The organism is Holophaga foetida DSM 6591, from assembly GCF_000242615.2.
Classification (GTDB): domain Bacteria; phylum Acidobacteriota; class Holophagae; order Holophagales; family Holophagaceae; genus Holophaga; species Holophaga foetida.
This window is the reverse complement of the sequence record NZ_KI912268.1, coordinates 1,640,999-1,756,341: the sequence shown is the minus strand read 5'-3', so window position 1 is coordinate 1,756,341 and position 115,343 is coordinate 1,640,999. Positions and strand designations below refer to the sequence as shown.

The window sequence follows — 115,343 nt, the reverse complement described above, 5'->3', positions numbered from 1 at the left end:
TTCCAAGTGCTGGAGTTCTTCCTCAAGGGCCGAGAGGGCCTCCCGGTCCCGTTCCAGTCTCCGCTGGTGCATAGTCGTGTCGATCCCGAGATTCAACATCTTGAGATCGTGGGCCTCCTGCACCTTCCATACTTCTATCCTGTGTGCGCGACGACAATTACCCCTGTGCATCAGTCGGCTGAGTTCCTGGCTGTTGTCCTGAGGGTTGGTCGTGCTGCTGGAGGTATTCTCTCTGGTCAGGCCTTCCCGATACTCTGCTTCCTCCCGGCACATCTGAGCCTGCTTCATGGCCCTGTCGTACGGCTCCCCGGTTCCCTTCAGGCCCTCGGCCATCTTGAGGAACTGCGACTCCAAAGCCCTGTAGGAATGGGCTGCTCTGAGATTGGGGTCCTTTCGGTCCTGGGCTGGGTAACTCATGGTACCGAACCTCCTGTCCCAAGGATGCGTCGGAAGGATGGTCAGTGGTTGACCTAGGGGCGAAAGAGGCCGCTCTTGATCGCGACTGTTCCCCTTCATTCAGGGCAGCTTTTTCCTGCCATTTTCCCGTGGGACGGTTGGGTCAGGGGGTAATGCCGCTTAAATACAAAAAACCCCCTGATTTCTCAGGGGGTTCTGCTGGTAGGGCTAACGGGATTCGAACCCGTGTTGTCGCCGTGAAAGGGCGATGTCCTAACCCCTAGACGATAGCCCCATGGGGTGATGGGTGGTGGGCCCAGCAGGACTCGAACCTGCGACCAACGGCTTAAAAGGCCGCTGCTCTACCGACTGAGCTATAGGCCCGTGCCGTGGCCGGCAAGAAAACTAAGTGTGCCTGTGAATGGCGTGGAGGTCAAGGACTATTCCTGGGCGCGGAGCGGTGCTCTCGCTGTCCCAGGGCAGGAGGCTGGGATGGGTTGGGAATGCCATCAGCAGCTTGGTGATAGCGAAGACAACGCCAGGCTGTTGATGGGGCGCCCAATCCTGTTCCACCGGGCCCTGGCGCCTGGATGGACTGCATCCGGGGGAGCATGGCACAATGAGCTTTCCGGAGGGTTGGCCGAGTGGTTGATGGCGCCAGTCTTGAAAACTGGAGACGTGAAAGCGTTCGGGGGTTCGAATCCCTCACCCTCCGCCAGTTCAAGTTCCAGGCTTGTGGCCCCTTGGCCTGCGGGCTGGGGGCGGTAGGCATTTCGGGCACTCTAGCCCTTGCTCCTGCTGCTGTGACAGGATGGGAGCATGGCGCAGCCTTTCTCGATACTTCTTCTGCATGGCCTTCATGGTTCCGGTGAGGGCTCTGTCAGGCTTCTTGAGTCATCGCTTCGTAAACGGGGCTGGGAGCAGGGGACCTATCTTCGGCCAACCCTGTCGGCGGTGAACCAACCCGAACCCGGCAAGCCCATGGAGCGTGTCTTCGCCCAGGCCTGGGAGGAACTGAACACCCTTCTGGCCGGGAGGATTCCTCACCTCACCGTCGGCTTCAGCTTCGGCGGGGGGCTGGCGGCCCTGACGCCCTCGCCTCTCAGGCTTTCCATCTGTAGCCCTCTGGCCCGGATCCCGGCTGACATCATGGCCCGCAACGCGCTCCGTTCCGGGTGGCGGGTGCTCCAGGGCGGACGGGACGAGGTAGTTCCCGCCGAGGAAAACCTGGCGGCTCTCCCGGACCGCGTTCTCAGGACGCTGGATCCAGAGGGCACTCACCAGTTCGATGAGTGGATGGACCGTATCGCCGACTGGGTTGTGGGCTGCTGGCAGGAGCACCCCCTCGGGCCCCAGGACTGATTCCGGATGAAGCCCTGAAAAGCGAAGGCCCCCGTTTGGGGGCCTTCTTGTCTCTATACCGACCGCCCCGCCATGCGCTGCATGGTGTCATGCATGCGTCCCACCTGGAGGAAGAAGGTTTCCAGCCTGGCCTGGACGACCTGGGGGAAGACACCACCGTCGCTCTCAATGGCGAGGAAGGGCAGGGAGGCGTGCTGTTCCAGGATGGCCTTCACCAGCTCCATGTGGTCCGTCACGTTGGGCTTTTCGTCCCGCATGCTGTGGGTGAGGATGGCTTCGGCGATGCGGTTGGGGAGACACCCGAAGGGACCAATGATGATGAAGCCGTGAGCCTCGTCCACGATCTCGTTCATGGCCGCCGCCACGGTGAGCACAGCGTCCCCTGCGGTCATCTGGGCCGGGATGAGGTGCTTGACGCTCTTCATCATCTTGCCGACATTCACCAGCTTGAACTCGTAGAAGCCGCTCTTGGCGAGGATGCCCTTGATCTGGCGCTCGATGCGGTTCTTCACGAAGTCCCGGGCCAGGGAGCCCATGCGGTCCATGAAGCCGGGCTGTGACAGATAGATGGCGTTCCGGTAGATGTACTCGGTGTAGTACATCCACTCGTGGATCGGTGCCACCTTGCAGATGATGTCATGCTCCGCCATGCGTTCCGCCAGGTACTGGGTGGAGAGGGGGTCCCGGCGCACGAAGATCTCACCGGCAATGCCGACTTTCTTGGCGTGGTGGATGTCGCCCTTCCTTGGAATGCGGGCCAGGCGGGCACTGCCAGCCCTCAGCGTGTTCTTGATACCGTCCCAGGTTTCCTTCTCCAGGGCCCATTCGAAGAGGGCAGAGACGGCCTGGAACTCCTCCAAGGCCTCTTGGCGATCCTTGGGAAGCACCAGCACGGCGCTGTAGATGTCATCCATGACATCGGCCATGAGGATGGCCTGCCAGGCACGGAGCTGGAGGGACTGGCCGAAGCCGGCATAGCCGTTCTCGCAGGTCAGGGAGAGGATGGCGGCCTGCTCCACCTTCTTGTGGCGGAGGAGCTGATCCAGCTGGACCACATACTGTCCGAAGCGGCAGGGACCGGAGGACTCTGGGAGGAAGAAGACCGTGACCTCCTCGGGGTCCTGGCGCTCCTCCAGATAGTTCAGGCAGGCGCCCATCACCAGGGTAAAGGGCAGGCACTCCTTGCAGCTGGAGTTGGCGCGGCCCACTTTGAGCTCTGGCTCGCCAGGAACCGGGAGCGTGTGGGCCTTCATGCCGAAATGGCGGAAGACCGAGGCGATGAAGCGGGAGGCCCGTTCGCCCATGCTGGGGATCACCAACCTGACCCTCGGGTCGGTGAGGGCGTGACGCTGGCCGCGGGAGTCCACCACGGAGGAGCCGATGATCTCCGCCATGCGGAAGCCGTCGACCTCGATCTGGGCCTCCTCCTTGCGCCGCTCGATCTCCCGATGGGAGGCCACGATGTCCAGGAAGGCCTCCACGCGGGTGTCCACGCCCGCGTCCGCGGTGTGGCTGTCGAGTTCCAGGGTCAGGGAGGGCTTGCCCCCCATGATCTGGCGGAAGTAGCCCAGGAGGAAGCTGTCGGGGCCGCAGCTGAAGTTGGTGATATAGGCACCGAAGAGCTGGGGGTGGCGCTTCACGAACTTGGCGGCTTTGAGGATCATCTGACCAGTGGACCAGTACATGCTCTCGACGGGATCCTCATCGGCGAAGGCAAGCATGTCCAGGGAGAAGGTGATGTGCCCGCGGGAAGCGAACTTCCGGGGGATCCCCATGTTGGTGCCCTGAGTGTAGGCGTTGTAGGTGCGGCCGAAGACCACGACTCCCAGCTGCTCGGGATCGCGCTCCAGTTCCGCCAGGGCCGCCTGGCCCAGCTTGATGGTCTTCTTGGTGAAGGCCCGCTGGGCGGCTACGGCGCGGCGGAAGGCCCAGGACAGGGTGCCCCTGTCCACGCCCAGTCGCTCGCCCACTTCAATGAAGGCCGGGCGGGCTCCCTTGAATCCCTGGGAGAAGTCCAGGACGGGGGCGAGGAGCTTCTCATCCGTCAGTTCCTGGAAAGCGGCCTTGAGGTAGTAGGGCTCACCCTGGGCCAGGGGGCACACCACACTCTCGGGGGCACCGTTTTCAACGAACATGCCCTTGACCTGGGGCAGGAAGATGAAGTCAGGTTCCTTCTTCAGAAGGCTGGCCATGGCGCCGTGGGAAACCTCGGCGGGGTAGCAGAAGGGGGCGCCCTGGCGGCCCAGTCCTTCGGAGTCCACCTCGTCCGGCATCACCACCTCCATGCCCATGGAGGTGAAGAAGGCCGCATAGAAGGGGTAGAGGGAGTGAACCAGGAAGGAGCGGTTGATGCCGATCTTCAAGGGACGGTTGCCGGAAGCCACCACCTTGCGTTCGGTGAAGAGCAGGTGCTCCCGCTGGGTGATCAGGTCCAGAGCCTCGGCATCAATGACCTTGTTGCGCCGCAGGTTGACGTAGCGGTTGCAGGAGCCGCCGAAGAGGTGGTTCTCCCCGGAGACCTGCACCCGCTGGATCTTGCACTTGAGGTCGCAGCGTTCCTTGCCGCCCGCGCAGGTGAAAGGCTCCAGGTAGCTCACGGTGCGCTCGGCGAGCTCCGCCAAGTCGAAAGGGGTTTCCTCCATGAGTCCCAGGGAGAGCTTGCGCTTGACCTCCAGGGCTACGCCGTAGGCGCCCATGAGGCCGGGCTCCGGGGGGACGATGATCTTCTGGCCCGTGAGGGCGGCCATGGCGATGGGGACGGCGCGGTTGTAGCAGACTCCGCCCTGCATGAAGACCTTGCGGCCCACGACGCGGTTGCCCTTCACCCGGTTCATGTAGTTCAGGCAGATGGAGTAGACCAGACCCGCGGCGATGTCCTCTTTGGTGAGGCCCTCCTGGATGGCGGTCTTGATGTCGCTGGCGATGAAGGCCGCGCACTGGTCGTTGAAGTTGGGGGGCATGACCCCCTTCATGGCCAGATCCGCAATCTCCAGGGTCTCGACGCCCATGGACTCCTTGGCGGCCTCTTCCAGGAAGGAACCGGTGCCTGCGGAACAGGCTTCGTTCATGGCGTAGTCCGAGGCTACGCGATTGGCCAGGTGGGTGTACTTGGCGTCCTGGCCACCGATCTCGAAGATGGTCTCCACCTCGGGATCGAAGTGGGCGGCGGCGGCGGCGTGGGCGATGATCTCGTTGATGACGCCTTCGGTCTGGCCGTGAAGCCCGGCGATCTGGCGACCGGAACCCGTGACGCCCAGACCCACAATGTTCACGGAGGTCTTGATCTGATCCGCCAGGGAGCGGTAGCACTCCCGGGAGGCCCCCACGGGGTCGCCGCTGGTCCGCAGGTAGATCGACCCGAGGATGGCGTCATCCTCCAGGCGGTAGAGCACGGCCTTGGTGGTGGTGGAGCCCACGTCCAGGCCCACGATGCAGCGGTCGCCGGGGCGAGCCTCCCCGCGGTCGATGTGCTTCCACACCACCTGGTCCGCATGTTGGGAGAGGGGCGAAAGGAAGCCGAAGGGAGCCTTGCCCTCCACGAAGATCTGGTCGGTGGCGTGGTGCTCCGGGGCGTGGTCCAGGGCCCAGATGGCGGTGCCCAGGGCCTCGAACCAGGGGGCCTCCTCGGGTACCAGCACCTCCGCCAGTTCCTGGCGCAGGAAGTCCACCACCAGATTGTTCTGGGCCACGCCGCCCACGAAGAGGATGCGGGTGACCTTGGCCTTCTGGAGGAGGGCCAGGATCTTGGAGGCGATCATGTGGCAGAGGCCCGCAACCACCTTGCCCTTGGGTTCGCCCTTGTTGAGGGCGTGGGTGCAGTCACTCTTGGAGAAGACCGAGCAGCGGCTGGCAATGCGGTAGGGCTCCTGGTTGGCGCCCAGGGTCAGGGCCTCCTGGAGGCTCAGGCCCATGCGCTTGAGCTGCTGGAGGAAGAAATCCCCCGTGCCCGAGGCGCACTTGTTGCCCGTGTGGACGTTGGCGATGCGGCCCGAACGGTCCAGCTCATAAACCATGAAAGACTCGCCACCGGCAGTGACAATGGCCTGGATGTCTGGGTAGCGATCCTTCATGAAGCCGAAGGCCAGTTCCACGGCCTCGGGTTCGGAGATGGAGGGGAGCACCACCCGGTCCCGGAACTTCCGCCCGGTGGCACCTACACGGCAGCCAGCGACCCGGGCCAGCTCATCCCGGAAATGGCCCGGCAGGTCACCCTCATGGGAACGACTGCACCCTTCAACAATCCGAACACCCTGGGAATCGCGCTCCAGTTGAACCAAACCCACACTGGTGGCGCCTAAACAAAATCCTGCACTCTTCAAAATCAAAACAGCTCCTTGTACTCGGTTACCGTGTCTCCACTTTTCTGCAAATTTTTCGGGGGGCACGCTTTATTTTTACATCAGAACGGGTGAGATTGGCAGCATCTCCGTGGAGGGCTACATGGCAAAGTACCTGAGGTGCAGGGCCTGTGATTACATTGCGGAGGAAGGTCAGCTGGGGGATGTCTGCCCGGCCTGCGGGCTGCCGAGGACGGTATTCGAGGCCTATCCCAAGGACATCGCGGCGCGGCGCCGATTCCTGGTGGAGCAGCACCTCCATCCGATCGCGGTCCATCTTCCCCAGGTGCTGCTCTTCTGCTGCGTCCTGCTGCCCATCCTGGCCCATCTGCTACCCCAGCCATACCATGCGGAATTCATGCTCGTGGCCAAGTGGGCCGTGCTGGTGCTGCCCTTCGGGGCCATTGCGGCCTTCGTCTCTGGGCTCGTCGATGGGAAGCTCCGCTTCAAGAAGCTCCAGACCCCCCTCCTGAAGCGCAAGATCGTGGCTGGAGTCGCCTTCCTGGCGCTCTCTGTCTTGGTCTTCGTGCTCTATCTGCTCTTCGGGTTCCACGGGGCCAATACCTGGGCCATTGTCCTGTTGAGTGCCGTGGCGACGGGATTCGCGGTCTTCCTGGGGAAGACCGGCGCGACCCTGTTCAGCTGCATGCTTCCGGGGTAGCTGTTCGCGCCACGCCAAACAGGGGAGCCGACTGAAAAAGCATGTTGGCCGGGGATGGACAGGATTCCCGGGGATATACAGATTCCAGATTGGCGGCTCTGCTCAGCCAGGAAGTTCAAAAGAGTAAACACAGAGGGCACAGAGGTTCAAAAGAGAGGGCACAGAGAAAAACAAAGGCTGGCTGGGATGGAGGGGATACAGGGGATGAAAAGCCTCTGGTCTGAATGATCGGCGCTCCGGCCCTGGTTCCAGGAGGGTGAGCGGGCTGCAACACGCGCGCGTGCGAAGCCCGCTCACCCTCCTGGAACGCGCCCGGCAAAGCCGGACGCCCCCGCTTCGCGGGGCGGGCCGGAGCGCCTTGGTGGACCATTGTTGTACGCTGATTGCTTTATCCTGCTTCATCCTTTTTATCCCAGCTGATTCTGCTTTTCGGGGCCTTCCCTCACTCCGCTGGCGGGAGGTGTGAACAGTTGTCTTCCGGGTCGAGTTTCCGTGGCTTCCGGGGGCCTGGTGCCCAACCCTTGCCGGTCTCCGCATCCACCTCATCGATCCAGCCAGCCCGGGATTCCGGGAAGGCATCCGCATAGGGTACGTAGGGTTTGATATCCAGGATCGGGGTGCCGTCCAGGAGATCCATGCCCCGGACCCTCAGGGTCCTGCCTTCCACCGATACCAGTTCCAGGGCTGAGAGCCCGATGGGATTGGGCCGGTGGGGGCTGCGGGTGGCGAGCACCCCCTTGCGGCCCTGCCCCCGGGGCGGCTTGACCAGGGGCGCCCAGCCCTCGCTGCGGTGGAAGGCGAAGACCACCCAGATACGCTCGAAGCCCTCCAGGCCCTTCAGGGCCTTCTCGGGAAGCCAGTCCTCCAGCTCGATCAGCGCTTCCGCCGCCTGCCCGGACTCCGTGCCCTCCACCACCGTGGCCTGGTGGGGAGCGTCGATGCGGTTCCGGTAGGGGGAGCGGACGAAGGCGATGGGTCGGAGGGTGAGGGGTTCCATGGGTCCAGGGTAGCGGGAGACTGTGGCGGGGTTCTTGGGGTGTTTGGATTGTATAATAGGCCATTATTGCGTATCTTGCAGGTCCAGGTCCGTGTTGCAGACCAACTGAAGCTGCTTCAAGTGCGTTTCCAGGACGGTGCCCAGGCCATGAAGGCCAGCCTCTCTGGAATGCCGACACCGGACTTCACGGCCTGAGATCGCACCACCAATATCCATGGCTCCCTCCGAATGGAGGAGGGGGCTGAACGCTAATTTAATTGTCGCCTCAATTATGTGTGTGCAAAAAGTTGTTATGACAAATAGGTCGAAGGGCGGGGAGTGAACCCGTTTCGGCGGTTCGGGTGGGAAGGGGCCTCCCGCTGCGTCCCCATCGGACACCATTGGGCGAACTGGGAAATACCTTCGGCGTCCGGTGGGAATTTTCATGACCATTTAAGCCCGGGGCCCGGGATACTTCACTCACACGAACTGTCGCGACATGCAGGTGCGGAAAAGGTCTCCTGTCCCATCGGGTAGATTCCACACCAATGCTGTCAGGCAGTGTGTCAAGGCGGATTTGATCAAGGGCATTCGACAGGCGATAGGATGGATATAACTGTAATTTTTTATATAATTTTGCGTTTGTATATTTAGGTGCTATAAATTACGGTTTATGCATTCTGTTTGGTGTTGCTTTGGCTTTTTTTAACCCTGCTGGCAAATTTTCATGCCAGTCAAATTGCTTAAGGAGTTTTTTAATGCGCTACAACCAGTTTAAAGGTCTGGCGGGTCTTGGGGCTTCCCTGTCCCTGCTCTTCCTGCTGACCGCCTGCGGCGGGAGCTCCTCCTCCTCCTCTTCTGCTTCCAACGCGCTCACCATCACCTCCGACAACGCGACCATCAGTGCCACCACGAAGGTGTCCTCACTGACCATCGGCGATACCCTTCCCACCGCTGCTGATGGCTCCAGCCTGACTCTGACGGTGGATGGGGTCGAGACGCCGATCGCCGCCGGAAGCTATACCAGCTCTTCCAGCACCGGTGTGGTCCTGGAGCTCACGGACCAGATCGAGGTGGCCTACAGCGACACCTACGTCTACAACTGGCGCACGGCTGCCTACATCGCGGACGGGGTTCCGGTGCTCTCCAAGTCGGTCAGCTCCGCGGTCCAGGGGCTCACCCTCACCGAGTCCCTCACCTCCCTCGACGGGGCCACCATCACGTCCGTCGGCCCCGCCTTCAACGGCATTGTGGTCACGGCCACGAACGCCACCACGGCCGGTGACTTCAAGATCAACAACCTCACCATGAACCTCACGGGCAACGGTGGTGAGGACTTCTCTTCCACCGCCGACTACATTGAGTATGGCAATGACTTCTCAGGTGTGGGCTCCGGTGTGGTGACCCAGGGCTATGCCAATGTCACCCTTAACAGCCCCAGCATCATCACGGATGGCATCGTCCGCACGGCTATCCTGGTGAAGGATCACTCTACGCTGCAGTGCAACAGCGGCTACATCGAGACCAATGGCGGCACCCTGCCCAGCACATACTGGGATGCAGGCTTCCCCTACATCATCCAGGGCGGCTACATGGTCGCTCCCCCCTGGATGCTGGGCATCACCGGTGATTGCCGTGCCACCAACCTCCTCGATTACGGCACGGCGACGTACAACGACACCACCTTCAAGGTCAAGAATTGGGGCGCTCTCTCGGTGGATACCAATACCTCCGTCCGCCTCAACGCCAACAACTGCGATATCACTGTCGCGGACTCGGGCTACGCCAGCTACACCATCGGCGACGACTCCAAGGTCTATTACAACGACTGCACCGTCAATGTGCCTGACATGGTCCTCATCGCTGCCAACGGTGCCGCCTCAGGCTACTTCCGGAACGATACCGTCACCTCCGGCCGCTTCGGCATCATGGTCTGGGGCAACAGCGATGGCACCTTCGAGGTTGATGGCGGCACCTGGAGCACCGCCAAGGCCATGTTCATCCTCAAAACGGCTTGGTCCAATGTCAACATCAAGAACGGTGCCACCCTCACCACGGCCAATGGCCGCATCCTTGAGACGGTGGAGAACGATGACACCGGTGGCGGCACCACCACCGGCAGCGGCACCGCCACCTTGAGCATCGATGGCACCGCTGTGTCCGGCGACATCATCCACGGCAACACAAACGGGACCCTGGAAGTCGTCATCTCGGGGGGCGGCAGCGTTACCGGCGCCATCACCTCCGCCACCGCAACGGCCGAGGCTACGATGGATGGTGTGACCACGAGCGCCAGCACCTACCAGTACATGAGCGCCTTCGACTACACCTATGGCGTTACTAAGGGCCTGGTCAACGTCACCCTGTCCGATGCCAGCGTCTGGACCATCACGGCCCCCAAGGCCACCAACTCCTACACAGGTTCTGTGAGCAGCCTCGCTCCCACCAACACTACCTACGTGATCGGCAGCCTGACCCTCGACAGCACCTCCTACATTGCCGCGGGTTCGGGTGTCACCCTGACCATCCAGCAATATGCGAGCGACGGCACCACCACGGTGGGCAGCGCGATTACGGTGACGAGTGGTAGCACCTATGCGACAAGCCTGACCCCCACCACGACCGGCAACATCTTCAAGATTACGGTCAGCTAGTAGTTTCTCCGGAGCGAACACAGCCGACCGTCCTGCGCCTTGCAGGGCGGTCGGGCTGCACGTTTCCTGTCAGTCCACGACTTGGCTTTTTCTCTGAAGGTCCCGATTTCCATGCGTCTGCTCCGCGTCCTCTCGGTTTTGCTCGCCCTGGTGCCTCTTTTTGGGGTGGTTGGCTCCAGTTCCGCCTCCCTCCTCGCCCAGGGCCCACCGGTCGTTCTCAAGACTGCCAGGACCATTGAGACCGTCGTGCGCGGAGCTTTCATCGTGGCTGATGGCGGCTCCCTGACCCTGTCCGGCGTGGCCTTCGGGAACATCACGGTGGAGAAGGGCGGCAGTCTTGTCGTCCGGGGCTCGGTGCACGGCGATGTCATCAATCAGGGCGGGGAGGTGAAGATCCTGGGCCGTGTCACTGGCTCGGTGATCAAGAAAGGTGGCAATACGGTTGTCGACCCCCAGGCTTCCGTAGAAGGCGGCGCCCCACTCGAACGAGGGCTGCGGGAACGGGCCGACGGAACGCCAGCACGGACTCCGACTGGCAGACTGTGATCCCGCTCCCGTCCGTCCGAGCATGGCTTTCCCCCACATGGCACAACAGGTGGGGGAGAGCCATGCTCTGGAGGGTCACGCCTGACTCACCGCTGCGACGGGCGTGCGATGTGAGGGATTGCACCATAAGGATATTCGGCCCATATACTGTATGTGTGATTTGTTTGCATAGTGAAGTCATATAGTTATGTGTGGTGAAAATATTTTAATCATAATAATTGAGGCAAATAGGTGCGGATAGCAATTAGTTTTTTTGTGTGTAAATAATAATAATTTATCACTAAAGCCCTGCCCATCTCCTTCCGATTCTTGATGCCACCCTTTGAGCCTCCCTTTTCCCCTTGCAGGGGGGGATGCTGAGCATCGGGCCTTGGGTGTGCGCGGATCGCTTAGGGTGAATGGTGCACCGCTCAACCGTTTTGTGGGGCGGGTGAGCCGTCGGGTCATATGCGTGGCGCAGGATGCTTTTTTGCCTATAATTATTGTAATAATATGCTTTGTATTGCATGGGTTGGGCTGTGATACATGCCTTGGCACCCGGATAATGTGAGGAGGTTCCAGGCCTGGATTCTGACGACGCGGGGCTCCTGTTGATATGCGCCGTTTAGCTTGCCTTTTGGGGTGCTGAATGGGGAGTGCCATAAGAAAAATCGGCCCATATGGGCCGATTGGTGTTTGGGGATCCTTAATAAAATCAACCAAATGTGGTGCATGGTTATTTTCTGTTTATTAAATAGGGCGAGCTCATACAGCGGGTTCGATTAGATAAACGCATTGGACCCTAATGCGAAGTCTTCACATGCTGGTGTCACGTTCAACAATTTGGTTCCCTCCACTCTTAAACGCTCTTCCGTTTTTACAGCCGAGCTATGCGCTCGTTAAAGGAGAAAGACTCAATGGTTAATAAATACTTCAAGAGTGCCGCGACTCTGGGTGCCACTGCGCTGATGCTGGTCGCCCTCACTGCGTGCGGCGGCAGTTCTAGCAACTCTGCTGCGACCACGACGACTTCGCTCACCATCGACTCCGACAATGCGACCATCAGCGCCACTACGAAGGTGACCACGCTAACCATCGCGGATGTCCTTCCCGTGGCTGCCAGTGGTAGCCTGACCCTGACGGTGGATGGCGTCGAGACGCCGATCGCTGCTGGGACCTATACCAGCTCTTCGAGCACCGGTGTGGTCCTGGAACCCACGGAATTGATCGAGGTCACCAACGGCGGCTACACCTACGACTGGCGCACGGCTGCCTACATCGAGGACGGGGCCCCGGTGCTCTCCAAGTCGGTCACTTCTGCGGTCCAGGGGCTCACCCTCACCGAGTCCCTCACCTCCTTGGATGGGGCCACCATCACGTCCGTCGGTCCCGCCTTCAACGGCATTGTGGTCACGGCCACCGACTCCACCACGGCCGGCGACTTCAAGATCAACAACCTCACCATGAACCTCACGGGCAACGGCGGCACGGACTTTGACTCGACAACGTATGTTGAATACGGCAACGACTTCTCGGGCGTGGGCGCCGGGCTGGTGACCCAGGGCTATGCCAATGTCACCCTCAACAGCCCCAGCATCATCACGGATGGCGTCGTCCGCACGGCCATCCTGGTGAAGGAGCACTCCACGCTGCAGTGCAATGCTGGCTACATCCAGACTGGCGGTGGCCAGCTCTGCGACGATGAGGAGCTCTTCGCTGCCTATTGGACTCCCGCCATGCCGACCATCATCGCGCCGGGCTACATGGTGATGCCTCCCTTCATGCTGGGCATCAAGGGTGACTGCCGCGCCACCAACCTCCTGGATTACGCCACCGCCACCTACAACGACACGACCTTCAGCACCAAGAACTGGGGCGCCCTCTCGGTGGACACCAACACCTCCGTCCGCCTCAACGTCAACAACTGCAAGGTCACCGTCACGGACTCGGGTTACGCCAGCTACACCATCGGCGACGACTCCAAGGTCTACTACAACGACTGCACCGTCACTGTGCCCGACATGGTCCTCATCGCCGCCAACGGGGCGGCCTCGGGCTACTTCCGGAACGACACCGTCACCTCCGGCCGCTTCGGCATGGTGATCTGGGGCAACAGCGGTGGCACCTTCGAGGTGGACGGTGGGACCTGGAGCACCGTCAAGGGCCTGTTCGTCCTCAAGGGCTCCTATCCCAATGTCACTATCAAGAATGGCGCCTCTATCACCTCCGCCAATGGCCGCATCTTGGAGACGGCGACGAACGATGATTCCGGCGGTGGAAATGGGAGCGGCACCAGTGCCACCCTCACCATCGATAACTCTACCGTGACTGGCGATATCATCCACGGCTTCGAAGCAAAAGAACTGGATGTCGTGATCTCTGGTGGTGCCAGCGTGACCGGCGCCATCTCCATCGCCACGGCCACCGAGGAGAGCACTCTGGACGGCGTGCTCAAGACCGTCATGCCTACCCCCAATCCCGATTCCTGTTCTTACTTCGGCGCTTTTGACTACACCTACGGCTACACCACGGGCAGCACGCTGAATGTTACCCTGAGCGGCGCCAGCACCTGGACCATCACGGCTCCCAAGGCCAACAATACCTACACCGGCACAGAGAGCTCGATGGCTCCCACCAACCTGGTCTACGCGATCACCAGCCTGACCCAGAGCGGCACGTCCTCCATCGTGGTGGGCAGCGGCGTCTCCGTGAGCATCCAGGAGTGCAACGCCGATGGCAGCGCGGTGAGCGGTGTGAGTGCGATCAGCCTGGCGAGCGGTGCCACCTACACCAGCAGCCTGACGCTCACCACTGGCGCCTACTTCAAGATCACGGTCACCGAGAACTAGTTTCTCCGGTGTGAACCGCAGCCGACCGTCCTGCGCTCCTTGCAGGGCGGTCGGGCTGCTCGTTTCCTGTCAGTCCACGACTTTTCTTTTTCTCTGAAGGTCCCGATTTCCATGAGTCTGCTTCGCTCTCTCTCCATTTTGCCCGCCCTGGTGCTTCTTCTCGGGGTGGCTGGCACCCGCTCCGCTTCCCTCCTGGCCCAGGGCCCACCCGCCATTCTCAAGACAGCCAGGACCATCGAAAATGTCGTACGTCGCAGCTTCATCGTGGCTGATGGCGGCTCATTGACGCTGCCCGGTGTGATTTTCGGGAATATTACGGTAGAGAAGGGCGGCAAGCTCGTTGTTCGGGGATCTGTGCACGGCGACATCATCAATCAGGGCGGTGACGTAAAGATCTTCGGGCGTGTGACCGGTTCGGTGATCAAAAAGGGCGGCGACACGGTTGTGGATCCCCAGGCCTCCGTCGAGGGTGGTGTGCGTTGATAGGGTTCCCTGCCTGAATCATTGGGAACCAAGCCCCTACGCTCAGCACACATATCCTTGTTAGGAGTTCTATTCATGCGTCTTGCTTCATCTCTCGCCCTCATCCTGGTGTGCGGTACCGCCATCGTCCATGCTGCGCCCGCCAAGCCCCATTCCCAGGCCGCTTCCAATCCTGAGGCTCTGGCTGCCCGGCAAGCCTTCCAGCAGGTGCTGGACGCGGTGGACGGGGCCTGGTTCGGCAAGTCCTATCAGGATCGCAATGCCGTGGAGGTGAGCGGTCGCATGGACCTCACCCTTTCGGCTGCGGCCATCAACAACAAGGCCAGCCAGGTGTCCCAGGGGCAGCTCAAGGGGATTGCCTCCAAGGGCGGCAAGGCGGCCCTGCAGCTCAAGGGGACGTACTTCGCCAATGGGGATTTCCGCACGGAGACCGGCGGGGACTTCGGGCAGATGGTCTACACCCGGGTCGGCCAGCGCGGCTTCATCTACAGCAAGGACCAGAACGCCTACACCACGGCGGTGGACCTGCCCACCGGCGATGCGCCCCTCTCCTACATGGGATGGTTCCGCACCGTCATCCTGGACATCAAGGCCGCCTACATCGATGCTTCGACCTTCAAGCCTAGCCTGGGCCAGGAGGAAAACCTGAACGGGCGTATCCTTCAGACCGCCGTCTTCCATGCCCCCACGGGTGCCTACGACCCCGCCAAGCGGGAGCAGAGCCTCAAGGATACCCTCGGCTTCTGGAAGCGGGGGCGGATGGAGATCGCCTACGACAAGGCCACGCACCTGCCCTACCGGATCCGCTTCTCCAATGTGAGCCAGGGCGTGCAGACGACCATGACTTTCAACTACCAGGGGAACGGCAAGCTTCAGTCCGTGGCCATCGCCAACCAGAGCAAGGGGATGGAGGGGCCTGGATACCTTCAGGTGGCCTATGGCGGGGATGGGCTCATGAACCACATCTCCGGGGAGTTGACGGGCAAGAGCGTGAAGTGGGATTTCGATCTGGGGCTGAACTGGGTCAAGGGCATGAAGTCCTCGGCCATTCACAGCGCCCCCCCCGTGGGAGCCCAGAAGAAGGGCGGCGATGAGTTCCAGATCGCCCTTCTGGTGGGCACGGCCTCCCAGGTCTTCGATCTCCAGCGCAATGGCCTGAACCTCATGGCCCCCAAGATCACGAGCGGCAAGTAAGCTTGACGCCCCAGGCTGCCATGAACCCGATGTCCCCAGGGGCATCGGGTTCATGCGTTTTGCAGCGTCGACTGGATCGGCGGGGCATGACGGGAGTCGGCGAACGAAAGAAGAATCAGCCGCGGATGAATAAGATGAACGCGGATAGAAGATGCTGCAGTTCACCAGGACACTCAGGCCTGGTTCCGAGAGGGACAGGCGGCGGAGGCACGCAAGCGTGCCATAGCCACCTGTCCCTCTCGGAACGCGTGCGGCTTCGCCGCGCGCCCCCGCATAGCGGGGCGGCCAGAGTGTCCAGCCTTTGGTCCACTTTCTTTATCCGCGTGCATCCGATTTATCCGCGGCCAACATACTTTTTCCCCGGAGAAGGCTTGTTCCGTGGCTTGCTGGATCGCTCTCAGCTGTTCGCGCTCACCAGCTCCCGCTCCAGGGCCTGGCGGTAGACCACCAGATCCGCTACCGCCATCACGGGGTAGCCCTCGCGCTCACCGAAGGCAATGATTTCCGGAAGCCGGGCCATGCTGCCATCGGGATTGGTCACTTCGCAGAGGACACCGCAGGAGCCCAGGCCCGCCAGGCGCATGAGATCCACGGTGGCCTCGGTGTGGCCCATGCGCTCCAGGACGCCGCCGGGGCGGGCCCGGAGGGGGAAGACGTGGCCGGGGCGGCGAAGGTCTGAGGGCTTGGCGTCAGGGGCGCTGGCGGCCTGGATGGTGCGCACCCGATCCGCTGCGGAGACACCAGTGGTGACGCCCTCGGCGGCCTCGATGGTGACGGTGAAGGCTGTGGAGAAATGGCTGGAGTTGTGCTCCACCATCATGGGCAGTTCCAGGGCCTTGACCTTCTCGTCCGGCAGGCAGAGGCACACGATGCCGCTGCACTCACGGATGAGCTGGGCCATCTGGGGCACGGTCAGGTGCTGGGCCGAGAAGATGAGATCGCCCTCGTTCTCACGGTCCTCGTCATCCACCACCAGCACGCCCGAGCCCGCGCGCAGCGAAGCCAGACCGCGCTCCACCCGCTCCATCGCATCCCCGTAGGCTTCCAGTCCCTTTTCCTGCATGTCCGCTCCTCGAAAAGATACGCAGGGCGGCACGGTCCAGATTGGCTGGAGTGACCTCTTCTTTCCGGACTGTGACCGTCGGCTCCGGCATCTCACCGGATCTGCTGACCCTTCCGAGGAAGGCGCTCGCGGGCTCCCCGGTCGGACCGGGATACCGCCGGTGGGGAGTTACGCCCCGCCCTGAGGTTGTGGTCTGATCCTATCATTTTCCAAGGGGGTGCGTTTTCATTCGCTTGGCCCGCTCAACCATGAGGGCATGGAATTCCTGGTAGATCAAAGGATCCGCTGGCAAATGATCGATGCAGATTTTTTTCAGGGCCTCGTAGTTCGTGCCCTGCGGGACCAGCCCCTCGGTCTCCAGGACTCGCCGGGTGTAAGCGTCCACTACCAGCTCGGGCTGCTCGTAGGCATAGAGCCGGATGCTGTCGGCGGTCTCGGGGCCGATGCCCCAGACCTCCAGCAGGGCAGGGCGACTGGGGACGGCGCCGACGAGGCCCAGGTAGAAGCTGGCCCAGGCCTTGAGCTTGCGGGTCTTGGCATTGAAATACCCCGAGGGGCGGATCATGGCGCCCAGAGCCTCCGGGGCCAGGTCCAGGAGGCTCTGGGGATCCAGCGCCGAGGCTGCCTTCATGTTCACCAGGGCCTTTTCGACATTGGGCCAGGCGGTGTTCTGGGTGAGGATGGCCCCCACGCCGATCTCGAAGCGCTGGGCATCCGTTTTCGGGAAGGCATAATCCCCCGGATGGTAACCCGTGATGGAGCCGGTCTTGGTGGGGTTGGTGCCGGGGTGGTCCAGCAGGGGCCACCATCCCTGGGGGCCGTACTCCGCCAGGAGGCGACGGTAGAGCTGGAAGAGGGGCGACTCTCGCATGGGGTCATCATAGCGGAGGGGCAAGGGGGCAGCCGGTTTGAGCTTCTGCAGCCCTGAAACGCCCCAGGGCCCCTTGCGGGGCCCTGGGGCGAGGTTGGACCGTTTTCTAGAAGCGGCAGACGAAGGAGGCGTTGAGGCTGGGGGCATCGACGTCGTAGCCGTATTTGGAGAATGAGACGGTGTTGTACTTCACTTCGACTCCGATGTTGGAGTTGAATCGGTAGCCGCCGCCGATGCTGAAGCCCAGGGCCGTGTCGTTGTAAGAATAGTCGTAATAGGCGTCATAGTCGTCCCGGTACTCGATCTTTCCGCGGGTGATGGCGGCTCCGGCGGCCACGTAAAGGCCCCGGTTGGCCCGCCGCTCGAGGAAGTAGTTGTAGTCAACGCCGAAGCTGAGGGTCGAGGCCTTGGCTTCGCCGTCATAGTCATCGTTGCTATAGGCGATGTAATCGATGCGGGGCACCAAGGCGTGGCCTCCCTGCAGGTCGAAGAAGAGATGCCCGCCGATGCCGAAGCCGACCTGGTCGTCTACGAAGTCCGCCAGATCTCCCTGGGGGCTGGAGAGGGTGACCTGGAAACCTGCCTTGGGGGCTTGGGCGTAGCCCATGACGGTCGTGAGTGCGAGTGCGGTGATCATGAATGCGGACTTCATACTACCTCCGGTGTTTCGCAATGGGAGCCATTGCGTGTCGGTTGAAGTGTCATAATAGACTGCTTGGAATGGATTGTATAAATTGAAAATTTATACAATTTAGTGTAGGGTCTCGGTGGTATTTCACGATCCAACGATTCCTGGGAGCACTCCGCTAGATCCCCTCCAGCCTCTCCAGCTTCATGATGGGCCTGTTTCCGTCCCTCGAAGCCGTCAGGTCCACCTGGAATTCGGCCACCCAGTCGTTCAATTCCTCGCGGTCTACCAGCATCTGCTGGACGTGCATGCCTTCGCCATTGTCCTTGGTGTAGGTGTGGCGCAGATTGCGACCCTCGGGGTCCAGGCGGGGGCCCTGGTGCTCTGCGCGGTAGCTTTCCATGGCGGCCTTCAGGCGTTCTTGGGTCCAGTCCGAGGCGTCGCCCAGTTCCTGGAGCAGGCCCAGGGCCTCTTCGAAGTCGTTGGACACCAGGTGTCGCAGGAAGGTGAAGATGCGGTCGCGAATGGCGGCGGTGAAGCTCTTGCGGTCCTTGGTGACATCGCGCAGGGCCTCGGGGGGGCGCAGCTCCTGACTCTCTTCGGCTTTGTAATCGGCGTTCTGCATCTTCTCCCATTCGTCGAGCAGGCTCGAATCCACTTGGCGGATCATGGCGCCCAGATACAGTTCCATTTCCCGCACCTCGTCGGTCTTGGCGGCATCGGGCACGGTCTGGGCAAGGACCTTGTAGGTGCTGTTGAGGTGGCGCAGCAGGAGCCCTTCGGCCCGCTGCAGTTCGTAGTCCCGCACGTAGTCCGAGAAGGTCCGGTAGGTCTCGAACATCTCCCGGGCGATGGACTTGGGGCGGATGGCCTCCTGGCCCACCCAGGGGTGGGCGTCGGCGAAGGCGTTGAAGGTGGTGTATACAAAGTCCCGCAGGGGCTTGGGATACTCCAGTTTCTCCAGCTCCTCCATGCGCTTGTCGTACTCGATGCCCTCCATCTTCATCTCGGCCAGGCGCTTGGTCTTCACGCGATCCAGCTGCTTGCGGAGCACCACCTCGGGGTTCTCCAGGATGGATTCCACCAGGGTCAGGAGGTCCAGGGCGTAGGTGGGGGACTCCTTGTCCAGGAGCTGCAGGGTGTCCATGAGGTAGAGGGACAGGGCCTGGTTCATGGAGAAGTCTTCCTGGAGCTCCACGTTGACCCTCAGCTTGGCGCCCTCGGGGGTGGGGGGGATGAACTCCACGATGCGGCGGGCCAGGAGGCTGCGGAAGAGCTGCCAGCCACGGCGTCGGTGCCCCTCCTTGGCCCGGTCCGTCTCGTGGCTCTCCCGGATCAGGGTGCGCATGGCTTCACAGCCGTCCCCCTTGCGGGAAAGGACGTTCAGGAGCATGCCGTGGGTGACCTGGAAGCGGGACTGGAGCCGCTCGGGCTGGGCCTCGATGAGACGGTTGAAGGTCTTGTCATCCCACATGACGAAGTTGCGCTCCGGGGGCTTGCGGGGCACGAACTTGCGGCCGGGCTTGGCGATCAGCTTCTTGTTCTCGATGACGTGCTCCGGGGCCTGGGCCACCACGTAGCCCACGGTGTCGAAGCCCTTGCGCCCCGCCCGGCCCGAGATCTGGTGGAAGTCCCGGGCGCTGAGGATGGCCGTCTTGTCGCCGCTGTACTTGCAGAGCTTGGTGAAGAGCACCGTGCGGATGGGGACGTTGATGCCCACCCCCAGGGTGTCGGTGCCGCAGATGACCTTGAGCAGGCCCTTCTGGGCCAGCTGCTCCACCAGGACCCGGTACTTGGGCAGGAGCCCGGCATGGTGCAGGCCGATGCCGTGGCGCAGCCAGCGCTTGAGGTCAGGGCCATAGGGGCTGTTGAACTTGAAGGTATCGATGGCCGCGGCGATGGCCGTCTTCTCCTCCCGGGTGCTGACGTTGATGCTGGTGAAATCCTGGGCGCTGGTGGCGGCCTCCAGCTGGGTGAAGTGGACCACGTAGACCGGGGCCTTGCCCTCCTCCACCAGCTTCTCCAGGGTCAGGCTCAGGGGGGATTCGGCGTAGGAGAAGGCCAGGGGCACGGGGCGGTGGTTGTTCTTCACCGTTACGGTCTCCCGGCCGTTGAGGCGGGTCAGTTCCGTCTCGAAAAAGCCGGTATCTCCGAGGGTGGCGCTCATGAGCAGGAAGCTGGTCTGGGGCAGGGTGAGGAGGGGCACCTGCCAGGCCACCCCCCGCTCACGGTCGGCGTAGTAGTGGAACTCGTCCATGACCACGTCCCCTACGTTGGCCTCCCGGCCTTCATGCAGGGCGATGTTGGCCAGGATCTCGGCGGTGCAGCAGAGGATCGGCGCATCGTGGTTCACGGTGGCGTCCCCGGTGCTGAGCCCCACGTTCTGGGGTCCGAACTCCCGGCAGAGGGCCATCCACTTCTCATTCACCAGGGCCTTGATGGGGCAGGTGTAGAAGGAGCGCCGCCCCTGGGCCAGGGCACGGAAATGCATGGCCGAGGCCACCAGGGACTTGCCTGACCCTGTGGGGGTGTTGAGGATGACATTCTTGCCCTCGAAGATCTCCAGGATGGCCTGCTCCTGGGCCGGGTAGAGGCTCAGGCCCTGGGCTTCGGCGTATTCGAGGAAGCGCCCCAGGAGGTTCTCGGAACTGAAGTCGCCGTCCCGGGGGAGAAGATCGTAGAGCGTGGTCATGGCTCCATGGTAAGCGCAGTGGGCCTGGAGGAGGGTGTTTGTGAATTTCGAATAACTTCGAAATTTATCCTTGCGTTGTATTTCGAAAAAACTAGAATAATCCCAGGAGGCCTGGATGACCCCGATGGAGCAGAACGCCGAACGCTTCAAGGCCCTGGGGCACCCACTCCGGCTCTTCATCCTCCGCCTGGTGGTCCAGGGCCCCGAGGGCGGCACCCCCGCCGGGGAGATCCAGGAGCGGGTCGGCATTCCCGCCTCCACCCTCAGCCATCACCTGGCCTGCCTGGCCAGCACCCAACTGCTGCGCGTGGAGCGGGATGGCACCACCCTCCGCTATCGCGCTGATTTTCAGAGCCTCCACGCCCTTACCGACTACCTCTGGCAGGACTGCTGCTCGGGGGGGCAGGGCAGTGCGGAGGTCCCCACGCCCTGCTGCCCATCAGGGAACTGAAAGCCTTTCCAACCCCCTTTTTCAGGAGAAGCCATGCTCCTCAGGAAACGTGTACACGCCGATCTCACCCAGGTGACCAGACTGCTGGCATCCGAAGGTCTTCCCCCGGATGGCCTGGAGCCCTCCTCAAGGAGGACTATCTGGCCGCCATCCGGGAGGCCGGGTTCCAGGGGGTGGAGGTCGTGGGGGAATCCCCCTACGAATTGGGGGCTGAGGCCCAGGTGGCCAGTCTGAAGATCCGCGCCATTAAACCAGGGGGAGCTGCTTCGGGGGGGCAGTGAAGGAGAAGAGGGTGGCCTCGGCTTCCGTGAAGAAGAAGGTCGTGAAGGCCTCGTCGTCGGCGCCCTTGGGGTAGAGGCGGAGCAGGTTGGGGGCCTCCTCGAAGGCCTGGGCCTTGGCCTCGCGGCTGGCATCGAAGGCCACCTTGCCCCGGATGCGGATCCACTCTCCTCCCGGGTTCATGGCTGAGAGCTCCATCTCGCCGTTGTCCTGCAGCTGTTTGTAGACGTCCTTGGTGACGTTCGTGCAGAAATACATCGCCCCGTTGCGCTTCATGACGAAGCTGAAGGGGCGCACCCTCCCTCTATTTCCGTCCGCCGTCCCCACGAAGAATGCAGGAGTGGACTTCAGAAAAGCCAGTGCTGTGGACATAAAATCCTCCTGTCACGATTCTGGACTCGACCGGAATCGCAGTGGGAGGGAATTTCTGGTTTCAGCCCTTCATGTCCATGAACTGGCCCAGCATCTGGTCCTGGGTCTTCATGACCTGGAGATTGGCGGCATACGCGCCGGACTGGGTCATGAGGCTGGTCATCTCTGTGGCGTAGTCCACGTTGGAACTGCCGGGGCCGGTAGGCTCCTGGCTCTCGGTGAGCTTGGAGGCCTGGACGCCGCCCTCCTGCTGCTCCTCCAGGTCCAGGCGCTTGGCTCTGTACCCATCAGTGTTGGCGTTGGCCACATTGTTCGCAGTGACCGCCAGTCCCTGGGAGGCCGCATTCAAACCCGACAGACTGATTGCAGTGGTGGCCATGGCGGAAACCTCTCTGGGAAATATAGAAGGTTGTGGGGGTGGGCACAATGGGCAGGAATGACCACGGTGAGTCGGACGCCTACCTGATTGTCATGGGTTGCTTGGTGGATGGGCGCCTCGCTGATAAGCTCCCGTTCGACCTCCTCCAAGCTGCCTCGCCGATCTGGTTCGTGTGGGTGCGAAAGACCTTGGACGAGTATTAAAGTATTAAAGAGGGTTGTTTCCGCTCCACCGCCTGATTCTGCCGTTCGCCATTTCTTGCGCAGCATTCGGCGGCATATTTGCGCGGTTCGGTAAAACCTGTCAACTCCAGTTCCTGAGTGACCGACAAAAGTTCGGCGGAGTCGGCAGACGGCTTGCTCCGGGGCACAAGGGACTGTGTCTGGATACTTTCCCAGGAGGGTGACATGAGCGTTTCGTCCGTGAGTTCCTCGACTAGCCTGCAGCAGCTCATGGCCATACTTGCCTCCTCTGCCAGCAGTAGCTCGAGTAGCAGCAGTTCCAGCCTGTCAAGCGCCAGCTCCGACTCCGTGAGCTTTTCCATCACGGGCTTGACCTTGGCCTCGCAGGGAGTCAATCCCTTCAAGACCGACTTCGATGACCTGGGCGATCTGATCGAATCCGGGGATCTGGATGCCGCGAAGAAGGCCTATGCGGCGATGAAGGAGAGGATGCAGTCCCACGGCGGTGATGATCCGATGGCCAGCGACTTTGAGGCCATCGGGGATGCCCTGGAGTCCGGGGATCTGTCTGCGGCCAAGTCGGCATGGACGACCATGCAGTCGAATCTGGAGAGATTCAGCGCAGGCATGGGCCAAGCTGGGTCGAATCCGTTGAAGGAGGACATGGACCAGCTGGGCAAACTGCTTGATTCCGGTGATGTCGATGCTGCGGAGAGCCTGTTCGAAGCCATGCAGGAGCGGATGCAGAATCGTCAGAGCGGAGATGACTCCCTTCAGAGCGCTTTCGATGCCATCGAGACAGCCCTGGCAGCGGGAGATGCCACCGCCGCCAAGACGGCTTGGCAGACCTTGCAATCGTATTTCGAGAGCTTCAGCCAGGCATAGGTCCTGAGTCGTAAAGGATCGTCCCGCAGCCCCCTCTTGCTTAGGGGGCTTGGTTTTGCGGGGAGAGAGGTGCCTCCTGTATGCTGTCCAAATAGTCAGAAGGATCGTCGATGCCCTATGAATTCAGCCCTGGTGACCGTGTCTGTCTGACTCCGGCGGGCATTGCCATGTACGGTGGCGTGGCTCGTTGGATTCCCGAGGCGCAGGGCGGTGGGACCGTTGGTACGTTACTGGTCGCGGCGGACCGCCCCCACAAGCCCGGTGCCTCCCCGCGGCCCTATTACGTGCGCTGGGACAATGGCGCCGAGAACAGCTATCGGGAGGATGATCTGGAACGGGCCGAGGACGAGGCCACGGATCCAGTCCAGGAGCCTGAGGAAGCTTCCAATGTGATACAGGTCCGGTGGGGAAGTGGCTCACGGTGAATCGGGGCTCCTGATGGAGCCGTGAAAGATCGATCCTCGTCATTCCAAAGCAAAGGCCTCCACCAATTTTCAACGGGATCCCTAAATAAAAATTGATTGATTCGATTGAATGCCAACTCAATCTGATTGAAACGTGATTCAATCAATTCGATCAATCTAGGTGTCTCGCCATGGCCGCATCCCCCTCCACCTCCGAACAGAAGCAGCGCATCCTGGAAGCCCTTGCGGGCCGACAGGACGGTTTGAGCCGCGGCGAGATCCAGGAAAAGACTGGCCTCACGTCTCTGGATCCCCAGGTGGCCCGGCGCCTTCTCGCCGATATGGTCCAGAAGGGGATGATACGAGCCGAGGGCCTGACCAAGGCTCGCCGGTACTTCCTTGTTCAGGGCGAAGCCGTAACTACCCTGCCTATTCGTCGAGGCAAATTCATCCCTTCGCCTCGGGAGGGGCAGGTCCCTCTGAGCCCCGCAGGGGAAGCCTGTCGCGCTCTTCTGGCCCGGCCCCTCTCCCTGCGTGAACCCGTGAGCTACCGCCGAGAGTTGCTCGACGGCTATGTGCCAAACGAGACCTTCTACCTGCCTGTCGAGATCCGACAACGACTCGCCACGCTGGGTGCACCCAAGGAACCCGAGCATCCCGCAGGCACCTATGCCCGCCAGATCCTCCAGCGCCTACTGATCGACCTGTCCTGGAACTCTTCCCGCCTGGAGGGGAATACCTATTCCCTGTTGGACACCGAAAAGCTGATCGAGTTTGGGGAAACTGCGGAGGGCAAGGAGCTCCAGGAAACCCAGATGATCCTGAACCACAAGGCGGCCATCGAATACATGGTGGACTCGGCGGAGATGCTCTGCCCGAACCCCACTACGGTTCAGAATCTCCACGCCCTGCTGATGGAGAACCTGCTCGCCAATCCCATGGACGAAGGCAGCCTGCGTGTCGCCCCTGTCGGGATCCGTGGTACGTCATACATTCCAACGGCGGTCCCCCAGGTCATCGACGAATGCTGCCGACAGCTCCTGCGAACGGCCAGCGACATCGAGGACCCCTTCGAGCAGTCCTTCTTCCTGCTCGTTCACATCCCTTATCTCCAACCATTCCTCGACGGCAACAAGCGGACTGGCCGCCTTGCAGCCAACATCCCTTTCATCCGTAAGAACTGCATCCCTATTACCTTCATGGAAGTCCCACTGGAGGATTTCACCGAGGGCATGCTGGCCGTCTACGAGATGAACCGTATTGAACTCCTCCGGGATGTTTACGTTTTCGCCTACGAGCGTTCCTGTGCCCGCTATGGCGCGGTGAAGACATCCCTCGGCGAACCCGATCCCTTCCGTCTCCGCTACCGGACTGACATCAAGAGCATCGTCCGAGAGGTCGTCCTGGCTGGGCAGACGATCCAGGAGGCCGAAGCCCAAATCCGTGCCTATGCCGACGCCAAGCTCCCCAAGGAGGCCCGGACCCGTTTCCGTACTGTAGTCGAGACGGAACTCGCCTCTCTGCACGATGGGAACTTCGCCAGATACCAGCTCCGCCCCTCCGAGTTCGACGAATGGAAGTGCAGGATACGTGGTGGAGAGGGCGATCATGCCTGATGCCGATGGATACGGAAACTCATGATCTGATGCCTTCCTATGCTGCCCTGCTTGAGGAAATTCGGGTCAGAAGCCCGTGGTCCCCGCCTCGTGCAACAACCTTTCACGGGAGAGGTTCATCTCGCTTCCTCCCAGGTGCGACGCCAGAGTGGCTCCGGCACGATCAGGTTCCAGCGCTTGGCGAGCCGACCGCCTTCGGTGCGGCTCAGGTAGTGTCTGCCCTTGGGGCGCATGGGCTCCAGGCGGGCCAGTTCTGTCTCACCGAGGTGGAGGGCTTCCCGGTGCTGCTCCAGGAAGAAACCCACCAGGGCAGCTGTGGTGGCGTTGTTCAGACGTGTCAGATATTCCTGGACCTCCCCCAGGTCCACCAAGCGGAGTTCCTCCAGCGATCTCCAGACTTCCTCCCAGCCGCCGGACCATTCCGGGCGATCCAGGACATCCACCAGGGTGCGTGCCTGACTCGTCACCCGAACATCCATCCCCTGGCGGTCCACCAAATCCACACCGAGGGTCATGGCCGCGTCCCCCAGGGATTCGCGAACGCGGAGCGGGCGATAGCCCACGCCCCTGAAGGGCCAAGCCCGCTGTGAACGCGGGACGAGGACTGGACCTCCTCGAAGGAGGAGTAGGCCAACCCGTGCAACTCCAGCGCGGTGTGGTAGGCCAGCACGACTTCGGGACACCCCATGGCCGCCGCCAGGAAGGCGTCGATGGGGGCGGATTCGGGTGTGCTCCCTGGGGGGACGGTTGCGAACAGTCCCCGGCGAACCGCCAGTATCCGACCTGTGCGCTGGTGGTAGCGGAGCAGTTCGCGCACCGTGGCAGGATTGGGCTCCTTGCCCCCCGCTTCGGCGAGGTGGCGCACCAAGACCTCCCGGGTGAATACGGGATGCAGGGCAAAGAAGGTCGGGAGGCTCACGGTTGAGCAAATATATCAAAAATCCTAATTAAATTAGTCCCTTCGTTTTGAGATTTCAACCATATCCGAGGGGTGTCACCGCTGCAACGCGGAACCCCCGAGCCTTCCTGGTTCCATGGCGATGAACAGGATTTGCCCCACAGGGAGGGCTTGCGTGTCGGCTCCTCAGATACTGGCGGGCTGCCCGTTTCGAGATACAGGCGAGATACGTCCCCATTCATAATCCCCTCGGGGTTCGAATCCTCCCCAAAAACAAAACCCTGAAGCCGTTTGGCTTCAGGGTTTATCTGGCGGAGAGAATAGGATTCGAACCTACGGTGGGCTCACACCCACACCTGATTTCGAGTCAGTTTTTTTGAGTTGGGCCTTTTTGTGCCAATTTGTTCCAAATGTATTTAATGTTGAAGTTGTATTGTAAATCCATTGGATGTTCAGAGGCTAGAATGGACGAAGTTGGGCCTAGAATGTGGTAAGGATGTGGTAACTGGTTATAGGGGGGAGTCTGATGGGGCGAGCGTCGGGTGTGAATCTTACTAAATCGGTAATCGAGGGCCTTGGCCCGAGGGACACCCTCTTCCGAGTTTCAGATGCCCAAACCCGAGGATTGGAGCTCCAGGTCACCCCGGCCGGGGTGCGGTCATGGGTGCTTAGATACCGAGTGCATGGTCATCAGAAAACCTTTACTCTGGGCCGATGGCCTGAGTTGACGGTGGCCCTAGCTAGAAAATCCGCCCATGAGCTTCTAGCTGGAATCGCCAATGGTGAGGATCCAGGTGCCAAGCGCAAAGCCGAACGTGAGGCGGAAACGGTCAACGAACTCGTGACAAGATTCAAGAAGGAACACCTCCCTACCCTCAAACAGAGCACGCTTAAGGAATACGAACGCCTCTTGGACAAGGAAATTCTTCCGGGTCTCGGGGCCGTGCGAGTGAAGGACGTTCAACCCTCGGATGTGGCGTCGCTACTGTCCCGTGTCCGGGCTGGCACCGCAAAGGGGATCGTTGCTAATCGAACTCGGGCGGTGCTCTCCAAGATGTTCTCTCTGGCCTCACTATGGGGTCTTCGTCCGGGGCTGTCGAACCCTGCGCAAGGACAAGCCCGTTCGCCCGAGACCAAGAAGGATCGGCATCTTTCGGACAAGGAGTTGGTTGCTCTCGGTGCGGCGCTCCGGCACTTGGAACCCGCTGGTAATGGCGAGGAAAGGCCCCTAATGGTTATGCCCCCAGAGGATCAGTACGCCCTGGCAGCCATACGATTAGCCTTACTCACGGGCATGCGGAAGTCTGAACTCATCGGGCATGCTTCGCGAAAAATCCCTGCCCTTACCTGGGATAATGTGAACCTGGATGCTGGGGTAATTCGTTTGGAGCAGCACAAGACAAGCAAACGGACGGGTGCCCGAGTTGTGTCTCTTTGTGGTGCCGCGGTGGACCTTTTGGAACATCTTCCTAAGACCCGCGGGAATCCATTTGTCTTTCCTGGTCGGAAAGAAGGCAAAGCCTTATCTCATCTGCAAGGAGTTTGGGTGCGGGTTCGGGCCATAGTCCATGTAGTGCAGCGAAAAACCAAAGTTCCCAAGAATGATTGGGTGAGCTTAGAGGATGTGACCATTCACGATCTACGTCGATCCTTCGCCAGCGTAGCGGCTCGGATGGGTTACCCAGAATTGATCGTGGCTGCATTGTTGGGTCATGCCGCCGGAACGGTGACGGCAGGATATGCCCGCCTGGGAGCCGATCCTCTACGGGATGTCGTGGAGGCTATTGGTGCACGGATGGAAGCGTTGCTTGATGGGCACGTGGATGTGGTGGCAGAGGCAAAGGTCTCCAGGGCGGGAGTCAGGGCTCGAGGTAAATCAACTGGCATCTGATTCGTCAAATTTTTAAACTTAGCGCGTTGATGGGGAATGTGTGAAAGAAGCTGATTTGATTAATAAAATAGAAGAATGTTTTTTGAAACATTATGCAGAAGTTATGCATTATCGGCCCCATTGGGTTCTTGCATGGTATCAAGATTATCCGGATGATATGGTATCGTGTAGAAATATGCATGTTGAGATGCATTATAGCCGAGTTAATAATTTGAATAAAGAATATGTTAATAACCTGGCTGATTGGATTGATAAGAGCGGAATTTTGCGGGAAGCATCAGAAATACTTGCAGAGAATTTTGTGTGCGAATACGTTGAGGATATAGAACGATTTGAAAAGTCTCCTAGAAATTCTATCTATAAAAAAGAATTGGAGACGATACGAATTGCGGCGGAAGATTTTATAAATGCGTTGGAGGGTGTGTCTGGTTTTACTAGAGAAAAAGTACATCAGGTGTTACGTTATCCATGGGAAATGGTTGAAATTAGAAAGATGCTGGTTGGCTATTTGTTGCCAATTCCTAATTGTGATAAAGAAAAAGCTCTTTTGGATGTCGCAGACCTATTTTTTGGCCCATCTGACTCGGGTTCGAAACGTATGGTGGAACGTTGTATGGACTTGAAAATTATCAATTATATGAAAGAGCTAGTTGCTGCATCAAGAGGGCTAGAAATAGTGATTCCTGATGACCTTGGTGGCCCATTATCTGGTTTTCATGACTCGTCTGGAAGTATGCCAAGGTTATTCCTTGCTTCGAATGTGCGTCAGTTGCTCCGGGACCTCGGTTTGCCATTTGGAGCGCAAAAATATGGGCCGGTGTCAGAGTTCCTTTCTTTGGTCCATCAGGCTGCCACTGGCGAGGTCCCTTCATGGGCGGATCGTTATGCGGCTAAGACGCCGCGTATGGAGAAGGAGGCGTTGGCAAGGAGGCCTCAGGGTCAGTAGGGCATAAGGCTATGAAGGTGGGGCCTTAGGGACCTCCATCATTCCGTTAAGGTTGGTAGGGTTTTTTTAGCGACTGTTATCCATGAACCTGTCTCCAGCGCCCGCGTTGGGCCATTTGGAGACAGCAATGACCAAAACAATCACAACCAACCCGACTCCCTTGCGGAGTCCAAAAACCACAGCAGCTTTCCTGGAGTGTTCTACATGGACCCTCGCCGAATGGAGGTGCTCTGGAACTGGGCCCCGATTTATTAAGGTGGGTCGCCTTGTTCGCTACTCGCAGGAGGCTCTCGACGCATGGGTGGAGCAGAACACCTGTGCTTCGACATCCTCGGTTCTCGGGAAGGCGGTGTAGCTCATGACTCAGAAGTATGAAATTCCTGTTTGCAAACGCCCGACAGCTGCGGAGGAGATGGGTTTCACGATGGGAGATGCATTCTCCACTCGCATGCGGTGCCTGTTGCAGTCGGAAGAGCTAGTTCGCCATGAGCTCAAGCGGCACTACCCCTCTTGGAATCCCGATTCCCTTCGTTCTCTGATAGGGAAGTTAGCCAGGAGGGCCGTGAATGGGAAGGCAGGGGCCCGGGCCCAGATTCTGGTCAAAGAGGGGCTCCGGGGCCTCGCTGATCCATTTCTCATTACCGTAGATTTCGACGGTCAGTGCGGGATGCTGGTGCATCCAAGATTTGTGAGGAATGCCGCTGAGCAGGAACTCCGGAAAGCGCTTCGCTTTCTTTTGGGCCCAGACAAAGTCAGGGTCGGGCAATGGGGGATTGAATGAAGCATCTTCGGTGCTCTTTCTTTACCTGCGCCGAAGACAACACCCCCAAGCCCTGGGAAGGGGCTTGGGGGGCTCTTTTGGAGATCCTTGAGCGCACAAACCGCCCCCGCCCCAGGCCCAACGGCGTCGACCCCAAAAAGGGCCTTCCAGCCATTGCTCCCGCCACCTTTATGCCAATGCACCGTGGAAAGGATGAAGCACTATTCCTCGCCTTTTTGGGACTTGACTATGACAACGCTTGCGAGGAAGTGATACCCGGTGAGTTCCATAAAAGTGGAACAGCAAAGACCCGAAAGGTGCCCATTGAGAATCCAGTGTCGATGGGGGAAGTGGCCGAGGCCCTTTGGGAAGCCGGTGTCGCAGGATACCTCTGGACGACATGGAGCAATCAGGAAGAATGGCCCCGCCATCGGGCTCTGGTGCCTTTGTATTTGCCTGTTCCAGCTTCCCAGTGGGAGCAGGCGACTGAGTGGGCCCTGACCTCTCTCGGTTTGGCGGACACCCGCCGCGGTCTGGATGTCAGAGCCCTTCGGGATGTGGCTCGGATGTTTTTCCTGCCTGGCCATCCAGACGGGCATGAGGCAATCCGTCGCCAGGAAATCGTGGGTGAGCCACTGAAAGTGCCGCTAGGGCAATTGGATCGCCTGAAGGTACCTGTGGTGCCGAGACTGCCGCATATTGAGCGGGAAATCAATCGACGGAGGCATGACGGCTTTTCCTGGACAGCGAACCTGCCGGTGGAGCTGGGCACTCTCCGCCTTTCCGAATTGATTGCCTCCCTAGGAGTGAAGGTTGGCCAAGGGCAGCCATACAAGGGCGGGACAAAATGGAGGACCCATTGTCTTTGGCCCGGTGAGCACTCACATGGGCTAGATGATGATTCCGGGTTTGTGATTCACGAGCCTGGTCGGTGGCCCACCTGGACCTGTTCTCACGCCTGCCATGCCCATCTGGGACTAGTAGACGTTTTGCGAGCCGCAGGGGTGCTGCGATGACGAACATCTTGCAATTTGCCAATCCAAGGAGTGAACCCTCACTACCAGTGGCATTGGACGGCCAAGCAAGGCCGTCGCCTTATGAACATCCAACTCTCCCTCTATGCCAGGCATGGGTCGTGGGGGACATGGCCCACATGCTTGCGGATGATCCGCCTCCCGTACGGTGGCTCGTTGAAGGGCTGATACCTGCGGGTGTACCTGGGATCTTGGCGGCCAGAGCCGGTGCTGGGAAGTCCATGACGGCGCTTTCTGTTGGGATGGCTCTTGCCTCCGGTTTGGGTGTGTTGGGCCGATCCGTGAGTCCGGGAGAATCCCGTGGTGTCCTCTTCGTAGGTCTTGAAGATGATGAGGAAGAATTCCATCGGCGGGTACGCCGTGGGCTCCCTTTATTGGAAGAGGATCCTGAGTGGACACCCACCCATCGAGAGGCCTTGACTCGCGGCTTAGTGCCCCTTTTCCCAAACCGGACATCGGGTGCGGTATTCAGCCTGAAAGCTCAGTGGACATCCTTGGCGGAGAAAGCTGCTGCCATCCCTGGAGGGTGCGGAATGATCGTTTTGGACACCCTAAGCCGGATGGCAGACGGGGACGAAAACTCGGCGACCGATATGCGCCCTTTCAATGAGTCTGTATCGGCCTTGGCCCAAGCCACAGGGGCCTCGGTGCTGTCCATCCATCATGTGGGTAAAGGTAATGATGGCAACTCGGATAAGAAACTCTGGCAAAGGCTTCATCCCGAGGCTCTACGGGGTTCAAGTTCTGTTGAGGCCGCAGCTCGATTCATTCTCCAACTCGCCGCCTTATCTCCTTCCGAGGCTCAAACCGCTGGATTGGATGGCGAGGATGCTCTTCGAGGTGCATATGTCGCCATGAGCTTGTCCAAGATGAGCTCTGCCGAGAAGGGGGCGACGGTGTTGTTGGAACGCCGAAAGAGCAACGAACTCGGGGCGGGATTCCTGAGCCTGCACCCAGAATCTGAACGGCTCCTTGCACTGATCCAGGGCCAAGCTGCGGTGTTAAAACTCACCAAACGGGACTCTGTGCTGCTATCCATCGCGGGTGCTGGTGGGCTGGGGGGGCTGGACCAAAAGGCTGCTGCCGCATTGATTTGGCCTGAATCCGGTAACCCAAAGGGGCAATGGGACAAAATGCTATCGGCGCTCCGCAAGGAAGGTTGGTTGCAGGATCCCTCCCTCACGGCTGCCGGGTGGGCGAAGGCGGAAATTCTGGGCCATATCCCATCCGACCGGAAGTGTGGGCGAGGGCTAAACCTGAAAGGAAGCCCGAAAACAACGGGGCTTCCGCCCGGAAGTGGGGAGGCGGAAGAGATGGAAGAAAATCAGACCTTCCATTCTGGTTCCCTAGGCCAGTGGAATGGAAGGAAGGACGGCGATTTGGTGGAGCTGGCCCGACGACCAAGCATCTCTGCGGCAGTAGGTGATCGCTATGAGGTGGACCTGTGATGCCGCAGGAGCTGTTAGCGAAGATCGAGGGGTTGGGCTATTGCCTAACCCTCAGGTTTGGTGGCCTCCGGCGTACTGGCGAAGGTGAAGAACCCATGCCCGAAGTGCTTATTTTGATTGGTGAGCACCGGGAAGCCTTGAAATCCATTCTGGAAGCGGAGGCCAAGGCCTGGGCCGCATCTGAGGCCAGTGTTGCAGCAGGCCGGATGACTATCTTCCCCTGCAATTTGTTGCATTTTGTTCATCCAAGCATCCTCGAATCCATGACCGCTCGCTCCATTGTTGAGCCACCAGGTCATTTCATGAGAAGCATATAGATGCCCACCTACTCTATGCGGAAGTCAGGTGTTGGCCGCCCTTTGAAGCATCCATGGGAGGAGATCGAGGCCCTCTATGTTCATGGTGAGGATATTGAACAATCAGGTAAGGATGGCAAATCCGGGTCGTTACGCCGGTGGCCCTCCCAGGCGGACTTGGCAAAACGCTATGGTCTTCGACCTGAGCAGATCTACAAGCGGTTTGCCCTGATGGGCTTAGACCGAAAGACTGCCCACCAACGCAGGGAGGCCTTCAAGGTCGAGTATTTTAGACAGCTTGATGACAGGAAAATCAAGGATTTGGCGGGGCGAGAGATTGGTTTCCGAATGGCAGCATTGGCCCTGGCAGAGCTTGGTTTGCGCCAGGTTCTGAACCAACTTGTTCATCCACAGACGGGGGATAGCCTGCTGAAACTCCTCACGGCTGCCAAGAGGGCTCAGGAGATTGGCCTAGATGCCCTGGACTTGCCTATGGATAGAGCAAAACATGAGGATTGCGGGGACGACTGGACATTGATGAGAGACGTTCGGCGTGGTCTCTATCCTGTGCCGCTTGAGGCTGAGGGGGATCAATCACGGATTGGTGGCCTTAGGACTCGTGGAGGGCAAAACCAGTAGATTAGGCATCCTGCCGCCCCTGGCCGTGTTCCCCCGGTGGCATTACCGGAGGACGGTCCTGAGGGCCATCCGTGACCTGCTCCGGAAGGGGCCCTGGGTGATCGGCCCAACCTGGGACAATCAACGGCCCCGGTTGGAGAAGGCTTTCGGACGAGCACGGCCGGGGCTGGGCTGGTTCGAGGGGCCGGAGCTGATCAGCCAGTCGATTATCGAATGATAGGCCGTCGGCTCATTGAGGGTCTTGGCACCGCCCAGAATCCGTATGAGAATCAAGGCCCCCCGAACTGGAGCCATGAGGCCCAGAGCTGGCCTGGTGTCTGCTTCCCCGGTGTCGGGTGCATGCAGCCCAGCATTCCGAGTGGCGCCGGACGGGGGTCCTATCCATGGCGCGGATCGGCACGCTTGCCCTTCGTCTGACCTGCGACAGCCTCTGTCATATGGTCGAGGCTAGGATTGGTCCCATGGATACCGACATGACCACGAATGCCTCCAATTCCCTCTACTCGATGCCCTTCCAAGGGTGGGCCTGGCGTGGGGCCCATCTCCAGATGGCCGAGCTCGCCGCCTACTGTCCTGGAGAGGTGGTCAAGCACATGGGGCAGGCCACTGTGAGGATCGACGAGGAACAGGACTTTCCCTTCGTGTTCCGGGTGCTGGCTCACCAAGCCTGGCGCGTGTCCGGCGAGAGCGAGGTTCATTTTTCGCCAGAAACCCGATTCAAGGTCCTGGGCGTCCGGACGCTCTCCGAGAATCGCACCTGCCTGTGGCTGGAGCAGGTAACCGAGGGCAGGGAGCCTGATGGTGACCGGGAAGAGGAGCTTGCCGGGTGGCTGGCCCGGATGGCCGGGCCGCTCATGAGTCCCGATCCGGGCCTCGTGGCGGCTTGGTCGGCTCCCTTTGCCCGGTGGGCACCAGATGCCCGGGAGGGCGAGCAGCCCCTGCTGGGGGTCTTCTACGACTTCGAGGAGGCCGTCCGCTTCGCCGTTGACCAGACTTCCCAGGAGGAATCCGTGGTCAGGCAGGTGCTCGAGGCGGCCCAGCGCTATCTGGAGTTGGCGGGCACGGCTCAGGGGGAGGAGGACGAGGGGCTCATGCGCGAGCGCGTGGCCATGCGCCACTTCCTACCAGAGGATCCGACCTGTCTGGATCTGGACCAGGAGATGGCTTACCTGGTTCTCAGGACCGGCCTGGACAGGGAGCTGATCGCCCGGGTCATGGAAGCGGAGGACGCCTATCAGGAGGTCCTGGGGCTGATCCGTCGGGAGGATGAAGACCTTGAGGCGTCCGAGGAACTGGAGGACGATGGGCTCGCCCATTGGAGGGCCCTGTATCCCGACTTCCCGGTGGATTTCCGGTGTCACTTCCATGAAGTGTCGGACTCCTCGGATCTGCGCTTCGCTGCGCCTCCCCGGAGAGGCCGATGGTCCATGGTGAGCGCCACGGCCCTTCCTCAGGGGGGCGGACTAGAGACTTGGCGCGTGGAAGGCATAGTTGTCGGCGAAGGGCCGGAGCTTCTGGGCTTCTTCCCCGTGGCCCGGGATGGGGCAGAGTATTCCCTCCACATTCGGGATATCCAGCCATGGGGCGACAAGGATGCCACGGTGGAGGCCCAGGACGCCCAAGGGCACCTTCTGACCTTCTTCCATGTCGACCACCTGCACCCCAGGAATGAGCTCCAGGTCGATTGCACCCTGCCGGTCTACCTGGCTGGTTTCGCCATCGATCTGGGGTCGGCCACGGATCCAGACCGCGGCCTTCTTCTCGAGAATGACGAATACTGCGCGTTCCAGGGGCGTGTGGCATCCCTGGATGTCCTTTCGGCCTGGAGTGGTCTGGTCTATCGCATGGATGTGGAGGGCCCCGATGGGTCCCGCCTGCCAGTCTACGCGGCCCGGCATGTCCTGGAGGCGGGATACCGTCCCGCTGTCGGGGATGAAATCCATGGCACCCTCTGGCTCCAGGGCGCCACCGCCAGCGGGACCCTCGCCAGGCCCATATACAACCTCAAGGCTGAAGGGGATGAGCAATGAGTGAGTCGCAAGCGTCCGGCCCACATGGCATACCGGGGTTTCTCCTCAAGGAAGTCCCGTTCACCGGCTTCGGCTTCCGAGTCTTCTCTCCCGAGGGGAAGAGCCTTGGGATTTTTGAAAGGACGGATCCGTGGCACAGGGAAGGGGCTTGGCCAGAAGGGTCCCGCCTTATCACCTTCGTGATATCGGGTAAGGGAGAGCGCTTGCCCTTTGGTCTTTGGACTTGGCAGAGCGGGAAGCTCGTGGCGGATCCAGAACCGTGGTTCGCTCCGAGATGCCGAATCTTCCCGGAGTATGGGGGAGCCTATCTGTGGGCGCCCGATGGGGCCTCGGATCTTTGCGAGGGATATACAGAGGATCTGAAGGCCGCCGAACGCCTGGACCAGGATTTTGACGAGTGGGCAAGGCTATGGGAGGTCATCGACATTGATGACTTTTCTGCGGGAGCCGCGCCCGAAGGGGGGTGGGATGCCTTCGATACTCAAGGCATTGAACTCTGCCGCCGCCTGATAACTCTCATGGGCTCCGATGGACTGGTGGTCTATACGAGGGACGGATTCTGTTCCGTGCCAAGAATGGGGCCGCTGCTCCTCTATTGGGAGGAAGTCCGGAAGAGGAAGACCCGCCCCTGCGACCCTGTCCGCTACCTCACCAACGAGGAGGCGATTGCGGCTTACCTCCAGGCCGCGGTTGATGACGGAGACGCTCAACTGACCGCATTGGCTAATAAACATGCGGGCCGGGCCCGGAAGCGCCTCGACGCCTATCGCGTCAGCCTCCCTGAGGAGGACGTTGAAGTCGAGCACCTCTACGCCGAGCGATTCGGATCCATCCCGGTTGGCCTTTGGCATGGGAAGGAGGCTAGGCGGCAAGCTCTGGAGCAGGCGCGCCTCGTACTGGCGGGGAAGCGCGGTCCAATACGATCCGAGGAGTTCCCCGTGGATTGCCCACCCGAAGCGATCCTGTGACGAGGCAAGGTAAAGACTCCGCAAAGGGTTTTCGCACTATCCCTCTTGGTGGAGTAGGTCTCCACATAAAGCGTTTCAATACCACGCCCACCGCAAACCTATGGAGGACAAGATGGACACTCCCATCGAACAATCCCGTCGCATTCTGGCCGAACTCGAGGTCTACAACATCAAGGCGGCGGGGGTGTGAGCGTGTCCATGGATGTTATAGAGATGCCAGGCCTCCGGCTGGTCGAAGCGCCTATGGACGAGCGGTGGATGGAGGTTGTCGGTCCGGACGGTCGGTGCTTGGCGGTTCTGCCCGATGCACAGTTCTACCGGAAAATCCGTCGAGGGACTTGGCCCGAGGGGGCGCGGATTCGGACCTACTTCCTCACATCCACGGGACGGCGCGTGACCCTGGCCCGTTGGGACTGGACTGCGTCAGAGCTTGCCATGGAACGGGAAGGGGGCCCAGAGCCCAGCATTCGCATCATGCCCGACTACGGCGGGGCCTATGCCTGGGACCAATACGAACGTTGTGCTGAACTGGTCGATCTCTTGGATGAGGGTCCGGAGGTCGTGGCATTGGGCACTGAACTCGCAGTCTGGCAGGGCGAGTGGGAGGCCCACGCCGCCTTTACCCCAGAGGATGATCCTCCGCCCCCTGGCGGCTGGGATGCCTGGGCCGAGCGGGGCTTGGAGCTCTGCCGCCACGCCCTGACCCTCATGGGGCCGGAGGGGGTGCTCATCTACCGATGCCCGCCGAGCCGCCTCCGGTGCGGCAAGCGGGACCTCGTGCTGTATTGGGAGCGCCAAGTAGATGTCAATCAAAACGCCCACGACCGGGAGGCCGTGAGCGGATTCGAGGGGCGGAACCAGCTACCTTGAGGGGCATCTCCTCAACCTGCCGGATTAACGATCCTTAATAGCCACGAACCGCCCCCTTGAATTGTGAGACCGCCTCTGACACTTCACAAGCCCCTTACTACTTCCAGTCCGCCACTTTGTCGTCGCCAATGAGATTGTTATGCCTGGCAATCAAGTTTGACAATTCTTCCTTCCATTCCGAGGCCCTAGGGCAATGGAACGGAAGGACGCCTCGCGGGTAAGCTACGCACTGTGCTCAAAAAGGTCCTACCTGAACCACAGGAAATAGATGGGCTGAGCTTGGGGGAACAGCCTTTCTCAATCATCGAGGCGCTCTTCTGGAGGTCGCCACGTTTTGAATCTTTCGAGAGCGTCCGTTCCGCCAAGCAGGTCACGAGCTTGGCTGAGTCGTTCGAGCAGCTCTTGCGGAACTCCTTTCTCTGCGTGTTCTCCTTGGGTTATCGTCCCAGGCTCGGAAGATCGCTGGATGATGTCCCCGAAAAAGGCCTCAATGCGCTTGGCCCTGGCCCAGTCTTCGACCATAGCCAGAAGGTCCTTTCGACTATCGTTGAACGCCTTCTCGCGTCGACGAATGGCTTCGAGGCGCGCTTCCTCTTGGCGCTGCAACTCCTGTTTCCGAACCCATTCTCGGTGTTCAGCCTCTCTTTGAATGCATTCCGCCTCGCGCTTTCTCCAAGCCTTCTCCACCAAGTCCGCAATTGTGGACGAGGCCAACTCAATCGTCCGGGCAATTGAGGGGGGCGTCGAAGACCACTCACCAGGTTTTGATTCGCTCCACCAATGCTCCCAGGGTGCTCCCTCATAGGGCGAGAAGGCTCGGAGGGCGAAACGTCCACCTGGCATATCTTGGATTTGGACTCGGCTGGAAGCGCCAGGACGTTTTATGGTGGCGGGCTCATCCGCTAAGGGGATCCATTCGTTCTTCACTTCCTTGGCGAGGACCTCCTCTTTGATCTCGTAGAAAGAGAGACCTATGGCAAGGGTCCCAATCCGAAGGATTGTCGGGCGCCAAGGCGTCCACCAATGCCAGACATGGCAGGTCCGAGGTTTCTTTGGATCCATGGGCTTAAAGTCAATCCAGCGGATTGGCTCTCGTGGGCCAGCGATCTCGATGGAGTATTCGCAAGCCTCTAAGCTCATTAGAACTAGGTTGAAAACCTTCAATCCTCTATCCAACTCCCTTCGGCTGATATGGACATCCAGGATTGCTTGCTTGCGGGGCTTTAGGTAGTCATTGAAATAGGAGTCTTTAGAAGCCGAGAGTGCTTCAAGGGCTGGCATCACTAACGGGTGGAGTGCTGCTGGCTCCCTGACCACAGGGTGGTGCTTCCTGAAGTGGTCCGGTGCTTTGGGGTAGGGCCATGGCTCTGTCTTGGCTCGCCCTGATTGATTCCATTCGATATCCGCCCCGGGACGTGCGGGTGGAAGCTTCGGGCGCCGGGGTTGTGCACCCCCGCGCAGACGAGCCCAGTATCCCCGTGGCGGAGTCGGCACTTCCAGGTTTCGGCAGACTCGTGCCAGGTAGCTGGACGACACCCCATACCGGTCGGCGACTTCTAACATTGGATTCGCCCAGACTTCTTCAAATAGAGCTTCTCGGTTCACAGCCATCCAGATCTCCATTGCACAAGGTCATCCTTCCTTCTCTTCTGGGTCCCTAGGACAACGGTATGGAAGGAAGCCAAGGTTGCTCGCCTCTCCGTGGCAAGGAGCACCCAATTGCGCCACGGTGGTGTCGATTCTGATGGGCATTGACGACTTAACCCTGAAGACTATGACCTATGGCCTCCATGTGCTGTTTCTTCCCCATCGGGTCGCTGAGGGCGCTCCAGGGGATCCGGTGCACGTGGTAACCCTCCATCTTGAGGATGCGGTTGATCATCGCGTCGGTCTGCTGCGTCTTCGGGTTCCCGTGCAAGGCAGACGACATCCCGTCGAGGTAGACCGCAACCTTCTTGTCCCTGTAGAGCGCATCCGGGCTGGTCACGATGCCGTCCCCGAGGTCCAGCTTCGCATTCAGCTCGGGGCCATCGTCGCCGACGAGCCCGGCCTCTTGCAGGGCCAGGAGGAACACCTGCTCCTTTGAATGGTGAGGTTGGCCCTTGGTGGGCATGTCCCCGGTCGCGGGCTCAATGGTGTTCTGCATGGTGAGACCACGCCAGATGGCCAGGAGATCGGTGGCCTTGACCCGGTCCAGGTAGGGTTGGTGGAAGGCATTCGAGTGGTTCTTCAGACATTCGTAGCAAGCCGTCGCACAAGCTTCCGGACATCCCATGAGACGTTCCGTGGCCCCATCTAGCACCTGCTCCCACCGGTCTAGGATTTCGTCGAGGACCCCCGAGCCACCGGGCATGGGGTCGTAGAGGAGTGCTTCCCAGGAGCCGTCGTCCTGGGCGATGCCCACCCAGGTCAGATCCCGCTCTCCCATGTCCAGGAGGTCACGGGCACCTAGCAGGAGGGCTTCGCAGAGGTTGGCTGCGTCCGCCATGGAGGCTAGACCTCGGAGACGCAGACCATCCACCCGAACGTCGGCGTACAAGGCCCGAGGGACCGGTGCCTGCCCGCATGACTTTACGTGGGTCTCGACGAACATGGCCTTCTCGGCGTCCGAAGACATCGAACTCCGAGCTGCTCCGCACACGGTACAGATCGGGTAGCCCCATTCACCCTGCCGGGAGAGGTTGGCTGGTCCGAGGTTGACTAGTCTGAGCTTCTGCTGTCGCAGCAGCTGGAGCTGAAGTCCGGTCGGGGCCGTGTAGGTGGCGCCGCCGTTGTGGACGTTCTCCAACTGACTGGCACGTAGGTCCACTGACAAGGCGAACCGCATAGACTCGTCGTCGGTGATCCTGCTTGCGTGGTCCAGGCTGCCGTCTGACATCGGGATGGCGTCCACGGAGGCGGGTGGGGTCGCGGCGGCCACGCCAAGCTTCCCGGCTTGACCGGGCAGGCGGAGGAAAGGGGCCTCCGGGTCAACGCCAATCTCGAAACGCTCGGCGGTCCTGTCCTCGGGTTTGGGGCTCATCCTGAAGCTGACAACCTTGAATCGTTCCCCCATGGCGTAGATCAGGTTGCCCGGCACGAACTCCCGGACCCCCTGGGCCAGTCCACGCCCAAGGGACAGGTCCCGGCTAGCCGACTTGGAGTCGGCGCCGTGGAACTCGAAGCGACATCCACCCTGGGTCATCCCGTAACCCGGCAGGAAGCCCTCAAGGGCCAGCACGGAAAGGGTATAGGTATCTTGGGTCTTGCCACGGTAGGCACGGATCATGGCGTCGAACCGCTGCTTCAGTCGACGTTCAGCCTCCTCCAGCTCCTTGCCTTCCCCTTCCAATTTGGCCCACTCGGCTCGACGATCGCTCGCCCACTTTGCGCGGTGATAGAGGCGTTCCACTACGTCCTGAAGGTCGGGGCCCAGGGTATCAAGGAGGCCATCCAGGATGTCATGACGAACCGTCTCCTGATCCTCCACCGGCCACGACTGGTCGAAGGCGGCCCGCACGGCGACCACGAGCTTATCCCGATGATTGATCACCAACTCCGCCAAGGGCTCACCCACCTCGGGGGCCTGGGCTCGAAGGCGGGTCCTTTCCTCGTCGGCGTCGTAGTGGAACATGTAGCCCCCTACGAACGACGGGAAGATGGCCTTGATGGCCTCGGACTCGGGGCCCTCCAGACGTAGGAGGGTGCCGACGACCACGGCATGGACGTGCTTGGCGACGAGCACAGGGTTCCGGAGGTTAAACCTGGGGGCCTCGATCTCGCCCCGGAGGAGGTCCAGGGGGTTGTTGAAGAAATATTGGTCGTGGTGCCAGCGCTTGCAGTAGGTGACGATCGAGGCCATCCGTTCTCGTCGACCGGCCCGTCCCGCTCGCTGCCAGTAGTTGCTGGAGCCCGGGGGCATGTTCCTCATGAGCACCATGTCGAGGGCTCCGATGTCGACACCCATCTCCAGGGTGGGGGTGGCCACCAAACAATTGAGATCCCCATCCTCCCGCTTGAACTCGCGCTCGATGCGGGCCCGAACGTCGGCGGGAACCTGGGCGGAGTGTTCAGAGGGGACCAGGGGCTCGAAGTCGGGTTGGAGCAGAAGGGCCACGTCGAAATTGTCCTCGTCCAAGGGCTCGGACTTGAGGACCCCGTCGCAATTGTGCCGGGGGCATTTGTTCCCGGGCGACGAGTGGATGGTGGGCTTCCGGCACCGCTGGCACCGCCAGGTCTCCGTGGCGATCTTGAAGCTCAAGCTGTCCGCTAGAAGGGAGAACCCCTTACCCCCTGGTAGGGCCGTGGCCTTCAGGCCGCTGCCCTTCAAGGTGATGTGTTCCATCAGGGACGACTGGCTCAGGAAGGCCCATGCCTCTTCCATGAACGTGATCCGATCCGTAGGCGAGCGCCCTGGTGTCAACTTCGCGAGGAGCCCCAGGGCGAAGGTCCGACCGGTTTTCGAAACAAGCGCTACCTGCCTGCGCTCGTCGTCGCCCTCCTTCTTTTTCTTGAGCACGATGACCTTCGGTCGCTTGAACTCCTGGATGTAGCCCTTGGTGACCTCACGTGCGCCCTGATTCCAGATGCGGGTGAACGTGTCGCCCCCGCCCTCCGGGCTGTCGGCCAGGATCTGGTTTCGCCGCCAACTGTCCAGCAGCAGGGCAAGGAACCGTCGCACGTCCGCCGGGTCCCACGTCAGGATCCCCGCCAGCTCCCGGAGTTTGGCCGGGTGGGCGTCCAGCTCCGGGTAGTCGATCTGAACAAGGCCGTAGGCTTCCAAGCCGTATTTGCTCGTGTAGGACGTGGCTGCCTCGGCCATGAGGCGGTGCCGGAGATACTTCGCCAGTTCCTTCCGGAGTCGGTCCTTGTCTGTCGTCCCTACCAAGTAGGACATGACCTCCGGAGCGATGACCCTAAGCAAGAAGCTGTCTGCCAGCAATCGATCCACGAGGCGGCTGTGGATGGCTCCGAAGGATAGGCCGTCGTCCTTCTGGATCTCCTGGAACATCAACTGGCGAAGCCGGTGACGCCTACCGTGGTCCTCGCTCCACCCTGCCTGAAAGGCCGCGTCCTGGCGGCTGTCAGCGAACACCAGCAGCTTCCGGTGGTCCTTGGAGGCGTAGGTGAGCATGGCCTGCCCCAGGGTGTGAACGTCTGCCACCTGGGAGGCCCGGACGGCGCGGAAGGGGCGCACGGCCCCCTTATAGCCTCGGCTACCTGACCTGCAGGCTGGACACTTGGTGTTCTCCTCCTGAGGGATCTCGACTGCCAATAGGGGCAGCTCAACCCCACACTTCGGCGCCAGGCATTTGTCTGCTTGTCGTCCGTGCATGCTTCCACACCTGCGGCACAGGTAGCCCGTAACAGTGCCCTTCAGCTCTGGCCTGGTAGTCAACGGTAGAGTGTCGTCGTCCCCATCGTCGTCGGGCTGCCAGGCAAGCTGGTCGGTGAAGTAACAGGTGGAGGTCGCAGGTCCCTCAGGGATTTGTCCCCCACTTGCCCAGACGGCGTTGTGACCCTCCTGCTGTCCGCCGATAACCTTACCGTCCTCGGTTGCAAAGCCGTGAACTTCGGTAGCCATCAAGTGCTGGCCGCATGTAGTGCACACCGACACGGGGAAGATGCCCGAGGGCTGCCAGTCCGGGTGCTGCTGGATCAAGTCCACCTTGTTGGTGAGGTACAGCTTGAGTTGGTTGTCGTCCTCGAAGCGGGCGTGGGCCTGGTCTAGGCCAGAGATGAACGTGTGGAGCTTGGGGCGGAGGATGGGGTCCCCCTCCTTCTGCGCCCGGACGCCCATCGCAAGGTAGGCCAGGACCTCCACCTGATTCCAGATTGGGTCGACGGCACGCCCAGTCACCTTCGCGACCTGCTCGGCACCCTCGACCAACCCCAAGGGCTTTGCAAAGGTCCTCGCGATGGCCTGGACCATGGGGTTCGCCGCCAGTAGGTGATGGAGGCCCTCCTCGGCGGAGGCTTTGGTCGGGATGTTCTGCCCCAACCAACGCTTCACCTCGGTGTTCAGCTTGGGTAGGTCCTCCCAGTCCTCCCCCGTGACCGTGGCGAGCAATCTCTCCAGGGTGGCCATGGGATCACCTATAGGTAGTGCCTGGAGGGCTCCTGGTGTGGGCCACTCGATCTCTGCGTAGCGTTCCTCAACGACCGCTACCTTGTCCTGGGGCACCCCGAAAAATCGGTGTGCAAAGCGGGCGGCGGCCTCGGTGCCGCGCTCGGGATCCGCCAACGTCGCCGATGTGCCGATGCAGGTGATCTCGCCCCGGGCGAAGGCCTTGAGGCGTCGGATGAGCACAGCGACCTCAGCCCCGGTGGTGCCCTCGTAGGTGTGGGCCTCATCGAAGACCAAGTAGCGCAGCATGCCACTGGAGAATAGGCCCTGGTCCTTGGCCCGGGTGAGCAGCATCTCCAACTGCTGGGGGTTCGTGAGCAGGAGACGAGGGGGGCGGGTGCGGATGTCCTCCTCGGAGATGCGCTCCTCCTGGGGGACCCGACGGGTCTTGGCCTTGGGGTCCTCTAACCACTTCGACAGCGTCTCCCCTGACAGAGTCTCCGATGCCCGCTCAACATCCGCCCCTGCGTCCCTATCTGGGGTGGAACCCACCCACATCCCATAGCTGATCCCTGAGCCGCGAAGCATGCGCCTCAAGCGGTCCATCTGGTCGATGGCCAGGGCGTTCATGGGGTAGACAAGCACAGCCATGACGCCCTGAGGGGCTTTTTCGTCCCTTGCTGTCAGTGCCGTATCAAGGATGGGGGACAAAAATGCCTCAGTCTTCCCTGACCCCGTACCGGTGGACACGATCAGATGCTTCCCGCCCTTCACCGCCCGCAGGGCCTCTTCCTGGTGCAGGAAGAGGGTGGGGTAGGGCATGACCCCCTTCATCCCGCCGTGGAGGGCCCTCTCGGCCACTAAGGAGGCTACGGTAGCTCCGAGCCTGAAGGGGCGGCTGAGGCTGACGAAGGGGCCCTTGGCAAGGTGACTGGTCAGGCTCTCCCCCAGCATCTCCTTGGCCTGGGCCGCCAACCTGGGGTCCGAAAACGGGAACGCCGTCCGTTGGTAGCGGAGGAAGGTATCCAGGATCTGCTTGGTGAAGACGATGGGGTTCAGTGACATGAGTAACTCGATAGTGAGCAGCAGTTGACACGTTTGGAGTGGATCGGTCTGTTCGGTTCTTTGATCAGGTAACGGATGCCTTCAGGGCCGCGAAGTGCATCTCATCCTTCTCCAGCAGCGTCATCAGCTCCTTGACGGCACCTTCGATATCGCAGATCAGGTCGTTGTTCGTGGCAATCCGCTCGATGTTATTTGAGTGGCTAAAGGTATGTAAAACCTTCAATATGCGCTTTGACTCTTCTACCCCGAAAATGCGATCAGCGCGACGGTCAACAGTGCTGTTGATGTGATCTGGGCACCTCGCGTAGGTGTAAAGCTCAAGGAAGCGCCGGATCGCGTTGGGCACCGAGAGCAACACTCCCAGGTCCGTTTTGTCGTCGGCGTCATTGAACTCATAGAGCACGTTAAAGAGGTAGTGATACTCGGATGAATAACGCCTAATCGACTCTGGTAGGCCAATGAACGTGGAGGTCGTTGGCGTTACCCGCTTCACCATGTAGTAGCTACTCTCCTTTTCATTGATTGGAAGTTCACGGAGCAGGGTGAAGAAATCGAAGTTGTGGGTGGAGAGAAAAATCTGTTTGCACCTCAAGCACCACTTGTTTTCCTTGGAAGCATCCTGGAAGAAAAACGTGGCTTTGATGATCGCCGCGACCTGGAAGATGTGGTTGCTGTCCAGGCTTGAGATGGGGTCGTCGATGAAGATGATGGCTTCACCTAACGCTTTAATCTCTTGGAGTTTGGTTAGGAAGAAGGCGAAGGCTATTGCCGTCTTTTCGCCTTCGCTCAGGTTCTTGGCCACGGCTGGGCCGCGCATGAGCTGGAACCGCTCTGCGTCTCCCTCCTTGACGACAGCGATCTGGATATTGTCGCTGCCCAGGAGGTTCTCGATGCGTCTGTTGATCTCCTCGCGGCCCTTCTGGGCCAGACTGATGATGGCCTTCTGCTGTTTGATGGCCACTTCAAGGATATTTTTGAACTCGATGAACTGGTCCCGTCTCCGGGATAGGACCAGAGACCTCGCCTCTCCGACTTCGGGCTTCTCCCGTTCAACGAACTCCTGGGTGAAGTGCCTCTTGAGGCGTTCGATGGCGTTGTTCTTCTCCTGGGCGAAGTTGTCGCCTATCGCGTTGTTCTCATCGATCAACGCGTTCAGAGCCGTGATCGAATCCTGAAGGCGGGTCTGGATCTGATCATCAAGGGGGGCAAGATCCTTGATGACAAATGGGGTTTTCACTTTTTCCTGGAGAGCAGCAATGAGCTGTCCCAGTTCAGCGTTATAGCCAGTCACGGCTGGGGTGAGCGCGCAGTTGATGTCCTTCAGCCTGTTCCGGAAGGGAGGATTGAAATCACTCTCTTGTTTCAGTCCTTCTGCCACTTTGGCTGCATCAACACGCTGGAGAAGGGCGTTCAGGCTGGCCTTGTGCCCCATCAGGTCTTTGGAGAAGTGCCCGTGTAGCTCGGCCAAACGCGCTTGAGTCAAAGGATTCCCACAGAACTCGCACTTGTCCTTGTGGTCGTGCAGGCTCAAGCCGGTCTCGACCCATTCTGAAACCTCGGCCTGATCAAGCAAATGCTGGATGGTGTTAGAGAACTCGGGCACCTTCCGCAGAAGGGCGCTGGCCTCCTGGTGGAGCCCCGCCAGAAGCAGGTTGGCGGTGGCCTTGGTGACAGCCGAAGGCTTGTCGCTTTCAGCCTTTTTCGCGAGAACCAGATCGTTCGCCAACGTTTCATCTGACAGCTTGTAGTCCGTGCCTGAGACAGCAGTGGTCATGTATGTGGTTAGTTGGGTTGCCCCGAAGGCGGGGATCAGGCCAAGCCTCGCCTTGATGGCAGCAGAGGCTCGCGTTTTTTCTGCCGCCAAAGCTGTTGAGATCGAAGTCATCCCCCGTTGACTCTTGTTAGCCCCTGCCTCACATCGAACCAATTTTTTCTGGAGCTGTTCAATGTTTTGTTCGGCGTCCTTGGACTCTTCGCCGAGAAGTAAGATGGGGTTGAAGGCGCTGCCAGCGAAGTTCAGGTTGTTGCTGATGAAGTCGGAGTTGAAGACGCGCACGATCTTCTGGCTCGTGTGGTAGTCCTGCTCGGTGATGACACCGGTTGCATCGGTGATCGTGAACTTGGCAGCGTTGTAATCCCCAAGCTTGCGATGCTCAAGAGCACCAAATAGGCGTGATAATGTCGTCTTCCCGGAGTAGTTCCAGCCATAGATGACGTTCTTCAGGCCGAAGTCGGCCATCGACGTAGGGCGCGTGTAGTCAGCGAAGATGCCTAGGTCCTGAATCTTTTTGATCTGCTTGAGCATCCCCACTCCTGGTAACCGATCTGGTGTGTCGGGGTGAATCTTCCGCCTTCCCCGCTATAGGAGAGGGTGCGAGTTCATAACAGCCTCCGCTGACCGTCCTGCCTGAACTCATCGAGATCGAAGAGGGCGCCGGGCTGCGGGTCAGCGCGGTAGGGGTCCTTGCCATGCTCGGGGGAGGCGGCCATGTTTATTGCTCCTCCGATGTTGCCGTATTCGGCCTGGACAGCGTGCTCCTTGCCCAGGAATAGGTCCCACTCGTGGTCGGAGGCGGCCATGGCTCGGGCCTCGGCCCAGGCGGTGTCCCATCCGTCCGCGGGAGACCAGATTTCGATGAGGGGACGGCGGTGGCCCAGGGCGGCCTCGGGTACCTCCACACCCTCATGAAGGAAGCGATTCAGGCCCTTGTCGATGAGCTGCTTGTAGGCCCCAAGGGTGAGCAGGGGCTGTCGGTGGGGCTCAGGGAGATCCTCATCAACGCGATCGAAGCCCTTCGGCTTAGCCAGGGGGTCCAACAATATGTGTTCAAAAAGTTCAACTGGAAGCTTGAAGGTAAGGGCCACAAGGGCGTCCATTTCAATCCGCATCTTAAGACGGGTGGGTGTATCTGAAATCGGTGGGGCCCAAACACCAAAATTAGGGGCTACGCGAGCCTGAATGGCCTCGGTCAGCAGGGGATCATCTAGGAAAGGAATTGGAAGCGTCTCAACATAGAACTTATTGAGGTGTGCTGTGATTTTCCTCCGAATGATCCAATCAATGCAGAAGCTATCGAGAACGCCTGCTAGGTAGTAGTCATCAATGATGGGAGTTGAAAGGTCCGGACTAGCATTTCCATGTGGATTTGCTGGAGCCAGGGTGAGAATGAACGTCCGCAGGTTCGTGGCGTTTTGAACATCCCTGAATAGCAACCTCGGTCTAACCCAGGCCATGAAGTCCAGACGTGACTTTTCAAAGGGCTCATCTCTCTTTTCGGCTGCTTCCTTGGCCTTGGCCCAATTGTCCTCTGCAACCTTCCGTAGAGTTTCACGGGGGATAAATTTTTGACCGTCGAGGAATTTTCTGAAACCATTCTCGGTGTCGTTGCCTAGGTAATAGGGATTGAATTGCCAGTAATGTTTTCCCTCTGTGAGGGGAACCCAACCCATCTGCCAAAGTCGGAATCGCACCCTCACGTCGCGGGTGTCTTCCAGTGGGGCCAGCACTCCGATCTCTTGCAACCTCTTTCGACTCCCATCCTTCCATAATCTGGAGTCGTTGGTCATATGGAACTCGTGGCGGACTTGCACTTTCAGTAGTTCATGATCTGCGTAAAGTTTGTTCGCCACCTCCAAATCCATATGGCTCCTGAACTCCATTAGGGACAATGAATTGGGGGCGAACCGCCTTATTTGCTGAATGCTGACAGGAAGAGTTCGTGTCAGTGGATCGTTTAGTTCACTTATATCGAGCCGCATGAAGGCCGCCTGTAAGGGTCGATCAACAGCGGGAACTCCCTTTGCAATAACCGTAGCGACAAACTTGAACTGTCTGTGGATCTTAAAGATTTCTTTCTTGTTCTCAAAGCCGTAAAGTAATTCCCACTGATCTCGAATTAGAAAGGTCCTGCGCATTACGGTTGCCCAAGCGTCACTATAGAGGCCCGCTGGTGTAACCAAACCCATTCGTCCCCCCGGGCGAAGGAGAACTCTGGAGAGTTCTGCGAACAGCTTGTATGTATAAGTCTTTCCATCCCCCTGGATGCAGAATGGGTGTTCAGGATCCGAGTAGGCAGCCCTCGCGGCTCGCTTGGACTCCCATCCACGACTGAGCTGGTCCTTCCCCTTGCCGAAGCTGACATGGAAGGGGTCGGCTGCGGCTTTAAGGAAGCTACTTACCGCCCGGACTTCCCCCACGTATGCAAGCCATGCCCTCTCGATCGCAGGATCGTGCGAGAACAACTCCTGCTGAGCTCGCTTGGCATCTCCTGGTGTGTATGTTCTGTAGATCGGGTCAAACCGGGTGAAAAACTCCAAGCTCTCAGGCTGGAGGGTGTCCCAAGGCGGGTTGCCCAGGACTACGTCGAATCCAGACTCAGGCCCCGTGAATACCTCTGGGAACGCCAACTCCCAGTGGAAGAAGCGGTGCCGGACGGCTAGTCGCTGAATAGTGGGGGTGAAGACCGGATCCTGCCAGGAGTCGGGCATGGGCAGGGACTCAGGCTTGAGGGACTGACCCCCATCGTCCACGCCCGGCCAGAAAAACAAGGCGCACCATCGGTCGAGGGCATGTTGGAGGGCGTGGAGGGCGGGATCGGCAGCCAGGGCTGTCCAGGCGTCCCGTTGCTGGTCTACGTCGTGAATTGGGATATCGTGCAGCTCACCCAAGGCCCTGCGAGCTGCAGGTAACACCTCCTCCGGGGCCTTATGGTCCGGTGCCATCACCCAGGACGTGCCTCTAAAGAGTTGCCCTTCCAGGACCTTTTTGGCCGCTTTGAAGGCTTCCTTTAGGGCCTTGGTCTCCGTACCAGTCTTGCCGTCGCCGCCTTCTCGGTCCCAAGCCAGGATGGGGTAGTCGTCTACCCGGTCGAGCCAACAGCCGACGAGACCATTGCCGCAGCGGAGCTTGTGATCAAGGAAGCCGAAAGGTAAATCTGGGTCGAGGGTCTCGACCCATACAGCGAGCTTCGCCAAGTCCACAGCGAGGGCGTTGATGTCCACGCCATAGATGCACCGCTCGACCACAAACCGTTTGAGGCGTCGCTTCAGCTTGGGCTCGGCCGCGGGATCGTCGGGGTGCACCGGGGGCAGGCTCTCCCCAGGGCTGCCCAGGGCGGGGAGGCCGAAGGGCAAGGTGAGGATCACGCGATCAGGCCGGTCCTCACGCAGGCGATGGTGGATGAGACTGTCGTAGAGAGCGTGGGTGAGATAACGCAGGGCGCCAACCAAGAAACTGGCGCTGCCCATGGCCGGGTCCAGCACCCGCAGCGACAGGATGGCCTCCGGCTTCTTCGGGGTGCCGTCGGTTTCAAAGCACAGGGGCCTGAGAGTCTCGCGGATCAGGGGCTCGGTGAGGGCGGGCCGAGTGTAGAAGGTGCCGGAGCCCTTGCGGGTGCCGGACCAGCGGATGAGGTAACGTTCCCCCGGGGGGATGACGCGGGCTACGAGGTTCCGGGCCGCCCGGGAGAGCCGGTCGGCCCACTCCTGGGTGTCCATGTCGTCGGGCTTCTGGGCCTTGGTCTGCCCCCGCTTGAGGTTGGGGAGGCCGAAGCGGGAAGGCATCAGGGCAGCGGCTTCCGAGGCCCAGGCCCAGGCCTGGGACATCAGCTCGACCGGGACCTCCTCTGGGCCATCTTCGGGGGTTGGTTCGTCCTCTGGGGAGGGCTCGGAAGCATCCGCCTCCGGCTCCTCGACGACCTCCTCCTCGGACTCCTCATCCTCGTCGTCGCCCTCTTCGTCCGAACTGGCTTTGGTAGCCTTTTCCTTCGCCAGGGTTTCAAGCAGTTCTTTGGTTTCCTTCTCGTTCTTGGCTTGGAGCAGGGTCAAGGGCAACAGGGGCTGCTGGCCCAGGTTCAGGAGGAGCATGGGCTCCGCAGCGGTGCGGAGGTCGTAGTCCAGCAAACCTTCATAGAGGAGCCCGATGTATTCCGTGCTGAGGGTGCTGAAGTCCACGGGGGTGGCGACGGCCTTGCCGTTCACCCGCACTGTAGTGCGCTTGAGGCGGTCCAGGACTTGCAATACATCCTTGTCCGACACCGGCACACCGTCAACGGACTCCCACAGGGCCAGGGCCCGGGACACTGGGTCGAGGTCGGTGGGGTCACCGGGACGGAAGAGGTCACCCCCGTAGGCGCGAAGGTTCAGGTCGGGGTGGGCGCAACCATCGTGCACAAGACGGAAGAGCCCCAGGAGCTGAACCCAGGCGGAGCGCTGATGCTCGAAGCCAACCTCGCCCTTGGCCCGCTTGAGACGCTGCCAGAGGACCTCCAGGCCATAGCTATCCCGGTAGGCGGCGAGGGTGACGGGGAGCAGCCCCCGGCTTTCGGCGAAGGCAATGACCACCAAACGCATGACCAAGCGAACAGCGGCAGTGTACAGGGCGTGGTTCTGCTTCAAGGGGTCGGGCTCGGCCTCCACCAAGGGTGCCAAACGTGTAGCGTCCTCCATGGACCAGCGGTCCAGGGCGTGGACGAGGGCCTCCACGGCCTCCCGGATTTGCTCTCCCAGGGATGTGGATAGGTCCCCCTGCATCTGGCCGCTTTCTTGGAGCCATAGGCCGAGTTGGTGAGGCCGATCCTTGTCGGGAGTGGCTGCCCAGCCTTGGTGTCTGCCGAACAAGGTGTAGAGGCCCCGCCAGGGGAGCCAGGCTTCGCCCTCTCCCCAGCCCGCCAAGAGATCCCATTGGGTGAAGGCATTCTGGTGAGTGCCTGCAACGACCCAACGGAGCGACCGACCGTCCGTGATGATCCCCATGGGGAGCTGCTTGGCCCGGAGGAAGCGATCCAAGTCCAGGGCTCGACGCTTGCCGTCCTTCTGGTTCAGCGGCGCTGACGTGATAAAAATCGGGAGGGCGTGCTCTTCATTGGGTGGGTTCAGGCGCACGAGCCGTTCGGGCTTCAGGGCTCGACCATCGGGACCCACGACCTTCCATGCCTCCCCGATGGCACTGTGCTTGAGGAAGTCTTGGGGGCTGTGACCCAGGTAGCCTTCGAGCACCGCATCGAGCCAGCGGTGGAGGGGGTCCAGATGCTTCTCCCGCTTGCTGGCACCCAGCTCGGTCCAGGCCCGGAAGTCGGGGAGGGCCTCCGCCAGGGCGACCCAGGACTTCGCTGGGGGGTCTGCCAAGGTCAGCTTGGGGGCATGCCCGGCGTGGAGGGTCTGCCCGAAGTGGTTCAGCTCGGACCACCAGGATGTATAGGCGAAGGTGTTCGGGTTGACCATGTCAGCTCCCCACCCGGACTTCAAAGGCAAGGGGGAGCACAGACAGACCTCCCGGGGGGATGGCGTAGCGCCTGGGAAGGATCTTGTTCAGCCAACGATCCTGACCCTGCTGCAACTGATCCTGGAGCGCCATGAGTTCGGCCTTGCGCTGTTCAAGGAAGGCCACGCGCTGCTCCCGGGCCACGAGGTCGTTTTCAAGGTTCAGAAGCTGCTCCTGGCGTTCCATCTCCAGTTCCTCGAAGAGGCTCTGGCTCTGTTGGCGGGCGGCGATGAGATCCTTCTGGTCGGCGAGGATCTTCTCCTCCAGGCGCTTGATGCCCCTCTCGCTGAGGTTGTCTCCGATCTCCTTGAGCCGGGCCTCGAACTGGGTCTTGCCCTCCTTCGCCAACTCGGACCTCCAGACCTTCGCCCGGTCCGTCAGCAGGGCTTGTTGTTGGGTCTCGAAATGCTTGATGGCCTGGGTCAGGGTGGGTTCCAGGCGGGTCCACACTTGATTCAGACGGTTATGGATGGTGGCAGCGCGGTCTTTGGGGAGGGGCTGGAGGATATGCGTGGCGTAGGGTTCCCACTCCCGGGGCTCCATCGGCAGCAGGTGATCACCGGCCCACTGGAAGGGGATCGACACGATCTCGTGATGGAGGTTCTCCCGCAGGTCATTCTGGGCCCGCAACTCAGCGTGGAGGATCAGTACGCCTTCCACACCGGGCGGAAGCTCGGCGGTCCCAAGGGTCCACCGGTGGGTAGCGTCGTCGTGGACACGCCCCAGGATCTCGTGGACGGCGCGGCGTAACACAGGGTGCCCCAGGCGGAGCAACAGAGAATCGGGCTCGTTGCGGAAGGTCCTGAGGCCGTTGATGCGCTTCTCGAAGGTGGCAGGGTCGAAGACGAGGTAAGGACGTTCACCCTTGTCATTCAGGAGGCTGGTCTTGACCATGTCCTCCCATGCCTTGGGCTCCTGGAAGGTGAAGTGACCAGGGCGATGGGCGACGGCGGTCACGGTGCCCCGTGCCCTCAGTGTCGCCCGCTCCAGCACCCGGCGGACGCGGTCGGAACTCCATCCCATCTGCCGCTCCATGACCTTGAGCTGGCGTCGGGTGCGCTCTAGGACATCCCGGGATCCGTGGTCCGCGCTCTGCATGTCTGCACGGGAGGAGGAGGCGGCCACGCGGCCTTCCACAGCATCGAGCAGGCCCTTAGCGGTCTTCTTCTCGCCGAGGAAGTGTTGGGTCACGGCGGCATCCAGCACCTGTCCTGCAGAACCCAGCTCTTCGCGGACGGTGTGTATCTTACGAGCGAGGAGGTCAAGGAAGGCCAGGTCCTCGTCCTGGTCGCTGACGAAGTGATGGGCCACGACATCCCGGAACTGACCATGACGATCCACACGCCCGTTGCGCTGCTCCAGCTTCGTGGGGCTCCACGGGAGTTCCTGATGGATGACATAGCGGCAGGATTCCTGGAAGTTCAAACCTTCGCTGGCAGCGTCGGTAGCCACCATCAAGCGCAGGTCGGCCATTGGGTTGTTGAAGAGCTTCTTGATGCGGTCTCGGTCCTTGGCATCGCTGGCACCGTGCAGCTCCTCCACGCGGGGCGTCTTGAATCCTTCGGCATCGAGCCGTGCCCGGAGGTAGTCCAGGGTGTCGCGGTATTCGGTGAAGAGGATCAGGCGCTCCCCCGTCCATTCCCCCGAAGGAGTCAGTAGGTGCTTGCTGATCCACGCATTCAGGGCGACCCAGCGGGCATCCTCCGGCCACTTGGTGGGCCAGGTCATGGGAACGGCGGAGCCGTCCTCACCCAGGGCGCGAGCGGTCTTGGCCCGGGTCCACCCCAGGGCCTCCAGGGCTGCGGACACCTCGGAGGCAGGGACCAGAAGGTCCTTGGCGACGGTGGCGAGCCAGCGGGCACCCTTCACCAGGGCCTCTTGTTCCCAGAGGCTGCGAGCGGCTTCGTTGTCCACCTCGCGCTCAGCTTGACGCTGGGCGGCCCGGGCTTCCTGTAGAGCGACTTCTTCGCGTAGGGCCTGGGCTTTGGCTTGACCCTCCAGCCCCTCCATGTGGGACCACCAGGTGCGAGCGAAGGCGTAGGAGCTGGAGAGGGCCCGTTTAGTGAGCAGGGTGAAGATGAAGCGCCCCACATGTTGCTCGCGGCGGCCCAGCCGCCCCAGGATCGCCAAGCCTTGCTCGCGGTAGGCGCGGAGGGCAGTCCACAGGCGGGCTTCACCTGGGCCGTAGGCCGGGAGCGTGATCGCCTCGATATGGCGGTCCTTGAATCGGGGTTCAAGGCTCTGGGCGTTGATCTCCTGCTTCAACCTGCGGACCATTACGAGCTGAAGTTGCTGTTGGGCGGCCACCGGGAAGGTGTCGTCCTGGTGGAAGCGGACAGGGTCGAGAAGTTCGAGAAGACCCGTGAAGGCCCGGGTCTGGCCGTTGTGGGGCGTGGCCGTCAGGAAGAGGCGATGCTCAAAACAGGGTAAGAGGGCCCGGAGGAGCTGGGTCCGCTGGGAGTCATCGCCGAGGGCGTTGGGCGCGAGGTTGTGGGCCTCATCCACGATCAACAGGTCGAAGCCTGGGAAGAGGCTCTGTCCCTCCTGGCTGAACCGGCGTGAGGCTTCCAGGAACTGATCCTTGATGCCCTCCTGCTTGATGAAGTCCATAGAGGTGATGAGCCGGGGGTTGACCATCCACGGGTTGGTGTCGAAGCCTTCCTCCTTGCGGAGGCGGTCCACCATGCGACTGTCCATGATTTCGAAGTCGAGGTGGAACTTGTCATGCAGCTCCTCCTGCCACTGACGCTGGAGGCCCGCAGGGCACATCACGAGGACCCGCCGGATACGCCGCCGGTTGAACAGTTCTGAGAGAGCTAACCCCGCCTCAATGGTCTTGCCGAGGCCCACATCGTCCGCGAGGAGGAGGGTAACCCGGGGCATGGCCAGCGCCTTCAGCACTGGGATGAGCTGATAGTCCTCCGGCTCCACAGCCGAGTGCCACACACCCGTGAGTGGAGAATGCTGGGCCCGCTCCAGGGGGTCTGGGTCCCAGTCCGGTAGGCGGTCAAGGGCCGTCCACCTACAGGCATCCACCATAGCCTCCAGATCCGCTGGATCATCTGCGGGGCCCTCGATGGGATTAGGGAGGGTTAACGACGAAATCACCCTTGCACCATTGAGTTCCTCGAGGTGCCAGACGACCTTGTCGGACTCAGGGTGGGCCCAGGGGTCCAAGTAGCTGACCTCGACCAGTGAGGTCACGCCGTCCTTGTCACCGTGGTGGGGGATGACGTTCACTACCCGGCCAAAGCGGCGGCGAAGCTTTACGAATTGACCGGGCTGAGGCTGGGGCATAGGTTGATCCTGTGCTGAAGATTCTTACACACGGGCCGCGATCAAATGACTCCTAGTTCACCAGGTGGAAGAATCCGAGACCCCTTGTGGTCCGGGACTACCAGCGACTGCTCTTTCATGCAGCACCTTCTCCTGTCTCTAATGTCCTCTGCATAGCCCACCGGCACACGGAGGCTAGGGATCCCCAGGCGGTCCGCCAATCGCTTCTCTTGGGCCATCCCTGGGCTCAACTCCCTGCCGCAGAGAATCATGGCCTCGCAGCGTGTGAGGAGGCGCTCACAGCCGGTCAGGGCGAGCTGTCGAACATTGCCGTCCCGGTCCTGACTCTCGTTCAGGAAAGCGAAGTTTGCATGGAGGACTACGAAGGTGGCTTGGGGGAGAATTGCCTGCCCCCAGCGGGCCTGGCGGAACATCAGCTCCTGGTTGTAGCGGATGGCCTCGGCGTTTCCGTTTCCTCGGAGGGGGACCGCCAAGTAGATCAAAATATTCCGGTCTCCCAGAGTGGTCCTGACATTGCCCCAGCCATCCAAGTCGTCCAAGAGGCGAAGGGTCAGTTCGGCATCAGCCGCGGCCCGGTGCAGGGTGTCATGATCCAGACCAAGCCGCCAGGCTAGGTGCTCCAATGATTTGGGCGTGGCGTCGTCGGAGCTTATCCCCCGGGCATGGGCCAGAGCATGTGACGGCTACTGTCCACCCCTTGGAGTCAATATTTGCGAGAATGGGTTTGCGCTCTGTCCACACCCCGGGGAAGGCCGCGCATTCGGCCGGAGTGACAGAGCAAAGCCTGCCTTGATCATTCATGTTGTAACCTGCAACTTCACCACCCCATGCCGTCGGGGCGTTATGAAAAGCGCCAAATGTCCAACCGCCTTAGGTCTGATGCCGGGTGTTCGGTTTGTCCATGGGTTGCTGTCGTGGGACCGCTGTTTCATCTACTGGAGTTATCCCTATGTTGTCCAACCTGCAATTAGAAAACTTCAAGGCTATCGCCGCCGCCCAGGGTGCGCCCCTGAAGCCCCTGACCCTCATTTTTGGAAAGAACAGTGCCGGTAAATCCAGTCTGCTCCAATCATTGGCGCTGATGCACGAGGCCGTGCGGACTGGCACGGTGGACATCGACTCCCCAAAGATCGGCAATGGCTGGATCAACCTGGGGGGCTTCCGGAATTTCATCCACAAACACGACCAATTCCGGTCCTTCCGCTTTAAGGTGGGGTTCGATCAGAAGGACCTCCCACCTTTTCTCAGGCTGCATGCACCGGCGGGTTCACATTTTGCTTTGGAATTGGAGTTCGGATATCCCGAAGCCGACCAAGATTTGGACATGGTAATGGGTGATGTCCCCGAACTGGCGTCTCTCCGACTATCCAGGAACGGAAGCGAGATCCTTGGGCTGCAGGTCTCCGGTGCGACAGGCTTGGTCGGCGGCGAGGCCACGCCAGGGGATGAAGATTACACCCCCGAGGCTGAGGAGAAGGCACATCGCACGAATCTTGAGAGCCTCCAGCAGCAGTTCTCGGTCATGGCCCACACGCATCTTGAGATGGCCAATGGGGCCCGGAGATATTGGCAGTCCGACCGGATTGACTTTGCTGATGCCCTGTTCGCCCACGCTATCGAAGAGGCCCTCGAGACTCGCGGGGCGAATGCCTGGGCCCGTTCGGACGATGCATGGCTGGGCGCAGCGGCTACCCAGGTGGTGCGCAACCAAATCTTCGCCAGCAACGGCCTGCTGCCATCCCGGTCCCGCTTTCTGGTGGCCCGGATTGAGCAGGTGCAGGTGGACCGGTTCATCCCCGAAGCGCCGACTTTCCCTCCGGAGGCCATAGCCCACCTTGCCGCCATCCTGGGGCGGGTCGTAGCCAGCGTGGTAGAGTCCGTGCGCCTCCACTTGGAGAACGAGCTAAACAAGATGCTCTACATCGGTCCCATCCGGCAGTTCCCGGAGCGGGGCGCCACAACCCCGGGTATGCACACCAGCGATGACCCGCTGCTGCAAGCCTGGACCCAGATCCGGGAGAACCGTGACCTGCGCAAAGAGGTCAACCACTGGCTCGGTGCCGAGGAAAAGCTGGGCACCGGTTACCGATTCGTCACTCGCGACTACATTTCCGCAGCCTATCTGGAACGGAAGATGCTGGACAACATTCGCTGCGCCACGGAGAACTGCGAGCGGGAGGAAACCGACCCAGGGTACGAAGCGGAGATCTCCTCCCATTCGACTGTTCTGATCCGCCAATTCGATCCCCATCGCCTGGAAGAGCTTCTGCTGGTGGATGCCCGCAGTGGCACCCAAGTGAGCCACCGGGATGTGGGTTTCGGTATCAGCCAGGTCATTCCCATCCTGGCGGCCTGCCTGGGCTCTAGCCAGAAACTGATCTGCGTCGAACAGCCGGAGATCCACATCCATCCAGGGTTGCAGGCCGAACTGGCGGACCTGTTTATCGATTCCGCGATGCTGCGCGGCAATCAACTCGTGGTCGAGACCCACAGCGAACATCTCATCCTCAGGCTGCTTCGACGCATCCGGGAACATGCAGCTGCCGGTCCGGAAGCCGGTGGGGGTATCACCCCGGACCAGGTCAGTGTCCTCTACGTCGATGCGGACGAGGAGGGCAGCTTCATTACGGAGATCCCCATCACCCGGGAAGGTGAATTCGGCACCAAGTGGCCGCAGGGCTTCTTCACTGAACGATTCAAAGAGGTCTTCTAGATGTTTTCGGAATATGCCATCGACCCTGAGAGTTTCTCCACCTGGGAGCGCCTAAGGTTCTTCCATGCGGCGCTTGGCTTTGTGAACGGTCGTCTGGTGACTAGGCTGCCGGAGTCTTTCCTGAGAGCTCCTTGTGAGGCACTCCTGACCTCCGTGAATGACGCCAAGATGCCTCAGGTGCAGATGATGTTGGAGGAGATTAAGGACGCCTCCATCGCTAGGCTCAAGCCCAAATGGAACGAGGGCGCCCCCTGGATAGCCAACGCTTTGAACGAGCACCAGCGGCGACCCTTCCGGGCTGTGGTTGGCCCAGGCGCTGCGGGTAAGCCATTTCTGGTCGACCCCGAAGACCTTCACGCCAATCACGTCCTGTGGCGGGCCTCGAGCACCATGAAAGTACCAAAGGACCCCAAGGCGCTGGCGCAACATCTTCTGCCGATGCTGAGCCAGGCCAACGAGTTGACCATTGCCGACCCCTACCTGCGCGCTAACGATAGGTGGCTTCCAACCCTTGGCGCCATCCTTCTCGGCTTCCTGGATAAGCGCGCCCCCGATCCCGCCAGGCGGGTCCATTTCTATTTCGCTAAGAAGGGCACCGGCAAGGAATCCGACCCCAGCGAAACCTTGGACACCATCGCCGCCACATTGGCCAAGGCCCTCGAAGGCTGGAAGCGGCAGGCCACCCTGATCTTTCATGGCATTGCCTCGGGAGGCAGCGAGCGTTTCCACAACCGCTATATCCTCACGGCTCGGGAAGGGGTCTCCTTGCACATCGGCATGGATGCCGCCCGTAACAGCGACGATAGGGACTTGCTCACAGTCCTCTCTCGTGAAGTGTTTGACGAGGAATATACGCTGCTCCAGAGGCTGGCTCGGAGAAGAGGCTCCACCAACTTGACACTGGACCTAGAACCCTGATCGGAGTGCCTGGAATCACCCCCGGATGGCTGCTTGCGCTGGCCCATCACCACCATCGACAGCATCGAGACCATTGGCTGGAGACCCACCGGTGCTAGAGGCGCCGGAGTGGGCGCGGAAACTGGCACCTTGGGCATTTTTACCGGCGGAGATTGAAAAAAATCCCGACCGAACCGTTTCCCGAGCTGCCGCGGTTGCAACCAGGATGTGGTAAGGATGTGGTAACAGCGAAAAGGCCCACTTGGTCTAGTGGGCCTCAAACTGGCGGAGAGAATAGGATTCGAACCTACGGTGCGATCACTCGCACACCTGATTTCGAGTCAGGCAAATCGGTGTCTACGGCTGTTTCTGTCTGTCTCTCGTTTGGACCTAAAGTGCTGAGAATGCTGAAAAATTCCCCATACTGTGGACAGCTGTGGACAGGCGCGTACGGGGGTGTTTTTCGCACGACTGGGATACAGGCGGGATACAGAAACGACCTGGACAGCGTATGCTAGACCCAACAGAAACAGTGAGCATTTCGTCGGTGGGGCGTGGGCGAGGCTGCCTCAGGTAGACGGAGCCCCCACCGATGAAATGCGGTGTTGAACAAGCCCGGAGCGGCGGGGGAGTTGGGCGAGGGCTATGGGGAAATCGCGCCTGCTGATCCACTTTTGGGGACGCCAGGTCCCCTGTCGCCCAGGGATTGCTGACTGCTGAGCCCGACAGTCCCGGCAGGGGCTTGGACCGAGTTGGCGTCATAGCAGGGCTTCGCCGTCCCGCCGTGGTGGAGGTCGTGGTGCAGGTGATGGATAGCTGAGAGGCTGACAGTCATGGCATCACCGCCGGGGGTGCCCTGGAGGCTTCACTCATCAGCGGTCGCCAGAGGATCAGACCACCACAATGAGGGCAGCGTTGCCCCGTGCCTTCGGCTGGACACGCCTCGGCTCTGGGTTTCGGAGCAGGCAGCAGGGCCCTGGCCTGTTCCAGCAGACCTCCACCCTGGGCCGAGGCGTAGAGGCCAAAGTGCCGGATCTTATGGAAGCCATCCGGAAGGACATGCTGGACAAAGCGGCGCAGGAACTCGATGGGGTGGAGGGTGACGGTCTGCTGGCCCCGGGTGCGGAAGGTGACATGCCCCGGCCCCACGTCGATCAGCCGGGAATTGGCGATACCCACCCGGTGGGTGTAGCGCCCCAGGTAGCTCAGCACATGCTGGGAACGCCGGAAGGGGGCTTTCGCATAGACGACCCAGGACTTGTGGCGGGCGAGGGTGGCCATGAGGGCATTGAAGCCCTGATCTGGCAGGATGCCCTTCGGCGGAGTCCTCGCAGGGCATCCAGCATCTTTCCCCGCAGCAGCTTGCCCATGGCCTTCACCGGGAACAGGTAGTCCTTTCTGGCGTGGACGAACCGGCTCCCATCCAGCGAAAGCCCGCCGCCGTGGCCAGCACGTGGACATGGGGATGGAAGCGGAGGTCCCGGGTCCAGGTGTGGAGCACCAGGGTGAGCCCCAGGGTGGCCCGGAGGTGGGTCCGTCCCAACTCCGCCAGGACCTCGCCGGTGACCTGGAACAGGGCGCCATAGACCTCCACTGGATGGCGCATGGCCACGGGCTTCAGCTCCGAGGGGAGCGTGAACACCAGGTGGAAGTGGGGCACCGGCAGGATGCGCTCGGCCCGGGCATCGATCCACTTCTGCTGGGCTGCGGCCTGGCACTTGGGGCAGTGACGGTTCCGGCAACTGTTGTAGACCGGATGCTCCCGACCGCAGCCGGTACATACCTCGACATGGCCGCCGAGGGCGGCTGTGCGACACCGGGCTGATGGCCCGTCAGGACGCGCTTCTGGGGGCCCGGGAGGAGGCGATGGAGCCGCTCCAGTTCCGGGCGGTGCGCCCTGACGATATCCGCGATGTCGTGGCGAGGCCTTGGGAAGGCCACGGCGCTATAGCTTCAAATCCTCCAGAGGACTTCTCACGGAAGCGATCTGGCTCGGTGAGACCTGGGTGTAGATCGTCGTGGACTTGATGCTGCCGTGCCCCAGCACCACCTGGATCTTTCGCAGGTCCGTGCCGTGCTCCAGAAGGTTCGTGGCAAAGGAGTGCCGGAGCATGTGGGGGTGACCACCTTGCCGATGCCCGCCACGGCGGAGGCGCAAAGCAAGGCTCGGCGCGCGGTTTCGTGGCAGAGCGGCTTGCCCGCCTTCGAGGTGAACACCCAGGGGAGTGGTGGGCGTTCGTGCCCGTAGTACCTCCGAAGCAGGGCGTAGAGGCTGGAGCTCAGGGGGACCAGGCGTTCCTTTCCACCCTTACCGTTGCGCACATGGATGACCCGCTGCATCGCGTCGATGTCGGTGGTCTGGAGCAGACTGGCCTCACGGATCCTGAGCCCGGTGGCGTAGATGAGGGCAAAGAACACTCGGTATTTGGCGACCAGGAAGGCATCCAGCACCCGCTGGATTTCGGCTGGGCTCAGGACCGTGGGCAGCGGGGCGTCCTTGCGGGGCATCGAGATGAAGGCCACCTTCTCCGGCTGCCCCAGGGTGCGAGCGTAGAGGAACTTCAGCGCCGAGTAGTGGCACCGCAGCCGTTCCGGCCCGATGGGCTGCAGCCGGAGGTGGTCCACCCAGCGGCGGATAGCCTCCTGATCCGCCTCCGCCAGATCCGAGCCCAGAGCCTCCTCAAAGCGCCGGATCGAAGCTAGGTATTGCTGGATCGTCCCTTTCGCCCGATCCGCCATTCGCAGGTCCGCTTCCAGGCGGGATAGAGATAGACTGACGTCCTTCATGTAGTACCTCCTTGGTCGTCTGGCGATGCGTCAACATCGCGATGACCAAGGAGCCTTCATTTACATGGAATTGCTAGCTTTCTTACTGCGCGGGCCCGCCACACGGCGCCACCCCCGCCGCGGAGCGGCTTCGTTCAGCGAGGGTTTGATGCCTTTGAAACTCGACCAGAGGATCGTGAAATCGCTTCAGCCGGGCGACGGTGGAAGGGTTCGAGTGGCGGATTCTGTGGTCCAAGGGCTCCACATCGAGCTGGGTCTGCCCGGGAAAGATGAAGTCGTTCAGAAGACGTGGCGCCTCCGCTATCGGACGACGGCAGGGGATCGGAAGTGGTTCACCATCGGGAGTTGGCCGACGATTAGCGTCGACAAGGCCCGCGCTGAGGCTCGGAAACTCCTGGGTGCCATCGAGGGCGGCGATGACCCCTCCTCGGAAAGGAACAAGCTGCGCCAGGCTCCTACGGTCTCGGTCATGTGGGAGCAGTTCCTGGAGCTTCATGGGCGCCACCTGCGGCCGACCACTCTCAAGGGCTATCAGGATCAATACCGGGCCCACATCGAACCAGTCTTCGGCTCGGTCAGGGTCCAGGACCTCGAGCGCGAAGCCATCGCCCGATGGCACCACAAGAAGAGCCTCAAGGCGCCCACCAGCGCGGATTATCCATTTCGGGAAAACCCCCGGCTCTGCCGGGGAGGCAGTAGAAGTTTGACTTTTCAGGGAGTCCATCTTGGAATCTCGAATCGTGAGCCGCCAAGCGCGCGAAAGGAGGTCCGAGATGGACTCGTCGGAAAGTCTAAGCCACTCCCGCTGGGAGTGTAAGTATCACGTGGTTTTCATCCCGAAATGCAGGAGGAAGACGCTATACGAAAAGCTGAGGCCTCACCTGGGGGAGATATTCAAGCGTTTGGCTGATCAGAAGGAGTGTCGTATCGAGGAAGGCCACACCTGATGGCTGACCATGTGGACATGCTGATCTCGATCCCGCCGAAGTATGCGGTGTCTCAGGTGGTGGGTTTCATCAAGGGGAAGAGCGCGATCTGGCTGGCCCGGGTCTATGGGGAAAGTAAGCGAAACTTCGTCGGGCAGCATTTCTGGGCCCGAGGCTACTTTGTGTCGACAGTTGGGCGGGATGAGGAGGTCGTCCGCGAGTACATCCGAAGCCAGGAAAAAGAGGACGAACGCTTGGAACAGTTGTCGCTGTTTCGTTAAGGCGGGCACCATGTGGTGCCCCATAACTCATTCGGGGCCGCGTTAGCGACCCCGTTCAGCCGCTTCGAGCGGCTCACGTTGAAAGGCCCCCGGCTCTGCCGGGGGATGTCTTACTCCCTGAGGGTTTTTGCATCTCTCCTGGCGCGGTGCGAGGAGTGGGGCTACATCCCCCACGGCTCGAACCCTGCCCGGCACATCAAACAGAATCCGCACCGGGTCAAGCATCGTCCCCTGACGGTGGATGAGCTCCACCAAGTCGGGGCCACGATCAATGAGATGCAATCCGACGGGAAAATGCCGGCGACGGCGGCCGCCATTCTGCGCCTCCTCCTTCTCACCGGCTGCCGACGGGCGGAGATCGTGACCTTGAAGTGGGCCGATATCGACATGGACGAGGCCTGCATCGTCTTCAAAGATCACAAGACGGCCAAGCGTATGGGGGCCAAAAAGGTTTTCCTTGGCCCTGCCGGCATGGAAATCATCAAAGGGATGGCGGGGCTCCAGATCGGTCCCTATGTGTTTCCTTCCCGGGAAGGGCAGGGGCACCTGAGTCCCCAGATCGCGAACGCATGGTGGAACAAGGTCCGGGCGGAGGTGAAGATACCGGACGCGCGTATCCATGATCTTCGGCACACCCTGGGGGCCAAGGCCGGGGCCATCCTCCCGGCCTTCATGGTGCAGACCCTCCTCGGCCACTCCCAGCCCTCTACGACAAGCCGATATGCAACGCCTCTGGACCTTGCGGTGCAGGAGAAGGCCCACGAGCTCCAGGACGATATCGCCAAGGCGCTGGGCTTATAGCTGGCCCCTCCTGGGGCGAACCTCATCAATTCGAAGCCCGGACAGCGAGTGTCCATGGGGTTACGCCAACATGGACCTGGGATGGAATCGCATGGACGCCACACAGAATCTGAGAAAGGCCGTTCAGGCCGGTGACCTGGATGGGGCCCGGGCGGCCCTCCAGGCCGGAGCGGACCCGAACCATCTGGATGGGCCAGACGACGAGTCCATCCTGAACACCGCGATGTGGACTCGGGATCCGGCCCTGCGTTACGCCATGGCCGAGCTTCTTCTTCAGGTGGGGGCGGATCCCAATATCCCCCAGGAGGATAATCTCCGTCCCCTCGTCGACGCACTGCGGTTCATGGACACCGAAGTTGCCCGTTTGTTACTCGATCGCGGGGCCAATCCCAACCTGATCGTGGACGGATTGGGGTCCATGTACGACATGGCAGCGTTCAATTACAGGTTATACGTCTGGGAGCTGGGCGGGCTCAGTGCGCCTGCCGAGGCTGATTTGGCGACCGAAGAAGCCTGGCTCGCCTTTGCCGACCGGATGGCGGTCAAGCATGACAGGCGGCGCCCGGACCACCTGATCCTCATGCGCGAGCGGGGAGCCCGGACGCGCCGGGAGATCGAGATGGATCGGTTCATCGAGTTTGTCCAGGGACTGTTCGAGAAACTCATGGTGAAGGTCGTGGACGTGGTCCGGGAGGGCGACAACGCCATCGTCCTGGCCCGGATCGCAGGGGAGCCCCTGGCGGCCCTCCTGGACTTGACGAGAAACATGCTCCGCCCATGCGAGAAAGAGCCGATTCCCGACAATCTGATTGGGACCTGCCGGGGACTGGGGGTGCGTCCATACCTGCTGGATGCCTGTCTCGCATACGACAAGGGGACCACCGATTGGGTCTTCCGCGGGGACGAGGCCCTGGTCCAGGCCATCCATGGGGACCGACTCCGGTGGCAGCGGCACCTCCTGGATGGCATTTCCGCCGAGGACTGGGTCAGGCAGGCCGGACACATATCGACCCTCCGGGTGCGAAGAGTGGGTTGTGCCCTGTCCATCGAGATTGATGGTCTTCCCATTTCGGTCCCCCGAGAAGGCCTGCCCGCCTTGGAGAGCCCGATTGTCGATCCGCTTGAGCTATGCCGCTCGGCGGTCACCGACGACGAGTGTTGGATCTTCACGTGCTCATGCGGGTCGCCGGGCTGCGATGGGTTCTGGTCAGGCATCCTCGTCGTTCATCAGGGGCGTCACACCATCTGGCGATCAATCGAACAGCCGGATGCGCCCCTGGCCATATTTCCCAGATGGCACTACCGCCGGACCGTCCTCAAGGCTGTCCGCGACCTGCTCCGGAATGGGCCGCCGCACATTGGCCCGAGCTGGGGTCCTCAGCGCCCCCGTCTGGAGAAGGCCTATCGGCTCGCAAGGACAGGGCAGGGCTGGTTCGAGGGGCCGGAGTTGATCGACCAGACCGTGGTGGACTACTGAGCATGGCTGGCTTCGGGGTGAAACCAAGTCCGGGCGGGAGCCTGAATCTCCACCGCCCAGCCCGTGCAACCGGGCGTCTGTTTGGGCTCCGCCTCCGGTCAATGCACGGGGCCGTGGGAGCAACCAAGCCTTTCAGGCCTCGTGCAAGCACCTCACCCGGATGCTGGGGAATTAGGGCCGCTCTGCTGGGCGGTTCCGATGGATACTCTTTGGATAGGGCCCCTGAACTGGAGTCATGAGACCCAGAGCTGGCCTGGTGCCTGCTTCCCCCTTGAGGGTGTATGCAGCCCAGCATTCCGAGTGGCGCCGGACGGGGGCCCTATCCATAGGATGGACCGGTACCTTTGCGCCTTATCTGGCCTCCGACAGCCTCTGTCCCATGCTTGAGGCTAGGATCGGTTTCATCGATGCCGATATGGGCCCAGATGCCCCCCTGCTCCTAGTCCATTCTCCAACCCTTGAGGCTTCTTCGTGGTCAACGACCGGTATTGCCCTCCCGAAATCCCAGCCCTTCCCGGGTTCCACATGGTTGAGATGCCCCTCGACCAGGTGTGGGTGGATGTGACGGGACCCGAGGGACGCTGCCTGGCCGTTCTGCCCGACGATCGGTTCTTCCCGAAGGGCAGGCGAGGGCCTTGGCCCGAGGGGGCGCGGATTCGGACCTACTTCCTCACACCCACGGGACAGCGCAGGACCTTGGCCCGTTGGGATTGGACGGCATCAGAGCTTGCCCGGGAACGGGAAGGTAGCCCGGAGCCCAGCATCCGCATCATGCCCGACTACGGTGGGGCCTATGCCTGGGACCAGTACGGGGGCTGCGCCGAACTGGTCGATCTCCTGGGCGAGGGCCCGGAGGTTGCGGTCCTGGATGCTGCGCTCACAGCCTGGCAGGACGAGTGGGAGGAGAGCGCGGGCCCCTTTGAGGATGATCCCCCGCCCCCTGGCGGCTGGGATGCCTGGGCGGAGCGGGGCCTGGAGCTCTCCCGCCGTGCCTTGGCCCTCATGGGCCCCGAAGGCGTGGTCATCAACCGATGCCCGCCCAGCCGTCTCCGGTGCGGCAAGCGGGACCTCGTCCTGTTCTGGGAGGAAAGCTCCGCCGAAACGTAGGCAATCAAGAGGGGCGGAGCTGACAAGCGTGAGGGGCTACACCTCACCCGAGCCGGATAACGATCCTTGAGTGTCCCGAACCGCCCCCAGGGAATTGTGGGCCAAGCGCTTTTACGCCGCAAGCCGGGGACGCTGGCCGTGGTGTAGGACCCATATATGCCAAGTAGACGCCAAGTAAACGGGCGGAATTCGAGGCGGAATGGACATCCAGGGGCCCCCGAATTCATGAGTGAACAAGGGGCCCCTGGGGACTTGACATAAGTTGGCGGGAGCTCCGTCATGCCCTCCAGTCCATGGTCTTCAGCTCCTTCAGCTTGCCCATGACCTCCTCGGGCTTGTGGCAGACGAGGAAGGCCCATTGGCCGAGCTCGCCCCAGCGATTGACGGCCCGGACCCACTGGTGGGCTGCCTCATGCTTGGCGCGGTCCCGGTCGTCCTCCAGGCCCTTGATCTCCAGGATCAGGGTGTGCCGTGGGGATGCCTCGAACTGCACGAGGAAGTCCGGCTGGTAGCTGTGGGGCTGCCCCTCGTACTCGTAGGGGATATTGAACTCCAGTCGCTCGTTGCGGGCGTAGCAATGGATGATGCCGTCCTTGGCGGCCGCCTCCAGGGTGAACGAGGCGCTCTGCTCCCATTGCTTGGTGTCCAGGGCCACCTGGTCAATGTGGCTGGCCTCGGTGGGATGGCAGGGTTTGGTGGTCTTGAAATCCACCCGTGCGGTGGTGCCCCGGGGCTGGAATCGGTTGAGGATAGGCACCAGGGCATCCTCGCCCTGATGCTCGTCCGGCTCGATGGCGGCCAGGAATCGCTCCGTAAGGCGCGTCATGTATTTGTCCAGGCCCAGCTCCGCCTTCGCGCACCCGTTCCAGTCCACTTTGGTGGTGGTGTATTGCTTGACCAGGCGCAGGACCTGGGGGAAAAGCTGCTGGCGCCCCTGGGTCTGTTTGGTGACGCGCTTATCGCCCATGCCCTCCAGGAGGCTCCAGACAATGCGCCGCGAGAGCTCGAACTCCAAGGTCTGGAGGTGGGTGGTCTCGTAGTAGTGTTTCCGGTCCTGCTTTTCGGTGGGGAACTGGCCGTAGCCGCCGGGGGTGCCCTCGGAGTAGCCCACCTGGGGCGCCACGAAGACCGCCGTGGGTTCCTCCATGGGCTCCAGGCTCAAGGGCTCCATGGCCCCCACATCGGCCTTGATGAGGTTCCGCTGGAGGGCGAAGGCGTAGCCTTCGACGTTGGGGAATTGGATCTCAAAGGCTTTCTCTCGGCCAGGATCGGCCTTGACGTGGTTCCGGGGTTTGTCGTCTACGTTGGGCTTGTTGGTGGGCCTTCCCTTGAAGGGGATCACGGAGAAGGGCACGCCATAGACATCCACGTATTCCTCGTGGAGCATCAGACGCCCCTGCTCGTCCCGGTAGGGCTCGTAGTCCATGCGTCGCAGGCCCCGGCCCACGACCTGTTCGCAAAGGAGTTGGCTCCCGAAGGCCCGCAGGCCCAGGATGTTGGTCACGGTGTTGGCGTCCCAGCCCTCGCTCAGCATCTGGACGCTGACGACGCACCGGACATGCTCACCAGGTTCGCCCTTGACGCCCACGGTGGAGACGATGCGCCGGAGCTCCTCGGCCGCCTCCTTTCTGCCGCCCCCGGTGGATGATTCGGCCTCGCCCAGGAGCTTCGAATCGATCCGGATGGTCACGCGGCGTTCGGCGGTATTGGCGAAGGCCGGAGCCAGGGCGCTAGGGCCGTAGGCCACGCTCCGTTTCTTTTTGTTCCGCTTGGGGGCCTCGTCGTCCTCGTCGGGCTCGGCCGCCTGGAACTCGGTCTCGCCGCTGATTCGCTCGAAGAAGAGCTGGGCGATGTCGGTGTTGTCACAGACCACAATGAGTACCGGCGGGACCTTCTCCTGGCCGGGAGTAGCGCCCTCGAACAGCCCAAAGCGCTCATGCCACTGGTCCGCCAAGGTCTTGAGGGCGCCTTCCGCCTCGCGCCACACCACCTCGGGCTTGGGCTTGCCGCCGGAGAGCTTCTCTCCGGGTTTGAGGCTCTCCTTGATGCGCTCCCAGAGGCGGAAATATTTGGGGTCCGGTTTACCGTTCTCCGCGGAATCGCCGGTGTTGTCGGCCACCGGGAGGCGGGGGATCTTGGTGATGCCGCTCTCGATGGCGTCCACCAAGCCGAAGTCCGAGACCAGCCAGGGGAAGGGCGAGCCTTCGATATGGCCCGAGCCCTTGAGATAGAAGGGTGTGGCTGAGAGGTCCACACAGAATCGCACGCCCACCGACTGGTTGAGGCGATCCAGGCCCTTCACCCACTGGGTGGCCTCCTCCAGGTCCGCCTTCTCCTCGGCGCTCAGAGGCGTGCCATCCAGTTGGGGAGCGGGGCGGTATGCGTGGTGGGCCTCGTCGTTCAGGACCAGGATGGGACCCCGGCCATGGAGCTCCCCCAGGAAGCGGCGGGCGAAACTGTCGGCATCCTCCTCGCCCTTGTCCACCACACGATAGGAGGCGCCACCCTCGACGCTGGCGCTCTCCAAGGCGAGCTGGTGCCAGTTGTCGAGCTTGACCTTGCCCTTGCGGAGCTCCGGCATCAGGGCTGAGGGCACGATATCGAACTTCTGATAGTAGTTGTCCGCCCGGTCGGGCCGGAGGACCTGGAGGCGATCCTTGATCGTCAGGTTGGGGCAGGCCACGAAGACGGCACCGGGGAAGCGCTCGCTCCGGGGGGCCCGGGCCCGGTTGCAGAGGGTCCAAGCTATGAGCATGGCCATGACCACGGTCTTGCCGCTGCCGGTGGCCATCTTGCAGCCGTAGCGGCGCAGGGCGGGCAGGTCTGGTTCGTTGGGTCGATCGAGGATGGACGGCGGCACGGTCATCCACTCGTTGGCATAGCGGGGCATTTCGCCCCGGAGCATGGCCTGGAAGTCATCGGAGCGTAGCCAGGGGGTCTGCTGGAGGGGCCGGCCCTGGGCATCCTGGGGATGACGGACCTTGTGCCCCGGCTCCATGACCTCGGTCAGGTAGATGATGGTCTCCACGGCCTCCCGCTGGCAGAAGAACAGCCGGCGGATGCGATCCTCCCGGCTCCAATGGAGCAGGAGCTGGCGGGTTACGGCGGTTACATGGGGGTAGCCGTTGCGGCGCCAATCCCCCACGTTGGCCCGGAGCATGTTCACCAGAGGGAGGTCGTCCTCGTCCTCCTCCATGAAGATGCTCCGCTGGCGGCTGCCCGTGGCATTGCCCTGGTGCCAGTAGCGGCTGGGACGGCGGCCTTCGGCCTGAAGGTGCTTGTGGCTGCCCCGGTCATAGGCCCAGTGTCGGTCCGGCTCTGCGAAGGGCGAGCAGAGGATGGGCTGGGGCACTGGCTGGATGGGGATCTGGAGCTCCTCGGCCATCTCAGGCCTCCCTGCCGACCAGGCTGTGGGTCGTCATGACCTCGTTGCCCCGGGGGTCGATGACCTTGATGGCGCAGCGGCGGTAGCGGCCGGGGGCGAAGGGAAGGCTGGTGGTGCCCGCGAAGGCCTTGAATCGCTCGGCATCGGCGTGCTTGAGAGACTTGGCCAGCTTCTCCCAGGCCGTGCGGTCGGGGAAGAAGGCCTGGGTGATGCAGAAGGCCCGGCCATCGTAGTCCTGGTCCAGGAACCAGGCGGCCACCTTGTCGGCGCCGGTGTCCACCAGGCTGTGGTCCACGGGGTTGTAGATGTCCACGCCCTCCATGTGGACCCGGAACTCCCCGTCCTTGAGGGGCTCCAGGCGGGTCCGGGGCAGGCCCATGGCCGTGAAGAGCTGGGCTCCGGGCCCCTCTTTAAGGAGGCCCGACATGGCCACATCCGGGCGGATGAGCAGGAGGTGGGTGCGGACCGAGCCTCCGTCCTCCGCGTGGGCCTGGATGGCCCCCTGGGCCACGGCATCGAAGCCGAAGCCCACGAAGACCAGCTCCTCGAAGCCCCGCTGGTAGGCCTGGCGTAGGGCCTGGGCCACCTGGAACTCGGTGACGTTGCCCACGCGGGGCCCGATGCTCACGGCCACCCGGCGCTCCGGCTCGCCCCAGGCACCCTGGCCATGGAGCACCATGCTGCCGGTGAGGGGCTCGAGGCGATGGAAGGTCTGGCGCTGGTTGCCCAGGAAGTCGGCGCCGTACTGGCGGAGCCAGCCCAGGATCTGCTCCTGGTACGCCTCGGCGTTCTGGGGGGCCTCCAAGGGATCGAAGGCTGGGAGCTCGCCCTCGGTGCCCTCGATGGGCGTCTCCAATTCCAGGCTCTCCAGAGCCGGGAGGACGGACTCCACGGTGAAGGGGCCCGCCACCCGCGTGATGCCGGAGACCTTGCGGGGCTGGTCCACCAGCTCCTCCTGGGCCGCGTTGGCGTCGATGCAGGCGTTGACCTCATCCATCTTAGTCCGCCAGGCCAGGCGGTAGGCCTCCACGGCCTCCTGGAGCGCCTGGGGCCAGTCCGGGTCGGTATCGTAGGGCACCTCCCAGTCGAACCAGACGGGACTCTCCAGGTCCACGGTGGCCCGCTTCTTGGCCTCAGTGCTGCGGTCCCGCATCTCCGGCGGGAAGAGCCAGCGGCGGCGGTCCGCCTCAGTCACCGCCCGCTTGCCTTCGGCGCGTTCTTTCGCGGCCAGCTTGGCTCGAAGGGTGTCGCGCAGATCAGGGGAGACGGAGGCCAGGGCCGCGTTGCAGCGCTCCAGGGCCTCGGCCAGGATGGGCTCGTGCTTGGCGAAGATGGGGTCCAGATCTGCGTTCTGGGCGATGCTTCGCAAGGTGACATGGGGGACGCTCTTGCAGTCCAGGGTCCGGGGCTCGCCCAAGGCCGGGTCCTTGAGCCAGGCCCCCTCGTGGTTGCGGAGCAGATCCTCCTCGTTGAGGGGGCGAAGGGCGTAGTAATCGAATTTGGCCGTCATAAGGCGCTGGCGGGCCAGGGAAAGGGCCACGCGGCTGGTGTCGCAGGTGATCCAGCGGCGCCCCCACTGCTCGGCCACATAGGCCGTGGTGCCGGAACCACAGGTGGGATCCAAGACGAGATCACCGGGATCGGTGGTCATGAGGATGCAACGTTCGATGACTTTGGTGCTGGTTTCTACAACATAGGCTTTTTTTCTTGCAAATCCGCTGATGGCGGTGTCATTCCATACATTGTCCATAAGATAAACGGGGTAATCATTTAAATATCTTTTGTATCTAAGGGTGTTTCCTATGGGCATAAAACGACCTGAATTCGCCAGCCTTAACATCCCAGGGCCCTTACCGCCTGGCTTCCAATGTGTGTTTGGTGGACATTCAAATGTCCTTCCAAAGCAGTTAAATTTCATCTCGTCTTGGTTGGAAGGGGCCCCCTGAGAGTATAAAGTGTCGTGAGCAAAAACATTCCAACCTTCTGGGATTGTTTCATCTCCTTCGAATTCATCATTGCCCATTGACCTGAAATGGGCTGTGCCATCGCGTGGCTCAAGCAAGGAGTATTGACCAGATCCATCTGATCCACCCTGCTTCATGACCGTTGGATTTTTGAATTTATTTTTTGCCTTATCTCTGTCTTTCGAATACCAGATAAGGAAATCCGTTGAAGTGGAAAGTAGGGATGAGCTTTGCCCTCCGGTAGTCCTAAAGGCGATCAAACCACAAGCGTTATCTGCACCAAAAATTTCATCAATTATCATCCTCACCCTATGCAGGTTCTCGTCGCTGATCTGGACAAAGACGCTCCCGCTATCTGCCAATAGCTCCCGCGCCATGATCAGGCGGTCCCGCAGGTAGGCCAGGTAGGAGTGAACCCCCAGGGTCCAGGTGTCGCGGTAGGCCCGCACCATCTCGGGCTCGCGGGTCAGGTCGCTGTCCTTGTCCTTCACGTCCCGCTTGCCCACCTCGGGCTGGAAGTTACTGGCGAATTTGATGCCGTAGGGCGGGTCGATGTAGATCATCTGGACCTGGCCGGCCAGGTTCTCGCGGCGGGCCAGGGAGGCCATGACCTGGAGGCTGTCGCCCAGGATCAGGCGGTTGGCCCAGTCCACGGGGTATCGGTAGAACTGGAGTTCCTTGGCGGGGTCCAGGGCCGGGTCCGCGAAGAGGCCCCGGGGCAGGTCCTGGCGCTGGACGGCCCGGAGGATGGCCTGGGTGCTCACCCGCTCGTGGATGTGGAGGGCTACGGGGTCCACCTCGAAGCCCTGGGCCTCCCGCTTGCCCGCCCACTCGATCCAGGGCTCGTGGACCGCCAGGAGGGCCCGCAGCTCTTCGGCCTCTGAGGGACTCAATGCCCGCTGGGTGGCCAGGGAGGCCAGCTCCGCCGCCCGGTCGGCCTTCCCTGTGCCGTCGAAGCGCAAGGTTGGCGGGCGGTGGGGATTGTAGGCGTAGGCGCTGCGGGCCGGCTCCGCGGCCCGGCCCTCGGCCGCTAGTCCCGCTGGTGGGTTGTTCAGCCGCTTGGCCAAGTGCAGGTAGTTGACGCTCTGCTCCGTGGAGAGCTCCAGTTCCGGCGCTGTGGCCTGGTCGGTGTCGGGGGCCTTCTTTCCGGTCCCTTTGGGGCGTCCACGCTTGGGCTTGGGCAACTCCACGGGCGGGGCTTGCAGGGTGAAATCCTGATCCGACATGCCGACTCCAACACAATTTGTTTGTGTTGGCTAGTGTGCCGCAATTCTTGCCCAGATAGAACCTTGGGTCTTGGGTAAACTCTCTCCATGCCGCTTGGCCGTCCTTCTCGCTCCGTCCTCCGACGGGCGGAGGGTGGAAGGATCCCAACACAATCAGAACGTGTTGGGAGGGTGGCGTCATGAAGCCCCAGACCCGTCCTCCCCGTCGCCGAGCTCCAAAGAATCCCCAGACTCCGGGCCAGCGGATATGGGCTGCCCGGGAACGCCTGGGCTTCACCCAGCGGTCCCTTGGTCTGCGCCTCGGCGTGGGACAGGCAGCGGTCTCAGCCTGGGAGAAGGACGTGACCCAGCCCCGGGAGAGTGCCTGGCCCCTCCTGGTGGAAGTCCTTGGCCTTAGCCAGCACACCCTCGAGACCGGCGAAGGCTATGACCTGGCGGGCCTCCCCTACCGGGCCTGCGAGACATCCACGCCTTACGGACTGCCTCCCCTGCCTGATGGCGTTGAGGTGATCTGGGTCCCCGCCGGGGGCAATGTGGAGGGCGTGACCGCCCCAGAGGCGGCCCGGTGCATCCAGGAGGCCGTGCAGGACGGTCGGCCCGTCTGGGTGGTCGTGGGCTAGGACGCCTCGGGTCTGCTGGTGTTTTGCATATGCAAATGCTTTAGCAATTGCTACAGCATTTGCTTGGCAAAGCGCGGCCCTCGAGGCAAGCCTGCTCCATTCCCCTGCTTCAGCTCTGGTTAGCCTTCCCCGTTGCCCGGTATTTCTGTGCGGGGCTCTTGGGCTTGTCCGGCAGGGTCATTTCGATGAGGCCGGCCTCCAGGGCGGGTTGGAGGTAGGCGAGGCGGAAGTGGTCGGGATCCTTGAGGCCGAGCAGAGCCTGGAGCTCTTTCCGGCTCCGAGCGACTTGGCAATGGATCAATAGGGCTCGGACTTCCGGGGAGGCTTCCGGGGTAGCTTCCGGGGTGACTTCCGGGGTGGCATAGGGGGCTGGGGCCCTCAAGGTGAAAGCCAGGCCATCGGGCAGGGCCTCCCAGGTGGGCAAGGGCCGGCCCGCCGCCTTGCAGGCCTCGATCATGCGGGTGGTCCCTGATCCCCAACTCTCGATGATCCCGGCGCGGTAGAAGACGCTGGCGATGATGGGATTCCACGGTCGGGACTCATGGGGGGCCGCCAGGGCTTCCGGGGTCAGGCCGAAGTGGAGCCCGCCAGGATTGGTGACTTCCAGGCGGTCGTCATACATGGCCAGGGTGACCGCGCCGCTGGCCTGGGCATAGTCCCGATGGCACAGGGCATTGGCCAGGGCCTCGCGGGTGACGGCGGGAAGGTAGGCCGGGAGGTCCTCCCGCTCGCGCTTGGGCAAGACGCGGCTGGCGATGGGGGTGTGGTCGAGGAGGAACCCTTCGGCTCTCTGGAGGAGTTGGAAGGCATGGCCCCAGTAGCGGCGGTTGTCCTCGAAGGGTGCCAAGCGGTCCGGGCCCCGGAAGCGGCCCAGGCGGAGGCTGAGCTGGGGGTATAGGGCCTGGAGCTGATCGGTCTTGCCGAAGAGGGCCACGGCCGCCTGGAGGAGGGCTCCGTCCCGCATGAGGCCGAAACCGCGGAGAATGCCAGGGATGTCCTGCTCCAGGGGCTGCTCGATGCGGCCGCGCTGGACGGCGGCATTGAGGACCCGGCGGATCTCCTCGTGGTCCAGATCCTGGATGCCCACGTCCTGGGGGACCGCCTGGTTCTCCCACCGCTGGGTGCCGTGGAGCCGCTCCAGGAGGAGTTCCTCGTAACGGGCCCGTGGCATGGGCAGGGTCTGGGGCCCTTGGCGGAGGTAGGGACGGCCGTCGTAGGTGTAGGGCCCCTGGTTGCTCCCCGAGACCCGGAGGACCAGCACACTCCGATCCCCCTGGACGGGCACCACTTCGATGGCCGGAAAGGCCGGGGGCTCGATCCGCCGGAGTTCCCTATCCACGTCCTCCTGGGACTTGGCGCTCACCTGCTGGCCCCGGACCTCGCCCCGGTCGGTCACACCGAAGAGGACATAGCCGCCCTGGCCGTTGAGCATGGCGCAGACCGCCTTGGCGCCGTCTCCCCGCTGGCCGGTGGTCTCCTTGAACTCCAAGGTCTCCGATTCGCCGCAGGCGACAAGGGCCTTGAGGTCATCGAGGGTCATGGGGGGGATCTCCGGGGGCGGACGGAATAGGGAGCCAGTCTGAGTCGCTGCCCTCCAGATTAACCTGCGGACGCAAATGGCGCCTGGTCTGGGCTCTGACACCAAATGCATACCTTGAAACAAGGGGCGCCCTTATTTCAGTTTTGGGCCAAATTTGAAATAAGGTGGCGTCATGCTGTGGCGGGATGCCCTTTGGTTAAGTCCGTCATGCTGCCTCCCTCTTTGACCCGAGCCAGTTCCCTTTGAGGAGGCCCTGGGTGGTCACCAGGCGCAAACCTGAGCTCAGGGCGCACACGGCCTCGAAGAGGAGCTCTGGCCCCCAATCAACGCCTAAGCGTGTGCCCTTGAGCGCATACCAGAGGCTTTTGGCCCAGTCGAATCCGGCTCCAACGCGCGAGACTTTATCGGTCTGGAGGGGTAGGGCATGGGGGACTAGGTCCTGCCAGCGTTCGTTGAGCCATAGGGCGAAGGACTGGATGGTCTTGATGGAGGCTGCGCAGGCGAACAGGTGGATGTGAGGGTGCCCAAGGTCTTTGCTGCCTCGGCCGATCTCGGCGCAGAGCACAACGCCCACGCGCTTAGCGAAGTAGGTCCTCCAGCGGTACCCACCTAAGGCCTTCCTCGCTTGGCGGAGGAGGTGGTGGAGGCGGTCTTTCAGTGGTGTGAAGCTCAGGGCGTCGCTGGTCTCTGGGCCGGCGATGACCAAGTGCAGGGCGCAACCGCGCGTTCCCATGATCCTGAGCACCTCAGGCCTCATGGGGTTAAAGATCCGCTGGGCTTTGTGGCCATTGCAGACCGGGCAGTAAGCTGCATGGCACCCTTTGGGTTTCCAGTAAGCCCCAAAAGGGCCTTCGACGCGGACCTTTGCGGCGCCGCATCGGCTCAGTTTCCGGACTGCTCGTGTGTCCCCGGTCTCGGCCAGCGCTTTCGCCAGTTTGCCCCGCCGTGATTGGAGGAGGGCCTGTCGGGCGGTGAGCTCAAGATCGACAGAGTTGTTGCTTAAGATATCAAGTAATAGGATGTCGCGGGGGTCCCCCCCGGCAGAGCCGAGGGGGGTGAAGTCGACAATCTGGGCCATCTCCGGGCCCCTAGCGCCCCGAACGCCAAGATGATGGGTTGGCCAGTCGCCGGACCCACGCCTCCATCTCGACTCGAGGAACCAAGGTCCTTCGGCCGACCTTGATGGGGCGGATGACGCCTTGCTGGACGAGTTCATAGAACTTGGTCCGTCCAATCCGGTTTGCGGTCAGGAATTCATTGACCGTGAAATGAAGAACCATGGGAGGCAGGATGGACGCGGGTGCGGCCTCCGCGCTTTCCCTGGTTGGGTAGATCGACACGTTTTTCGACAGATGGTTTGACATGATGCGGATGTATTTGTGCATGGCGTCCTCGTGTTTGAGATTTTTCTGGGTGTAGAGGCGTAGATGGGTGGCTAGGAGGCCAAGGGCCCCTGCTCCTCGATCGGGAAGAGATAGGGCTGGTCAAGGCGGTAGATCCAGGCCTCGAGCTCGCTATCGGGCACCATGGTCCGGGTGCCGATCTTGATGGCCTTGATCTTTCCCGCCTTCAGGTGTTTGTAGAACGTGCTGCGTCCCATCTGGTTGTGCTCGCAGAACTCGATGACGGTGCGAAGACGACCGCTGGGCCGGCTCTGGAGGCTGTGCGCTTGGCCGACACAGGCTCCGATGGGGGTAGCCTCGGAATCGAGGGTGGCTGGATTGAAGGGGATGATGTTCATGGAAACCTCTTGGAGGTGTCCCCCATGGCGATGGGGGTTGAGGAGGAAACGTCGAGGCGCCTGACTCTCGGCGTGCGGGGAGGTCTATGCCTCTCCTGCGCCGTCCATGATTGATTCCGATGCCCATCCTGTCCCGGGGTTCGCCCGGCTGAGACGGGCATGGGCCGGGATGCACGCAGGCGGATCCCCCTTGACAGGGGGCTACCGATTTCCTTCTCGCGATTTTCTGCGCCTGGGATACAGGCGGGATACACGAAGGCCCCCAGGAAGGGGGCCTATCGCGCTAAGTCTGGCGGAGAGAGAGGGATTCGAACCCCCGGACGGCTCACACCGTCACCTGATTTCGAGTCAGGCGCATTCGACCACTCTGCCATCTCTCCAGGAGGGTCAGTCTAGCAGGGCTTGGGTTTGGCTTCTAGCCTCGGCGGCGCTTGAAGAAGGCCTGGAGCTGGGCGCGGCATTCGTCTTCCAGGAGCCCACCTTCCAGCTGGATGCGGTGGTTGAGGTTGGCCTGGGCCAGGGTGTCCTGTAGCTTGCTGACGCCGACCTTGGGGTCGGGGGCGCCGAAGACGACGCGTTCGACCCGGGCGTGGGTGAGGGCGCCGAAGCACATGAGGCAGGGCTCAAGGGTGACATAGAGGGTGGAGCCCGTGAGGCGGTAGTTTCGCAGCCACTCGGCGGCGCTTCGCAGGGCCATGATTTCGGCGTGGGCGGTGGGGTCGTTCTGGGTGATGGGGCAGTTGTGGCCCTTGCCCACGATTCGGCCTTCCTGGACCAGGACGGCTCCGATGGGCACCTCGTTCTCGCGGTCTGCGTCCTCGGCAGCCTCCAGGGCCAGTCTCATGAAGTAGAGGTCATCTCCCGTCCACATCGATCAGGGCTCCTCGTCGTCATAAGTCCATGGGTTGCGGGGGGGCTGGCTGGAAGAAATCCGCGCTGGAACGGATCGAGTCCCGTAAGCTGGGAAAAGAAAAGGCGTTCCAGCTCCCGAGGGGTCTGCAACGCCTTGCGAAGACGGAAGTATCCCACAAAATGCCTTAAATTTAAAGACTGGTCTTCGGTTTCGAAAGGCCGCAAAATTCCCAAGGCCCCTGTGCGTGGGTCGGCCCATCGCAAGCGCCGCAGGGGGGGTGAACCCGGCGGCGCTTTTTCTATGAAGAGAGTTGTTGGAGGAGGCGACATGCGGGCCCACTTGATCCTAAAAGATGGCAAGACCTTCCGGGGGAAGGCTCCACTTGGATTTGGTGGCAGCGGCGAGGCCGTCTTCACCACATCCATGACCGGCTACCAGGAGATCCTGACGGATCCAAGCTTTGCCGGGCAGATGGTCTGCATGACCTTCCCGGAGCAGGGCATTTATGGCATCCATCACAATCTCAACGAGGCGGCTCGGCCCTGGGCCACGGCCCTTCTCTGTCGCCGCATGACTGGGGTGCCTGACCACGTCTTCGCGGAAGGGGACATGGGCACCTGGTTGCGTCGGCATCGGGTGCCTGTGATGACTGAGCTGGATACCCGGGGATTGACCCAGTATCTGCGTGACAAGGGGGCTCAGCCTGGCCTCATCTGGACGGAATCCGAGGGCTCCCTGGAGGCTGGCGTCGCCGCCGCCGCCGATCTGGCCGAGATGACGGGCCAGGCCCTGGCTCCTGAGGTGAGCTGTGCCGCCCGCTACGACATTCCCACCCCCGGCGCCCGTTTCCGAGTGGCGGTGCTGGATGGCGGCATCAAGGATTCCATCCTCAAACAGCTCCACGCCACGGGCTGCCATCTGGAAGTTTTCCCCTGGGACACTCCGGCTTCCGAACTCACGGATAAGCGATTCCAGGGCCTCTTCCTGAGCAACGGCCCCGGCGACCCCGCCGCCCTGCAGGGGATGCGCAAGGAAGTGGAGGCGTGCATCGGCAAGCTCCCCATCTTCGGCATATGCCTGGGGCACCAGCTCCTGGGCCATGCCTTCGGGGGCAGCACCTTCAAGCTCAAGTTCGGCCACCGCGGCGCCAACCAGCCGGTGCTGGATCTGGCCACGGGCCGGGTGGAGATCACCGCCCAGAACCATGGCTTCGCCGTGGACGAGGCCAGTCTGCCTTCGGAGATCGAGGTGACCCACCGCCATCTCAGCGATGACACCGTGGAAGGCCTGCGTCACAAGAACCTTCCCATTTTCAGTATGCAGCACCACCCCGAGGCCAGCCCTGGCCCCCACGACGCCCGGCACGCCTTCGGGAAGTTCGTCGCGATGATGGAGCAGTACCATGCCTAAGCGAACCGACCTGTCCTCTGTCCTTGTCCTGGGCTCGGGCCCCATCCAGATCGGCCAGGCCTGCGAGTTCGACTACTCCGGCACCCAGGCCCTCAAGGCCCTGCGGGAGGAGGGAATCCGCACGATTCTCCTGAACTCCAACCCAGCCTCCATCATGACGGACCCCATCCGGGCCGATGCCACCTACATCGAGCCCCTGACCCTCTCCATCCTCGAGAAGATCCTGGAGAAGGAGCGCCCCGACGCCATCCTGCCCACGGTGGGTGGCCAGACAGCCCTCAACCTGGCCCTGGAGGCGGCGAAGTCCGGTCTTCTGGATCGCCTGGGCGTGAAGCTCATCGGTGCCCAGGTGGAAGCCATCGAAAAGGGTGAGGACCGCGCCCAGTTCAAGGACCTCATGGATGAGCTGGGCCTGGAGACCTGCAAGGGAGGTTTTGCCCACACCCTGGAGGAAGGCCACGAGCTGCTCAAGGTGACTGGCTTCCCCGCCATCCTCCGCCCCAGCTTCACCCTGGGAGGCAGCGGTGGCGGCATCGCCTACAACATCGAGGAATTCGACACCATCCTGCGCCGGGGACTCGATCTCTCGCCCATCACCCAGGTGCTGGTGGAGGAGAGCATCCTGGGCTGGAAGGAGTTCGAGCTTGAGGTGGTGCGGGATCTCGATGACAACGTGGTCATCATCTGCTCCATCGAGAACATCGATCCCATGGGCGTCCACACCGGCGACAGCATCACCGTCGCCCCGGCCCTGACCCTGACGGATCCCGAATACCAGACCATGCGGAATGCCGCCATCGCCGTGATCCGCGGTGTGGGGGTGGAGACCGGCGGCAGCAACGTCCAGTTCGCCTTCCAGCCCGAGACCGGGCGCCTCATCGTGGTGGAGATGAACCCCCGGGTGAGCCGCAGCTCGGCCCTGGCCTCCAAGGCCACGGGCTTCCCCATTGCCTGGGTGGCCACCAAGCTGGCCCTGGGCTACCGGCTCTGGGAGCTCCCCAACGTCATCACCGGCAAGACCAAGGCGGCCTTCGAGCCCGTCCTCGACTACGTCGTCGTCAAGATGCCCCGCTTCACCTTCGAGAAGTTCCCCCAGGCCTCACCGGTGCTGGGCACCCAGATGAAGAGCGTGGGCGAGGCCATGTCCATCGGCCGCAGCTTCCAGGAAGCCCTCCAGAAGGCCATGCGCAGCCTGGAGTGCGGACACCCCGGCTTGGCGGGGGCCATGGAAGGCAAGCTGGACCTCTCCTGCATCAAGGAGCACCTGCTGACCCCTGGCCCTGAGCGGATGGTGTGGATCTACCAGGCCCTCAAGGCCGGGCATACCGTCAATTCCATCGTGAGCCTCACGGGGATCTCCGCATGGTTCCTCCGGGAGATGGAGGAGATCGTGGAGCTGGAGGGCCGTCTGCGGGGCTTCAGTGTTGAGCATCTGCCGGAGGAACTGCTGGAGAAGGCCAAGCGTTCCGGCTTCACCGATGCCCAGATCGCCACCTTCTGCGGGGCAACCGAAGCCCAGGTGGCCGGACGCCGCGAGGCCCTGGGGCTTTTCCAGGTGGCCAAGCGGGTGGATACCTGCGCGGGCGAGTTCGTGGCCGAGACCCCCTACCTCTACCAGACCTGGGATGAGTGCTCGGAGGCGGAGCCTTCGGACCGCCCCAAGGCCATGGTGCTGGGCTCCGGGCCCAACCGCATCGGCCAAGGCGTGGAATTCGACTGCTGCTGCGTCCAGGCCGTGGAGGCCATCCGGGCCGCTGGGGTGGAGGCCATCCTGGTGAACTGCAACCCCGAGACCGTCAGCACCGACTTTGATACCTCCGATCGCCTCTACTTCGAGCCCCTGGATTTCGAGAGCGTGATGGCCGCCATCGACCGGGAGAGCCGGAACGGCAACTTCCTGGGGGTCTTCGCCCAGTTCGGCGGCCAGACGCCTCTGAAACTGGCCTCCCCCCTGGAGGCCGCCGGGGTCAAGCTCCTGGGAACCCCCCTCAAGGCCATCCTGGATGCCGAGGACCGCGAGCGCTACGGTCAGGTCCTCTCCAAACTGAATGTCCCCGCCGCTGAGTGGGGCATGGCCCGCAGCATGGATGAGGCCCGGGTTCTGGCCAACCGCATCAGCTATCCCGTGATGGTGCGCCCCAGCTTCGTGCTCGGCGGTCGTGCCATGGCGGTGGTCTTCGACGAGAAGGGCCTGGAGCGGTACGTGCGTGAAGCCGCGGCGGTGGACGAGACCCAGCCGGTGCTCATCGACCGCTACCTGGACGGCGCCCAGGAGCTGGACGTCGACCTGGTCTGCGACGGCAAGGATGTCGCCATCGCGGGCGTCATGGCCCATATCGAGGAGGCTGGCGTCCACTCCGGCGACAGCTATGCCGTCTTCCCGCCCATGGGCGTGGAGGAGGGCATCCTGGAGACGGTGAAGGACTACAGCCGCAAGCTGGCCCTGGAGCTGGGCGTGAAGGGTCTGATGAACCTCCAGTGGGCCCTGAAGGATGGTGTGGCCTACTGCCTGGAGGCCAACCCTCGCGCCAGCCGCACCGTGCCCTTCCTCTCCAAGGCCACGGGCAAGGACTGGGCGGGCATCGCCGCCCGCATCGGCCTGGGCCAGAGCCTGGCGGAGCAGGGCGTCAAGGATGGCCAGCCCCTGGCGGTGGCCGTCAAGGGTGTGGTCTTCCCCTTCGCCAAGTTCCCCGAGGTGGATCCGGTCCTGGGTCCCGAGATGAAGAGCACCGGCGAGGTCATGGGTCTGGGCTCCACCTTCGGCGAGGCCTATGCCAAGGCCCTGCTGGCCGCCGGTATCCGCATCCCCCTGGAGGGCAAGGTCTTCCTCTCCGTCAACAAGAACGACAAGGCCAAGCTGCCTGAACTGGCGACCCGCCTCGCGGGGCTGGGCTTCCAGCTCTGCGGCACCGAGGGCACGGCCCGGCACATCGAAGAGACGCTGGGCATGAAGATCCAGCGCATCAACAAGGTGGCTGAGGGCCGCCCCCACGCGGTGGATCTCCTGAAGAACGGCGACATCCAGTGGGTGATCAACACCCCCATGGGCCGCAGCGCTTACCAGGACGAAGGCTCCATCCGCAAGGAGGCCCTGCGCCTGAAGATCCCCTGCCTCACCAACCTCAACGCCGCCCTAGCCGCCTGCGAGGCCGTAGAGACGCTGCGGAAGGAACTGCGGGTGAGGTCGCTGCAGGAACTCAGTTAATTTTTCCTGGGCGCGCCCAGGAAAAATTAAAGGGAATGAAAGGCCCCCTCTCCGCCAGTCGGGGAGGGGGCTTTGTCCGTACCCAGGATCCAGCGGATCCGGGCGGCTTTGCGGGGACCGATACCGGGGAGCTGCTGCAGGGCTTCGGCGGGGGCGGTCATGACGGCTTCCACACTACCGAAGCGTTCCAGTAGGCGGAGGGCGAGTTCTCGGCCCACCCCCGGGAGGCCTTGGATGATGTAGGTCTGGGCCCGTCGCCTTACGGTGGGGCAGGCACCTGGGCGGTAGGCGATGGGCCGCCTGGTCTGCCGCAGTTGCCGGGCGGCATAGAGCATCAGGTGCGCGGACTCTTCGCCGCCCAGGGCTCGTATCACCGGCACACCCCAGACCAGTGAGACGCAGATCAGGGCCCCCTGGATGGCCTCCCGCCGCATGGCCCTCGCCTGGATCTCCTCCGCGCGCCCCTCCAGGAGGAGCATGCACCGGTCTCCGCAGGAGGCCAGGGCGCTGGCCTGCCGGAACAGCCGACCATCCTCGATGGAGTTGAGCAGGTCGCCCAGTCCTTTGCGTTCCACCACCAGACACCCATCCACCCGATAGTCGCCGACCTTCAGGCGCTCCACCTGCACGTCCACCTCCTCCATGGCCTGGAGTGCCGCCAAGGTCAGGCTGTTGCGCTCCCGGTCGTCGGCCAGCACCAGGATGCGCGGGTTGGAGTAGTCCATGGGTGTCTCCGCGAGTTTTGAAAGGCGGTATGCCTTCCGAATCTGCGTTTATCCACTGCAATGGCGAATGGTTAATTGACCAGATTACATATCTGTGTATAATTGAAAAAATATTTTATATGGAGAATTCAAAAATGGGTGGTTCGCCTGGGTGTATTTTGGCTCTCCTCCTGATCGTTGTCGTGAGTGGGCTGATATGGCTCATGGTAAGGGACAAACGCTATCAGGAAGCGCTTGAGCCACTGAAGGACCTGAGAACCCTCCAAGGCACTGTCCAGGCCATGCGGCGGCAGATCTCGGAACTGAACGATCGCCTGAAACGCCTGGAACAGGGGGTGGTTCCTGCGCCTTCGGAATCGGAGGCTGCCCCCGTTCCACCTCCAGAACCTGTTGCGCTTGAAACCCCTGTGCCGACGGCCATCACTCAAGCCACTCCGGTTACGGCTCCAGATACGCCGGCAGAGATGCCTGAGGCGACCCAGATCCTGATGGGTCCACCGCCCGTGTCTGTTTCCGCTGCCGAACCTGTCAGCACGTCCTCACAGAAACCTACTCCTCTCCGGCCTCCACCCTTGGCCATGGTCCTCCCTGCACCCAAGCTCGAACCTGCCGCGCCCTTCGACTGGGAAACCCTGGTGGGAGTAAAGCTCTTCTCCTGGGTGGCCGGTGTGGCCATGCTGGTGGCGGCCATCGCCTTTCTGCGCTACGGCGTCGACCACGGGTGGCTCACGGCCCCCGTGCGCATGTCCATCGGGCTTATTGTCGGCGTGGGGCTCCTGGTGGTCTGCGAGACCAAGCGCGCCCAGGTCTACTCCATCACGGCGCATGCCCTTACGGCTGGCGGGATCGCAACCCTGTTCGCCACCTTTTTCGCCGCCCACGCTTTGTGGGGCCTGATCCCCTCCGGGGTCGCTTTCCTGCTGATGGTATTAGTTGCCTCGGTGGCCGTGGCCCTTTCCATTCGTCGGGATTCCCTGTTCGTCGCTCTTCTGGGCCTGGTGGGCGGCTTCCTGACCCCGGCGCTCCTATCCACAGGGGAGGATCGTCCCTTCGCTCTTTTTGGTTACCTCGCGCTGTTGACCATTGGACTCACCTGGGTTGCCCGGCGCAAGCGCTGGCCGATTCTCATGGCCTTAGGCATGGGGGCCTCGACCCTCTATCAATTGGGCTGGGTCATCACCTTCCTGGACGATACAAAACTGGGCATCGGGGTAGGGGTGTTCCTGCTCTTCCCGATTCTGGCTCTGGGGGCCGTCTTCCTGGGGCGGTCCGATGATGAGGCCGCCCCCGACCTCCATCCCCTGTTCCGGCACACGGTCAATTTCGCCATGGTTCCGCCGCTGCTTTTCGCGCTGTACTTTGCAGCCACCCCTGCCTTCGGGCGGCATTACCTCCTGATGCTGGGATTCCTTTTCCTGGTGGCAGCAGGCCTGGCTCTCATCGCCCTGCTCCGGGGGCCTGAGTGGCTACACCTCCTGGGTGGTGGAAGCACTTTGGTGGTCGTGGCCGTATGGCTCGGCAACGGCTATAGCCAAGAAACCTGGCCCATGGTTCTGGTGTTCCTCGTGTTGTTCGTGGTCCTCTACCTGGGTGCATCATGGCTCCCTACGCGCTGGGCGAGGTTGATGACTTTTGAAACGGAAGGGCGTTGGGCCATCTACACGGCGCCCATGATGCTGTTCACCTTTCCAGTGCTGCTCATGCTGGAACCTGCGACGGCTTCCCCGGGGCTGGTCTTCGGAGTGCTGCTGGGGCTCATGGTGCTTCTAGCGGCCTATGCCATCTGGTTCGAGGATGGCTTGGTCTATTTCGGAGCGTGTTTTTTCGTGCTGGGGTCCGAGGCCGTCTGGTCTGCGCGATACCTGGATGCCAAACGCCTGCTGCCGGGCCTCCTGATATACGGTGGCTTTGGCCTGTTCTACCTTGGGGTTCCCCTGGTGGCCCAGCGTTGGGGGCGGGCCCTCAAGCCCCGGGGGAGCGGTGCCATCCTGGCTTTCGCGAGTCTTGTCTTGCTCTTCTTCTTGACGGTCGGATCCATCGCCCAGGTCAGCCTATGGCCCCTGACCATCCTGGTGGTCCTGCTGAACCTGGGCCTTCTCCACGAGGCCTCTTGCGATCGCTATCCGGTGCTTTCCCCGCTTGGCATGGTGCTGAGTTGGATCCTAATGGCAGTTTGGTGGTTCAACGCGCCCATGGCGGATCATCTGGTGCCGGGGCTCCTAGCGCTGGTGATCTTTGCACTGTTGGGCGTAGCGGGCAGCCTTTGGCTCAAAGCCTGCAGCCCCTCGAAATCGGATACGTTCCCAGAGCATTCCGGCGTGTTCCTTGGTTGGGTGCCTCACCTCTTCCTACTCATGGTGGCAGCCCAGCCTCGGCTTTCCCTGCCACCCTGGCCCTGGTTGGGCGTGATGCTCGTGCTAGGGCTGGCCCTGGGGGCCGCGGCGCTCTATCTCCGCCGGGGCGCTCTGTTGCTGGGAAGCGCCGTGCTCAGTCCTCTGGTGCTCATGATTTGGGTGGTTTCGGTGCCCTATCACGCCCAGGGACTTCACCTGCTGGTGGGCCCATGGGGGGTCATGTTCTTCGCGGGGCTCGCCTACGGGTTCTACGAGCTCTCCCGGCACCTCCGCATCGAAGATTGGACCTTCCCTGCTGCCGCTGGGATCGGGTTTCTACTGGCCCAACTCCTCCTGGTTGTGCTCTGCTCGACACCCAAGGGGGCCACGGGGGAGGGGCTCTTCCTCTTCGCTAACTTGGTTCTGGCCCTCGGCCTACTGACCTTCGCTGGGCGGGAACGCGCCTACGGATGGGCTCTGGGCCTGGTGGCCAGTGCGGGTCTGGTCCTCCTGGCCTGGCGTTTTGGACCTGCCACCTTAGGCTTATCCACGCCACAGGATCATGCCTGGCATCTGATGCGTCTGGCCGTACCCCTGTACCTGATCCAGCTGGTGTTTCCCCTGGTGTTGGGACCGCGTGCCCGTTCTGAGCGCCTGCCTTTCTTGTCGGCGATCCTGGCCAGTGTTGTCTTCTTCCTGTTTGCCCGGCCAGCCTTGATGGTCCTGGGATGTCGGGATTTCATCGGGGGCTTGCCCGTAATTCAGGCCCTCCTGTTGACGCCCCATCTGCTGGACCTGTTGCGCCTGGAGCCCGAAGGGCGGCGGGATCTGGGACGCTTGGCCATGGTGGCTGGAGGCATTCTGGCCTTTGTGACGGTGGCCATCCCCCTGCAACTTGAGAAGCAGTGGATAACCCTCGGGTGGGCCCTGCTGGGGCTAGCGCTGACGTGGCTCTACGGTCGAATACCTCACAAGGGCCTGTTGGCTTGGACCGCCGGGCTGATGGTAGCCGTCTTCGTGCGGTTGGTGCTGAATCCCTCGGTCTTTGGCTACCAGGTGCGCAGCGCGGTGCCCATCTTCAATTGGTATCTCTACACCTATCTGGTGGCGGCGGGCTGCTTCTTCGGGGCGGCGTGGTTGCTGAAAGACGAGGACGACCTGCTTCTGGAGGGATTGCCGCCCCTTGCGCGTCTGCTGCCAGCGGGGGGCACGGTGATACTCTTCCTGCTGCTCAATATCGAGATTGCAGACTTCTTCAGCGAGGGCCCCAGGGTCACCTTCAGCCTGTTCCAGGGCAGCTTGGCCCAGGGCCTCAGCTACACCATCGGTTGGGCGCTCTTCTCCATTGGCATGCTCACTGCCGGGCTCATGGTCCAAAGCCGCATCACCCGAATCGCGGCCATCCTGCTGCTCACGGTGACGGTCTTCAAGGCTTTCCTGCTGGATCTGTCGAGCTTATCGGGGCTTTATCGGGTGGCTTCCTTCGTGGGATTGGCTGCAAGTCTTGCCGCCGTGGCTGTTATGCTTCAGAAGTTCGTGCTTCGCCGCTCTGGGGAATCCCGATGATCCGACCCGGTGCACTCCTGCTGGCCTTGGCCCTTCCCCTTGTCGCCCAGGCCTCGCGGTTCCGGGATATCCAGCCTACCGGGAAGGGGCCCCAGCGCCTGGAGGTGGATCTGGCGCTCCTGGGCGGGGCACGGTCGGATCTGGGGGATCTGCGCCTGATAAACAATGGCCGGGAACTGCCCTATGTGCTGGTCCCCCCGTTGCCGGGAGAACCCCAGTGGAAGACTGGGCGGGTGTTGCCCCTCCCTCAGACCAAGGAGACCAGCGGTCTTGAATTGGACCTGGGGGCATCGACGCGGACTTCGCGCCTTGAGCTGGACGGCCTGAAGGCGCCCTTCCTGAAACGCTACCGCCTGGAGGGCAGCGGGGACCGCCTGCGTTGGACGGAGCTACTGGCCCAGGGCAGCCTATTCGATCTGCCCACAGAGGAACTTCGCCTTCTCCGAGTGGACTTCCCCCTCGGAGATTACCGCTATCTGCGCCTGACCTGGGATGATCGATCCAGTGCCCGGCTGGCCTTGCCCCGGAACGCTTCGGTTCAGGTGGAGGGGTTAGGGGGCGCTGTGCCTTCTCAGGAGTCTCTGGTCTTCGGGACCCGGCCTTCGGAAACGGGCAGCAGTCGATTCCGGGTCCGACTACCGGGTCCTCACCTGCCCATCCGAGCCCTTTTGTTGGATGTGGGGGGGCAGGGTCCCTTACTGCGGGAGGTCACGGTTCTGGAAAGCCGACTGGAGGCCCATGGGCTGTCTCCGAAGGTCCTGGGCCGCGGAACCCTCCGCCGAACGGAACGGTATGGTGTGCTGGCTTCGGATCTGCGCATCCCCATCGAGTCTCCCGAAGGAGCCGAACTGGACCTGAAAGTGGAGAACGGCAACAACGCGCCCCTGGAGCTGAGGGGTCTGAAGGCCGAATTCCCATCACAGCCCTGGATCTATTTTGAATCGCCGACGAACGGCCCTCTCCGGGCGAGTTACGGAAACCCTAATCTTCCTGAGCCCCGGTACGATCTGGAGGCCCTGAGGGAACAACTCCGTGGTGCCAGGGTGGCTCGAGCCAGCTGGGGAGCGGCTCCCAGCACGGAGGAGGCAATTGCCTCCTCCCCAGCAAATCTGGACCCGGGGCTGGGCACTGCCCTGGATCAGCGGGGGTTCCGTTTCCAGCGCACCCTGCCCCAAGGGTCCCGGGGTTTGTCCGCCTTGGTGCTGGATGCCCATGTCCTTGCCCATAGCCGAACCCTGACCGATCTCCGGCTCCTGGACCGGGAGCAACACCAGATCCCCTACCTGCTCGAAAAGCGGGACGAGCCCCTCGTCCTGCCCTTGGTGCTGCCCAATGGGGTGTTCCAGAACAAAATCAGCGCCTATGTTCTGGAACTGCCTCAGGCCGAGCTTCCCCCTGCTCGGCTGCTCCTGGAGACCGGTGCCCGCGTGTTCCAGCGTGCTATTCGGGTGCGGGAGGATCGGGGCGAGGGCCAGTCGCGTATCCTGGTGGAAACCCTCTGGCAGCATCGGGATCCTGAGTTGGCCGCCCCGGCCTTGGTGCTGGCCTTGCCCCCTCTGGAGGGGCGCCGGGTCACGTTGGAGGTCGAGGAAGGGGACAACCCCCCCCTCCTGCTCCGGGAAGCCAAGTGCCTGTTGCCCACCTGGCGCCTGCGCTTCTTTCACCCCGGTAAGGAATTGAACCTCTGCTACGGCCGCGAGATGGAGGAGCCCCGCTACGACATTGGCCTGTTGGCTGAGCGCCTGCGCCTGGAACCGGTCAGGGAACTGACCCTGAGCCCAGAGGGAACCGAGCCGCCTCCCGAGCGCTCCCCCGCCTTTGCCAAGGTTTTCTGGGGCGTGCTGGCGATAGCCGTATTTGCCCTACTAGGCGTACTGATGCGTCTGCTAAAAAAGATTCCTCGCTGAATCGTGTGGGTAGGAGTTAGCGGGCAGGCCGCGCGAATTCCAGCTTGCCTGCGATGAGGTAGGTCATGTTGAGGAGGTTCCGGGTAGTGCGGTAGCCCCGCGCCTTGGCCTTCGCAGCCTGGATCAACGAGTTGATGCCTTCCCGGAGTCCGTTCGTGTAGCCGCTCCGGAACCATCTCAGGATACCCAATGCGTGATCCGCCAGGGTGCGGCGTTTGGCCGAGATGCTGGGCATCCTGCCTGAACGCCAAACCAGGCATTCTATCCGGGGGGCAAAAGCAGCGAGCCGCCATCGCACGGGCCATGGTCCGGCACCCCCGGCTGATCCTCGCCGATGAGCCCACGGCGCCCCTGGACTGGTACACAGGGCGGAATGTCATTGGGGAGCTGTCCACCATCGCCTGGGCCGAGGAGATGACCGTGGTGATTGTGACCCATGAATCGAGGGCGAGCGCCTTGTGGCTCCTACCCGCTGATCAGCACCTTCATCCCATCCTTGAAGAGGACATCCACCTTCTTGGCATTCCGGTGCTGGACCTTGCCCAGGCCGAAGGTGGGGTGGTCGATCCACATGCCTTCTTCCCATCGCTCCTTGATGCTGTAGGGCTTGGCCTGTGAGCCGGCCTGCTCCTCGATCATGAGCTGGTGGAACTGATTGGGGGAGGGGGCCGTGGGCTTGATGGGGGCAGCGGCTACGCCAGCCCTGGGAGTCCGCACTGCCCTGGAGGCAGGCTCGGCCTTGGAGGGGCGCTCCGCCCGGAACTTGTGCACGGACTTGCAGGCCATGCAGATGAGCTTTTCTGGAACCCCATCGGTCACGGACATGACCCTGTGCCTCGTTTCACCCTTGCAGCGCCCGCAGGGTGCATCCAGTTCCATGCCCGCATAGTACGACTTTGCCATAGCTTCCAGTGTGCATCAAAGACGGCCTCCAGGCGAGGGGGGGCAGGCATTTCTTGGGCTGGAATCGACTGGAATAAGGGGCGGCGATCTGAAAATCTGTTTGATAGCGGCCCCTTGTGGGCCTGAATGCATGCGGATTGGGCTAATCTCGAACGATGCGTGGAGGCTTCATGCCGCAGGTGGGCATCATCGGATTCGGGCACTTCGGGCGGGCCTTCGGGACCGTGATGGAGGAGGTGGGGTATACCTATCTGGCCTATGATCCCTATGCCGATGTGCCGGAGGCCCTGCGTGCCGTGAGCCTGCGGGATCTGGCAGAGCGTTGCTCATGCATCGCGCTGGCGGTGCCCGTGGCGGCCATGGACGCTGTTCTCCGGGAGCTGAGGCCCCTGCTTGGACCCGATCACCTGATCTTCGACGTGTGCAGCGTGAAGACGGTTCCCTGCCGCCAGATGGACGAGATTCTCGGGGAGATCCCCCACGTGGGCACCCATCCCCTCTTCGGCCCCAAGAGCCTGGCCCGTGCCGAGCGCCCCTTCCGCACGGTGCTCTGCCCCTCGCCCCAGCATCCCGCAGCGGCGGATCGGGTAAGGGACCTCTTCCTGGCCCTGGGTTTCCTGGTGGTGGATCAGACCCCTGAGGACCACGATCGGGTCATGGCCCAGACCCATGCCCTCACCTTCTTCCTGGCCAAGGGGCTGCTGGAGGTGGGCTGTGGCGGCGATCTTCCCTTCTCTCCCCCCTCCTTCCACGCCATTGCCCTCACCCTTGATTCGGTGCGGGAGGACGCTGGGCACCTCTTCACGGCCATCCAGAACGAGAACCCCTTCGCCAGGGCCAGCCGAGAGCACTTTCTCGAGGCCCTCCAGGACATCCATCGGGAGGTGGAGGAGGCTGCCAGGAGCGGATCGGAAGAGGCCGAGAAGGCCCTGGCCATTCCTGATCTGGGGTCCAGGAGCCCAGAGCTTCAGGAGGCCCGGGACCTCATCGACCAGTTCGACCGGACCCTGGTGACCCTCCTGGGACGCCGTCTGGAGATGAGCCGCAAGGCTGGCCGCGCCAAGGCCAAGCTGGGAGCCCCCATCCTGGACCCCGCCCGGGAGGAGTCACTCATGGCGGTTCGGCGCACTTGGGCCCAGGAGGCGGGGCTGGACCCCGATGCGGTCGAGGAGCTTTTCCGGGGCATCCTGCGGGTATCCCGGCGCACCCAGGGGGATGGGAAGCCTTGAGACTGCCCGCTCGCCTCTTTCTAGCCATTGGCCTGCTCGTGGTTCCGGTCCGGGCGATCGGAATGCCTGGGGAAGCCTCTGCTGTTCCTTGCGATACCTGCCTTCCGGGCGTCACGAACTTCGCCAGGCTGGACAATGGCCTTTGGCGGGGGGCCCAGCCCACAGCCGCAGGCTTCAAGGCCCTGAAGGCCGCTGGTGTGAAGACTATCGTGAGCCTCCGCCACGATCAGGACGACGCGCCCCTCCTCAAGGGCACCGGGCTGCGCTACCTGCGGATCCCCTCCCGTGCCTGGCGTCTTAGGGAGGAGAATCTTGCGCTCTTCCTGAAGGTCATGGCGAATCCCGCGAATCAACCGGTCTTCGTGCACTGCGCCGAAGGGCGTGACCGGACGGGCTACAACGTGGCCGCGTACCGAATGGTGGTTCAGGGCTGGAACTCCGATGCCGCCATAGGGGAGATGGAGCGCTTCCATTTCAACAAGGTCTGGATCCTGAACCCCGGGGATCTGCGACGCCTGGATCTGTCCCGGCTCCGGGAGAGGGTGAAGGCTGTTCCTGAACCCACCCTGGTCACGGTGCCGTGAAGGCCTGGGGAGGCCTGCTGCTGGCTGGGCTGCTGGCCTGCCAGTCCGGTGCTTCCAGGATGAAGCCCTTTCCCCTGCTCATGCTTTGGGCCTGGGAGAGCCCGCAGGATCTGCGATCTCTGCCTCCTGGGGTCGGGGTCGCCTTCCTGGCTGCGGAATACCGCCTCCAGGGGGCGGCGGTGCGGGTTCAGGGGAGGAGGAATCCCCTGCGGGTCGGGCCGGGCACCCCCCTCATGGCCGTCGCTCGCATCGAGACAGAAAATCCGAGCCTGGACGAGACCCAGCGGCGGGTGCTGCGCTATCGGCTGCTGGAACTGGTCCGCTTGCCCGGCGTCCAGGGGTTCCAGATCGACTTCGATGCCCGCAGCAGCGAACGGGGCTTCTACCGCAGTCTGCTTGAGGAGTTGCGTCGGGACTTGCCCCCCGACATGCCCCTGGTCATGACGGCCCTGGCCTCCTGGTGCCTGGATGATCCCTGGATCAGCAGCCTTCCCGTGGATGAGCGGGTGCCCATGCTCTTCCGCATGGGCCGGGAGGGAGACTCCGTGCATCGGAGGCTCGACCAGGGCCGGGACTTCATCCCCGAGGCCCGCACGGCCCTGGGGCTCAGCACCGATGAACCCTGGCCAAGGCTGCCCAGGGGCCGAAGGGTCTACCTCTTTCATCCCGGGGCATGGGACACTCATCTCCTTGTGAACCTGAAGGAGCGTTTGCCGTGAGAGTCCTGCGTCCCGCCCTGGTTGCCGCCCTGGTGGCGCTTTCGGCCCAACCCTGCGGCCCCTCCCTGACCCGCACCTGTCTGGTGCCATCCTCCACCCCCGATTGCTCACCTGCGGACTGGGTGGCTGGGCGCATGGGACTGGTGCTGCCCAGCTACCACTCGCCCTATCTGGCATTGGCTTTCCGGTGGTGGAGTGGGCCCGGGATGGACGCTGAGGAGCAGGCCGGAGCGCTCGGTTTCTGGGAAGAGCCAGGGGCCGAGACTGGCGAATCCTATGACACCCTGCGGGACAAGGTCCTGCCTACCCCTCCTCCGGAACAGCTGGCCCAGGGGGCCCAGAATTGGCAGCTGCGGGACAAGGTGAGCTCCGAGGCCATGGCCTACGCCGGGCTCACCCTCGGGAAGCGGGTGAAGGCCTTCGGGATGGCGCACCCTGGAATCAAGGCCTGGGTGGCGGCCCAGGATCTGGCCTTTCGGGGCCAGATGCCCCCGGAGCCGGAGGCCGGTCTGCCGGAGGTGATGAAGAAGGATCGGGCCTACCAGCGAGGGGCCTCACTCTACTATGCTGGCCACTCCCAGGAGGCCCGGGAGGCCTTTCTTTCCATCGGTCGGGATGCGGCCTCTCCCCACAGTGGCCTGGCGCGCTACATGGCCCTGCGGCTTGCGGAGCCAGGCGAGGACTTTGACCGTGAGGCGAAGGCTCTCGAGAAGGATCCCCTCTGGCGTCTGGACGCTCACCGTCTGAAAGAGAAGCTCAGTCCACCTTGGGGCGATCTGGGTGGCTGCCAGCGCCTGATGGCGGAACGGATCATGGCGTCCGGCCGGGGCTTCCGCCTGGGGGAGGATCTGCGGAACCTCGCCTTCACCTACAACGCCGGGGTGGATGCCCTGGCCAAGAGCGAGGGGCCGCAGGAACTCGGCCTTCTGGGCTGGATCCAGGCCATGCGCTCCGACGGCCCGGAGCGGGCCATCGCGGGTTTCGACGCCAGCCAGGGCAGGGGGGCCATCCCCTGGCTGGCGGCGGTGCTGGTGAAGATCGACGCTAAGCACCCCCGTTGCGGGGAGTTCCTGGAGAAGGCCCGAACCATGAAGGTGCCTTCCTCCGCCTATGCCACCTTCACGGTACACCGGGCACGGCTCCTCCTCGGGCAGGGGCGTCTCCAGGCGGCGGGCTCCCTGGTGGATGAGGCCCTGGCCCGCCCCGGTATGGACAGGATGGCCTCCACCCGCAACATTCTGCTGGGGCAGCGGATGAGTCTTTGCAAGGACTTTGGGGACTTCCTTGCTCTCCTGGGGCGCACGGTGACCGCCACCGAATATGACTGGGGGGGCTCGGATGGCCTGGTCCGCCCCGGAGGCAAAATTCCCAGGCTCGATGCCCTGGACCCGGCGGCGGTGGACGCCTTCAACTTCGAGCTGCCCCTGGCCCTCTGGCAGTCGGCCCACGACCACCCCATCTTCCCGAAGGAGCTTCACCCTGACCTGGCTCAGGCGCTGTTCGTCCGCTCGGTGCTCCTGAACCAGGAGGCTGCGGCCCTGGCTCTGGTGGACGAACTTGCCAAGGTCGAGCCGAAGGATGCCCAGGGGCTCCAGGCCTGCCGTGCCGAACAGGATCCCCGCCGACGCCGCTTCCTGGTCTCCCAGTTTCTCTGGGACCGGCAATGGGTGCCCTTTCTGAAGCAGTCCCGGGAGGACCAGTACGAATACCGGACCACGTGGTGGGGAACCCCGCCAAAGCTGGGGGCCCATGGGCTGGTGGGGCGACCCTTCCAGCCCGGTTTCCTGACGCCGGAACAGCGGCGCCAGGCCCTCCTGGAGACCCAGTCCCTGGCTCATCAGGCTCCCCTCAGCTACTTCTGCCGGGAGGCCCTGGCCTTCGCCGAGGCTTTCCCCAGGGACCCCCAGGCCGCCGAAGGGCTTTCCCGGGCCGTGCGGGCCTCCCGGGCTGCCTACCGGGATAAGGCCAGCGATGCGCTGCTGCTGAAGGCCTTCCGGCTGCTCCACAAGGCCTATCCGGATTCGGAAGCTGCCAGGCGTGCCAAGGTTTATCACTAGGTGCTTATCTCGGATGATGCGATCTGCGACGGTCCGGCTGGACTTCGCTGCAACAAGCCTCCAGGTCCTGGCTTAAACCTTTTGCTATTGCAGATACGGCAAGAGGTTGAAGCTTGGCACGGCTCTTGAGATCCGGATGGCAGTGGCGTGGACCTCCCAAGCCCATCTGGAGCTGTCATGAATCTCAAACCCGCTGCCTTCGCCCTTCTCCTCCTGGCTCTGCCGGCCATGGCCCGCCCCTGTGAGGGGGATCGGTGGGAGCATTCCCGAGGCCATGTCCATGAGCAGCGGGATGATCGGGATTACCGCCCCCGCCGCATGGCCCCCCTGTGGTCCCGGGGCCATTACCGCCCCCGCTATGAACGGGAACAGGAGCTCCTGGTGGTGCACCCTGAGGCCCGCTTTGCAGCCCCCAGGGATCGTCCCCGGATCAGCCTCTGGATCGGGTTCTGAACAAACGCCCTTCCTTTTAACCGCCCCATTTGGGCTTGCAGGAGAATCACATGAACTTCAGGCACATCATCCTCACATCCATTGGAACGCTGATGCTCGGCGGCGCCCTGGTGGCCCAGGAACCCCCAAAGCCCCCCACCCCCTCCCAGACCACGACTCCCCGTCGCGAGGCCCGCATCGAGCGCCGTTCCGAGCGCCAGCAGGGACGCATTGAGCAGGGGGTGAAGAGCGGTCAGGTGACTCCCCGTGAAGGTGCCCGCCTGGAGCGCCAGGAAGCGAGGGTCAACCAGGACATCGCCAGGGCCGAGGCCGATGGCAAGGTGACCCGGCGCGAGGCGGGCCGCATCCAGCGCAAGCAGAATCGCACGAGCCGCCACATCCAGCGCCAGAAGCACGATGCCCAGGTCGTGAAGTAGGGCTGAGACTGGAGGCTTTGTCGTTCCAGGCTCCCTTGCCATGATGGTGGGAGCCCAGGGAGCGCCAATGCCTGATCCACGCCAGTCTGCCGTTGGCCTGACAAGCCCCTGGGCTCCGGGTCCGTGGATACAATTCGACGCCCTCCTGGACCGGATCACAGGGCAGTACGACCATCAGAACCGTAGCATTCCGATCTTCAACGAACTGCTGGTGGCGAGGCTCTGCCAGCAGGGTCTCATGTCCGGGATACTCCTCAGCATCGATGCCTTTGTGGAGCGTCCCGAGCTTCTGGATCGGAGTGTTTCGGATGTCTTCGTGGCCTGTACCGTGGACCATTGGTACACCGACGCCTTCCTGGACAGCTGGGCCAAGGTCCGCAAGCGTTATGCGTGCAAGGTCCTGATCACCCTGGAGCCGATTTTTACGCCACTTTCGATGCATTTCTCCGAGGAGAGCAATGCCCGGGAGCGCCACGAACGTTTCCTCAGGGCCTTTGACCCGGACATCATCCTCTACAATAGCTCCGTGGACTGTGAGGCCTACAGGCGTCTAGGCCTCGGGAGGGCCATCCCCCTGTCCTTCATCCAGGCGGATCCCATGGAACTGGCCTGCGCCCCCCTGTCCTGGGATCAGAAGCATCCGGCGATCCTTTTCGCGGGCCAGCCCAGTGCCTGGGAGGAGGCCAAGCCCGAATACCAAGGCTGGTCCCGGGCCCACCAAGTATCGGTTGTGGCCCAACAGGCCCCCCTGCCTCTGTACGCCATCCACGAGCAGTTCACGCACCGGGCCTGCTACGACCTCGCCAACCTCTTCCGTTTTCAGCTCTGCCCCCGCTCCGGCTATGCCTTTCATCCTCCTCGGGTCATCCAGAGCGCGCTTGTGGGAAGCATTCCCGTCATCCTGCTGAACCGGGATCTCGAGGAGCAGCTGCATCTGGAGTGTCCGCTGCTCCGGGAGGACCACAACTGCCTGGTGGGTTACGATGGGGAGTATGAGGAGCTTTTCCGCAAGCTGAAGGACGAGGACCTCTGCCGTTCCATCGCTTCCCATCTTCCGGAACTCCTTGGCATGGGGACCTTTGAGGACTCCATGCGCGCCGCCGCGGCTGCCATCCGCGGGGTGCTTGAGGCTTCCGGCGCCCTGGAACGCCCTGCAGAACGGCCTTCCCTGGGAATGCCCCCTCCCGGTTTCTGGGAAAAGCTGCTCTGGGCAGTGTGGCCAGGGTACGGAAAAAGGCGCCGCCGCGAGCGAAGGCGCCTTGCGACCGGCAGGGTCGGATGGCCTGAATACGACGGCGCCATCGCCTGGGGGCATCGCGAGGATCGGCCCATTGTCTTTGCCCCGCCTCCCCATGGGTCCGATCCCCTCCTCCTGCGGAAGGCCCTACTGGAGGGAGAGGGCGAGGGTCTTCCCCTGCTCGCCCCCTACCAGCCCTGACCAGGGCAGCTCGCTGCGCAGCAGGATCCTGATCGGGTTCAGTGGGGTCTCCAGGGGGGTAAAGCCGAAGGCACTGGGGGCCTCCTCGAAGTGCTGGAAGAGATCCCTGTCCCGGCGGCGGAAGCGCACCCGCATGGCGTCATCCACGACGATGACATCGGGCCTGGCGGCCAGGCAGGCCTCGAAGGTCTGGAAGTCCTGGGCCAGCAATTGCCTGGCCTTCCATTTGGCGTAAAGGGCGATTCCGCAGGGGGTGGAAAGTACGGTCGTCTCCCGTTCGCCTGGAGGCTTCAGCTGGTTGAGCACCTGGACAACGTTCGCATCCGGGGTGGCGGGCCACGCCTGCCCGGAATGGGCCGGGGGATGGAACCAGTGTCCGGCACCGGACCTGGAGGGGAGGAGCAGGAGGAACGCTGCGGATGCGAGGACCGGCACCCAGGTCGGAGGCTTCCAAGTCAGGCGCTGGGACCAGCCCATGGCCGCGAGTACGGCGATGGCTGCGACCACAGGGGCCAGGTGGTGGGGGCGCGGCCTGACGAGGACGATGCCCGAAAGGAAGGCCACCGTGATGGCTCCGGCAACCACTGCTGCCGCGATGAACCGTTGTCTCACCTCTGGGTCCTGTGCGCTTCGGATCCGCCTCAGGGCCAGCACCACGCCCGCGATGATCCCCAGGGTGATGAGGATGCCCTGATACCTCTCACGGGCATTCGGAGGAGAGATGGGGGAGCGTGAGAGGCGGGGCGCAAGGGCAGGGACTCCCGTGGACGCCGTGGCCTTCAGGTTCTCCTTGACGTGCCAGGCGAAGGCTCTTGGATTGTTCAGGGCGGCCTGGCGAGGGCTCTTGGCATTCCCGAAGATGGGCTTAAGGACCATCTCCCAATCCGGGAAGGGATCGAAGTCCCCGCCGAAGGATTCCTTGAGGTTCAAGGCGAAGTGCTGGCCGAAGGCCAGGAAGGATCGGGGCTTGTCGATGGGGGACCGGAAGATCCAGCACATGAGGAAGAAGGGGAGCACTGCAAGCGCCGCCCTGGGCAGGGCCTTCCGGATGGGGAGGGCTTCAACCCCAAGGGCGAGGAGGGTGCTGAAGAAGAGCACCACGAAGGCCACGAGCATCTCGGGGCGGGCGAAGGGAAGGAGGCCCACCAGGGCCGTGGCCGCCACGAGACCGCTCGAAAGCCGTTTGGCGCGGATGGCCAGTCCCATGGCCACCATGACCAGGGCTGAGGTGAAGACCGGGACATAGGGCCAGCCTGGATCCAAGGCCCTTGCTACCGAGAGCCAGATCATGCCCAGGACCAGGAGCCAGGTCTTCATCCGGGCGGTCCTGGCCACCAGCCACCAGGCCAGAAGGTTGAAGCCCAGGAGAATCGGAAGGCAGGCCCGGTATTGCAGGAGCGCGCTGGAGGTGAAGCAGCCCAGGAGGGCGTACCAGCTGGAGTAGAGGGGCCCCCAGGCATGGGGGATGATCCCCCGGTGGATCCCCATGCCCTGCGAAATGTAAATGAATTCGTCCCACATCCCCAGATCCTCGACCTGGGACCTTCCCACCGTCCTGGCCAGGACCAGCAGCAGCACCAGGAGGAGCAGGGCGAGGGGTGGGACGAGACGGCGCAGGCGCATCAGGCGTTCGCCAGCTTCAGGGTGCCGTTCTCTCTGCGGACGCTGTGGCTGATGCCACAGTAGGCTGCGCAGCTTCGCATCTTCGTCCGGATGTCCTCCGAGGATTCCCAGAAGCGACGGAGGGCGCCTGGCCCATCCATGGGGACGGATCGGAACTGGTTGGAGAAACACAGTCTGGCGTTGCCCTGGAGGTCCACCATGATGTTGCGATCGTAGGAGTTGCAGATCGGGCGATCCGTGCCCCTGGATATCCGCCAGCCCTGGATAGCATTGCGGTTCTTCTGGATGCTCCGGTGGTACATCAGCACATCCTCCACCCAGCGGGGGTTGAGTCCCAGGCCGAACTTCCCATCGCAGTCCCTGAGGATGCGGCCCAGATTCTCCGGGTCCGCGATGGTGTTCTGGGCGAAGAAGGCATCCTGGAATTCAGACCCGAGGGGGCCGAAGGTGGGCTGGAGGAAATTGAGCTTGAGTTTGTCCGCCCCGAGTTCCCGGAGGACAAAGGGGTAGAAGGCCTCCAGGTCCCGGTAGTTCTGCTCACAGATGATGGCCATGACGTAGATGCGGTTGGAGAGTTCCAGGTTCTTCCGGGCCTGGAGGAGGAGCTTCAGTGCTTGGACCGCCCAATCCCAAGAGCCCAGGACCCCCCTGGTGCCATCGTGGATCTCCGGCTTGAAGTGGTTGAGGGAGACGGTGATCTCATGGGGGCCATCCAGCAGCAGGCGTTCCGCCATGGCCAGATCCCGGATGGGGGAGCCGTTGGTCACCGAGAGGCAGCGCAGCCCCAGGCGGCGGCAGCTTGCGGTCACATCGAAATAGGCCTCCTTCGCCAGGAGGGTCTCTCCCCCGCAGATGACGACGGTACCCCGAGGGCTCAGGTCGGCGTAATCCTCCAGGATCTGTCTGCGATGCTCGATGGTAATGGCGTAGGAGGCCTCTTTGGGGGCCGCCCAGTACATGCAGGTGCGGCACCGAAGGTTGCATTCCCTGTTGATATCCACAAAGAGGAAAGCGGGCGGCGCTACTGGGGTCATTTTTCCATCCGTTTGACTTCCAGGATTTCTCCCTGGGTGTCTTCCATCAAGCGCTGGAAGGCTGGATCGTTGCGCAATAGGTCCTCGGGGCGCTGAGAGCTGCCGTCCTCGAAGGTGATGACCATGCGGGTCAGGCCCGGGAGCACCTGTCGGAGGGCCTCCAGCAGGTGGGGGTTGGCGTGCTCCCGCTCCAGGTCCTGGACCGTGTTGCGGACATTGGGGGGGAAGAACCAGTGCAGGGTTCCCCCCTCCAGGCGCAGGTTCGTGGCCATGTGGGGCAGGGCCCCCAGGGTACGGGGCAGTCCGCCCGGGGCAGCCTTGAGGGCCTCGCTCACGCCTCGGCGCAGGCTTTCCAGGTTTCCCGCATTGGCGACGGGCTGGAGCCTGGGCGCGCTTGGCGCCGACGCTGGAGCAGGGGTTCCGGGCCGTGGGGTCTGGGGATCCGCCGCCCGGGAGGCGGTCCCCGGCTCAGGGCGGGGGGGAGGGGCCGGACGGGTCTGGGGGGCACTGGGGGCCGGTGCTGGGGCTCCACGGCCCAGGGCGTCCAGGGGTGTGAGGTGGGGAAGCTGGGAGGCCGTCACGAGGGCCAGCTCCACCACCACCTGGGGCAGGCTGGTCTCCCGGAGATCCCGTTCCCGCTGGAGGAGGAGGTGGAGCATCCGGGCGAGGCGCATGATGTCCTGGGGGCCGGGGTTGCGCCGGACCTCTGACTCCAGGCGGTCCCGGAAGGCCACCATGAGCTCGCGCCAGAGGCTGATCCAGTCGGTGCCCAGATCCGCCAGAGCCTGGCACTGGTCCAGGATGGCGGAGCTGTCACCAGCCAGCAGGGCTTCCAGGATGGCCTGGACCCGCACTGCCGGAACGATGCCGAGCTGCTCCCGGACGATGTCCTCCATCACCCGTCCGTCTCCGGCGGCGATGACCCGGTCGAGGGTGGTGAGGGCGTCGCGCATGGAGCCCTGGCCCGCTTCGGCCAGGAGGCGGAGGGAGCCTTCGTCGAAGGTCACGCCCTCGGATTCGCATACCTGCTTGAGGCGGGATTCGATGAGCCCCACGGGGATGAGGCGGAAGGGGAAGATCTGCACCCGGCTCTTGATGGTGTCCGGCACGTCCTGGAGTTCCGTCGTCGCCAGCACGAAGATCGCGTGGGCCGGGGGCTCCTCCAGGATCTTGAGGAGGGCGTCGAAGGCGCTCCGGCTCATCATGTGGACTTCGTCAATGATGTAGACGCGGTAGCGGCAGAAGGCCGGGCGGGTCTGGACCTGCTCCCGCAGGGCCCGGGCGTCCTCGACGCTGGCGCGGCTGGCGGCGTCGATCTCGACGATGTCCAGGTTCCGGTCCGGCTGCTCGGCGGATACACAGGCATCACAGACCCCGCAAGGGGTGGCGGTGGGGCCTTCGACACAGTTCAAGGCCCGGGCCAGGATGCGGGCCGAGGAGGTCTTTCCAGTGCCCCGGACTCCTGCGAAGAGGAATGCCTGATGGTTGATGCTACCGGATTCCTTGGCGCGGCGCAGGGCGTTGGACAGGGCCCGGACGCTGGCCTCCTGGCCCACGAGGTCCGAGAGCGTGCGGGGGCGATACTTGAGGGCAAGGGTGTTCATGGGAGGACCAGTGTAACGCATGGCCGTTCCGTCCCCGCAGGGGGTGGGTCGGCCATTTTTCTTTTCCCGTGCTCCGGTGTTTGTGTCTGATTTATTCTAATGTTGCGATTAGTGTAAATTCTGCAGTATTAATTAAATATCTAATTAACAAACTTGATGTGTAAAAATGTCGAATCAGGTGGGTGTTATTTATGAATTAATATTAAATATGGCCATTGGTGTCATTTGACAAGGGCACTTCCCCAAGGCTACCTAAAAGGTTGGATTTTCCCAGAGGCCCAAGGTTTTTGAAACCGTGATCCGGAGTTGCCCATGACCAAGCCGTCCTATGCTCACGGAGCCACCGATGTCCCCCTTCTGGGGGAGACCATCGGGCAGAATCTTCGTCGCACGGTGGAGCGGTGGCCGGAATCCGAGGCTCTGGTGGTGCCTTTCCAGAACTACCGCGCCACCTATCGGCAGTTCTGGGAGCAGACAGGCTTAGTGGCCCGGGGGCTCATGGCCCGGGGCGTGAAGAAGGGTGATCGGGTCGGCATCTGGTCCGCCAATCGCTACGAGTGGGTCGTGCTGCAGTACGCCAGTGCCCGCATGGGGGCCATTCTGGTGAACATCAACCCCGCCTACCGGACCCACGAACTGGAATATGTCCTCAAGCAGTCCGGTGTCTCCCTGCTGGTGGCCTCCAAGGGCTTCCGCCATACCAACTACATCGAGATGATCCGGGAGGTGGAGGAGCACTGCCCAGAGCACAAGGCGACCCTGATCATCGACCAGGAGTGGGGCACCCTGATGGAGGACGGCAAGCGGGTCTCGGAGGATGAACTGCGTACGCGGGAGGCCTCACTCCAGTTCGATGACCCCATCAATATCCAGTACACCAGCGGCACCACCGGTTTCCCCAAGGGGGCTACCCTCTCCCATCACAACATCCTCAACAACGGTTTCTTCATCGGTGAGCGTCTGGCCTACACCGAGAAGGACCGGGCCTGTCTGCCGGTGCCCTTCTACCACTGCTTCGGCATGGTGCTGGGCAACATGGCCGTCACCACTCACGGAGCCTGCATCGTGGTGCCAGGCGAGGCCTTCGATCCCGGTGTCGTGCTCAAGGTCGTCCAGGAAGAGAAGTGCACCGCCCTCTACGGTGTGCCCACCATGTTCATTGCGGAGTTCGATCATCCGGACTTCAAGACCACGGACTTCTCCTCTCTCCGCACAGGCATCATGGCGGGCTCTCCCTGCCCCGTTGAGGCCATGAAACGGGTCCAGCAGGATATGAACATGACGGAGGTGACCATCTGCTACGGCATGACGGAAACCTCGCCTGTCTCGGCCCAGAGCCGGGTGGATGACCCACTGGATAAACGGGTATCCACCGTGGGAAGCATCCACCCCCACGTCGAGGTCAAGATCATCGATCCTTCCAATGGCCGCATCCTCCCCAGGGGGGAGACCGGCGAAATCTGCACCCGGGGCTACTCGGTGATGCTGGGCTACTGGGAGGACACCCACTCCACCCACCAGTCCATCGACGCCGGGCGCTGGATGCACACCGGCGATCTGGGGATCATGGACGATGACGGCTACCTGAAGATCGTGGGACGCATCAAGGACATGGTGCTGCGGGGCGGCGAGAACATCTATCCCCGGGAGGTGGAGGAGTTCCTCTACACCAAGCCCGAGGTTGCCGACGTTCAGGTGATCGGGGTGCCGGACATCAAGTATGGCGAGGAGGTCATGGCCTGGATCAAGCTCCGCCCAGGGGCCCAGGTTACGGAGGATGAACTGCGGACCTTCTGCAAGGGCAAGATCGCCACCTACAAGATCCCCAGGTACTGGAAGTTCGTGGACGAATTCCCCATGACCGTCTCGGGGAAGATCCAGAAGTTCAAGATGCGCGAGGCCGCCATCGCCGAACTCGGCCTTCAGCAGGCTGCCGGTGTGGTCACGGCATAGGGTTGTGAACGCTCACCAATGGAAAAGGCACGCGATGCGTGCCTTTTCCATTGGTGGGGGCAGGCCCCGTCAACTGACCTTCAGGCTTGTCCCCGCCTTGATGTGGATCTCCCGGAACCAGACCAGATACTGGTCATCTGTGAGACGGATGGTGTCGATGCGGGCCTCGGCCTTGACGCCGTCCTTGCGATAGAAACGCACCGTCTGGTGGCTCCAGCCGAGGCCGTCGATCTTTTCGAAGGCCGTGAGGGTGGCTTCCATGGACTCCAATGCCACGATTTCCTGGAGTCCCATGCAGGACAGCTCGGCCACAGCATAGCCCGTCAACTCTGCAACCACCGGGCTGACCTGGGTGAAACGCATGAAGGGATCGAGGATGCAGAAAGCGTACAGGGGCTCGACGGACAGAACCCCAGACTCATGCTGTTTCTTCTGGGCAACCGGATGGGAATGGTATCCGGTGCCTTTCAGCAGCTGGGCCCACGCCTCCCTGGGGAGGAAGGGGACGGGCCGATTTACACGGCCGGAAAGGGCGTTTTCGGACGAGAGAGTTCCACAGCCCATGATTGCTCCAGGGGTTTTTCCCAATGGATAGGCCCCCCCGGGTCAAAAGCAAGGGTAATATTTTGCATAACTTGTCTATCCTAAATATCTGGGGAGACGATATGACGAATGACTCGCGCTTGGAACTGGCCAATGCCATGACCCACGGCCTTGGTTCCGTTCTGGCGCTGGGGGCCCTGGTGGGGATGCTGCTGATGGCGGCCCGGCGGGGGACATCCTGGCACATCATCAGCGTGGCTGTTTTCGGAGCATGTCTGGTGCTGCTCTACCTCATGTCCACCCTCTACCATGCCTCCCGGAACCCCCGTGCAAAGCCGTTCCTTCGCATTCTGGACCACTCGGCCATCTTCCTGCTCATCGCGGGCACCTATACCCCCTTCTGTCTGGTGACGCTTCGGGGCCCCTGGGGCTGGAGCATCCTGGGTGCCAACTGGGGCCTCGCGGTCCTGGGGGTCACCCTCAAGGCGCTCTTTGGTCCCAGGCACCCCAGGCTTTCCCTGGCCATCTATCTGGCCATGGGATGGTTCATGGTGGTAGCCATTGTGCCGCTGCTTCACGCGCTGCCCAGGCCTGGGCTTCTGTGGCTCTTCGGGGGCGGACTCTGCTACACCGGTGGGGTGGTCTTCTATGTGTGGCGCAGCCTTCGATACAACCACGCCATCTGGCACCTCTTTGTGCTGGCGGGCAGCGCCTGTCATGTGGCGGCGGTGGCCGGCTGGGTCATTCCCCGCTGAGGATCCGGGAGATGGCTTCCGACAGATCCGAGGCCACCAGATCGGCACGGGTGGGGCCTCCTCCGCTGCCGTAGCCTGTCCTGACCAGGGCCGAGCGGCATCCGGCCCGGTGGCCAGCCTCCACATCGATCTCCTTGTCCCCGATCATCCAGGACCGGCCAAGGTCCAGGCCGTGTTCTTCGGCTGCCCTCAGGATCATGCCGGGATTGGGCTTCCGGTCAGGGTGGTCCGCGTGCTGGTAGATGCCCTGGCCCTTCTCGTGGTGGGGTGACGCATAGGCAGCGTCGAGGTGGGCTCCATCCTCGGCCAGCAGTTCCGTGATTCGGACCATGACGGCCTCGTATTCCTCCCAGCCGAAGAGGCCGCGCCCGATGCCGCTCTGGTTGGTGATCACGATGACTGGGATGCCCCGGGCGTTGAGGGCGGCGATGGCGCGGGCGGCCCCTGGGATGAGGACCACATCCTCCACCCGATGGAGGTAGTCCACTTCTTCGTTCAAGGTGCCGTCCCGGTCGATGAATACCGCCGTTTTCATCGCCTTTCCTCTGGGGTCTCTTCTCCCTTGAACCAGCGGTGATCCCTGTAGTGGGCTGTGAGGTGCTCCGAGGAGACCTTGATGACGATCATCAGGGGGACGGCGAAGATCAGGCCCACCAGCCCAAAGGCGGATCCGAAGGTGAGCACCGCCAGGAGGACCTCCAGGGGGTGGAGCCTGCTGGCGCGTCCCACCCACACAGGGGTGAGGTAGAAGGCCTCCACTTTCTGAACCGCGACGAAGACGATCAGGATCGCCAGGAGCTTGCCCCATCCCGCGCCGAGGGCCCCGGCCAGGAACAGGGCGACCGGGAGGGCTGTGATGTAGGGAGAGTAGGGCACCAGATTGGAGAACCCGGCGACGAGGCCCAGGAGCCAGAAATAGGGGATGCCCTGGACCATGAAGGCCAGGCCCTGGAGGATGGACATCACGGTGGCCAGGGCGAGCTGCCCGCGGATGTACCCGCCGAGGCGTTCGTGGATGCTCCCAAAGAACGTGCGCACTGCCATCCGATGGCGCGGGGGGACCAGGGAATCGAGGTTTTCGATGACGCTGGGGCCATCCACCAGCAGGTAGTAGAGGATCACCGGCACCAGCAGGTACGACATGAGTCGAAGGAAAAGGGCCATGAGACTGGCCCCTGCCAGCTGGACGCCCTTGATGAAACGATCTGCATCGAAGTGCCCCAGGAGAAGGCGGAGCTTGGCCTCGATTTCCGGATGCTGCCCCAGCCAGGGGAGCCAGCGGGCTTCGGCCATCCGCTTCCAGGCCGGGAAGGCCTCGACGAGGCGTTCCGTCTGCTGGATGAGGAGGGGGATCAGCCATAGGAGGGCGATTCCCAGCAGGATGGTGGTCGCCAGGAGCACGGTCATGGCGGCGCCGGAGCGCCCCAGTCGGCGGCTGAGGCGTTCGGTGAGGGGCAGGAGGAGGTAGGCCAGGACCATGGCCAGGAAGAAGGGGGCCAAGGCCTGACGCACCATGAACAGCCACCCCAGGGCGGCGATGCCAACCAGGACGAAGTGCCATGGAATCTTCAGGGCCAGGGGGCGGCGGATCATGAGGCCTGCGGGCGGGTGTGGGTGGCGCGGAAGAAATACTGGAAGCCGGAGGCCAGGACCAGCGCGGCGACCAGATAGAAGCACCAGGGGACGAATTCGCGGATCCAGGGCTGGTGGGGGATGGCGTTCAGGAGCAGGGCAATGGAGATGGCTACAAGCTGGACGCCCGTGGTCAGCTTCCCAAGGAATGAAGGCTGGAATTTGGCGGGATCGAAGTGCGTGAATGAGGTCAGCGCTACCAGGGAGATCGACAGATCCCTGAAAATGGCCAGCATGCTGACCCAGACCGGAATCTGCACCACGTAGTGGGAGCGGGGGAAGGCCAGCAGGATGAAGGCGGTGGTCATCAGGAGCTTGTCCGCCGCTGGATCCAGAACGGCCCCCAGGGCCGATTTCTGGTTAAAGCGCCTGGCGATGAAGCCGTCCAGCATATCCGTCAGGCCAGCCAGGGCGAAAATGCAGCAGGCCTCAGGCATGTGCCCGTACCAGACGGCAATGGCAAAGAAGGGAACCGCAAGGATCCGTAAGAGTGTCAAGCAATTGGGAACGGTCAGTGTGAGTGGCATGGGGTCCGGTGATTCATCGATTGTAGCCATGCCGGGCTCGCACAATGAAATGGTGTTTGCAGGCTTGTCACAGCGAGGGTACCCGGTACACTGTTCGATGAGGATGAGAACGTGTCTCAGTCGGAGATGGAGAAGTTGAGTGATCTGCTCCCAGGCGAGGAGGCCGTGATTCTGCTCGTAAGGGCGAAGGGACCTATCCGGAGGCGTCTCCTGGAAATGGGCTTCGTCCGGGGTGCCCGCCTGAAGGTCGAGAAGCTGGCACCCATGGGGGATCCCATGGAGCTGATCATCAAGGGCTATCACCTCTCCATCCGGCGGGAAGAGGGCGAGTGCATCCTGGTGGAGCGCTGTGAACCTGCCCATGCTTTGCATCGGCACGGCCACCGTCGGCCCATCCCTCTGCTCGGCAGGGTCCATCGGTGGATGAAGCGGCTCCTCGCTATCTGATCCGATCGTCGTCCTTGAGGCTCTTGTTCTCGATTTGGCGTGCGATGAATCTCTCCAGTTCGTCCTCGCCGATGATGCCCCGGCGCTGGAAGAGCTGGATCAGCCCCAGGACCAGGGTTCGGGTCTGGTAGCTGGAAAGGGGCTTGCTGGCCCGCTGTGCGGTCTCCCGGGCAGGGATCAGGAGTGCCGGTTCGGTGTCTGTGAGGGGGATGAGCCCGTCGGTGATGGGCTCGTCTTCGAACAGGGCGAAGGGCGGCGGTGTGGGCGTGGTCTTGCCTTCACTGAAGAATGGATCGGCTGGGTAGTCCTTGACCTTGGGGGGGGCGAAGGCGATGGGGGGGGCGGAGAGCTTGATGTCCATGGGCTTGGGAGAGAAGTCCAGGGGCACCGGCAGCCCCTCATCGTGGGCTGTAGCGGAGATTTCGTGGGGCTGGTTCGTCAGGACGTCCAGCTTCCGGTACTGTTCGGGGATGGCCAGCTTCAGGGTGCTGTGGGAGGCCACCATGGGTTCGATGTTCAGGCCAGAGGCAAACCGGGCGCTATCGATGGCATTGAGATCCGAAGGGTCGGCCATGGCCAGGACCAGGGATTTGGGTTCCTTGAATGAGATGGGCAGGATGACCATCTGCTCCGCCAGGCGATGGGGTATCCGCTCCAGGACTGCAACGGGCACATCCATGGCCCGCAGTTCCACCCGGGGGAACCCGGTCTTCTGGGCCAGGAAATCCATGAGCACGTCTTCGCTGATGAACCCCAGGCTCACCAGGTTGCCGCCCATGCGTCCCCCGACAAAGCGCTGGTGGCGCAAGGCCTCCTGGAGCTGGCTGGGCTTCAGCAGCCCGGCATCCACGAGCATCTCTCCCAATTTTTTGGTCTCTTGATGCATGGGACGTCACCTCTCTCGTGAGATAGGATTTTTACTAGTTTAGCCCATTACGGGTTGGGAACCAGCCGCCATGGACGCAGAATTGAAAAATGCATTGCAGGCCCTGAGAACCCACTACGACACCTCGCGGGCCCTGGATCAGGATCCCCTGGTCCTGGCCATGGGCTACCCGGAACCCTGGGACCGGGAGCTGGCCGCTTTTGTGGCTGCCCATCTAGCCTATGGCCGGGTGGCTCCCATGCTTCGGGCCATCCGTAGCGCCATGGAGCCCCTGGGGGATTGGCCCGCCCATCGGCTGCGGGCCTGGAGTGAAGTGGAGGCCGAGCGTCACCTGGAAGAGGCGCTGCCGGACTGGAAGTGGCGCTTCCATACCCGGCGGGATCTGGTGGCTTGGATCCTGGCCTGGAAGCGACTGGATCAGGAGAGTGGGCTGAGGGGGCTGGAACCCCACCTTCTCCCGGGTCCCGAACTTTCGGCGGACCAGGCCCTCTCCCGTCTTGTGCAGCGGCTCCGGAAGGAGTTGCCACCGACCCACGGGCTCCGCTTCTGCCTTCCTGACCCCCTGGAAGGCTCCGCCTGCAAGCGATGGCGGCTTTTCCTCCGGTGGATGGTGCGGCGGGGGTGGCCCGATCTCGGACAGTGGACCGACTATCCGCCCTCTTCCCTGGTGATCCCTCTGGATACCCATGTGGCCCGCATCTCCCGCCTGCTGGGCCTCACTTCCCGCACGGCTTCGGATGGTCGCACGGCCCGGGAGATCACGGAGGCTCTGCGGGAGCTTGAGCCCCAGGACCCCTTGTCCTATGACTTCGCCATCAGTCACCTGGGGATCCTGGGGGATTGCAATGGCGTGGCCGAGCCTGTCCGGTGCTCCGGGTGCGCTCTGGCCGGGGTGTGTTCCGGAGGTTACAGATCCAGATCTGCGCGGTAGAATGGGGGGTTTGGAGGAACGGATATGATCATCTTGACCCTTAATGCGGGTTCCAGCTCCCTGAAGTTCACCGTGATCAACATGGCCACGGAAGACTCTCTGGCCGATGGCATTGCTGAGCGCATCGGCATGAAGGAGGGCTTCATCCGCTGGACCATCAATGGCGAGAAGGGGCGCCTGGATTCGGACATGAAGGACCACCGGGATGCCCTGGGCCACATCATGGACAAGCTCCACGAAACCGTTCTCAAGGACCAGAAGGTGTCCGGCGTGGGCCACCGCGTCACCCACGGCGGCCCCAACTTCGGGGATCCCGAAGTGATCACCCCTGCCATCCTCGCGGAGATCGAGGACCTGGCTTTCTACGCCCCCCTGCACAATCCCGCCAATGCCATGGGCATCAAGACCGCCATGGAGATCTTCCCGGATGTGCCTCACGTGGCGGTCTTCGATACGGCCTTCCACCACAGCATGCCTGACTACGCCTTCACCTACGGCCTGCCCCACGACCTCTGCAAGAAGCTGGGTCTGCGCCGCTACGGCTTCCACGGCACCAGCCACCGCTTCGTGGCCGAGGCCACGGCCGAGCTCATGGGGCGCCCCATCGAGCAGCTCAAGATCATCACCTGCCACCTGGGCAACGGCAGCTCCATCACGGCCGTGAAGAACGGCAAGAGCATCGACACCTCCATGGGCCTCACCCCCATGGAAGGCGTGGTGATGGGCACCCGCTGCGGCAGCGTGGACCCCGGTGCCATCCTGACCATCCTGGAGAAGGAGAACCTGGATGCCAAGGGCCTGAACAACCTGCTCAACAAACACTCGGGTCTCCTGGGTGTCTCCGGCATCTCCTCCGACTGCCGCGACGTCGAGGACCAGTGGGACTCCAATGACCAGGCCCGCCTGACCATGGAGATGCTGGGCTATGGTGTGCTGAAGTACATCGGGGCCTACGCCGCCGCCATGAACGGGGTGGATGTCATCACCTTCACCGCTGGCATCGGCGAGAACGGTCCCCGCCTCCGGGCTTGGATCTGCAGTCACCTCTCCGAACTCTTCGGCATCCAGATCGACGAGAAGGTGAACAATGCCCGCAGCAAGGATCCCCGCTTCATCTGCAAGCCCGAGAGCCGCGTGAAGGTCGCCGTGGTTCCCACCAACGAAGAGCTGGCCATGGCCCGCTACACCGCCAAGTTCGTTCGGTAGGGCTCGGTAAACGAGAATGATGGAACGCAGAGGGCGCGGAGAAAAAGCACAAAGGCACCTTTGGCTTTTCCTCTGCGCTCTCTCCTTTATTCCTCCGCGCCCTCTGCGTTGATCTTTATAGCTTTCCCTTTTCGGAGTTCCCATGTCCTGGTCTCTCACGGTTGCCGCCATCATTGAGTGCGATGGGCGTTTCCTCATGGTGGAGGAAACGGATGGTGTCCACCCCGAGCGGGTCTTCAACCAGCCTGCGGGTCATGTGGAGGCCGGGGAGACGCTGCTGGAGGCGGTGGTGAGGGAGACCCGCGAAGAGACCGGCCTGGCCTTCGAGCCGGAGGCCTTTCTCGGGATCTACCAGCTCCAGGCCCGGAACGGCAAGGACTACGTCCGGGCCTGCTTCATCGGGAGCGTGCCCGAAGGAGCTGTCCCGGCCCCCCAGGACTCCGACATCCTGGCCTGCCATTGGCTCACCCCGGAGGAGGTTGCCGTGCGCCCCCGCTCGGGTTTTGTGCTCCAGTGCCTGGAGGACTACCGGCGGGGGCTCAGGCTGCCCCTGGAGGCCGTGAGCAACATCTATCGGGAGAGGTAGTCAGGTAATTGATTCGGATGGTTCATTCCCTCCAGAGCGGAGGAGTCATCTTGGGAACCTTCCAGGGGTGTAGTCGGATATTCTGATTTTTCGCTTATCATTGCTTGTTCATTTTTAGCGTGACATCCTCTTTCTGCTGGCTGATCTTGTGCCACCACTGATTGGAGGGATGCATGGCTTCTGGAGTGCTTTTTCGCAAAGACGGTTATTTAGTGCATACCAATATCCTGATACGTCCGATTGCTGCCTTGGGGCGCAGGAAGATGTCGACTATTCATGGAATAGTGGTTCATCAGACGGGTGGGACAACCTTGGCAGGGGCTCTGAATTCAGCTGCCCAAAAACAAGGAGTTGGCGCCCACTTCTACATTGATAAGGACGGGACGATTGTCCAGGTGGCATCCCTGGACTTTACCTGCGGGCATGTTGGATTGTTGAAGCCTCGGTGCATGGTGGAGCATCGCTGTAAGCCAGACCAGGCAAGGATGCTCTCCAAGATGAAACCTAGGGACATCAGTAAATTGGAATACCAGAAAGACTATCCAGAGCGGTTTCCCGGGAATGCCGATAGCGTGGGCATTGAGTTGGTTGGGTATTACCATGCGGTCAAAGGCAAAAAAGAGCCTGAATATGACTCCATAACATCTGAACAGCAAGTTGCGTTGAAATGGATTGTTAATGTGATTTGCAGTCACAAGGGGGTCAGGGCTTCAGAAATCTACCGTCATCCGGATGTATCGTGGAAAAACCCTTCTGAAGCGGCCAGTGCAAAATGGTGACCAGATTCCTGGCCTGCCTGTCCTGCTTTATATTGCTCCTGCCTGCATTTTCGCAGATCCCCTTGGGGGACAACAGGGGGCATGCGCTTCCCCCTTCCTATAAGGTCTCCCGGATCAGATCGGTCCACATCCGGGAGAACGGAGCTTGGGCAAAAGATCTCAGTTCTTCAGACGAAACGGAATCCGAGTGCTCAGCTTTTGTGCTCTGCGAAAAGGATGTTCGGGACTTTTTCCGCTCCTCCCGCCCGATCGATTGGTACACCTGGGACTATCTGCCCTACACGCGATGCCATGCGATAGGGGAGATCACTTTCGTGAACGGAGATAAGGGGCGCTGGTTCATTGATCGGAACCGAAGAGGATCACTTATGTTGGCGGATGGCCGTCTGGGGTATTTCTACGGCGAGAAGGCCCGAGCTAAGGTTTTTGACGCCCCGATGGGCCTTGCCGCCGATCCCGTCCCCAACCGGGCGGCCAGGAGCCTGATCCTGGGGCGGATTGTCTCAGTCACATTCTCCCAGGGGGGAAGCTTCTATACGAGCGATGCCCAGAAGGCTGGGCAGTGTTCGTTCGTTCTGAATGAGGCTGAAGTCCGGCGATTCTTTTCCAATGCCCGCCAAGTTGCCCAGGCGGACTTCTCTCGGGCGACTCCAGGCGAGTGTCATGCGGAAGGCGGTCTCAGGCTGGAGGACGGCCGCGAGGCGGAGTGGCTGATCGAGGACACCTGGCGCGGAGTCCTCGTGGTGAAGGGTGAGGAGTTTACATACTTCCTGGGGGCTAATCCGCGGCAGGGGGCTGGGAAATAGGCCGTCTCAAGCCAGCCAATCCGAAAGGTCCTCCAGACTGTTGATCAGGCCGTCGCAGTCGATCTCCTCCAGAGGCGTTTCGGCGCTATAGCCGTAGGTCACCAGCAGGACAGGGATCTCCGCCCGGCGGGCAGCCAGGGCGTCGTTGGGCGAGTCGCCCACCATCAGGGTCCGGCGCGGCTCGATGCCCAGCTGGCGGCAGGCGTGGAGGAGGGGCTCGGGGTCGGGCTTGCGCTGGGGCAGGGTGTCCCCGCCCACCACGCTGCCGAAGAAGCTGGACATGCCGAGGCCGTCCAGCACGGGGAAGATGAAGGCCTCGGACTTGTTGGTGACGCAACCCAGCTTGAGGCCCCGGGACTGGAGATCCGTCAGTGCCTCCATGACGCCCGGATAGGGCCGCGTGGCGAGCCCGTTGACCTCGGCATAGTGCCGTTGGAATGCGTGGTAGGCCTCTTCGAGAAGGGCAGGGGTGCTCTCCCGGCCCTCGGAGACGGACCGCTTCACCAGCACCCGGATGCCGTTCCCGATGAAGGCCGTGACTTCCGCCACGGTGCGCTCAGGCTGTCTCAGCTCCCGGAGCATCCGGTTCGTGGCCTCCGCCAGGTCCGCCACCGTGTCCAGCATCGTGCCATCCAGGTCGAAGAGCAGGCCATCGACCTCATACCGCTTGGTCATGCATATTCCTCCAGCTTCCAGGATGGGGCAAAAGTGGGGTGATCGAGGCCGCCTTTCACGCTGTTCGCCTGATTGGGGGATAGAATCCGGGGCATGCGTTCCCGTGCCTATCCTGTCCTGATGCTGGTGCCCCTCGCCCTTTGGGGCGCCCCTCAGGGGGGGGCTGTGGAGCCCGGGAGGGGGGTGCAGGTCCAGGCCACGGAATCTGCCGGGGAGCCTCGGATAGCACTGGTGATCGGCAACAGTGGCTACCAGGATGCGCCGCTGAAGAACCCGGTGAACGATGCCAGGGCCGTTCGGGATGCCCTGGCCAGATGCGGGTTCGCCGTGACGGAGCTGGAGAATGCCAGCCGCTCCCAGATGCGGGAGGCGATCCGCAGTTTCGGTGCCCGCATCGCCGAAGGGGGGGTGGGGCTCTTCTATTTCGCGGGGCACGGCATGCAGGTGAAGGGCCGCAACTTCCTGATCCCCGTCGGCGCGGATATCGCCCATGAGGACGAGGTGGCGGGGGAGGCGGTGGAGGTGGACGCCATTCTGGCCAAGATGGACACGGCCAAGAACCGGCTGAACATCCTGGTCCTGGACGCCTGCCGGAACAACCCCTTCGGGCGGAGCTTCCGGAGTACCCAGCAGGGCCTGGCCCAGGTGGATGCGCCCACCGGGACCTTCGTGGCCTTTGCGACGGCCCCGGGCCGGACGGCGGCGGACGGCAGCGGGGCCCACGGGATATACACCGCAGCACTCCTGAACCAGCTCCAGGCGCCGGGCCAGAAATTGGAAGACGTGTTCAAGCGGACCCGGGCAGAGGTGCTGAAGGCGTCCAGCCAGCAGCAGACCCCCTGGGAGAACAGCTCGATCATCGGGGACTTCTACTTCGTGCCGGGGGCTCCCGCTGCTCCGGCCCCCACCCACCCCACGGCGGCGATCCCGCCCCCGATTTCCATCCAGGCCGACAGGGCTCCGGATCCCACACCGGAGGAAAGGGACCTGCTGGCAGCCATGCACGAGAAGGGGCTCGAGAGGGTGCTCAAGCTGGCCAAGCCTCTGGCGGCCAAGGGGAGCGTGTACGGCAGGTTCGCGATCGGGTATATGGAGTCAGACCAGCCCACCCGCAATCGGGCCATCGCTGAGGCGGCCAAGACCGGCATTCCCATGGCCATGGTCGAGCACGGGCGGTTCCTCCTGGAACATCCTCTCTCTCCTGCCGAGGTCGCTGAAGCCCGCGCTTGGCTGGACCGGGCCCTGGCACTGGGGGAGCCTGATGCCATGTATACGCTGGGCATCGAACTCGTGAGCGGCAAGCACTTCCCCCGGGATCTGGAGCGCGCCGAGCGCCTGTTTGCCCAGGCCGCTCAGGCGAACGTGGGCTACTACTACGGCGTGGGATGCCTCTACTGGAATGATGAGGAATGCCGTGCCGCCTACACCAAGGAGGAGGCCGATGCCAAGGGGCTCGCCTTCCTTCGCCGGGGAGCGGAAATCGGGGATCTCGGTTCGATGAGCATGCTGTCCGGCGCCTACCAGTCCGGCCACCATGCGCCTAAGGACTCACGGCGGGCCTTGCGTTGGCATCTGGAGGCGGCGGACCACGACCCGAATCCTTACTGGACGGCCAATGTCGGGCGCTTCTACCGGGATGTGGATGACCCCACTTTTCAGAGCGGAAAAGATGCCATCCGCTGGTTCACCAAGGCTTCGGAGAGGGGGGATGCAGCGGCTTTGGGTGAAATGGCCAAGATGTATCGAGAGGGACACCTAGTCCCCAAGGATCTTCCCAAGGCTGTGCTTCTGTACCGGAAAGCCGCCGATAAAGGCCAGATGGAAAATCAGCGAGACTTGGGCGAAATGTATGAAAAGGGGCTTGGTGTGCCCCGAGATCTGGCCCAGGCGTATTTCTGGTACATGGTGGCGGGCGACTTTGGGAGTGACGGAAGGGAGCGCCTGGATGGCCTGCTCCCTGGCGCCGAGCGCACCAGAATCGGAGCCCAGGCTTTAGCTTGGCGAAAGGCGCGTGCAGCAGATGGATCCCCCGAGGATCAATTCGAACTCGGTGAGATCTATAAAAACGGCCTGGGTGTTTCGGCTGACCTCGCCCAGGCCTATTTCTGGTACGTGCTCGCCGGCGACAAACACCACGGATGGACCTGGGAGCGGGAGCACACGGCCAAACTGCTTCCGGCCTCCGAGCGGGCCCGGATTGAGGCCCAGGCCCGGAGGTGGAAGCCCACTACGGGGAAAAAAGCCGGTAGTCGCGCGAAACCGTGAAGCCTCAGTAGCGGTACGTTTCGGTCTTGTAGGGTCCCTCTACCGTCACGCCGATGTAGGCGGCCTGCTTCTCGGTGAGGGCGGTGAGCTGGACGTTGAGCTTCTTGAGCTGGAGCCGGGCCACCTTCTCGTCCAGGTGCTTGGGCAGGGTGTAGACGCCGACGGGGTACTCGCCGCTGTCCCGCTTGGTCCAGAGCTCGATCTGGGCCAGGGTCTGGTTGGCGAAGGAGCTGGACATGACGTAGCTGGGATGGCCCGTGGCGCAGCCCAGGTTCACCAGGCGGCCCTTGGCCAGCAGGATGATCCGCTTGTTGTCAGGGAAGATGACGTGGTCCACCTGGGGCTTGATCTCATCCCACTGGTAGCCCTCGAGGGAAGCCACGTCGATTTCGCTGTCGAAGTGCCCGATGTTGCAGACGATGGCCTGGTCCTTCATGGCCTTCATGTGGTCGTGGCCGATGACATGGAAGTTGCCGGTGGCGGTGACGAAGATATCGGCCTTGTCGGCGGCGTACTCCATGGTGACCACGCGGTAGCCCTCCATGGCGGCCTGAAGGGCGCAGATGGGATCGATCTCCGTGACCCAGACCTGGGCCCGCAGGGCGCTGAGGGCCTGGGCGCAGCCCTTGCCCACGTCGCCATAGCCGCAGACCACGGCGATCTTGCCCGCCACCATGACATCCGTGGCCCGCTTGATGCCGTCCACCAGGGATTCCCGGCAGCCGTAGAGGTTGTCGAACTTGCTCTTGGTGACGCTGTCGTTGACGTTGATAGCGGGGAACTTCAGCTCGCCGTTCTTGGCCATTTCGTAAAGCCGGTGCACCCCCGTGGTGGTCTCCTCGGTGACGCCCTTGATGGCTTCCAGCTGCCTGCTGTACCAGCCTGGCTGTTCAGCCACCCGCTTGCGGATGGCGGCGAAGAGGACCCTGGCCTCCTCGCTGTCCGGGCTGTTCAGCACCGCGATGTCCTGCTCGGCACGGGCTCCCAGGTGTATCAGGAGGGTGGCGTCGCCACCATCGTCCAGGATCATGTTGGGGGCGCCCTCGGCGAATTCGAAGATGCGGTGGGTGTAGTCCCAATACTCCTTGAGGGTTTCGCCCTTCACGGCGAAGACCGGCGT

At 62.2% G+C, this 115,343-nt stretch carries 85 protein-coding genes, 5 tRNA genes, 4 pseudogenes and 1 riboswitch (2 of these 95 running past the window's edge); of the genes and pseudogenes, 51 read left to right on the top strand and 43 right to left on the bottom strand.

The window, feature by feature from the left end:
• From HOLFODRAFT_RS0207615 to HOLFODRAFT_RS0207605, 3 genes are all read right to left on the bottom strand, one after another.
• Positions 1-417: the 5' portion of a hypothetical protein gene (locus HOLFODRAFT_RS0207615; RefSeq protein ID WP_005035474.1), read on the bottom strand. Its footprint begins 36 nt before the window's first position; only the first 417 of its 453 coding nucleotides appear in the window; it begins with the start codon at positions 415-417; its stop codon lies off the left edge, out of view.
• Between the two features lie 199 nt (positions 418-616).
• Positions 617-691, bottom strand: a tRNA-Glu gene (locus tag HOLFODRAFT_RS0207610).
• A gap of 13 nt (positions 692-704) precedes the next feature.
• Positions 705-780: transfer RNA gene (locus HOLFODRAFT_RS0207605), tRNA-Lys, on the bottom strand.
• Between the two features lie 246 nt (positions 781-1,026).
• Here HOLFODRAFT_RS0207605 and HOLFODRAFT_RS0207600 point away from each other — a divergent pair.
• Positions 1,027-1,114: transfer RNA gene (locus tag HOLFODRAFT_RS0207600), tRNA-Ser, on the top strand.
• 101 nt (positions 1,115-1,215) lie between these two features.
• Entirely contained in the window at positions 1,216-1,758 is a 543-nt protein-coding gene (locus HOLFODRAFT_RS0207595; RefSeq protein ID WP_005035476.1) for an alpha/beta hydrolase, read from the top strand.
• 53 nt (positions 1,759-1,811) lie between these two features.
• Here HOLFODRAFT_RS0207595 and HOLFODRAFT_RS0207590 read toward each other — a convergent pair whose 3' ends face one another.
• Positions 1,812-6,041, bottom strand: coding sequence for an acyl-CoA dehydratase activase (locus HOLFODRAFT_RS0207590; RefSeq protein WP_211237939.1), 4,230 nt, complete (start codon positions 6,039-6,041; stop codon positions 1,812-1,814).
• Positions 6,042-6,198: 157 nt separating this feature from the next.
• Between HOLFODRAFT_RS0207590 and HOLFODRAFT_RS0207585 the strand changes: the two genes are divergently transcribed.
• Complete coding sequence (locus tag HOLFODRAFT_RS0207585) at positions 6,199-6,756, top strand: rubredoxin-like domain-containing protein (RefSeq protein ID WP_005035481.1); 558 nt, start codon at positions 6,199-6,201, stop codon at positions 6,754-6,756.
• A gap of 442 nt (positions 6,757-7,198) precedes the next feature.
• Here the strand turns inward: HOLFODRAFT_RS0207585 and tsaA are convergent, their stop codons facing one another.
• Entirely contained in the window at positions 7,199-7,753 is a 555-nt protein-coding gene (gene tsaA / locus HOLFODRAFT_RS20025; protein WP_005035483.1) for a tRNA (N6-threonylcarbamoyladenosine(37)-N6)-methyltransferase TrmO, read from the bottom strand.
• Between the two features lie 737 nt (positions 7,754-8,490).
• On the opposite strand from tsaA, the gene HOLFODRAFT_RS0207570 reads away from it, so the two are divergent.
• The 5 genes from HOLFODRAFT_RS0207570 (at position 8,491) to HOLFODRAFT_RS0207545 (ending at position 15,437) form a co-directional block, all read left to right on the top strand.
• Positions 8,491-10,386: a hypothetical protein gene (locus HOLFODRAFT_RS0207570; protein WP_005035486.1), complete on the top strand. Its 1,896-nt coding sequence runs from the start codon at positions 8,491-8,493 to the stop codon at positions 10,384-10,386.
• Positions 10,387-10,497: 111 nt separating this feature from the next.
• Positions 10,498-10,932, top strand: a complete 435-nt coding sequence (locus HOLFODRAFT_RS20020) for a hypothetical protein (protein ID WP_005035488.1) — start codon at positions 10,498-10,500, stop codon at positions 10,930-10,932.
• Positions 10,933-11,828: 896 nt separating this feature from the next.
• Positions 11,829-13,760 carry a hypothetical protein gene (locus HOLFODRAFT_RS0207555; protein WP_005035490.1) on the top strand — a complete coding sequence of 644 codons (1,932 nt, stop codon included), beginning with the start codon at positions 11,829-11,831 and terminating at the stop codon, positions 13,758-13,760.
• Between the two features lie 111 nt (positions 13,761-13,871).
• Complete coding sequence (locus HOLFODRAFT_RS22825) at positions 13,872-14,243, top strand: hypothetical protein (RefSeq protein WP_005035491.1); 372 nt, start codon at positions 13,872-13,874, stop codon at positions 14,241-14,243.
• A gap of 75 nt (positions 14,244-14,318) precedes the next feature.
• Complete coding sequence (locus tag HOLFODRAFT_RS0207545) at positions 14,319-15,437, top strand: hypothetical protein (protein ID WP_005035493.1); 1,119 nt, start codon at positions 14,319-14,321, stop codon at positions 15,435-15,437.
• 397 nt (positions 15,438-15,834) lie between these two features.
• Here HOLFODRAFT_RS0207545 and ribB read toward each other — a convergent pair whose 3' ends face one another.
• The 4 genes from ribB to HOLFODRAFT_RS0207525 form a co-directional block, all read right to left on the bottom strand.
• On the bottom strand, positions 15,835-16,500 hold the full coding sequence (gene ribB / locus HOLFODRAFT_RS0207540; protein ID WP_005035495.1) for a 3,4-dihydroxy-2-butanone-4-phosphate synthase: 666 nt from the start codon (positions 16,498-16,500) through the stop codon (positions 15,835-15,837).
• Positions 16,501-16,548: 48 nt separating this feature from the next.
• A riboswitch (FMN riboswitch) is annotated at positions 16,549-16,692 on the bottom strand.
• 10 nt (positions 16,693-16,702) lie between these two features.
• Positions 16,703-17,371, bottom strand: a complete 669-nt coding sequence (locus tag HOLFODRAFT_RS0207535; RefSeq protein ID WP_005035497.1) for an endonuclease III domain-containing protein — start codon at positions 17,369-17,371, stop codon at positions 16,703-16,705.
• A gap of 106 nt (positions 17,372-17,477) precedes the next feature.
• On the bottom strand, positions 17,478-18,023 hold the full coding sequence (locus HOLFODRAFT_RS0207530) for an outer membrane beta-barrel protein (RefSeq protein WP_005035500.1): 546 nt from the start codon (positions 18,021-18,023) through the stop codon (positions 17,478-17,480).
• A 154-nt stretch (positions 18,024-18,177) separates the two neighbouring features.
• Positions 18,178-20,691, bottom strand: coding sequence for a DEAD/DEAH box helicase (locus tag HOLFODRAFT_RS0207525; protein WP_005035501.1), 2,514 nt, complete (start codon positions 20,689-20,691; stop codon positions 18,178-18,180).
• Between the two features lie 115 nt (positions 20,692-20,806).
• On the opposite strand from HOLFODRAFT_RS0207525, the gene HOLFODRAFT_RS20010 reads away from it, so the two are divergent.
• Positions 20,807-21,142 carry an ArsR/SmtB family transcription factor gene (locus HOLFODRAFT_RS20010; RefSeq protein WP_005035503.1) on the top strand — a complete coding sequence of 112 codons (336 nt, stop codon included), beginning with the start codon at positions 20,807-20,809 and terminating at the stop codon, positions 21,140-21,142.
• Between the two features lie 246 nt (positions 21,143-21,388).
• Here HOLFODRAFT_RS20010 and HOLFODRAFT_RS0207515 read toward each other — a convergent pair whose 3' ends face one another.
• Positions 21,389-21,793 carry a pyridoxamine 5'-phosphate oxidase family protein gene (locus tag HOLFODRAFT_RS0207515; RefSeq protein ID WP_005035505.1) on the bottom strand — a complete coding sequence of 135 codons (405 nt, stop codon included), beginning with the start codon at positions 21,791-21,793 and terminating at the stop codon, positions 21,389-21,391.
• Positions 21,794-21,854: 61 nt separating this feature from the next.
• The gene (locus HOLFODRAFT_RS0207510; RefSeq protein WP_005035507.1) at positions 21,855-22,172 is read right to left on the bottom strand and encodes a flagellar basal body rod protein FlgC; all 318 of its coding nucleotides are present in this window, start codon (positions 22,170-22,172) and stop codon (positions 21,855-21,857) included.
• Between the two features lie 407 nt (positions 22,173-22,579).
• Here HOLFODRAFT_RS0207510 and HOLFODRAFT_RS0207495 point away from each other — a divergent pair, with 407 nt between their 5' ends.
• The 3 genes from HOLFODRAFT_RS0207495 (at position 22,580) to HOLFODRAFT_RS0207485 (ending at position 25,259) form a co-directional block, all read left to right on the top strand.
• Positions 22,580-23,239 carry a hypothetical protein gene (locus tag HOLFODRAFT_RS0207495; RefSeq protein WP_005035511.1) on the top strand — a complete coding sequence of 220 codons (660 nt, stop codon included), beginning with the start codon at positions 22,580-22,582 and terminating at the stop codon, positions 23,237-23,239.
• Between the two features lie 110 nt (positions 23,240-23,349).
• Entirely contained in the window at positions 23,350-23,664 is a 315-nt protein-coding gene (locus tag HOLFODRAFT_RS0207490) for a hypothetical protein (RefSeq protein WP_005035512.1), read from the top strand.
• A 170-nt stretch (positions 23,665-23,834) separates the two neighbouring features.
• Positions 23,835-25,259 (top strand): Fic family protein, encoded by a 1,425-nt coding sequence (locus HOLFODRAFT_RS0207485; RefSeq protein WP_005035514.1) that lies wholly within the window; start codon positions 23,835-23,837, stop codon positions 25,257-25,259.
• A 116-nt stretch (positions 25,260-25,375) separates the two neighbouring features.
• Here HOLFODRAFT_RS0207485 and HOLFODRAFT_RS22820 read toward each other — a convergent pair whose 3' ends face one another.
• The 3 genes from HOLFODRAFT_RS22820 to HOLFODRAFT_RS24445 form a co-directional block, all read right to left on the bottom strand.
• Complete coding sequence (locus HOLFODRAFT_RS22820) at positions 25,376-25,774, bottom strand: type IV toxin-antitoxin system AbiEi family antitoxin domain-containing protein (protein WP_005035516.1); 399 nt, start codon at positions 25,772-25,774, stop codon at positions 25,376-25,378.
• On the bottom strand, positions 25,771-26,178 hold the full coding sequence (locus tag HOLFODRAFT_RS22815; protein WP_005035519.1) for a hypothetical protein: 408 nt from the start codon (positions 26,176-26,178) through the stop codon (positions 25,771-25,773). Before HOLFODRAFT_RS22815 ends, HOLFODRAFT_RS22820 begins: the two co-directional genes overlap by 4 nt.
• Before the next feature lie 288 nt (positions 26,179-26,466).
• Positions 26,467-26,565: transfer RNA gene (locus HOLFODRAFT_RS24445), tRNA-OTHER, on the bottom strand.
• Positions 26,566-26,683: 118 nt separating this feature from the next.
• Between HOLFODRAFT_RS24445 and HOLFODRAFT_RS0207475 the strand changes: the two genes are divergently transcribed.
• The 10 genes from HOLFODRAFT_RS0207475 (at position 26,684) to HOLFODRAFT_RS0207415 (ending at position 37,039) form a co-directional block, all read left to right on the top strand.
• Positions 26,684-28,048, top strand: coding sequence for a tyrosine-type recombinase/integrase (locus tag HOLFODRAFT_RS0207475; protein WP_005035521.1), 1,365 nt, complete (start codon positions 26,684-26,686; stop codon positions 28,046-28,048).
• Between the two features lie 40 nt (positions 28,049-28,088).
• A complete protein-coding gene (locus tag HOLFODRAFT_RS24440; protein ID WP_148300390.1) occupies positions 28,089-28,994 on the top strand; it encodes a hypothetical protein in 906 nt (301 codons plus the stop codon).
• 82 nt (positions 28,995-29,076) lie between these two features.
• Positions 29,077-29,349: a helix-turn-helix transcriptional regulator gene (locus HOLFODRAFT_RS25640; protein WP_341871910.1), complete on the top strand. Its 273-nt coding sequence runs from the start codon at positions 29,077-29,079 to the stop codon at positions 29,347-29,349.
• Positions 29,350-29,352: 3 nt separating this feature from the next.
• Positions 29,353-29,775 carry a hypothetical protein gene (locus HOLFODRAFT_RS0207465; RefSeq protein WP_148300389.1) on the top strand — a complete coding sequence of 141 codons (423 nt, stop codon included), beginning with the start codon at positions 29,353-29,355 and terminating at the stop codon, positions 29,773-29,775.
• A 991-nt stretch (positions 29,776-30,766) separates the two neighbouring features.
• On the top strand, positions 30,767-32,236 hold the full coding sequence (locus tag HOLFODRAFT_RS23895) for an AAA family ATPase (RefSeq protein WP_005035531.1): 1,470 nt from the start codon (positions 30,767-30,769) through the stop codon (positions 32,234-32,236).
• Positions 32,236-32,553 (top strand): hypothetical protein, encoded by a 318-nt coding sequence (locus HOLFODRAFT_RS0207445; protein WP_005035533.1) that lies wholly within the window; start codon positions 32,236-32,238, stop codon positions 32,551-32,553. The genes HOLFODRAFT_RS23895 and HOLFODRAFT_RS0207445 overlap by 1 nt, the downstream gene beginning before the upstream one ends.
• A complete protein-coding gene (locus HOLFODRAFT_RS0207440; protein ID WP_005035535.1) occupies positions 32,554-33,171 on the top strand; it encodes a hypothetical protein in 618 nt (205 codons plus the stop codon). It abuts the gene before it with no gap.
• Between the two features lie 461 nt (positions 33,172-33,632).
• Positions 33,633-35,201 (top strand): hypothetical protein, encoded by a 1,569-nt coding sequence (locus tag HOLFODRAFT_RS0207430; RefSeq protein WP_026939136.1) that lies wholly within the window; start codon positions 33,633-33,635, stop codon positions 35,199-35,201.
• A 203-nt stretch (positions 35,202-35,404) separates the two neighbouring features.
• Positions 35,405-36,169 (top strand): helix-turn-helix domain-containing protein, encoded by a 765-nt coding sequence (locus HOLFODRAFT_RS19995; protein WP_148300388.1) that lies wholly within the window; start codon positions 35,405-35,407, stop codon positions 36,167-36,169.
• A gap of 213 nt (positions 36,170-36,382) precedes the next feature.
• Positions 36,383-37,039, top strand: a complete 657-nt coding sequence (locus HOLFODRAFT_RS0207415; RefSeq protein WP_026939135.1) for a hypothetical protein — start codon at positions 36,383-36,385, stop codon at positions 37,037-37,039.
• A 297-nt stretch (positions 37,040-37,336) separates the two neighbouring features.
• On the opposite strand, the gene HOLFODRAFT_RS0207410 is transcribed toward HOLFODRAFT_RS0207415, so the two are convergent.
• From HOLFODRAFT_RS0207410 to HOLFODRAFT_RS19990, 6 genes are all read right to left on the bottom strand, one after another.
• The gene (locus HOLFODRAFT_RS0207410) at positions 37,337-38,356 is read right to left on the bottom strand and encodes a hypothetical protein (RefSeq protein ID WP_026939134.1); all 1,020 of its coding nucleotides are present in this window, start codon (positions 38,354-38,356) and stop codon (positions 37,337-37,339) included.
• A gap of 442 nt (positions 38,357-38,798) precedes the next feature.
• Complete coding sequence (locus tag HOLFODRAFT_RS0207405; protein WP_005035545.1) at positions 38,799-44,150, bottom strand: DEAD/DEAH box helicase; 5,352 nt, start codon at positions 44,148-44,150, stop codon at positions 38,799-38,801.
• Between the two features lie 64 nt (positions 44,151-44,214).
• Positions 44,215-46,455, bottom strand: coding sequence for an AAA family ATPase (locus tag HOLFODRAFT_RS0207400; RefSeq protein ID WP_005035547.1), 2,241 nt, complete (start codon positions 46,453-46,455; stop codon positions 44,215-44,217).
• Between the two features lie 74 nt (positions 46,456-46,529).
• Positions 46,530-51,371, bottom strand: a complete 4,842-nt coding sequence (locus HOLFODRAFT_RS24805) for an Eco57I restriction-modification methylase domain-containing protein (RefSeq protein WP_005035549.1) — start codon at positions 51,369-51,371, stop codon at positions 46,530-46,532.
• A gap of 1 nt (position 51,372) precedes the next feature.
• Positions 51,373-54,708 carry a DISARM system SNF2-like helicase DrmD gene (drmD, locus tag HOLFODRAFT_RS0207390; RefSeq protein ID WP_005035551.1) on the bottom strand — a complete coding sequence of 1,112 codons (3,336 nt, stop codon included), beginning with the start codon at positions 54,706-54,708 and terminating at the stop codon, positions 51,373-51,375.
• Between the two features lie 41 nt (positions 54,709-54,749).
• A complete protein-coding gene (locus tag HOLFODRAFT_RS19990) occupies positions 54,750-55,331 on the bottom strand; it encodes a DUF7768 domain-containing protein (protein ID WP_005035553.1) in 582 nt (193 codons plus the stop codon).
• 326 nt (positions 55,332-55,657) lie between these two features.
• Here HOLFODRAFT_RS19990 and HOLFODRAFT_RS0207380 point away from each other — a divergent pair, with 326 nt between their 5' ends.
• Together HOLFODRAFT_RS0207380 and HOLFODRAFT_RS0207375 are read left to right on the top strand one after the other, a co-directional pair.
• On the top strand, positions 55,658-57,421 hold the full coding sequence (locus HOLFODRAFT_RS0207380) for an AAA family ATPase (protein ID WP_005035554.1): 1,764 nt from the start codon (positions 55,658-55,660) through the stop codon (positions 57,419-57,421).
• Complete coding sequence (locus HOLFODRAFT_RS0207375; RefSeq protein WP_005035557.1) at positions 57,422-58,339, top strand: hypothetical protein; 918 nt, start codon at positions 57,422-57,424, stop codon at positions 58,337-58,339.
• Between the two features lie 810 nt (positions 58,340-59,149).
• Here HOLFODRAFT_RS0207375 and HOLFODRAFT_RS25780 read toward each other — a convergent pair.
• Positions 59,150-60,259: pseudogene (locus HOLFODRAFT_RS25780) on the bottom strand (IS91 family transposase).
• Between the two features lie 4 nt (positions 60,260-60,263).
• A pseudogene (locus HOLFODRAFT_RS19975) lies at positions 60,264-61,057 on the bottom strand (tyrosine-type recombinase/integrase).
• A gap of 196 nt (positions 61,058-61,253) precedes the next feature.
• Here HOLFODRAFT_RS19975 and HOLFODRAFT_RS0207360 point away from each other — a divergent pair.
• The 5 genes and pseudogenes from HOLFODRAFT_RS0207360 to HOLFODRAFT_RS0207340 all read left to right on the top strand — a co-directional run bounded on the left by HOLFODRAFT_RS0207360 (position 61,254) and on the right by HOLFODRAFT_RS0207340 (position 65,697).
• Positions 61,254-61,922, top strand: coding sequence for an integrase arm-type DNA-binding domain-containing protein (locus tag HOLFODRAFT_RS0207360; protein WP_158412932.1), 669 nt, complete (start codon positions 61,254-61,256; stop codon positions 61,920-61,922).
• Positions 61,879-62,312 (top strand): annotated as a pseudogene (gene tnpA, locus HOLFODRAFT_RS19970) (IS200/IS605 family transposase). The gene HOLFODRAFT_RS0207360 and the pseudogene tnpA overlap by 44 nt, the downstream one beginning before the upstream one ends.
• A 105-nt stretch (positions 62,313-62,417) precedes the next feature.
• Positions 62,418-63,113, top strand: coding sequence for a tyrosine-type recombinase/integrase (locus HOLFODRAFT_RS0207350; protein WP_026939133.1), 696 nt, complete (start codon positions 62,418-62,420; stop codon positions 63,111-63,113).
• Between the two features lie 91 nt (positions 63,114-63,204).
• Entirely contained in the window at positions 63,205-64,590 is a 1,386-nt protein-coding gene (locus HOLFODRAFT_RS22800) for an ankyrin repeat domain-containing protein (RefSeq protein ID WP_148300386.1), read from the top strand.
• A gap of 525 nt (positions 64,591-65,115) precedes the next feature.
• Complete coding sequence (locus HOLFODRAFT_RS0207340) at positions 65,116-65,697, top strand: hypothetical protein (RefSeq protein WP_148300385.1); 582 nt, start codon at positions 65,116-65,118, stop codon at positions 65,695-65,697.
• A 277-nt stretch (positions 65,698-65,974) separates the two neighbouring features.
• On the opposite strand, the gene HOLFODRAFT_RS0207335 is transcribed toward HOLFODRAFT_RS0207340, so the two are convergent.
• Positions 65,975-69,082 (bottom strand): DEAD/DEAH box helicase family protein, encoded by a 3,108-nt coding sequence (locus tag HOLFODRAFT_RS0207335; RefSeq protein WP_005035568.1) that lies wholly within the window; start codon positions 69,080-69,082, stop codon positions 65,975-65,977.
• Between the two features lies 1 nt (position 69,083).
• A complete protein-coding gene (locus tag HOLFODRAFT_RS19960) occupies positions 69,084-72,272 on the bottom strand; it encodes a site-specific DNA-methyltransferase (protein WP_005035570.1) in 3,189 nt (1,062 codons plus the stop codon).
• Between the two features lie 179 nt (positions 72,273-72,451).
• On the opposite strand from HOLFODRAFT_RS19960, the gene HOLFODRAFT_RS22795 reads away from it, so the two are divergent.
• Entirely contained in the window at positions 72,452-72,892 is a 441-nt protein-coding gene (locus HOLFODRAFT_RS22795; RefSeq protein WP_005035572.1) for a helix-turn-helix domain-containing protein, read from the top strand.
• Positions 72,893-73,001: 109 nt separating this feature from the next.
• Here HOLFODRAFT_RS22795 and HOLFODRAFT_RS19950 read toward each other — a convergent pair whose 3' ends face one another.
• From HOLFODRAFT_RS19950 to tadA, 6 genes are all read right to left on the bottom strand, one after another.
• Entirely contained in the window at positions 73,002-74,432 is a 1,431-nt protein-coding gene (locus HOLFODRAFT_RS19950; protein ID WP_005035574.1) for an RNA-binding domain-containing protein, read from the bottom strand.
• A 205-nt stretch (positions 74,433-74,637) separates the two neighbouring features.
• Positions 74,638-75,510 carry a hypothetical protein gene (locus tag HOLFODRAFT_RS0207315; RefSeq protein WP_005035576.1) on the bottom strand — a complete coding sequence of 291 codons (873 nt, stop codon included), beginning with the start codon at positions 75,508-75,510 and terminating at the stop codon, positions 74,638-74,640.
• Positions 75,511-75,520: 10 nt separating this feature from the next.
• Positions 75,521-75,817 carry a helix-turn-helix domain-containing protein gene (locus tag HOLFODRAFT_RS19945; protein WP_005035578.1) on the bottom strand — a complete coding sequence of 99 codons (297 nt, stop codon included), beginning with the start codon at positions 75,815-75,817 and terminating at the stop codon, positions 75,521-75,523.
• 50 nt (positions 75,818-75,867) lie between these two features.
• On the bottom strand, positions 75,868-76,173 hold the full coding sequence (locus HOLFODRAFT_RS19940) for a helix-turn-helix transcriptional regulator (RefSeq protein WP_005035579.1): 306 nt from the start codon (positions 76,171-76,173) through the stop codon (positions 75,868-75,870).
• A 290-nt stretch (positions 76,174-76,463) separates the two neighbouring features.
• A tRNA-Ser gene (locus tag HOLFODRAFT_RS0207300) sits at positions 76,464-76,553 on the bottom strand.
• A gap of 35 nt (positions 76,554-76,588) precedes the next feature.
• Positions 76,589-77,044 carry a tRNA adenosine(34) deaminase TadA gene (gene tadA / locus HOLFODRAFT_RS0207295; RefSeq protein ID WP_005035581.1) on the bottom strand — a complete coding sequence of 152 codons (456 nt, stop codon included), beginning with the start codon at positions 77,042-77,044 and terminating at the stop codon, positions 76,589-76,591.
• Between the two features lie 309 nt (positions 77,045-77,353).
• Between tadA and carA the strand changes: the two genes are divergently transcribed.
• Together carA and carB are read left to right on the top strand one after the other, a co-directional pair.
• The gene (carA, locus tag HOLFODRAFT_RS0207290) at positions 77,354-78,436 is read left to right on the top strand and encodes a glutamine-hydrolyzing carbamoyl-phosphate synthase small subunit (protein WP_005035583.1); all 1,083 of its coding nucleotides are present in this window, start codon (positions 77,354-77,356) and stop codon (positions 78,434-78,436) included.
• Positions 78,429-81,641, top strand: coding sequence for a carbamoyl-phosphate synthase large subunit (carB, locus tag HOLFODRAFT_RS0207285; RefSeq protein WP_005035584.1), 3,213 nt, complete (start codon positions 78,429-78,431; stop codon positions 81,639-81,641). The genes carA and carB overlap by 8 nt, the downstream gene beginning before the upstream one ends.
• 26 nt (positions 81,642-81,667) lie before the next feature.
• Here the strand turns inward: carB and HOLFODRAFT_RS19935 are convergent, their stop codons facing one another.
• The gene (locus HOLFODRAFT_RS19935) at positions 81,668-82,366 is read right to left on the bottom strand and encodes an ERCC4 domain-containing protein (RefSeq protein ID WP_005035586.1); all 699 of its coding nucleotides are present in this window, start codon (positions 82,364-82,366) and stop codon (positions 81,668-81,670) included.
• Positions 82,367-82,944: 578 nt separating this feature from the next.
• Between HOLFODRAFT_RS19935 and HOLFODRAFT_RS0207270 the strand changes: the two genes are divergently transcribed.
• Positions 82,945-86,265, top strand: coding sequence for a DUF2339 domain-containing protein (locus tag HOLFODRAFT_RS0207270; protein ID WP_026939131.1), 3,321 nt, complete (start codon positions 82,945-82,947; stop codon positions 86,263-86,265).
• Positions 86,262-88,172, top strand: coding sequence for a hypothetical protein (locus HOLFODRAFT_RS0207265; protein ID WP_005035589.1), 1,911 nt, complete (start codon positions 86,262-86,264; stop codon positions 88,170-88,172). The genes HOLFODRAFT_RS0207270 and HOLFODRAFT_RS0207265 overlap by 4 nt, the downstream gene beginning before the upstream one ends.
• 16 nt (positions 88,173-88,188) lie before the next feature.
• Here the strand turns inward: HOLFODRAFT_RS0207265 and HOLFODRAFT_RS0207260 are convergent, their stop codons facing one another.
• On the bottom strand, positions 88,189-88,428 hold the full coding sequence (locus HOLFODRAFT_RS0207260; RefSeq protein WP_280113202.1) for a transposase: 240 nt from the start codon (positions 88,426-88,428) through the stop codon (positions 88,189-88,191).
• Here HOLFODRAFT_RS0207260 and HOLFODRAFT_RS25495 point away from each other — a divergent pair.
• Positions 88,362-88,508, top strand: a pseudogene (locus HOLFODRAFT_RS25495) (ATP-binding cassette domain-containing protein); the annotation flags it as partial. The gene HOLFODRAFT_RS0207260 and the pseudogene HOLFODRAFT_RS25495 overlap by 67 nt on opposite strands.
• Before the next feature lie 129 nt (positions 88,509-88,637).
• Here HOLFODRAFT_RS25495 and HOLFODRAFT_RS25250 read toward each other — a convergent pair.
• Positions 88,638-89,075 carry a hypothetical protein gene (locus HOLFODRAFT_RS25250; RefSeq protein WP_026939130.1) on the bottom strand — a complete coding sequence of 146 codons (438 nt, stop codon included), beginning with the start codon at positions 89,073-89,075 and terminating at the stop codon, positions 88,638-88,640.
• A 170-nt stretch (positions 89,076-89,245) separates the two neighbouring features.
• Between HOLFODRAFT_RS25250 and HOLFODRAFT_RS0207250 the strand changes: the two genes are divergently transcribed.
• The 7 genes from HOLFODRAFT_RS0207250 (at position 89,246) to HOLFODRAFT_RS0207220 (ending at position 95,971) form a co-directional block, all read left to right on the top strand.
• Positions 89,246-90,304: a prephenate dehydrogenase/arogenate dehydrogenase family protein gene (locus HOLFODRAFT_RS0207250; protein ID WP_005035597.1), complete on the top strand. Its 1,059-nt coding sequence runs from the start codon at positions 89,246-89,248 to the stop codon at positions 90,302-90,304.
• On the top strand, positions 90,301-90,888 hold the full coding sequence (locus tag HOLFODRAFT_RS19930; RefSeq protein WP_005035598.1) for a fused DSP-PTPase phosphatase/NAD kinase-like protein: 588 nt from the start codon (positions 90,301-90,303) through the stop codon (positions 90,886-90,888). The genes HOLFODRAFT_RS0207250 and HOLFODRAFT_RS19930 overlap by 4 nt, the downstream gene beginning before the upstream one ends.
• Complete coding sequence (locus tag HOLFODRAFT_RS19925) at positions 90,885-91,607, top strand: DUF3142 domain-containing protein (RefSeq protein WP_005035601.1); 723 nt, start codon at positions 90,885-90,887, stop codon at positions 91,605-91,607. Before HOLFODRAFT_RS19930 ends, HOLFODRAFT_RS19925 begins: the two co-directional genes overlap by 4 nt.
• Positions 91,604-93,664 (top strand): hypothetical protein, encoded by a 2,061-nt coding sequence (locus tag HOLFODRAFT_RS0207235; RefSeq protein ID WP_005035603.1) that lies wholly within the window; start codon positions 91,604-91,606, stop codon positions 93,662-93,664. The genes HOLFODRAFT_RS19925 and HOLFODRAFT_RS0207235 overlap by 4 nt, the downstream gene beginning before the upstream one ends.
• Before the next feature lie 177 nt (positions 93,665-93,841).
• Complete coding sequence (locus HOLFODRAFT_RS0207230; protein ID WP_005035605.1) at positions 93,842-94,117, top strand: hypothetical protein; 276 nt, start codon at positions 93,842-93,844, stop codon at positions 94,115-94,117.
• A gap of 50 nt (positions 94,118-94,167) precedes the next feature.
• Complete coding sequence (locus HOLFODRAFT_RS0207225; RefSeq protein ID WP_005035608.1) at positions 94,168-94,533, top strand: hypothetical protein; 366 nt, start codon at positions 94,168-94,170, stop codon at positions 94,531-94,533.
• A gap of 67 nt (positions 94,534-94,600) precedes the next feature.
• Positions 94,601-95,971 (top strand): hypothetical protein, encoded by a 1,371-nt coding sequence (locus tag HOLFODRAFT_RS0207220; RefSeq protein WP_005035610.1) that lies wholly within the window; start codon positions 94,601-94,603, stop codon positions 95,969-95,971.
• On the opposite strand, the gene HOLFODRAFT_RS25060 is transcribed toward HOLFODRAFT_RS0207220, so the two are convergent.
• From HOLFODRAFT_RS25060 to dnaX, 3 genes are read right to left on the bottom strand one after another with little or no spacing between them, the layout of a single operon-like run.
• The gene (locus tag HOLFODRAFT_RS25060; RefSeq protein WP_005035613.1) at positions 95,918-97,594 is read right to left on the bottom strand and encodes a hypothetical protein; all 1,677 of its coding nucleotides are present in this window, start codon (positions 97,592-97,594) and stop codon (positions 95,918-95,920) included. The genes HOLFODRAFT_RS0207220 and HOLFODRAFT_RS25060 overlap by 54 nt on opposite strands.
• Positions 97,594-98,628: a radical SAM protein gene (locus HOLFODRAFT_RS25055; protein ID WP_005035614.1), complete on the bottom strand. Its 1,035-nt coding sequence runs from the start codon at positions 98,626-98,628 to the stop codon at positions 97,594-97,596. Before HOLFODRAFT_RS25055 ends, HOLFODRAFT_RS25060 begins: the two co-directional genes overlap by 1 nt.
• Positions 98,625-100,253 (bottom strand): DNA polymerase III subunit gamma/tau, encoded by a 1,629-nt coding sequence (gene dnaX, locus HOLFODRAFT_RS19910; protein WP_005035616.1) that lies wholly within the window; start codon positions 100,251-100,253, stop codon positions 98,625-98,627. The genes HOLFODRAFT_RS25055 and dnaX overlap by 4 nt, the downstream gene beginning before the upstream one ends.
• A 291-nt stretch (positions 100,254-100,544) precedes the next feature.
• Here dnaX and HOLFODRAFT_RS0207200 point away from each other — a divergent pair, with 291 nt between their 5' ends.
• Positions 100,545-102,185 (top strand): AMP-binding protein, encoded by a 1,641-nt coding sequence (locus HOLFODRAFT_RS0207200; RefSeq protein ID WP_005035618.1) that lies wholly within the window; start codon positions 100,545-100,547, stop codon positions 102,183-102,185.
• Between the two features lie 69 nt (positions 102,186-102,254).
• Here HOLFODRAFT_RS0207200 and HOLFODRAFT_RS0207195 read toward each other — a convergent pair whose 3' ends face one another.
• Positions 102,255-102,749, bottom strand: coding sequence for a PAS domain-containing protein (locus HOLFODRAFT_RS0207195; protein WP_005035621.1), 495 nt, complete (start codon positions 102,747-102,749; stop codon positions 102,255-102,257).
• A 101-nt stretch (positions 102,750-102,850) separates the two neighbouring features.
• Here HOLFODRAFT_RS0207195 and trhA point away from each other — a divergent pair, with 101 nt between their 5' ends.
• Positions 102,851-103,483 (top strand): PAQR family membrane homeostasis protein TrhA, encoded by a 633-nt coding sequence (trhA, locus tag HOLFODRAFT_RS0207190; RefSeq protein WP_005035623.1) that lies wholly within the window; start codon positions 102,851-102,853, stop codon positions 103,481-103,483.
• Here trhA and HOLFODRAFT_RS0207185 read toward each other — a convergent pair.
• The 3 genes from HOLFODRAFT_RS0207185 to pgsA are packed head-to-tail and all read right to left on the bottom strand — an operon-like array spanning position 103,470 to position 105,642.
• Positions 103,470-104,018, bottom strand: a complete 549-nt coding sequence (locus HOLFODRAFT_RS0207185) for a D-glycero-alpha-D-manno-heptose-1,7-bisphosphate 7-phosphatase (protein ID WP_005035625.1) — start codon at positions 104,016-104,018, stop codon at positions 103,470-103,472. The genes trhA and HOLFODRAFT_RS0207185 overlap by 14 nt on opposite strands.
• Positions 104,015-105,076 (bottom strand): AI-2E family transporter, encoded by a 1,062-nt coding sequence (locus tag HOLFODRAFT_RS0207180; protein ID WP_005035628.1) that lies wholly within the window; start codon positions 105,074-105,076, stop codon positions 104,015-104,017. Before HOLFODRAFT_RS0207180 ends, HOLFODRAFT_RS0207185 begins: the two co-directional genes overlap by 4 nt.
• On the bottom strand, positions 105,073-105,642 hold the full coding sequence (gene pgsA, locus HOLFODRAFT_RS19905; protein WP_244432659.1) for a CDP-diacylglycerol--glycerol-3-phosphate 3-phosphatidyltransferase: 570 nt from the start codon (positions 105,640-105,642) through the stop codon (positions 105,073-105,075). The genes HOLFODRAFT_RS0207180 and pgsA overlap by 4 nt, the downstream gene beginning before the upstream one ends.
• A gap of 111 nt (positions 105,643-105,753) precedes the next feature.
• On the opposite strand from pgsA, the gene HOLFODRAFT_RS19900 reads away from it, so the two are divergent.
• Entirely contained in the window at positions 105,754-106,089 is a 336-nt protein-coding gene (locus HOLFODRAFT_RS19900) for a FeoA family protein (protein ID WP_005035631.1), read from the top strand.
• Here HOLFODRAFT_RS19900 and HOLFODRAFT_RS22790 read toward each other — a convergent pair.
• Positions 106,082-106,975 carry a cyclic di-GMP-binding domain-containing protein, MshE-related gene (locus tag HOLFODRAFT_RS22790; protein ID WP_005035633.1) on the bottom strand — a complete coding sequence of 298 codons (894 nt, stop codon included), beginning with the start codon at positions 106,973-106,975 and terminating at the stop codon, positions 106,082-106,084. The genes HOLFODRAFT_RS19900 and HOLFODRAFT_RS22790 overlap by 8 nt on opposite strands.
• Before the next feature lie 82 nt (positions 106,976-107,057).
• Between HOLFODRAFT_RS22790 and HOLFODRAFT_RS19890 the strand changes: the two genes are divergently transcribed.
• From HOLFODRAFT_RS19890 to HOLFODRAFT_RS24425, 5 genes are all read left to right on the top strand, one after another.
• The gene (locus HOLFODRAFT_RS19890; protein WP_158412929.1) at positions 107,058-107,906 is read left to right on the top strand and encodes a TIGR02757 family protein; all 849 of its coding nucleotides are present in this window, start codon (positions 107,058-107,060) and stop codon (positions 107,904-107,906) included.
• Positions 107,907-107,930: 24 nt separating this feature from the next.
• Entirely contained in the window at positions 107,931-109,112 is a 1,182-nt protein-coding gene (locus tag HOLFODRAFT_RS0207155) for an acetate/propionate family kinase (RefSeq protein ID WP_005035638.1), read from the top strand.
• Between the two features lie 142 nt (positions 109,113-109,254).
• Complete coding sequence (locus tag HOLFODRAFT_RS0207150; protein ID WP_005035641.1) at positions 109,255-109,698, top strand: NUDIX hydrolase; 444 nt, start codon at positions 109,255-109,257, stop codon at positions 109,696-109,698.
• 173 nt (positions 109,699-109,871) lie between these two features.
• A complete protein-coding gene (locus tag HOLFODRAFT_RS0207145; RefSeq protein WP_005035645.1) occupies positions 109,872-110,477 on the top strand; it encodes a peptidoglycan recognition protein family protein in 606 nt (201 codons plus the stop codon).
• Between the two features lie 368 nt (positions 110,478-110,845).
• Positions 110,846-111,283, top strand: coding sequence for a hypothetical protein (locus HOLFODRAFT_RS24425; protein WP_148300382.1), 438 nt, complete (start codon positions 110,846-110,848; stop codon positions 111,281-111,283).
• A 6-nt stretch (positions 111,284-111,289) separates the two neighbouring features.
• Here HOLFODRAFT_RS24425 and HOLFODRAFT_RS0207135 read toward each other — a convergent pair whose 3' ends face one another.
• Positions 111,290-111,958, bottom strand: coding sequence for a phosphoglycolate phosphatase (locus HOLFODRAFT_RS0207135; RefSeq protein WP_005035648.1), 669 nt, complete (start codon positions 111,956-111,958; stop codon positions 111,290-111,292).
• A gap of 93 nt (positions 111,959-112,051) precedes the next feature.
• Here HOLFODRAFT_RS0207135 and HOLFODRAFT_RS22785 point away from each other — a divergent pair, with 93 nt between their 5' ends.
• Positions 112,052-114,223, top strand: coding sequence for a caspase family protein (locus tag HOLFODRAFT_RS22785; protein WP_005035650.1), 2,172 nt, complete (start codon positions 112,052-112,054; stop codon positions 114,221-114,223).
• Positions 114,224-114,227: 4 nt separating this feature from the next.
• On the opposite strand, the gene ahcY is transcribed toward HOLFODRAFT_RS22785, so the two are convergent.
• A protein-coding gene (ahcY, locus tag HOLFODRAFT_RS0207120; RefSeq protein WP_005035652.1) for an adenosylhomocysteinase crosses the window boundary here: on the bottom strand, positions 114,228-115,343 show its 3' portion. 294 nt of this gene lie beyond the right edge of the window; 1,116 of the gene's 1,410 nt are visible here — the last part of the coding sequence; its start codon lies off the right edge, out of view — the gene reads right to left on this strand; its stop codon occupies positions 114,228-114,230.

What these genes read in the sequence shown, in the direction of transcription:
- dnaX (WP_005035616.1), bottom strand. Translation starts at nt 100,253, where the DNA reads ATGCGTTACACTGGTCCTCCCATGAACACCCTTGCCCTCAAGTATCGC.
- HOLFODRAFT_RS25055 (WP_005035614.1), bottom strand. Translation starts at nt 98,628, where the DNA reads ATGACCCCAGTAGCGCCGCCCGCTTTCCTCTTTGTGGATATCAACAGG.
- HOLFODRAFT_RS19940 (WP_005035579.1), bottom strand. Translation starts at nt 76,173, where the DNA reads ATGAACATCATCCCCTTCAATCCAGCCACCCTCGATTCCGAGGCTACC.
- HOLFODRAFT_RS0207555 (WP_005035490.1), top strand. Translation starts at nt 11,829, where the DNA reads ATGGTTAATAAATACTTCAAGAGTGCCGCGACTCTGGGTGCCACTGCG.
- HOLFODRAFT_RS0207530 (WP_005035500.1), bottom strand. Translation starts at nt 18,023, where the DNA reads ATGAAGTCCGCATTCATGATCACCGCACTCGCACTCACGACCGTCATG.
- HOLFODRAFT_RS23895 (WP_005035531.1), top strand. Translation starts at nt 30,767, where the DNA reads ATGACGAACATCTTGCAATTTGCCAATCCAAGGAGTGAACCCTCACTA.
- trhA (WP_005035623.1), top strand. Translation starts at nt 102,851, where the DNA reads ATGACGAATGACTCGCGCTTGGAACTGGCCAATGCCATGACCCACGGC.
- HOLFODRAFT_RS0207400 (WP_005035547.1), bottom strand. Translation starts at nt 46,455, where the DNA reads ATGCTCAAGCAGATCAAAAAGATTCAGGACCTAGGCATCTTCGCTGAC.
- HOLFODRAFT_RS0207195 (WP_005035621.1), bottom strand. Translation starts at nt 102,749, where the DNA reads ATGGGCTGTGGAACTCTCTCGTCCGAAAACGCCCTTTCCGGCCGTGTA.
- HOLFODRAFT_RS0207495 (WP_005035511.1), top strand. Translation starts at nt 22,580, where the DNA reads ATGAGCGTTTCGTCCGTGAGTTCCTCGACTAGCCTGCAGCAGCTCATG.
- HOLFODRAFT_RS0207490 (WP_005035512.1), top strand. Translation starts at nt 23,350, where the DNA reads ATGCCCTATGAATTCAGCCCTGGTGACCGTGTCTGTCTGACTCCGGCG.
- HOLFODRAFT_RS0207430 (WP_026939136.1), top strand. Translation starts at nt 33,633, where the DNA reads ATGGATACCGACATGACCACGAATGCCTCCAATTCCCTCTACTCGATG.
- HOLFODRAFT_RS0207225 (WP_005035608.1), top strand. Translation starts at nt 94,168, where the DNA reads ATGAACTTCAGGCACATCATCCTCACATCCATTGGAACGCTGATGCTC.
- HOLFODRAFT_RS0207315 (WP_005035576.1), bottom strand. Translation starts at nt 75,510, where the DNA reads ATGGCCCAGATTGTCGACTTCACCCCCCTCGGCTCTGCCGGGGGGGAC.
- HOLFODRAFT_RS0207360 (WP_158412932.1), top strand. Translation starts at nt 61,254, where the DNA reads ATGCCTTTGAAACTCGACCAGAGGATCGTGAAATCGCTTCAGCCGGGC.
- carB (WP_005035584.1), top strand. Translation starts at nt 78,429, where the DNA reads ATGCCTAAGCGAACCGACCTGTCCTCTGTCCTTGTCCTGGGCTCGGGC.
- HOLFODRAFT_RS0207270 (WP_026939131.1), top strand. Translation starts at nt 82,945, where the DNA reads ATGGTCCTCCCTGCACCCAAGCTCGAACCTGCCGCGCCCTTCGACTGG.
- HOLFODRAFT_RS0207185 (WP_005035625.1), bottom strand. Translation starts at nt 104,018, where the DNA reads ATGAAAACGGCGGTATTCATCGACCGGGACGGCACCTTGAACGAAGAA.
- HOLFODRAFT_RS0207150 (WP_005035641.1), top strand. Translation starts at nt 109,255, where the DNA reads ATGTCCTGGTCTCTCACGGTTGCCGCCATCATTGAGTGCGATGGGCGT.
- tsaA (WP_005035483.1), bottom strand. Translation starts at nt 7,753, where the DNA reads ATGGAACCCCTCACCCTCCGACCCATCGCCTTCGTCCGCTCCCCCTAC.
- HOLFODRAFT_RS22820 (WP_005035516.1), bottom strand. Translation starts at nt 25,774, where the DNA reads ATGACCCTCGGTGTGGATTTGGTGGACCGCCAGGGGATGGATGTTCGG.
- HOLFODRAFT_RS0207340 (WP_148300385.1), top strand. Translation starts at nt 65,116, where the DNA reads ATGGTTGAGATGCCCCTCGACCAGGTGTGGGTGGATGTGACGGGACCC.
- HOLFODRAFT_RS0207475 (WP_005035521.1), top strand. Translation starts at nt 26,684, where the DNA reads ATGGGGCGAGCGTCGGGTGTGAATCTTACTAAATCGGTAATCGAGGGC.
- HOLFODRAFT_RS22795 (WP_005035572.1), top strand. Translation starts at nt 72,452, where the DNA reads ATGAAGCCCCAGACCCGTCCTCCCCGTCGCCGAGCTCCAAAGAATCCC.
- HOLFODRAFT_RS0207545 (WP_005035493.1), top strand. Translation starts at nt 14,319, where the DNA reads ATGCGTCTTGCTTCATCTCTCGCCCTCATCCTGGTGTGCGGTACCGCC.
- HOLFODRAFT_RS0207585 (WP_005035481.1), top strand. Translation starts at nt 6,199, where the DNA reads ATGGCAAAGTACCTGAGGTGCAGGGCCTGTGATTACATTGCGGAGGAA.
- HOLFODRAFT_RS0207230 (WP_005035605.1), top strand. Translation starts at nt 93,842, where the DNA reads ATGAATCTCAAACCCGCTGCCTTCGCCCTTCTCCTCCTGGCTCTGCCG.
- HOLFODRAFT_RS0207595 (WP_005035476.1), top strand. Translation starts at nt 1,216, where the DNA reads ATGGCGCAGCCTTTCTCGATACTTCTTCTGCATGGCCTTCATGGTTCC.
- HOLFODRAFT_RS0207440 (WP_005035535.1), top strand. Translation starts at nt 32,554, where the DNA reads ATGCCCACCTACTCTATGCGGAAGTCAGGTGTTGGCCGCCCTTTGAAG.
- HOLFODRAFT_RS0207265 (WP_005035589.1), top strand. Translation starts at nt 86,262, where the DNA reads ATGATCCGACCCGGTGCACTCCTGCTGGCCTTGGCCCTTCCCCTTGTC.
- HOLFODRAFT_RS24805 (WP_005035549.1), bottom strand. Translation starts at nt 51,371, where the DNA reads ATGGTCAACCCGAACACCTTCGCCTATACATCCTGGTGGTCCGAGCTG.
- tadA (WP_005035581.1), bottom strand. Translation starts at nt 77,044, where the DNA reads ATGTGGACGGGAGATGACCTCTACTTCATGAGACTGGCCCTGGAGGCT.
- HOLFODRAFT_RS25060 (WP_005035613.1), bottom strand. Translation starts at nt 97,594, where the DNA reads ATGCGCCTGCGCCGTCTCGTCCCACCCCTCGCCCTGCTCCTCCTGGTG.
- ribB (WP_005035495.1), bottom strand. Translation starts at nt 16,500, where the DNA reads ATGCAGGAAAAGGGACTGGAAGCCTACGGGGATGCGATGGAGCGGGTG.
- HOLFODRAFT_RS0207485 (WP_005035514.1), top strand. Translation starts at nt 23,835, where the DNA reads ATGGCCGCATCCCCCTCCACCTCCGAACAGAAGCAGCGCATCCTGGAA.
- HOLFODRAFT_RS0207525 (WP_005035501.1), bottom strand. Translation starts at nt 20,691, where the DNA reads ATGACCACGCTCTACGATCTTCTCCCCCGGGACGGCGACTTCAGTTCC.
- drmD (WP_005035551.1), bottom strand. Translation starts at nt 54,708, where the DNA reads ATGCCCCAGCCTCAGCCCGGTCAATTCGTAAAGCTTCGCCGCCGCTTT.
- HOLFODRAFT_RS0207515 (WP_005035505.1), bottom strand. Translation starts at nt 21,793, where the DNA reads ATGTCCACAGCACTGGCTTTTCTGAAGTCCACTCCTGCATTCTTCGTG.
- HOLFODRAFT_RS0207510 (WP_005035507.1), bottom strand. Translation starts at nt 22,172, where the DNA reads ATGGCCACCACTGCAATCAGTCTGTCGGGTTTGAATGCGGCCTCCCAG.
- HOLFODRAFT_RS22790 (WP_005035633.1), bottom strand. Translation starts at nt 106,975, where the DNA reads ATGCATCAAGAGACCAAAAAATTGGGAGAGATGCTCGTGGATGCCGGG.
- HOLFODRAFT_RS0207570 (WP_005035486.1), top strand. Translation starts at nt 8,491, where the DNA reads ATGCGCTACAACCAGTTTAAAGGTCTGGCGGGTCTTGGGGCTTCCCTG.
- HOLFODRAFT_RS0207445 (WP_005035533.1), top strand. Translation starts at nt 32,236, where the DNA reads ATGCCGCAGGAGCTGTTAGCGAAGATCGAGGGGTTGGGCTATTGCCTA.
- HOLFODRAFT_RS22825 (WP_005035491.1), top strand. Translation starts at nt 13,872, where the DNA reads ATGAGTCTGCTTCGCTCTCTCTCCATTTTGCCCGCCCTGGTGCTTCTT.
- HOLFODRAFT_RS20020 (WP_005035488.1), top strand. Translation starts at nt 10,498, where the DNA reads ATGCGTCTGCTCCGCGTCCTCTCGGTTTTGCTCGCCCTGGTGCCTCTT.
- HOLFODRAFT_RS0207135 (WP_005035648.1), bottom strand. Translation starts at nt 111,958, where the DNA reads ATGACCAAGCGGTATGAGGTCGATGGCCTGCTCTTCGACCTGGATGGC.
- HOLFODRAFT_RS22800 (WP_148300386.1), top strand. Translation starts at nt 63,205, where the DNA reads ATGGACGCCACACAGAATCTGAGAAAGGCCGTTCAGGCCGGTGACCTG.
- HOLFODRAFT_RS19935 (WP_005035586.1), bottom strand. Translation starts at nt 82,366, where the DNA reads ATGGACTACTCCAACCCGCGCATCCTGGTGCTGGCCGACGACCGGGAG.
- HOLFODRAFT_RS0207375 (WP_005035557.1), top strand. Translation starts at nt 57,422, where the DNA reads ATGTTTTCGGAATATGCCATCGACCCTGAGAGTTTCTCCACCTGGGAG.
- HOLFODRAFT_RS25250 (WP_026939130.1), bottom strand. Translation starts at nt 89,075, where the DNA reads ATGGCAAAGTCGTACTATGCGGGCATGGAACTGGATGCACCCTGCGGG.
- HOLFODRAFT_RS24425 (WP_148300382.1), top strand. Translation starts at nt 110,846, where the DNA reads ATGTTGGCGGATGGCCGTCTGGGGTATTTCTACGGCGAGAAGGCCCGA.
- HOLFODRAFT_RS22785 (WP_005035650.1), top strand. Translation starts at nt 112,052, where the DNA reads ATGCGTTCCCGTGCCTATCCTGTCCTGATGCTGGTGCCCCTCGCCCTT.
- HOLFODRAFT_RS0207155 (WP_005035638.1), top strand. Translation starts at nt 107,931, where the DNA reads ATGATCATCTTGACCCTTAATGCGGGTTCCAGCTCCCTGAAGTTCACC.
- HOLFODRAFT_RS25640 (WP_341871910.1), top strand. Translation starts at nt 29,077, where the DNA reads ATGAACCTGTCTCCAGCGCCCGCGTTGGGCCATTTGGAGACAGCAATG.
- HOLFODRAFT_RS0207145 (WP_005035645.1), top strand. Translation starts at nt 109,872, where the DNA reads ATGGCTTCTGGAGTGCTTTTTCGCAAAGACGGTTATTTAGTGCATACC.
- HOLFODRAFT_RS19960 (WP_005035570.1), bottom strand. Translation starts at nt 72,272, where the DNA reads ATGTCGGATCAGGATTTCACCCTGCAAGCCCCGCCCGTGGAGTTGCCC.
- HOLFODRAFT_RS0207335 (WP_005035568.1), bottom strand. Translation starts at nt 69,082, where the DNA reads ATGGCCGAGGAGCTCCAGATCCCCATCCAGCCAGTGCCCCAGCCCATC.
- HOLFODRAFT_RS0207465 (WP_148300389.1), top strand. Translation starts at nt 29,353, where the DNA reads ATGACTCAGAAGTATGAAATTCCTGTTTGCAAACGCCCGACAGCTGCG.
- HOLFODRAFT_RS19950 (WP_005035574.1), bottom strand. Translation starts at nt 74,432, where the DNA reads ATGACCCTCGATGACCTCAAGGCCCTTGTCGCCTGCGGCGAATCGGAG.
- HOLFODRAFT_RS0207250 (WP_005035597.1), top strand. Translation starts at nt 89,246, where the DNA reads ATGCCGCAGGTGGGCATCATCGGATTCGGGCACTTCGGGCGGGCCTTC.
- HOLFODRAFT_RS0207415 (WP_026939135.1), top strand. Translation starts at nt 36,383, where the DNA reads ATGCCAGGCCTCCGGCTGGTCGAAGCGCCTATGGACGAGCGGTGGATG.
- HOLFODRAFT_RS20010 (WP_005035503.1), top strand. Translation starts at nt 20,807, where the DNA reads ATGACCCCGATGGAGCAGAACGCCGAACGCTTCAAGGCCCTGGGGCAC.
- HOLFODRAFT_RS0207405 (WP_005035545.1), bottom strand. Translation starts at nt 44,150, where the DNA reads ATGTCACTGAACCCCATCGTCTTCACCAAGCAGATCCTGGATACCTTC.
- HOLFODRAFT_RS0207535 (WP_005035497.1), bottom strand. Translation starts at nt 17,371, where the DNA reads ATGCGAGAGTCGCCCCTCTTCCAGCTCTACCGTCGCCTCCTGGCGGAG.
- carA (WP_005035583.1), top strand. Translation starts at nt 77,354, where the DNA reads ATGCGGGCCCACTTGATCCTAAAAGATGGCAAGACCTTCCGGGGGAAG.
- HOLFODRAFT_RS0207220 (WP_005035610.1), top strand. Translation starts at nt 94,601, where the DNA reads ATGCCTGATCCACGCCAGTCTGCCGTTGGCCTGACAAGCCCCTGGGCT.
- pgsA (WP_244432659.1), bottom strand. Translation starts at nt 105,642, where the DNA reads ATGCCACTCACACTGACCGTTCCCAATTGCTTGACACTCTTACGGATC.
- HOLFODRAFT_RS0207350 (WP_026939133.1), top strand. Translation starts at nt 62,418, where the DNA reads ATGTCTTACTCCCTGAGGGTTTTTGCATCTCTCCTGGCGCGGTGCGAG.
- HOLFODRAFT_RS0207180 (WP_005035628.1), bottom strand. Translation starts at nt 105,076, where the DNA reads ATGATCCGCCGCCCCCTGGCCCTGAAGATTCCATGGCACTTCGTCCTG.
- HOLFODRAFT_RS19945 (WP_005035578.1), bottom strand. Translation starts at nt 75,817, where the DNA reads ATGCACAAATACATCCGCATCATGTCAAACCATCTGTCGAAAAACGTG.
- HOLFODRAFT_RS0207200 (WP_005035618.1), top strand. Translation starts at nt 100,545, where the DNA reads ATGACCAAGCCGTCCTATGCTCACGGAGCCACCGATGTCCCCCTTCTG.
- HOLFODRAFT_RS0207380 (WP_005035554.1), top strand. Translation starts at nt 55,658, where the DNA reads ATGTTGTCCAACCTGCAATTAGAAAACTTCAAGGCTATCGCCGCCGCC.